Annotated in this window: 108 protein-coding genes and 4 tRNA genes (2 of these 112 only partly in view); 66 read left to right on the top strand and 46 right to left on the bottom strand. The window is 72.0% G+C overall.

The features are described from left to right. The 4 genes in view from OO60_RS05140 to OO60_RS05125 are tightly spaced (at most 1 nt apart) and all read left to right on the top strand, a layout consistent with a single transcriptional unit that may run on beyond the window. Positions 1 to 801: the 3' portion of a preATP grasp domain-containing protein gene (locus tag OO60_RS05140; protein ID WP_003090472.1), read on the top strand. It extends 531 nt beyond the left edge of the window; the window shows 801 of its 1,332 coding nt (coding positions 532-1,332); its start codon lies off the left edge, out of view; the stop codon is at positions 799 to 801. After that, positions 798 to 1,985, top strand: coding sequence for an MFS transporter (locus OO60_RS05135; protein WP_003090471.1), 1,188 nt, complete (start codon positions 798 to 800; stop codon positions 1,983 to 1,985). The genes OO60_RS05140 and OO60_RS05135 overlap by 4 nt, the downstream gene beginning before the upstream one ends. A 1-nt stretch (position 1,986) precedes the next feature. Continuing rightward, positions 1,987 to 2,958, top strand: coding sequence for a glucosyl-3-phosphoglycerate synthase (locus OO60_RS05130; protein ID WP_003090470.1), 972 nt, complete (start codon positions 1,987 to 1,989; stop codon positions 2,956 to 2,958). After that, complete coding sequence (locus OO60_RS05125) at positions 2,959 to 3,639, top strand: methyltransferase (protein WP_003090469.1); 681 nt, start codon at positions 2,959 to 2,961, stop codon at positions 3,637 to 3,639. A 66-nt stretch (positions 3,640 to 3,705) separates the two neighbouring features. On the opposite strand, the gene OO60_RS05120 is transcribed toward OO60_RS05125, so the two are convergent. Continuing rightward, the gene (locus OO60_RS05120) at positions 3,706 to 3,960 is read right to left on the bottom strand and encodes a response regulator transcription factor (protein ID WP_155848928.1); all 255 of its coding nucleotides are present in this window, start codon (positions 3,958 to 3,960) and stop codon (positions 3,706 to 3,708) included. A 111-nt stretch (positions 3,961 to 4,071) separates the two neighbouring features. Between OO60_RS05120 and OO60_RS05115 the strand changes: the two genes are divergently transcribed. Further along, positions 4,072 to 6,894, top strand: coding sequence for an AfsR/SARP family transcriptional regulator (locus OO60_RS05115; protein WP_162146227.1), 2,823 nt, complete (start codon positions 4,072 to 4,074; stop codon positions 6,892 to 6,894). Here the strand turns inward: OO60_RS05115 and eno are convergent. Then, on the bottom strand, positions 6,889 to 8,151 hold the full coding sequence (eno, locus tag OO60_RS05110) for a phosphopyruvate hydratase (RefSeq protein WP_003090461.1): 1,263 nt from the start codon (positions 8,149 to 8,151) through the stop codon (positions 6,889 to 6,891). The two genes, OO60_RS05115 and eno, sit on opposite strands and share 6 nt — an antisense overlap. 6 nt (positions 8,152 to 8,157) lie before the next feature. Then, entirely contained in the window at positions 8,158 to 9,396 is a 1,239-nt protein-coding gene (locus OO60_RS05105; RefSeq protein WP_003090459.1) for an alkaline phosphatase family protein, read from the bottom strand. 74 nt (positions 9,397 to 9,470) lie between these two features. On the opposite strand from OO60_RS05105, the gene OO60_RS05100 reads away from it, so the two are divergent. Beyond that, complete coding sequence (locus OO60_RS05100) at positions 9,471 to 9,953, top strand: RpiB/LacA/LacB family sugar-phosphate isomerase (RefSeq protein WP_155848927.1); 483 nt, start codon at positions 9,471 to 9,473, stop codon at positions 9,951 to 9,953. 29 nt (positions 9,954 to 9,982) lie between these two features. Beyond that, positions 9,983 to 10,936 (top strand): LLM class F420-dependent oxidoreductase, encoded by a 954-nt coding sequence (locus OO60_RS05095; protein WP_051767630.1) that lies wholly within the window; start codon positions 9,983 to 9,985, stop codon positions 10,934 to 10,936. On the opposite strand, the gene OO60_RS05090 is transcribed toward OO60_RS05095, so the two are convergent. From OO60_RS05090 to OO60_RS05070, 5 genes are all read right to left on the bottom strand, one after another. Beyond that, complete coding sequence (locus tag OO60_RS05090) at positions 10,878 to 12,470, bottom strand: phosphodiester glycosidase family protein (protein WP_003090454.1); 1,593 nt, start codon at positions 12,468 to 12,470, stop codon at positions 10,878 to 10,880. The genes OO60_RS05095 and OO60_RS05090 overlap by 59 nt on opposite strands. A 733-nt stretch (positions 12,471 to 13,203) precedes the next feature. Continuing rightward, positions 13,204 to 13,275 (bottom strand) — tRNA-Val (locus OO60_RS05085). Between the two features lies 1 nt (position 13,276). Then, positions 13,277 to 13,347 (bottom strand) — tRNA-Cys (locus OO60_RS05080). Positions 13,348 to 13,371: 24 nt separating this feature from the next. Then, a tRNA-Gly gene (locus OO60_RS05075) sits at positions 13,372 to 13,444 on the bottom strand. 112 nt (positions 13,445 to 13,556) lie between these two features. Continuing rightward, a complete protein-coding gene (locus OO60_RS05070) occupies positions 13,557 to 13,982 on the bottom strand; it encodes an SsgA family sporulation/cell division regulator (RefSeq protein ID WP_003090451.1) in 426 nt (141 codons plus the stop codon). 391 nt (positions 13,983 to 14,373) lie between these two features. Between OO60_RS05070 and OO60_RS05065 the strand changes: the two genes are divergently transcribed. The 13 genes from OO60_RS05065 to OO60_RS05005 all read left to right on the top strand — a co-directional run bounded on the left by OO60_RS05065 (position 14,374) and on the right by OO60_RS05005 (position 25,310). Beyond that, positions 14,374 to 14,445: transfer RNA gene (locus OO60_RS05065), tRNA-Val, on the top strand. 764 nt (positions 14,446 to 15,209) lie between these two features. Further along, positions 15,210 to 16,736: a sugar transferase gene (locus OO60_RS05060; RefSeq protein ID WP_003090450.1), complete on the top strand. Its 1,527-nt coding sequence runs from the start codon at positions 15,210 to 15,212 to the stop codon at positions 16,734 to 16,736. A gap of 344 nt (positions 16,737 to 17,080) precedes the next feature. Next, positions 17,081 to 17,695 carry a malonic semialdehyde reductase gene (locus OO60_RS05055; RefSeq protein WP_003077767.1) on the top strand — a complete coding sequence of 205 codons (615 nt, stop codon included), beginning with the start codon at positions 17,081 to 17,083 and terminating at the stop codon, positions 17,693 to 17,695. 133 nt (positions 17,696 to 17,828) lie between these two features. Continuing rightward, on the top strand, positions 17,829 to 19,856 hold the full coding sequence (thrS, locus tag OO60_RS05050; protein ID WP_003077771.1) for a threonine--tRNA ligase: 2,028 nt from the start codon (positions 17,829 to 17,831) through the stop codon (positions 19,854 to 19,856). Further along, entirely contained in the window at positions 19,853 to 20,395 is a 543-nt protein-coding gene (locus OO60_RS05045) for an HIT family protein (protein ID WP_003077773.1), read from the top strand. Before thrS ends, OO60_RS05045 begins: the two co-directional genes overlap by 4 nt. An 83-nt stretch (positions 20,396 to 20,478) precedes the next feature. Continuing rightward, complete coding sequence (locus tag OO60_RS05040) at positions 20,479 to 21,000, top strand: MarR family winged helix-turn-helix transcriptional regulator (RefSeq protein WP_003077777.1); 522 nt, start codon at positions 20,479 to 20,481, stop codon at positions 20,998 to 21,000. Between the two features lie 88 nt (positions 21,001 to 21,088). Further along, entirely contained in the window at positions 21,089 to 21,712 is a 624-nt protein-coding gene (gene pgsA / locus OO60_RS05035; RefSeq protein ID WP_003077780.1) for a phosphatidylinositol phosphate synthase, read from the top strand. Next, entirely contained in the window at positions 21,709 to 22,626 is a 918-nt protein-coding gene (locus OO60_RS05030) for a phosphatidylinositol mannoside acyltransferase (RefSeq protein ID WP_003077782.1), read from the top strand. Before pgsA ends, OO60_RS05030 begins: the two co-directional genes overlap by 4 nt. Before the next feature lie 18 nt (positions 22,627 to 22,644). Further along, complete coding sequence (locus OO60_RS05025) at positions 22,645 to 23,790, top strand: glycosyltransferase family 4 protein (protein WP_033260952.1); 1,146 nt, start codon at positions 22,645 to 22,647, stop codon at positions 23,788 to 23,790. After that, positions 23,787 to 24,269, top strand: coding sequence for a hypothetical protein (locus OO60_RS05020; protein WP_003077788.1), 483 nt, complete (start codon positions 23,787 to 23,789; stop codon positions 24,267 to 24,269). The genes OO60_RS05025 and OO60_RS05020 overlap by 4 nt, the downstream gene beginning before the upstream one ends. A gap of 1 nt (position 24,270) precedes the next feature. Next, positions 24,271 to 24,540 carry a hypothetical protein gene (locus OO60_RS05015; protein ID WP_003077791.1) on the top strand — a complete coding sequence of 90 codons (270 nt, stop codon included), beginning with the start codon at positions 24,271 to 24,273 and terminating at the stop codon, positions 24,538 to 24,540. Continuing rightward, entirely contained in the window at positions 24,537 to 24,788 is a 252-nt protein-coding gene (locus OO60_RS05010) for a hypothetical protein (protein ID WP_003077794.1), read from the top strand. Before OO60_RS05015 ends, OO60_RS05010 begins: the two co-directional genes overlap by 4 nt. 18 nt (positions 24,789 to 24,806) lie before the next feature. Next, on the top strand, positions 24,807 to 25,310 hold the full coding sequence (locus OO60_RS05005) for an XdhC family protein (protein WP_033260843.1): 504 nt from the start codon (positions 24,807 to 24,809) through the stop codon (positions 25,308 to 25,310). A 59-nt stretch (positions 25,311 to 25,369) separates the two neighbouring features. Here OO60_RS05005 and OO60_RS05000 read toward each other — a convergent pair whose 3' ends face one another. After that, positions 25,370 to 27,478, bottom strand: coding sequence for an elongation factor G-like protein EF-G2 (locus OO60_RS05000; RefSeq protein WP_003077799.1), 2,109 nt, complete (start codon positions 27,476 to 27,478; stop codon positions 25,370 to 25,372). 124 nt (positions 27,479 to 27,602) lie between these two features. Between OO60_RS05000 and OO60_RS04995 the strand changes: the two genes are divergently transcribed. From OO60_RS04995 to pdxS, 3 genes are all read left to right on the top strand, one after another. Then, complete coding sequence (locus OO60_RS04995; protein ID WP_033260842.1) at positions 27,603 to 29,045, top strand: FAD-binding oxidoreductase; 1,443 nt, start codon at positions 27,603 to 27,605, stop codon at positions 29,043 to 29,045. Positions 29,046 to 29,081: 36 nt separating this feature from the next. Beyond that, on the top strand, positions 29,082 to 30,065 hold the full coding sequence (locus OO60_RS04990) for an ArsR/SmtB family transcription factor (RefSeq protein ID WP_003077370.1): 984 nt from the start codon (positions 29,082 to 29,084) through the stop codon (positions 30,063 to 30,065). Between the two features lie 70 nt (positions 30,066 to 30,135). Beyond that, a complete protein-coding gene (gene pdxS / locus OO60_RS04985) occupies positions 30,136 to 31,065 on the top strand; it encodes a pyridoxal 5'-phosphate synthase lyase subunit PdxS (protein WP_051767629.1) in 930 nt (309 codons plus the stop codon). Between the two features lie 39 nt (positions 31,066 to 31,104). Here pdxS and OO60_RS04980 read toward each other — a convergent pair whose 3' ends face one another. The 7 genes from OO60_RS04980 to OO60_RS04950 form a co-directional block, all read right to left on the bottom strand. Next, the gene (locus OO60_RS04980; protein ID WP_003077363.1) at positions 31,105 to 32,145 is read right to left on the bottom strand and encodes a DUF2235 domain-containing protein; all 1,041 of its coding nucleotides are present in this window, start codon (positions 32,143 to 32,145) and stop codon (positions 31,105 to 31,107) included. A 286-nt stretch (positions 32,146 to 32,431) separates the two neighbouring features. Next, on the bottom strand, positions 32,432 to 32,974 hold the full coding sequence (locus tag OO60_RS04975; protein WP_003077358.1) for a hypothetical protein: 543 nt from the start codon (positions 32,972 to 32,974) through the stop codon (positions 32,432 to 32,434). A gap of 7 nt (positions 32,975 to 32,981) precedes the next feature. Then, complete coding sequence (locus OO60_RS45730; RefSeq protein WP_003077354.1) at positions 32,982 to 37,295, bottom strand: DUF6531 domain-containing protein; 4,314 nt, start codon at positions 37,293 to 37,295, stop codon at positions 32,982 to 32,984. Next, complete coding sequence (locus OO60_RS04965; RefSeq protein ID WP_003077351.1) at positions 37,292 to 37,615, bottom strand: type VII secretion target; 324 nt, start codon at positions 37,613 to 37,615, stop codon at positions 37,292 to 37,294. The genes OO60_RS45730 and OO60_RS04965 overlap by 4 nt, the downstream gene beginning before the upstream one ends. A 15-nt stretch (positions 37,616 to 37,630) precedes the next feature. Then, the gene (locus OO60_RS04960) at positions 37,631 to 38,155 is read right to left on the bottom strand and encodes a YbaB/EbfC family nucleoid-associated protein (RefSeq protein ID WP_033260950.1); all 525 of its coding nucleotides are present in this window, start codon (positions 38,153 to 38,155) and stop codon (positions 37,631 to 37,633) included. An 81-nt stretch (positions 38,156 to 38,236) separates the two neighbouring features. After that, positions 38,237 to 38,494 carry a hypothetical protein gene (locus tag OO60_RS04955; RefSeq protein ID WP_003077346.1) on the bottom strand — a complete coding sequence of 86 codons (258 nt, stop codon included), beginning with the start codon at positions 38,492 to 38,494 and terminating at the stop codon, positions 38,237 to 38,239. Between the two features lie 294 nt (positions 38,495 to 38,788). After that, the gene (locus OO60_RS04950; protein WP_003077342.1) at positions 38,789 to 39,352 is read right to left on the bottom strand and encodes a helix-turn-helix domain-containing protein; all 564 of its coding nucleotides are present in this window, start codon (positions 39,350 to 39,352) and stop codon (positions 38,789 to 38,791) included. Positions 39,353 to 39,421: 69 nt separating this feature from the next. Here OO60_RS04950 and OO60_RS04945 point away from each other — a divergent pair, with 69 nt between their 5' ends. The 5 genes from OO60_RS04945 (at position 39,422) to OO60_RS04925 (ending at position 42,709) form a co-directional block, all read left to right on the top strand. Next, positions 39,422 to 40,114 (top strand): AzlC family ABC transporter permease, encoded by a 693-nt coding sequence (locus tag OO60_RS04945; RefSeq protein ID WP_033260841.1) that lies wholly within the window; start codon positions 39,422 to 39,424, stop codon positions 40,112 to 40,114. Continuing rightward, on the top strand, positions 40,114 to 40,434 hold the full coding sequence (locus OO60_RS04940) for an AzlD domain-containing protein (protein ID WP_003077334.1): 321 nt from the start codon (positions 40,114 to 40,116) through the stop codon (positions 40,432 to 40,434). Before OO60_RS04945 ends, OO60_RS04940 begins: the two co-directional genes overlap by 1 nt. Before the next feature lie 219 nt (positions 40,435 to 40,653). Next, positions 40,654 to 41,274: a pyridoxal 5'-phosphate synthase glutaminase subunit PdxT gene (gene pdxT / locus OO60_RS04935; protein ID WP_003077332.1), complete on the top strand. Its 621-nt coding sequence runs from the start codon at positions 40,654 to 40,656 to the stop codon at positions 41,272 to 41,274. A gap of 41 nt (positions 41,275 to 41,315) precedes the next feature. After that, on the top strand, positions 41,316 to 42,071 hold the full coding sequence (locus OO60_RS04930) for a YebC/PmpR family DNA-binding transcriptional regulator (RefSeq protein WP_003077329.1): 756 nt from the start codon (positions 41,316 to 41,318) through the stop codon (positions 42,069 to 42,071). 86 nt (positions 42,072 to 42,157) lie between these two features. Next, positions 42,158 to 42,709, top strand: a complete 552-nt coding sequence (locus OO60_RS04925; RefSeq protein ID WP_003077326.1) for a DUF4262 domain-containing protein — start codon at positions 42,158 to 42,160, stop codon at positions 42,707 to 42,709. Here OO60_RS04925 and OO60_RS04920 read toward each other — a convergent pair. Beyond that, positions 42,706 to 43,146, bottom strand: a complete 441-nt coding sequence (locus OO60_RS04920; protein WP_003077324.1) for a cupin domain-containing protein — start codon at positions 43,144 to 43,146, stop codon at positions 42,706 to 42,708. The genes OO60_RS04925 and OO60_RS04920 overlap by 4 nt on opposite strands. 74 nt (positions 43,147 to 43,220) lie before the next feature. Here OO60_RS04920 and ruvC point away from each other — a divergent pair, with 74 nt between their 5' ends. From ruvC to OO60_RS04880, 8 genes are all read left to right on the top strand, one after another. Continuing rightward, positions 43,221 to 43,805, top strand: a complete 585-nt coding sequence (ruvC, locus tag OO60_RS04915; protein ID WP_003077321.1) for a crossover junction endodeoxyribonuclease RuvC — start codon at positions 43,221 to 43,223, stop codon at positions 43,803 to 43,805. Then, complete coding sequence (gene ruvA, locus OO60_RS04910) at positions 43,802 to 44,395, top strand: Holliday junction branch migration protein RuvA (protein WP_003077318.1); 594 nt, start codon at positions 43,802 to 43,804, stop codon at positions 44,393 to 44,395. The genes ruvC and ruvA overlap by 4 nt, the downstream gene beginning before the upstream one ends. A gap of 8 nt (positions 44,396 to 44,403) precedes the next feature. Then, positions 44,404 to 45,471 (top strand): Holliday junction branch migration DNA helicase RuvB, encoded by a 1,068-nt coding sequence (gene ruvB, locus OO60_RS04905; protein ID WP_003077315.1) that lies wholly within the window; start codon positions 44,404 to 44,406, stop codon positions 45,469 to 45,471. A gap of 119 nt (positions 45,472 to 45,590) precedes the next feature. Beyond that, positions 45,591 to 46,001 carry a preprotein translocase subunit YajC gene (gene yajC, locus OO60_RS04900; RefSeq protein WP_033260840.1) on the top strand — a complete coding sequence of 137 codons (411 nt, stop codon included), beginning with the start codon at positions 45,591 to 45,593 and terminating at the stop codon, positions 45,999 to 46,001. Between the two features lie 216 nt (positions 46,002 to 46,217). Then, positions 46,218 to 48,017, top strand: a complete 1,800-nt coding sequence (gene secD / locus OO60_RS04895) for a protein translocase subunit SecD (protein ID WP_003077310.1) — start codon at positions 46,218 to 46,220, stop codon at positions 48,015 to 48,017. Position 48,018: 1 nt separating this feature from the next. Further along, positions 48,019 to 49,233 (top strand): protein translocase subunit SecF, encoded by a 1,215-nt coding sequence (gene secF, locus OO60_RS04890; RefSeq protein WP_003077306.1) that lies wholly within the window; start codon positions 48,019 to 48,021, stop codon positions 49,231 to 49,233. A gap of 1 nt (position 49,234) precedes the next feature. Beyond that, complete coding sequence (locus OO60_RS04885; RefSeq protein ID WP_003077303.1) at positions 49,235 to 49,753, top strand: adenine phosphoribosyltransferase; 519 nt, start codon at positions 49,235 to 49,237, stop codon at positions 49,751 to 49,753. Between the two features lie 224 nt (positions 49,754 to 49,977). Continuing rightward, a complete protein-coding gene (locus tag OO60_RS04880) occupies positions 49,978 to 52,332 on the top strand; it encodes a RelA/SpoT family protein (RefSeq protein ID WP_033260839.1) in 2,355 nt (784 codons plus the stop codon). Here OO60_RS04880 and OO60_RS04875 read toward each other — a convergent pair. Then, positions 52,308 to 53,573, bottom strand: a complete 1,266-nt coding sequence (locus tag OO60_RS04875; protein ID WP_003077298.1) for an amidohydrolase family protein — start codon at positions 53,571 to 53,573, stop codon at positions 52,308 to 52,310. The genes OO60_RS04880 and OO60_RS04875 overlap by 25 nt on opposite strands. A 45-nt stretch (positions 53,574 to 53,618) precedes the next feature. Between OO60_RS04875 and OO60_RS04870 the strand changes: the two genes are divergently transcribed. Then, complete coding sequence (locus tag OO60_RS04870) at positions 53,619 to 54,041, top strand: MarR family winged helix-turn-helix transcriptional regulator (protein WP_003077295.1); 423 nt, start codon at positions 53,619 to 53,621, stop codon at positions 54,039 to 54,041. Here OO60_RS04870 and OO60_RS04865 read toward each other — a convergent pair. Beyond that, the gene (locus tag OO60_RS04865; RefSeq protein ID WP_003077292.1) at positions 54,038 to 54,439 is read right to left on the bottom strand and encodes a DUF1304 domain-containing protein; all 402 of its coding nucleotides are present in this window, start codon (positions 54,437 to 54,439) and stop codon (positions 54,038 to 54,040) included. The two genes, OO60_RS04870 and OO60_RS04865, sit on opposite strands and share 4 nt — an antisense overlap. Before the next feature lie 116 nt (positions 54,440 to 54,555). Between OO60_RS04865 and OO60_RS04860 the strand changes: the two genes are divergently transcribed. After that, positions 54,556 to 55,251, top strand: coding sequence for a helix-turn-helix transcriptional regulator (locus tag OO60_RS04860; protein ID WP_033260838.1), 696 nt, complete (start codon positions 54,556 to 54,558; stop codon positions 55,249 to 55,251). Between the two features lie 14 nt (positions 55,252 to 55,265). Here OO60_RS04860 and OO60_RS04855 read toward each other — a convergent pair whose 3' ends face one another. After that, the gene (locus OO60_RS04855) at positions 55,266 to 56,096 is read right to left on the bottom strand and encodes an alpha/beta fold hydrolase (protein ID WP_033260837.1); all 831 of its coding nucleotides are present in this window, start codon (positions 56,094 to 56,096) and stop codon (positions 55,266 to 55,268) included. A gap of 122 nt (positions 56,097 to 56,218) precedes the next feature. Here OO60_RS04855 and OO60_RS04850 point away from each other — a divergent pair, with 122 nt between their 5' ends. Continuing rightward, entirely contained in the window at positions 56,219 to 56,998 is a 780-nt protein-coding gene (locus OO60_RS04850) for an enoyl-CoA hydratase/isomerase family protein (RefSeq protein ID WP_033260836.1), read from the top strand. A 2-nt stretch (positions 56,999 to 57,000) separates the two neighbouring features. Here the strand turns inward: OO60_RS04850 and OO60_RS04845 are convergent, their stop codons facing one another. From OO60_RS04845 to OO60_RS04835, 3 genes are all read right to left on the bottom strand, one after another. After that, complete coding sequence (locus tag OO60_RS04845; RefSeq protein WP_033260835.1) at positions 57,001 to 57,564, bottom strand: DEAD/DEAH box helicase family protein; 564 nt, start codon at positions 57,562 to 57,564, stop codon at positions 57,001 to 57,003. A 95-nt stretch (positions 57,565 to 57,659) separates the two neighbouring features. Further along, on the bottom strand, positions 57,660 to 58,469 hold the full coding sequence (locus OO60_RS04840; RefSeq protein ID WP_033260948.1) for a LysM peptidoglycan-binding domain-containing protein: 810 nt from the start codon (positions 58,467 to 58,469) through the stop codon (positions 57,660 to 57,662). A gap of 185 nt (positions 58,470 to 58,654) precedes the next feature. Beyond that, on the bottom strand, positions 58,655 to 59,530 hold the full coding sequence (locus tag OO60_RS04835) for a peptidylprolyl isomerase (protein WP_033260834.1): 876 nt from the start codon (positions 59,528 to 59,530) through the stop codon (positions 58,655 to 58,657). Between the two features lie 147 nt (positions 59,531 to 59,677). Between OO60_RS04835 and OO60_RS04830 the strand changes: the two genes are divergently transcribed. Then, the gene (locus tag OO60_RS04830) at positions 59,678 to 60,244 is read left to right on the top strand and encodes an MBL fold metallo-hydrolase (protein WP_033260833.1); all 567 of its coding nucleotides are present in this window, start codon (positions 59,678 to 59,680) and stop codon (positions 60,242 to 60,244) included. Beyond that, the gene (locus OO60_RS04825; RefSeq protein WP_033260832.1) at positions 60,244 to 60,885 is read left to right on the top strand and encodes a hypothetical protein; all 642 of its coding nucleotides are present in this window, start codon (positions 60,244 to 60,246) and stop codon (positions 60,883 to 60,885) included. The genes OO60_RS04830 and OO60_RS04825 overlap by 1 nt, the downstream gene beginning before the upstream one ends. Positions 60,886 to 61,021: 136 nt before the next feature. Here OO60_RS04825 and OO60_RS04820 read toward each other — a convergent pair whose 3' ends face one another. Further along, positions 61,022 to 62,725, bottom strand: coding sequence for a YibE/F family protein (locus OO60_RS04820; protein WP_033260831.1), 1,704 nt, complete (start codon positions 62,723 to 62,725; stop codon positions 61,022 to 61,024). A gap of 140 nt (positions 62,726 to 62,865) precedes the next feature. After that, positions 62,866 to 63,843: a GlxA family transcriptional regulator gene (locus OO60_RS04815; protein WP_033260830.1), complete on the bottom strand. Its 978-nt coding sequence runs from the start codon at positions 63,841 to 63,843 to the stop codon at positions 62,866 to 62,868. A 99-nt stretch (positions 63,844 to 63,942) separates the two neighbouring features. Between OO60_RS04815 and OO60_RS04810 the strand changes: the two genes are divergently transcribed. From OO60_RS04810 to OO60_RS04795, 4 genes are all read left to right on the top strand, one after another. Beyond that, a complete protein-coding gene (locus OO60_RS04810) occupies positions 63,943 to 64,647 on the top strand; it encodes a DJ-1/PfpI family protein (RefSeq protein WP_033260947.1) in 705 nt (234 codons plus the stop codon). A 106-nt stretch (positions 64,648 to 64,753) separates the two neighbouring features. Then, positions 64,754 to 67,675, top strand: coding sequence for an AfsR/SARP family transcriptional regulator (locus OO60_RS04805; protein ID WP_033260829.1), 2,922 nt, complete (start codon positions 64,754 to 64,756; stop codon positions 67,673 to 67,675). 100 nt (positions 67,676 to 67,775) lie between these two features. Further along, the gene (locus OO60_RS04800) at positions 67,776 to 68,285 is read left to right on the top strand and encodes a hypothetical protein (protein WP_081655854.1); all 510 of its coding nucleotides are present in this window, start codon (positions 67,776 to 67,778) and stop codon (positions 68,283 to 68,285) included. A gap of 90 nt (positions 68,286 to 68,375) precedes the next feature. Beyond that, positions 68,376 to 68,756, top strand: coding sequence for an SPW repeat protein (locus OO60_RS04795; RefSeq protein WP_033260828.1), 381 nt, complete (start codon positions 68,376 to 68,378; stop codon positions 68,754 to 68,756). Here the strand turns inward: OO60_RS04795 and OO60_RS04790 are convergent. From OO60_RS04790 to OO60_RS04775, 4 genes are read right to left on the bottom strand one after another with little or no spacing between them, the layout of a single operon-like run. Further along, positions 68,746 to 69,813 (bottom strand): DNA polymerase ligase N-terminal domain-containing protein, encoded by a 1,068-nt coding sequence (locus OO60_RS04790; RefSeq protein WP_033260827.1) that lies wholly within the window; start codon positions 69,811 to 69,813, stop codon positions 68,746 to 68,748. The two genes, OO60_RS04795 and OO60_RS04790, sit on opposite strands and share 11 nt — an antisense overlap. A gap of 55 nt (positions 69,814 to 69,868) precedes the next feature. After that, positions 69,869 to 71,881 (bottom strand): ABC transporter ATP-binding protein, encoded by a 2,013-nt coding sequence (locus OO60_RS04785; protein ID WP_033260826.1) that lies wholly within the window; start codon positions 71,879 to 71,881, stop codon positions 69,869 to 69,871. Then, positions 71,878 to 73,611: an ABC transporter ATP-binding protein gene (locus OO60_RS04780; RefSeq protein ID WP_003083188.1), complete on the bottom strand. Its 1,734-nt coding sequence runs from the start codon at positions 73,609 to 73,611 to the stop codon at positions 71,878 to 71,880. The genes OO60_RS04785 and OO60_RS04780 overlap by 4 nt, the downstream gene beginning before the upstream one ends. Then, positions 73,605 to 74,273 (bottom strand): TetR/AcrR family transcriptional regulator, encoded by a 669-nt coding sequence (locus OO60_RS04775; RefSeq protein WP_003083185.1) that lies wholly within the window; start codon positions 74,271 to 74,273, stop codon positions 73,605 to 73,607. Before OO60_RS04775 ends, OO60_RS04780 begins: the two co-directional genes overlap by 7 nt. 349 nt (positions 74,274 to 74,622) lie before the next feature. Between OO60_RS04775 and OO60_RS04770 the strand changes: the two genes are divergently transcribed. The 7 genes from OO60_RS04770 (at position 74,623) to OO60_RS04740 (ending at position 79,844) form a co-directional block, all read left to right on the top strand. Continuing rightward, positions 74,623 to 75,873, top strand: a complete 1,251-nt coding sequence (locus tag OO60_RS04770) for a sensor histidine kinase (RefSeq protein ID WP_033260825.1) — start codon at positions 74,623 to 74,625, stop codon at positions 75,871 to 75,873. Next, on the top strand, positions 75,870 to 76,307 hold the full coding sequence (locus OO60_RS04765) for a roadblock/LC7 domain-containing protein (protein ID WP_004559119.1): 438 nt from the start codon (positions 75,870 to 75,872) through the stop codon (positions 76,305 to 76,307). Before OO60_RS04770 ends, OO60_RS04765 begins: the two co-directional genes overlap by 4 nt. 29 nt (positions 76,308 to 76,336) lie before the next feature. Then, a complete protein-coding gene (locus OO60_RS04760; RefSeq protein ID WP_004559118.1) occupies positions 76,337 to 76,705 on the top strand; it encodes a DUF742 domain-containing protein in 369 nt (122 codons plus the stop codon). Beyond that, complete coding sequence (locus OO60_RS04755; protein ID WP_004559117.1) at positions 76,680 to 77,306, top strand: GTP-binding protein; 627 nt, start codon at positions 76,680 to 76,682, stop codon at positions 77,304 to 77,306. The genes OO60_RS04760 and OO60_RS04755 overlap by 26 nt, the downstream gene beginning before the upstream one ends. Positions 77,307 to 77,328: 22 nt before the next feature. After that, complete coding sequence (locus OO60_RS04750; protein WP_004559116.1) at positions 77,329 to 78,555, top strand: styrene monooxygenase/indole monooxygenase family protein; 1,227 nt, start codon at positions 77,329 to 77,331, stop codon at positions 78,553 to 78,555. 84 nt (positions 78,556 to 78,639) lie between these two features. Beyond that, positions 78,640 to 79,533 carry a non-homologous end joining protein Ku gene (gene ku / locus OO60_RS04745; RefSeq protein ID WP_004559115.1) on the top strand — a complete coding sequence of 298 codons (894 nt, stop codon included), beginning with the start codon at positions 78,640 to 78,642 and terminating at the stop codon, positions 79,531 to 79,533. 101 nt (positions 79,534 to 79,634) lie between these two features. Beyond that, positions 79,635 to 79,844, top strand: a complete 210-nt coding sequence (locus OO60_RS04740) for a hypothetical protein (RefSeq protein ID WP_004559114.1) — start codon at positions 79,635 to 79,637, stop codon at positions 79,842 to 79,844. Between the two features lie 294 nt (positions 79,845 to 80,138). On the opposite strand, the gene OO60_RS47055 is transcribed toward OO60_RS04740, so the two are convergent. From OO60_RS47055 to OO60_RS04720, 5 genes are all read right to left on the bottom strand, one after another. Next, positions 80,139 to 80,294, bottom strand: coding sequence for a hypothetical protein (locus OO60_RS47055; RefSeq protein WP_004559113.1), 156 nt, complete (start codon positions 80,292 to 80,294; stop codon positions 80,139 to 80,141). A gap of 121 nt (positions 80,295 to 80,415) precedes the next feature. Beyond that, on the bottom strand, positions 80,416 to 81,876 hold the full coding sequence (gene ahcY, locus OO60_RS04735) for an adenosylhomocysteinase (RefSeq protein ID WP_004559112.1): 1,461 nt from the start codon (positions 81,874 to 81,876) through the stop codon (positions 80,416 to 80,418). 191 nt (positions 81,877 to 82,067) lie between these two features. Next, on the bottom strand, positions 82,068 to 82,550 hold the full coding sequence (locus OO60_RS04730) for a GNAT family N-acetyltransferase (RefSeq protein WP_033260824.1): 483 nt from the start codon (positions 82,548 to 82,550) through the stop codon (positions 82,068 to 82,070). Then, positions 82,547 to 83,200 (bottom strand): hypothetical protein, encoded by a 654-nt coding sequence (locus OO60_RS04725; RefSeq protein WP_003094637.1) that lies wholly within the window; start codon positions 83,198 to 83,200, stop codon positions 82,547 to 82,549. Before OO60_RS04725 ends, OO60_RS04730 begins: the two co-directional genes overlap by 4 nt. Positions 83,201 to 83,254: 54 nt before the next feature. After that, positions 83,255 to 84,145 carry an AurF N-oxygenase family protein gene (locus tag OO60_RS04720; protein ID WP_003094635.1) on the bottom strand — a complete coding sequence of 297 codons (891 nt, stop codon included), beginning with the start codon at positions 84,143 to 84,145 and terminating at the stop codon, positions 83,255 to 83,257. Positions 84,146 to 84,232: 87 nt separating this feature from the next. Here OO60_RS04720 and OO60_RS04715 point away from each other — a divergent pair, with 87 nt between their 5' ends. Further along, positions 84,233 to 84,895 carry a TetR/AcrR family transcriptional regulator gene (locus OO60_RS04715; protein ID WP_003094622.1) on the top strand — a complete coding sequence of 221 codons (663 nt, stop codon included), beginning with the start codon at positions 84,233 to 84,235 and terminating at the stop codon, positions 84,893 to 84,895. A gap of 32 nt (positions 84,896 to 84,927) precedes the next feature. On the opposite strand, the gene OO60_RS04710 is transcribed toward OO60_RS04715, so the two are convergent. Together OO60_RS04710 and OO60_RS04705 are read right to left on the bottom strand one after the other, a co-directional pair. Then, positions 84,928 to 85,956, bottom strand: a complete 1,029-nt coding sequence (locus tag OO60_RS04710; RefSeq protein WP_003094619.1) for a DNA polymerase IV — start codon at positions 85,954 to 85,956, stop codon at positions 84,928 to 84,930. A 22-nt stretch (positions 85,957 to 85,978) separates the two neighbouring features. Further along, the gene (locus OO60_RS04705) at positions 85,979 to 86,242 is read right to left on the bottom strand and encodes a DUF3040 domain-containing protein (RefSeq protein WP_003094616.1); all 264 of its coding nucleotides are present in this window, start codon (positions 86,240 to 86,242) and stop codon (positions 85,979 to 85,981) included. A gap of 254 nt (positions 86,243 to 86,496) precedes the next feature. Between OO60_RS04705 and OO60_RS04700 the strand changes: the two genes are divergently transcribed. Beyond that, on the top strand, positions 86,497 to 87,555 hold the full coding sequence (locus tag OO60_RS04700) for a cobalamin-independent methionine synthase II family protein (protein WP_003094614.1): 1,059 nt from the start codon (positions 86,497 to 86,499) through the stop codon (positions 87,553 to 87,555). 30 nt (positions 87,556 to 87,585) lie between these two features. Here the strand turns inward: OO60_RS04700 and OO60_RS04695 are convergent, their stop codons facing one another. Next, positions 87,586 to 88,218: a LysE family translocator gene (locus OO60_RS04695; protein WP_003094611.1), complete on the bottom strand. Its 633-nt coding sequence runs from the start codon at positions 88,216 to 88,218 to the stop codon at positions 87,586 to 87,588. Positions 88,219 to 88,314: 96 nt separating this feature from the next. On the opposite strand from OO60_RS04695, the gene OO60_RS04690 reads away from it, so the two are divergent. After that, the gene (locus tag OO60_RS04690; protein WP_003094609.1) at positions 88,315 to 88,926 is read left to right on the top strand and encodes a GTP cyclohydrolase II; all 612 of its coding nucleotides are present in this window, start codon (positions 88,315 to 88,317) and stop codon (positions 88,924 to 88,926) included. On the opposite strand, the gene OO60_RS04685 is transcribed toward OO60_RS04690, so the two are convergent. Continuing rightward, the gene (locus OO60_RS04685) at positions 88,923 to 89,453 is read right to left on the bottom strand and encodes a MarR family winged helix-turn-helix transcriptional regulator (protein ID WP_003094607.1); all 531 of its coding nucleotides are present in this window, start codon (positions 89,451 to 89,453) and stop codon (positions 88,923 to 88,925) included. The two genes, OO60_RS04690 and OO60_RS04685, sit on opposite strands and share 4 nt — an antisense overlap. Before the next feature lie 96 nt (positions 89,454 to 89,549). On the opposite strand from OO60_RS04685, the gene OO60_RS04680 reads away from it, so the two are divergent. Further along, positions 89,550 to 90,512: an MBL fold metallo-hydrolase gene (locus OO60_RS04680; RefSeq protein ID WP_003094605.1), complete on the top strand. Its 963-nt coding sequence runs from the start codon at positions 89,550 to 89,552 to the stop codon at positions 90,510 to 90,512. Beyond that, positions 90,509 to 92,044 (top strand): FAD-dependent monooxygenase, encoded by a 1,536-nt coding sequence (locus OO60_RS04675; protein WP_003094602.1) that lies wholly within the window; start codon positions 90,509 to 90,511, stop codon positions 92,042 to 92,044. Before OO60_RS04680 ends, OO60_RS04675 begins: the two co-directional genes overlap by 4 nt. Here OO60_RS04675 and OO60_RS04670 read toward each other — a convergent pair. Then, positions 91,946 to 94,156: a discoidin domain-containing protein gene (locus OO60_RS04670; protein WP_003094599.1), complete on the bottom strand. Its 2,211-nt coding sequence runs from the start codon at positions 94,154 to 94,156 to the stop codon at positions 91,946 to 91,948. The genes OO60_RS04675 and OO60_RS04670 overlap by 99 nt on opposite strands. Before the next feature lie 452 nt (positions 94,157 to 94,608). Between OO60_RS04670 and OO60_RS04665 the strand changes: the two genes are divergently transcribed. Both OO60_RS04665 and OO60_RS04660 read left to right on the top strand, forming a co-directional pair. Then, positions 94,609 to 96,312 (top strand): discoidin domain-containing protein, encoded by a 1,704-nt coding sequence (locus OO60_RS04665; RefSeq protein WP_033260823.1) that lies wholly within the window; start codon positions 94,609 to 94,611, stop codon positions 96,310 to 96,312. Further along, positions 96,309 to 99,230: a glycoside hydrolase family 3 C-terminal domain-containing protein gene (locus OO60_RS04660; RefSeq protein ID WP_003094594.1), complete on the top strand. Its 2,922-nt coding sequence runs from the start codon at positions 96,309 to 96,311 to the stop codon at positions 99,228 to 99,230. The genes OO60_RS04665 and OO60_RS04660 overlap by 4 nt, the downstream gene beginning before the upstream one ends. Here the strand turns inward: OO60_RS04660 and OO60_RS04655 are convergent. The 3 genes from OO60_RS04655 to OO60_RS04645 all read right to left on the bottom strand — a co-directional run bounded on the left by OO60_RS04655 (position 99,173) and on the right by OO60_RS04645 (position 104,020). After that, positions 99,173 to 100,219 carry a LacI family DNA-binding transcriptional regulator gene (locus OO60_RS04655; RefSeq protein WP_003094591.1) on the bottom strand — a complete coding sequence of 349 codons (1,047 nt, stop codon included), beginning with the start codon at positions 100,217 to 100,219 and terminating at the stop codon, positions 99,173 to 99,175. The genes OO60_RS04660 and OO60_RS04655 overlap by 58 nt on opposite strands. Positions 100,220 to 100,300: 81 nt before the next feature. After that, on the bottom strand, positions 100,301 to 103,318 hold the full coding sequence (locus OO60_RS04650) for a discoidin domain-containing protein (protein ID WP_033260822.1): 3,018 nt from the start codon (positions 103,316 to 103,318) through the stop codon (positions 100,301 to 100,303). A 117-nt stretch (positions 103,319 to 103,435) separates the two neighbouring features. Beyond that, entirely contained in the window at positions 103,436 to 104,020 is a 585-nt protein-coding gene (locus OO60_RS04645; RefSeq protein WP_033260821.1) for a dihydrofolate reductase family protein, read from the bottom strand. A 92-nt stretch (positions 104,021 to 104,112) separates the two neighbouring features. On the opposite strand from OO60_RS04645, the gene OO60_RS04640 reads away from it, so the two are divergent. The 5 genes from OO60_RS04640 (at position 104,113) to OO60_RS04620 (ending at position 109,198) form a co-directional block, all read left to right on the top strand. Further along, entirely contained in the window at positions 104,113 to 104,868 is a 756-nt protein-coding gene (locus OO60_RS04640; protein ID WP_033260820.1) for a sulfite exporter TauE/SafE family protein, read from the top strand. A 30-nt stretch (positions 104,869 to 104,898) separates the two neighbouring features. Continuing rightward, the gene (locus OO60_RS04635; RefSeq protein WP_033260819.1) at positions 104,899 to 107,154 is read left to right on the top strand and encodes a xanthine dehydrogenase family protein molybdopterin-binding subunit; all 2,256 of its coding nucleotides are present in this window, start codon (positions 104,899 to 104,901) and stop codon (positions 107,152 to 107,154) included. After that, positions 107,151 to 107,621, top strand: a complete 471-nt coding sequence (locus tag OO60_RS04630) for a (2Fe-2S)-binding protein (protein ID WP_004561925.1) — start codon at positions 107,151 to 107,153, stop codon at positions 107,619 to 107,621. Before OO60_RS04635 ends, OO60_RS04630 begins: the two co-directional genes overlap by 4 nt. After that, entirely contained in the window at positions 107,618 to 108,436 is an 819-nt protein-coding gene (locus tag OO60_RS04625) for an FAD binding domain-containing protein (RefSeq protein ID WP_004561924.1), read from the top strand. The genes OO60_RS04630 and OO60_RS04625 overlap by 4 nt, the downstream gene beginning before the upstream one ends. 96 nt (positions 108,437 to 108,532) lie before the next feature. Further along, a complete protein-coding gene (locus OO60_RS04620; protein WP_004561923.1) occupies positions 108,533 to 109,198 on the top strand; it encodes a flavin reductase family protein in 666 nt (221 codons plus the stop codon). A gap of 16 nt (positions 109,199 to 109,214) precedes the next feature. Here OO60_RS04620 and OO60_RS04615 read toward each other — a convergent pair whose 3' ends face one another. Together OO60_RS04615 and OO60_RS04610 are read right to left on the bottom strand one after the other, a co-directional pair. Beyond that, positions 109,215 to 110,201 (bottom strand): glutathione S-transferase family protein, encoded by a 987-nt coding sequence (locus OO60_RS04615; protein WP_004561922.1) that lies wholly within the window; start codon positions 110,199 to 110,201, stop codon positions 109,215 to 109,217. A gap of 8 nt (positions 110,202 to 110,209) precedes the next feature. Then, positions 110,210 to 110,686: a MarR family winged helix-turn-helix transcriptional regulator gene (locus OO60_RS04610; protein ID WP_033260818.1), complete on the bottom strand. Its 477-nt coding sequence runs from the start codon at positions 110,684 to 110,686 to the stop codon at positions 110,210 to 110,212. Positions 110,687 to 110,794: 108 nt separating this feature from the next. On the opposite strand from OO60_RS04610, the gene OO60_RS04605 reads away from it, so the two are divergent. Then, on the top strand, positions 110,795 to 111,352 hold the full coding sequence (locus tag OO60_RS04605; protein ID WP_004561920.1) for a YceI family protein: 558 nt from the start codon (positions 110,795 to 110,797) through the stop codon (positions 111,350 to 111,352). Positions 111,353 to 111,382: 30 nt separating this feature from the next. Here the strand turns inward: OO60_RS04605 and OO60_RS04600 are convergent, their stop codons facing one another. Beyond that, entirely contained in the window at positions 111,383 to 112,000 is a 618-nt protein-coding gene (locus OO60_RS04600; protein ID WP_004561919.1) for a TetR/AcrR family transcriptional regulator, read from the bottom strand. An 89-nt stretch (positions 112,001 to 112,089) separates the two neighbouring features. Between OO60_RS04600 and OO60_RS04595 the strand changes: the two genes are divergently transcribed. Then, a complete protein-coding gene (locus OO60_RS04595) occupies positions 112,090 to 113,121 on the top strand; it encodes a helix-turn-helix transcriptional regulator (protein ID WP_156081295.1) in 1,032 nt (343 codons plus the stop codon). Between the two features lie 4 nt (positions 113,122 to 113,125). On the opposite strand, the gene OO60_RS04590 is transcribed toward OO60_RS04595, so the two are convergent. Next, positions 113,126 to 113,130: the 3' end of a CE1 family esterase gene (locus OO60_RS04590; protein ID WP_004558965.1), read on the bottom strand. 826 nt of this gene lie beyond the right edge of the window; only the last 5 of its 831 coding nucleotides appear in the window; its start codon lies beyond the right edge, outside the window; its stop codon occupies positions 113,126 to 113,128.

Raw genomic sequence — 113,130 nt, 5'->3', positions numbered from 1 at the left:
GAGAGCTACGCCGGGAGGATGCTTTCCGCCGGCCGGGCGGTGATCGTCAAACAGGATTTCCAGAAGGACAACGAAGGGCACGTGATCCTCAGCCCGGCCGCCGGTGTGCCCCCGCTCGGCGCGCACCGGGTCGAGGTGCTCGCGGACCGCGCCGCCGTGTCGGCTCACTTCGGCGTCAACTGGGCGCGGTACTCGGACTGCGGCCGGCAGCGGGTGGTGATCGAGCACTACCTCGTCGAGTCGACCTCCGTCTACGTCGAGCTGCTCGTGACCGATTCCGGCATCAGACTGGTCGGACACGGGCAGCTGCGTCTCGAACCGGTCCTCAACGGACTCGTCATCCCCGCACCGGCCGCGGCACTGCCCGCGTTCGCCGCGTTCCTCGCGCACGCGGAACGGCTGGGCAAAGCGGTCCGGGGGCTGGGGTACCGCGGGACGATGAGTGTCGACGGCGTGGTCGCGCCGAGCGGCGACATCCTGGTCAACGAGTTCAACTGCCGGACCAACGGCTCCACGCACATCCACCTGATCGGCGAGCAGGTCGTCGGCGCCGGGTACCTCGCCGACCGGGTGATCGTCGAGCTGCGCCAGTGCTCCTTCACCTCGTTCGAGGACGCGCTGCGCGGCCTCACCGAGCGCGGCCTGGCTTACGACCGGACGACCCGGCGCGGTGTGATCATCTCGGTCCACGACCACGTCCCGGAAGGCGCGTCCGGGGAGTTGCTGCTCGTCGCCGCGGACGGGCCCGAGGCGGAGAAGCTGGAGGCCGAGGTCGCCGAGCTGTTCGGCGCGCACCGATGAGCGGGTCGGGCTACCGGCGGCTGCTGAGCCGGCGGTTCTTCCGGTGGGTGCTGGTGGCCACGGCCGGGAAGGTGCCGATCGCGATGGCGTCGATCGGCATGGTGTTCCTCGTGCGCGAACTGCCGGGTGGGTACACCCTGGGCGCCTCGCTCGCCGCCACCTACGTCCTGGGTGAGGTTGTGGGTGCGCCGGTGCTGGGCCTGTGGCTGACCCCCGAGACGACGCGCCGGCACCTCGCACTGGGCATGCTGGTCGGCGCGGCCGCGTTCGGCGGCCTGGTGCTGGCCCGTACCGCGTCGCCCGCGTTGCTGGTGATCTGCGCCTTCTTCGCCGGGGCGGGGCCCGCGGCGAGCCCGGGCGGGCTGCGCACGCTCATCACGAGCGCGGTGCCGGATCAGGACGCGGCACCCGCTCTCAGCGTCGAAGCAGCCCTCACCCAGACGATCTGGGCCGCCGCACCCGGCTTGGTCGTGCTCATGGCACTGCGGGTCGGTCCGGGCGCGCCGCTGCTCATCGCCGCGGGCTGTGCCGTGGTTGCGGCGCTGTTGCTCGTCCGAATGCCGCCCGGATCGCCTCGGGCGGAGGACGAGCGGCACGCACGGCCGCTGTTGCGCTCCTTGGCCGCGGCGTGGCCGATATACGTCACCAGCGCCGCGTCCATGGCGCTGCTCGCGTCAGCCGAACTCGCCCTGCCCGCGCTGCTGGAGTACCGGCAGCTGGCCGTGGGCTGGGCCGGACCGTTGCTCATGACGTTCTCGATCGTGACCGCTGCCGGCTCGCTCTGCTACGGGTTGCGCACCTGGCCGGGCAGCCCGGCCAGGCAGACGCTGACGATGCTCGGCGCCACGTCCGTCGCCGTTCTCTCGGTCGCCGTCCTCCCCGGCCTGCCGGGCATCTGGCTCGGCCTGCTGTGCGCGGGCCTGCTCCAGGCCGGGACCATGGTCGCGCGCAACCTCTGGCTCCGGGAACGACTGCCCGGCCGGATGCACACGGCCGGTTACTCGATCGGCTACGCCGTCCAGGGGGCCGGCTACAGCGTCACGGCGACCACGGTCGGACTCGTGCTCAGCGCCTCGACGCCGCCGGCGGCGGTGTTGTGCTGCGTGGCCATCGCGCTGCTGTTGGTCGGGGCGAGTGCGGTCGCCGCGTCCCGCGCGAATCCCCGGGTCCGGGTGGAGGCCTGACGTGCGCGCGGACGTGCGGAATTGGTTCCACCGGCGTACCTACCGGTCGCGGTGGAGCCCGGCGGCGCTGGCGGCGTGCAAGGAGGACCAGACCATCAGCGTGGTACTCCCGGCGCTGGACGAACAGGACACCGTCGGCGCCATCGTCACCACCCTGAAGGACGCCGTCGTCGACGAGGTTCCGCTGGTCGACGAGCTCGTGGTCGTCGACACGGGATCGACCGACGACACGGTCGCGGTGGCCACCGAGGCCGGCGCGCGGGTGGTGTCCGCCGGCGAGATCCGGCCCGAGCTTGGCCACCGGCCGGGCAAGGGGGAGGCGCTGTGGAAGTCGCAGTTCGTGACCTCGGGTGACATCGTCGTCTTCCTCGACTCCGACCTGATCGGCGTGGGACCGCACTATGTCGCCGGGCTCGTGGGGCCGCTGCTGGACGACCCGGCGGTGTCCTTCGTGAAGGCGTTCTTCGATCGTCCCGTGAACGGCGAGGGCAGTACGCAGGTCGGCGGTGGCCGGGTCACCGAGCTTGTCGCGCGTCCGTTGCTCAACCTGTACTGGCCCGAACTGTCCGGGGTGATCCAGCCATTGTCCGGACAGTGTGCCGGTCGCCGCTCGACACTCGAGCGGCTGCCGTTCGCCAGTGGCTACGGCGTCGAGATCGCCATGCTCCTGGACGCGCTGCACTTGGTCGGCCTCGACGGAATCGCCCAGGTCGATCTGGGCCGCCTGGAGCAGTCGTCCCACCAGTCCGTGGGGGACTTGGGGTTCATGGCCGCCACGATCATGCACACCGCGCTGCGCCGGTCGCCGGTGCGTCAGCTCGTGCCCTCCGCCGCCGACCTCACCCAGTTCTCCCGGCTCGACGGCCGGCAGGAAGAGCTCGTCCGGCCGGTACCCACGGCGGAGCGCCCGCCCGCGCGCTCGGTCGCGGCCCACCACCGCCGGATGGCATCAGCAGGAGCGGAGGTTTCGTGAATGAACACAAATCGTCTCGACGTCGGCAACGCCCTCACCACCCGGCATGGTGCCGAGGCCGCCCGGTCGTCGGAATTCGAGCTGCTCGGCCGGACTTGGACACTGCTGCCGGGCGTGTTCGCACCGACGTTGACGATGTCGACCACGCTGTTCACCGAATGGCTGCCCTACCCGGTGAACGGCAGTTTCCTCGAGGTGGGGACCGGCGCCGGGGTGACAGCGGTGTCAGCGGCGCTGCGTGGCTGTGCCACGGTCACCGCGGCCGACATCTCGGCCGCGGCGGCGGAGAACGCCAGGGCCAACGCGGAACGGCACGGCGTGCGCGACCGGGTCCGCGTGCTGCGGACCGACCTGTTCGACGCCATCGAGCCCGGTACGAGGTACGACGTGATCTTCTGGAACTCGAACGTGATCAACGCGCCGGACGAGTTCGCCTATACCGATGACCTGCAGTGGGCGTTCTTCGACCGGCACTACGACACCCACCGCAGGTACCTCGCGCAGGCGGGACGGTTCCTCGAGCCGGGCGGCCGGTTGTTCCTCGGCTTCAACAGCCTCGGCGACCGGGTGACGTTGACGGAGCTCGCCCGTGAGGCCGGCTTCGAGGTGCGGACCGCACGAACGACCCAGGGCCAGGTCGGCGACTTCCCGGTGGAGATCAGTCTGCTCGAGTTCGTGTAGTCCCCGGTGTTCCGGCATGAGCTGCCATCGCGACTCGGCGATGGCAGCTCATGCACGTGTGGCCGGCTACCGGGGGAGCCGACGGTGCACGTAGGCGGCCAGTTCGACCCGTGAGCGGACGCCGAGCTTGCGGAAGATGTTGCGCAGGTGGAAGTTCACGGTGTGTGGCGAGCGGTTCAGCCGCCTGGCCACCTGCTGGTTGGTGAGACCTTCGCTCACCAGCGCGGCCACGGTCCGTTCGGGTGGTGTGAGCTGCCTGCGTTCCTCCTTGGTGTCCGAGGTGTCCATTCCGCTCGACCCCTTCCCAGGTGCGTTGCCCATGGGATGACTCTGCGTCGTCAGTCCGGGGCGGATCTGCGGAAAACCTTGAACGGCGGCGCCACAGCCGCTTCAGTGGAGAGGAGGGCGACGCGTAGGGGGAACTTCATGGGTGTGCGGTTCGCACTCCTCGGTGCGGTGGAAGCGCAGGTCAGCGGCCGGTTGGTGGAGCTCGGCCATGCGCGTCAGCAGTGCGTGCTCACTGTTCTGCTGGTGGAAGCGAACAGGCCCGTCTCGATCGACCAGCTCACGGAGCGTGTCTGGGGTGGCAGTCCACCTGCCCGTGCCCGCGACACCCTCTACGGGTACGTTTCCCACCTGCGCCGGGTGTGCGCCGAGCTCGACGGCGCCGTCATCCGGCGGCGATCGGGTGGTTACGTCATCGACGTCGACCCGGCCGCCGTGGATCTGCACCGGTTCCGCGAGCTGGTGAGCCGGGCCCGGGCGGCCGAAGCCGGAGAGCAGGCGCACGAGCTGTTCGACGAGGCGCTCGGGCTCTGGCGCGGGGAACCGTTCGCAAACCTGGACACCTACTGGCTCAACGGTGTCCGCGAAGCGGTGCTGAACGAACGGCGGTCGGCCGAGCTGGACTACTACGACCTGCAGCTGCGCCAGGGCAACCACGCGGAGCTGCTGCCGACGTTGTCCACCCGGGCGCGGACGTACCCGCTGGACGAGCGCGTGGCAGGACAGCTGATGCTCGCCCTGTACCGGTGCGGCCGCCAGGCGGAGGCGCTCGACCACTACCGGAAGCTGCGCGCGCACCTCGTCAGCGACCTCGGCGCCGATCCAGGTCCTGAACTGCGCGAACTGCAGGGGCGGATCCTCCGCAACGACGCCGGCCTGGTGAACGCCGGCGACCGTGCCGGTGCTGCCAGACCGGCCGCGGGCTTCCCGGCGCCCAGGCAATTGCCGCCGGGCACGAGGCACTTCATCGGCCGGTCGGCCGAGCTCGAACGCTTGAACGGTGTGCTGCGGAGACGGCCGGAACCCGTCCAGACGGTGGTCATCACGGCCATCGACGGGGTCGGCGGCGTCGGCAAGACCGCGCTGGCGCTGCATTGGGCCGCCCAGCTGCGCACCGAGTTCCCGGACGGGATCCTGCACGTCAACCTGCGCGGGTACGACCCGGACAGCCCGCCGCTCGACCCGGCCGAGGTCCTGGAGAACTTCCTCCGGGCACTCAACGTGCCTCCGGAGAGGATCCCGCCGGGGCTGGACGCCCAGGCAGGGCTCTACCGTTCGCTGCTCGACGGTCGTCGGGTCCTCGTCGTCCTGGACAACGCGAAGTCGGCCGACCAGGTGACCCCGCTCCTGCCCGGGTCGCCGACCTGCCTGGTGCTCATCACCAGCCGCAACCGGATGAGCAAGCTGGCGATCCGGGAGGGGATCCACCGGGTCACCCTCGACGTGCTGCCGGACGCCGACGCACTGGCGCTTCTCGGGCACGTCATCGGAACCAGCGCCATCCACGCCGATCCGGAGGCGGCAGCCGACGTGGTGCGGTTCTGCGGTCGCCTGCCGCTGGCGCTGCGGATCGTCGCGGAGGGCATGTGCACCCGTCCCAGCACGACGCTCGCGGATCTGGCGGCGGAGCTGGCTGCCGAGAAGTCCCGGCTGGATCTGCTGGACACCGGCGACGACGAGTCGATGGCGGTGCGCACGGTGTTTTCCTGGTCGTACCGCGTGCTGTCGCCGGAGGCGGCCAGGGTGTTCCGGTTGCTCGGCCTGCACGCGGGTGGCACCGTCAGCCTGCCGGCGGCGGCGGCGATGACCGGGCTTCCCGAGGGGCGGGTGGGCCGCATCGTCAAGGCACTGGCGAACGTGCACCTCGTCGAGGAGACCACGCCGGGCAGGTACGAGTTCCACGACCTGCTTCGGTTGTACGCCTACGAACGCGCGTTCGAGGAGGAAACCGAGGCGGATCGGGTGGCGGCCGTCCACCGCATGCTGACCTGGTACAAGCTGTCGGCGGCCGCGGCGGACCGGCTCCTGATCCCCCAGCGCCTCAGCGTGGTGGGAGGGAACAGCCCGGACGTGCAGCCGCTCGACTTCACCGGGTACGACCAGGCGCTCGAATGGTGCGAGACGGAACGGGCCAACTTGGTCGCCGCGACCCGGCAGGCCTTCGACTGGCGTGAATACGAGACGGCGTGGCAGGTGCCCGCCGCGATGTGGAACTTCTTCTACCTCCGCAAACATTGGGCCGATCAGCTCGCGGTGTACACGACCGGCCTCGAGGCCGCACGCCGGTCGCAGAACGTCCTCGGTGAGGGGTGGTGTCTGGGCAGCCTCGGCTACGCGTACTGGGACTTCGGCTCGCACGAGCGGGCGATGGAGTACTTCGAGCAGGCCATGGCCACGTGCGAGCTGATCGGGCAGCGGATCAGCGAGGAGATCGCCGAGTTCGGCCGCTGCATCGTCCGGATGGGCATCGGTCTCGTCCGCGCCAGCCAGGGACGGTTCGACGAGGCGGTCGAACAACACCAGGCCGCCCTCGCGATCGCGCTGAAGACCGGCGACCGGTGGACGGAGGGCGCCGTTCTCGGTGGGCTGGGTGAAGCGTTCGCCGGCCTGCGGCGGTACGAGCAGGCGGTGAGCTGGTACGAACGCGCGCTCGACGTGCGACGCCAGATCGACGACCGGTGGGGCCAGGCATGGATGCTGCACGACCTCGGTGAGGTCAACTGCATGCTGGAAGATTTCGCCGCCGCGGTGGAGTACTACAAGATGGCACTGGACCTGCGGCGAGTGATCGGTGACCGCCAGGGCGAGGCGCGAACGTGGGACAGCATGGGTGACGCGGCCCGCCAGGCGGGTTCGATCGCCGTCGCCGTGGACCACTGGAACCAGGCGTTGACCATCTTCGACGATCTCGACGACCCTCAGGCCGGCGAAGTCAGCCGGAAGATCGGCGAGCTGGGCATCGAGCTATAGCGGCGGTCCCACCGGCAGGTCGCCGGATCGCAGCTCGATCTCGATGAGGCGGTTGTACTTCGCCACCCGCTCGCCGCCGGCCGGTGCGCCGGCCTTGATCTGCCCGACGCCGGTCGCCACCGCGAGGTCCGCGATGAAGGTGTCACCCGTCTCGCCCGAACGGTGCGAGATCATCGCCGTCCACCCGGCCTCTCTCGCGGCGGCAATCGCCTCCAGCGTCTCGGTGACCGTGCCGGCCTGGTTCGGTTTGATCAGCGCGGCGTTCCCCAACCCCGTCCCGGCGGCGTCCCGGATGTTCGCGGCCTGGGTGCCGAGTGCGGCATCCGCCACGAGCTGCAGGCGATCGCCGAGACGTGACCGCAGCAGCGCCCAGCCGTCGCGATCCGGTGCGGCCACCGCGTCCTCGACGCTGAAGACGAAGTACGTCCTCATCATCTGTTCGTACCGGTCGACGAGACCGGCCGTGCTCACCACGGGGCCGCCGAGGTCGTACCCACCGTCGGCGACGAGGTTGTCCGCCTCGGCGTCGATCGCGAGCCCTATCTGGGTCCCGGGTGTGTAACCGGCGTCGACCGTGGCCTCCAAGATCAACCGCAGCGCCTCCTCCGGTTCGACGATGTCCGGGGCGAACCCGCCTTCGTAGCCGAGGTTGATGTTCCCGTGGCCGCGCAGCACGTTGTGCCGGAGCATCGCGTAGATCTCGGCGCACCACCGGATCCCTTCGCGGATGCTCGGCGCGCCGACGGGTGCGATCATGAACTCGAGCATCCGCAGCCGGTTCGTCGCGTGGGCACCACCATTGACCACGTTGAAGAACGGCAGCGGAAGTCGTTCGGACGTACCCGCACAGCCGCTCAGCAACCGGTGCAGAGGCACACCGCGGTGCGCGGCGAGGGCCACGGCCGTCGCCTGCGACACACCCAGGGTGGCGTTCGCCCCGAGCCGGGACTTGTCGGCCGTGCCGTCGAGACTCGCCAGCGCGCGATCCAGCTCGGTCAGCCCGGTGAACCGCCGCCCGACGACGGCGTCCCGTATCTCGGTCTCGATGGTGCGACAGACGCCGAGCACGCCCAGGCCACCGAACCGGCGCGGATCGCCGTCGCGCCGCTCCACGCCGCCGTGTTTCCCCGGTGATCCACCGGACGGAACCTGGGTCGTCCCCGTGGCGCCGCCGCGGAACGTGACGGACACCGCGACCGTGGGCCGGCCACGGCTTTCCAGGATCTCCCACGCGGAGAGGTCGTCGATGACGAACACCGGACCTCAGCTGCCGTGCCGTTGGCCGTCGAACTTCGCCAGGCGGCCCGCGGCCGCCAAGAGCTGTGGCATGAGCTCGTATGCGGGGAAGCGACCGAGCGATCCCTGCCGGCACGACACCTCGTCGAACGCGGCGATGCCGTCAGCCGGCGCGGTGCCGCCGTGCACGAGCACCGGAACCGGGTGCCAGCTGTGCGCCGAGAGGTGGGCCGGCGTGGCGTGGTCACCGGTCACCGCGAGAACCTCCACGCCGCTCGCGCGGATCGCCGGAACCAGGGCGTCGACAGCTTCGATGGCGGTCTTCTTGGCCTCGAAGTCGCCGTCCTCCCCGGCCAGGTCCGGCGTTTCCACGTGTACGTAGACGAATTCCACGCCGTCACGCACGAGCTCCGGCAGTGCCTGCACGGCCGTCTCGAGGTTGCGGACGTGGTGCGTCTCGAAGCCGAGCAGACGGGTGATTCCCCGGTACATCGGATAGGTGGCCAACGCCGCGGCCCGCACCTGGTAGCGCTCGGGGAAGGGAGGTAGCTCTCGACGGGTGTCGAAACCGCGCAGCAACAGGAAGTTCCCCGACTTCCGGTGGGCCAGCACGTTCCTGCAGCGTGCCAGCACGGTGCCGACCGTCTCGGCGGCAAGGACGCCCGCCTCGGACAACGGTGCCGGGGCGAGGGGCGGGACGTCGGTCCGCTGTGGGTCCGTGTCGGCGATGTCGGGGCTCAAACCCGCTCCCCGCAACAGCAGGAGAGCGCGGTGTCCCATTTCCACCACGAGGCGGACCTGGACGTCACCGAAGGACTGTTCGTTGACGAGGTCGCAGACCTCGATCGCCTCTTCGGTGGACATCCGGCCGGCCCGGCGGTCGGCGATGGTTCCGTCCTCGGACAGCGTGCAGATGTTCGCCCGAGCCACCACGTCACCTTCGGCGAGTTCCACCCCCAGGCCGGCGGCGGTGAAGGTGCCTCTGCCGACGCGGTAACGCAGCGGGTCGTACCCGAACAGTCCCAGGTGGCCCGCGCCGGACCCCGGGGTGATACCTCGGCGCACCGGGTCGTGCAGCCCGAGGGCACTGGTCGCGGCGAGCTCGTCCAGGTTCGGTGTGCGGGCCATGGCCAGCTCGGAAGCCCTGTGCGCGGTGCGGTACCCGCCGACTCCGTCCAGCACCAGCAGGGCGATCGTGCGCCCCTGGCGACCGGCCAGGGCCGTCACCGTCGCCTCGAAGGCAGTCGTGGCGCCGGCGGATGCCATGGTCAATCCGTCCTGTCGTCAGGTGATAGCACGGAGTAACATTCAAACAGCAGGTGAGCGTAGGAGGCAAGGGATTGACATCAACGGGAAGCGCGATCGGCATCGGAGCCGACGAGTGGGGGATTCCCTTGAAGGACCACATCGGCGACCTCTTGCGGGGCCGCGGCTACCCAGTTCTCGACTACAGCGGCTTCCCGGTCCGCGACTACCCGGACGTGGCGTCGGACGCGGCCGAGGCGATCTGCCGGGGTGAGTGCACCCGGGCGATCCTCTTCTGCGGGACCGGACTGGGCATGGCCATCGTGGCCAACAAGTTCTACGGTGTCCGGGCGGTGACCGCGCACGACACGTTGTCGGCCGAACGAGCCCGCACCTCGAACGACGCCCAGATCCTCACCATGGGCGCAATGGTGATCGCGCCCTCTGCCGCGGAGACGGTGGTGGACCGGTGGCTCGCCGCGGAGTTCGGGGGCGGCCGGTCACTTCGCAAAGTCGAGAGAGTCAACCAGATCGACGCGAGGAACCGGCTGCCGCCATCGCGGGCAGCCCGGCGTTAGCGGCGCGTGCGGTGTCAGCTGGGCAGCCGATGAACGTTGCACTCCACCGCATGGGCGAGGTGGGTGTCTGGACCAGGCAGTTCAACTTCTTCCCGACCTCCCGGGTCCGACGTGCGGTACGGGATCTCGAAGCACTCGGTTACGGCGCGGTGTGGGTGGGGGAGACGGTCTACCGGGAGCCGCTGACCCATGCTGCGGTACTGCTCGGCGCGACCGGCCGGATGGTGGTGGCAACGGGGATCGCCGCCATCTGGGCGCGGGACCCGTTCGCCGCGACCGCCGCTGCGTTGACGCTCGCCGAGGCCTACCCGGACCGGTTCGTGCTCGGGATCGGCGTCAGCCACGCGTCGCTCGTCGAGGACGTCCGGGGAACGTGCTACCGGCGCCCGTTGGCGTCGATGCGGGACTACCTCGACGGGATGGACCGGGCGGCCACCGCGTACCGGGCAGTGGCCCCGCCGTCGGCCCCGCGCCTCCTGGCCGCGCTGGGCCCGCGCATGCTCGAACTCGCCGCGACGAGGGCACAAGGGGCCCTCACTTACCTCGTCCCGCCCGAACACACCGCCAGGGCGAGGGAAATCCTCGGTCCTGATGCCACGTTGTGCGTGGAACAGGCGCTGCTGCTGGACGGGACACCGTCGACAGCACGTGCCGTGGCGAGGAAGCACCTGAACCGCTACCTGGCCATGCCCAACTACGTCGCCAATTGGCGGCGGCTCGGCTTCACGGACGAGGACATCGCGGGTGCCGGCAGTGACCGCCTTGTCGACGCGCTCGTGTCCTGGGGCGATCCGGCCGTGGCGACCGCGCGGATACGCGAACACCTCGACGCCGGTGCCGACCACGTCTGTGTCCAGCTCTACCACGCGGACCTCGAACACCTGCCCGAGGACGGCTGGCGGCAGGTGGCCGAGACAGTGGGCCTCATTCCCGGTGGAACAACCACATCCCGGGCAGAAGCCGTTCCACCGCGAGCTGACTGACGTCGAACCGGTCCGACGGCTTGCTGGCCAGCCCGCCTTTCCACGCGATCGCGGCCGACCCGCCACCGTCCATCGCGATCGCCTCGACACAGCCCAGAGCCACGAGACGATCCCGCAGCTCGATGGGACTGGCCCCCTGACTGTCCCGGCCTTCGCGGTAGGTGCGTACCTCGCACCCCTCGGCGTGGAGGACGTACATCCTCCCGTCACCGGTCAAACCGATCGCGAGGTGTGCGTGGTTCTCCTCCACGACATACCGGTCGGGCAGGAACACGGGCGGGATGGTGCAGTCCTCGCTGCCGTGCTCGTGGCCGGCGAAGTCGAGACCAGCCAGCTCGACCATGGGGTCGCACGGTCGGCCGTCCCGGATCAACGGCACCCAGCCCTGGGTGCCGTGGAGGGGCCGCCCGGCATCAGGGCCGCAGTCGACCTGGTGCTTGACAACCCGGTCGCCACCCCGGATCGCCGTGACAACCGGTGACGCGTAACGCTTCTGCAGCCCGATCACGGCCGCGTTCATCGGGATGCGGGTACCGCCGCCCTCCTTCAGCCCGACGACGGCCTCGCCCACCACGACGAAGTCCACCCGGTCGTCGTCCTGCGGCGTGGTGAACGTTCCCGCCGCCCGTGCGGTGGGTGTCCACACCGAACACTCCGCACCGTCCTGCGCGGGGTTGACGGCCATGGGCATCGCACCCGGCAGCCGGACGGATCGGCCGGCCACCACCACTCCGCCCGGGAGAGTGGCTGACCAGTTCTCGGGACCGATCGTGCGGATCAGCGCACGGCGCATGCCGCCGCCGTAGAGTAGATCATCGTTCTCGTTGCCGTACGTGTCCCTGGTCACGAGAAAGGCCGGACGACGGTAGATCGGCGGGTTCACCACCACCTCGTCGGTGATCACGAGGCCGATGGGGTCCATCGCGAACGAGAACGGATCCGAGACGAACTCCTCCTCCACGATGACGAAGTAGCTGCCGTTGAAACCGGCCGTGGCGGTCACCGCTTCCCGCGACAGCAACGTGCTCATGGGGTTGATCGGGACGACCAGGTCGACGGGCTGCCGAGCTGCCTTGGCGCCCAGGCGAAGGTCGCTCTTGCCGGCCGGGTAGAACACGAGCCGGCCGTCCCGGTCCAGTCTCTCCAGACACACCAGGGTCGCGTCGTGATCGTCGAGAACGGCGTCCGGGCCCAACGTGACCCGCCCGTCCGTCTCCGCGACGAGAACACGGCGTTCGGCGGCGGTCTTGAGCAGCTGGTAGTCCGCCCGGTCTCGGTCGACGACAGCGGTCCCGTGCCACCGAACCTCCTGCGTGGCGTCCTCCTGACCGCGACCGCCGACGAACAACAACACGGACCGGTGTGCCGGCGCCTGCCGTCCGAAGACGGAGTAGTACTGCGCGTGGCGCAAAAGGTCGTCGGGGTAAGGCTGGGGGCGAGCCTGCCGGTAGCTGAGCTCGTGCGCGGGTGCGGAGGACACCTGATCGGCGAGATCGATCTCCAGGCAGACGACGCGAGTAACGGCCTCGCCCACTCGCGGCCACGACTCGCGCCACAGTCGAAGAGTCAAGTCATCCCCCTCAGTTCGCCCACCCTCCCGATGCACGATAGCCACCAGTGCCAGGGCAGCTGCCGGCCGCGTGACGACACGCGGTCTCGACGGCACGCGGTCGAGGTCCGGCCGAGAGGGCGACCCGTCATCTCCGGGCTGCTCTCGGAAGCCGTCGGATGCGGCGCTGTCGTGGTGACCTGCCGGCTCGCCGGCGGGGAAGGTCTACAAAGGAGGCAGAACGAGCGACGATGATCACCACGCGGACGGCCGCCGACGCGACGGGGAACCCCGGCCCGCGCAGGGTCGGACGAAAACCCCCGCGGGTACGAGGTTCGTGGCGTTGCCGCCGGGGATCGCGGTGCTGTTCGAGGAGTTGATGGACAGCCACCGGAAGCTCTTCGTGCTGTGCACGCCGGAGGGGCATGCGTGCGGCGGTCCAACTTCCGGACCGCTTCTGGCGGCCGGAGCGGGACGGCAACGAACTCGACGACGCCAGCGCCGGGGAGCGGCCCGCCGATCCCCTCCACGTGACCCCGGTGAGCAATAGACGCTCGAGAACGGTGGCCAAGCGATCGCCGGGCGTGCTCCGGGAGGTGACCGCGCTGGGGGTCCGGGGGCGTGCCCCCGGCGGGGGTGTGGGGGCTCGGCCCCCACAGGACACAACGAAGAGAGCCCCGCTTGCGTGTTCCGCAAGCAGGGCTCTCCCGCGATCGAGTGCGCGATACTGGGATTGAACCAGTGACCTCTTCCGTGTCAGGGAAGCGCTCTCCCGCTGAGCTAATCGCGCGAGGTGGAGACGGGATTCGAACCCGTGTACACGGCTTTGCAGGCCGTTGCCTCGCCTCTCGGCCACTCCACCGTGACTAGGCCCGAGAGCCTGCCGAGCGGATGACGGGATTCGAACCCGCGACCCTCACCTTGGCAAGGTGATGCGCTACCAGCTGCGCTACATCCGCACTCCACCACTCCGGGAACCCGAGTCCCCGTCGCCGTGGTGTGGGAAAACCATATCGGACCCCGAAAACCGCCTCGACACCGGGGTGTCACTCCGCCGTTGCGGGGCCGTCATCAGGCCAGATCGTGGGGGATCAGGTGGGTGAGCGCGTCGTCGACGTCGACCCACTGGTGCTCGTTGCCCGGGAGGACCACGTCGTACGTGCGGTCGAGGAAGTCCGCCAGCTCCTGGGCCGATGCCTCGAACATCGCGTGCCCGGAGGGGGAGTTCAGCTCGATCAGGACCGCTTCGGGGTCCTCGACCGAGGGACGGATGCGGACGTCGCCGTCGCCCGCGTCGGCCAGGAGGCCGTCCGCGAGGAGGTCACGTGCGTACACCCACTCGACCCAGCCGGCCCGGCCGGTGCGGAAGGCCGCGACGACCGCATACGGGTCGCGTGTGTCGTAGCGCAGCTCCACCTTCACCGGAACCGCGGGGGTCCGCGGCGCCAGCAGGTCGAAGACCGCCGTCGAGCGGAGCGTCACGTGATCGTTGCGCATCGTCCTACCCTTCGTCTCCCTTCCCGGCCCGGCCCGGCCGAGGGCATCACCACTGGGACGCATCGGGAGGCCTGTTCCGTCGCGGGTGCGCCGCAGATCACCCGTCCGGGCTCTTCGGCCCCCGTCTCCACCCGTGACCACCCACGGCGCGCAGCTGACCGGCGCGCCCCGTGGGGCCCACGACCTCCATACTGCGCGGTTTAGTCGCCGGGCGATAGCACCGTCGCACGGATGTCGAACGTGGCGTCACGCGGCCCCCCGTCCGCACAACCCCGGCTAGCTCGGGGTTGTGCGGACCGTACTCGCCGGTAAGCGGAGTGTGGTCGTCGAGGACCACCCGTTTGCAGGCGCCTGAAAGTCGTACGCTAGAGTTCATCACAACACCGCGAGCGGGCGATTAGCTCAGCGGGAGAGCGCTTCGTTCACACCGAAGAGGTCACTGGTTCGATCCCAGTATCGCCCACGCGAGAGCTGAGAAGGCCCCGTCTGCCGAAACGCAGGCGGGGCTTTTCCGTATCCGCACGATCGGCGCCCCGCAGGCCGGGTGGCATTTCCACGCCGGACCTCACCCTCGGCGCAACCGGAGTGAACGATCCGTTCGGTCCGGCCGTATCTGCTCACGAGCGCCGTGCGCGCCCCCGCCGCCGAGGCCCCGTGGAACTGCCTCCGAACCGTGTCGACGCGGCGGATTTCTGTCGAATGCGACCTCGTGGGAGGGCGATGTGATCCTCGGCACGCCGCGGCGGCCGGTCAGCCCGCGCTCCCGTGCCGCCCCCGCGCTGCCCGACGTGTGACAGAACCACCGCGCGTGACGCCGTGGCGGCGGGCCTCGGCGCCGGCCGCCCGCCGGACCTCTGGTCCACTGTGGACCACTCCGCGCGCCCAGTGTCCACAGTAGAACCGGCCGGGGCCGGTTCGGCCGTTCGGCGCCGCTTGGTCCACCCGAGTGCGGGTATCGCCCTGTTCGCTACGGAACGTAGTTTTCACGGGGATACGCCCTATTACCCATCGTCATCATCTTGTTATGTCCCGGCCATTTTCTGGCGGGGAAGTGACGCAACATGTGGCTGGAAATCCTTGTAACGCTGCCGAGAGAGTCGCCGATAACTTGCCGTGTGAAGCCTCCGCGGGCTCTGCGCGACTACAGAAGTGTAGTGACTCTCCGGAATCGTTTTCGGTGACGCTGCGTGCTCGCGGGTCAACCAGATCCTGTTTCCGGGAGGTCAGATGGAAGAGTCGGTGCGGCCTTCGTACACGGTGAGCCAGCCACCGCCGCACATCGACCTCCAGGCCATCCCCCGACCCGCCAAGCGGGACGGCCACGACGGCGACGACGCGGCGAACCCGTCCTCGAAAGCGTGGCCCGCGGCCTGGGAAGCGCGGTACAGAGCCTGGGTCATCGGCAGCGATGTGTTCATCACGCTGCTGGTGATCGCGATCAGCGCGTTCGTCATCGATCGCGTTGCCCCCCATGACATGCACGCCTTCGGCACCATGCTCGCCGTCTTCGTCTCCCTGCCCGTGAGCCGGGCCTGGAGCCCGCGCGTGCTCGGCGAAGGCGCGGAGGAGTACCGCACGCTCGGCCGCGGCTTCATCACCGCCGCCGTCCTGGTCGCGCTGGGCGGCCTGCTGTTCGGCGCGCTCGAGGTCCAGGTCTGGGTGTTCATCGTCGTCCCGGCCATCGCGCTGGTCGCCTTCCCGCAGCGCTACCTGCTGCGCCAGGTGCTGCACCGCAAGCGCGCCAGGGGGCTCTGCCTGCTGCCGGTGATGGCGGCCGGCAGCCCCGAAACCGTGGCCGACCTGATCGCCCGCACCCGCTCCGAGGTGCACGTCGGCTGGCGCGTCGAGGCCGCCTGCACCTTCAGCGGCCACGGCGAAGACCGCGACAGCGGCGAGATCGACGGCGTCCCGGTCGTCGGCAGGCTGGAGGAGCTGTCCCGGCACGTGCGGCGCGGCGGCTACCGCGTCGTGGCGATCACCGCCGACCAGTACTGGACGCCGAAACGCCTGCAGCGGCTGGCCTGGGACATGGAGGGCACCGGCGCGGAGATGGTCGTGGCGCCCGTCCTGATGGAGGTCGCCGGGCCCCGGCTCAACGTCACCGGCGTGCTCGGCATGCCGCTCCTGCGGGTCACCGCGCCGATGTTCACCGGCGGCCGCCGGGTGGTGAAGGAGGTCGTCGACCGCGCCGGCTCGGCCCTGCTGCTCACCCTGCTGTCCCCGCTGCTGCTGGTGATCGCCGCGGCGATCAAGCTGAACGACCGCGGCCCGGTCATCTACCGCCAGCGCCGCGTCGGCCGCGACGGCGCCACGTTCACCATGCTCAAGTTCCGGACGATGGTCACCAATGCCGACGAAATCCGGAAAACCCTGGAGCAGGCCAATGAAGGTGCGGGCCCGTTGTTCAAGATGAAGCGCGACCCCCGTATCACCCGCGTGGGTGGTTTCCTGCGCCGGTATTCGCTCGACGAGGTGCCGCAGCTGTTCAACGTCGTCGCCGGGAAGATGTCGCTCGTCGGCCCGCGGCCGCCGCTGCCGGAGGAAACCGCGCAGTACGCGCCGGACGCCCGCCGCCGGCTGCTCGTGAAGCCGGGGCTGACCGGCCTGTGGCAGGTCAGCGGGCGCAGCGACCTCACGTGGGCGGAGAGCATCCGGCTCGACCTGCGCTACGTCGAGGACTGGTCCCTCGCCCTGGACCTGGTGATCCTCTGGAAGACCTTCCGCGCGGTGATGGGCGGGCAGGGCGCCTACTGACCCGTCCTCGCCGCGCGCCGCGCACCACGGCCGCCGACCCCCGCCGCGGGGGTCGGCGGCCGTGTCCGTTCCCGGGCGCCGGCTGCGCCGCGCGACCAGCCGCGGTACCGGCCCGGGAACTTGCCGGGTCCGGGGCCGCTGTTCGCCGGAAGCGGCCCACGCCGGCCGGGGCAGCGGGGACTGCCCCGGCTGCCCGGCTTACCGGCAGCCGACTCGCATAACCCACTCGGGTGATCCGGAGGGCGGTGACCCACTTCACCGCCCGGAGGAGGTTGAGCGCGAAATAGTTCAACGCTCAACCTGGTTGGACGGGGTACCGACCCAACGGAAGGAATCCCAGCCCCATGACCACCTTTGCCGAGCAGACCGAGGCCATCCAGGTCCCCGCGGACGTCCAGAACCTGCTGTTCCGCGAGGCCCGCACGGCCAACAGTTTCAGCTCCGAGCCGGTGACCGAGGAGCAGGTCCGCGCGATCTACGACCTCGTCAAGTGGGCCCCGACGTCGATGAACACCCAGCCGCTGCGCGCGCTGGTGCTCCGGACCGCCGAGGCGAAGGCCCGCCTGCTCCCGCACATGGCCCCGGGCAACCGGGACAAGACCGAAGCCGCCCCGCTGACCGTGGTGCTCGCCGCGGACGTCGACTTCCACGAGAACATCCCGCAGGTCTTCCCGCACGCCCCGCAGGTGAAGGACAACTTCTCCGACGAGCAGGGCCGCGTCGAGTTCTCGAAGCTGAACTCGCTGCTGCAGGTCGGCTACTTCATCATCGGCGTCCGCGCCGCCGGCCTGGCCGCCGGCCCGATGACCGGCTTCGACGCCCAGGGCGTCGACGACGAGTTCTTCGCCGACAAGAAGTGGCGCTCGCTCGTCGTCGTGAACGTCGGCAAGCCGGGCGAGAACCCCTGGTTCGACCGCCTGCCGCGGCTGGACTTCGACCAGGTCGTCGAGACCCTCTGACGCCGCTCGGACGGGCCGTCTCCGGAGCCGGAGGCGGCCCGTCCCGCGTTCGCGCCACGCGCGTGAGGCACGCGAGCGCCGCCGACTAGCATCGACGGCGTCATCTCTGTCACTCCAGCTTGAGGAGCCGATCGTGTCCCAGTCGCCCCCCGTTTCCCCCGTGGCCGCCTCCCGCGTGGTGGTACCGGCGGGCACTACGGCGGGCGCGGCGGTCCGCGAAGCCGGTCTGCCGACCAAGGGCGAGGACACGATCGTCGTCGTGCGGGACGCCGACGGGAAGCTGCGCGACCTCGCCTGGGCGCCGGAAGCCGACGCCGAGGTCGAGCCGGTCGCGGCGAACACCGAGGACGGGCGCAGCGTGATCCGCCATTCGGCCGCCCACGTGCTCGCCCAGGCCGTGCAGCAGCAGTTCCCGGACGCCAAGCTCGGCATCGGCCCGCCGGTGAAGGACGGTTTCTACTACGACTTCGCCGTCGAGAAGCCGTTCACCCCGGAGGACCTGCAGGCGCTCGAAAAGCGCATGAAGCAGATCGTGAAGGGCGCCCAGCAGTTCTCGCGGCGCGTTTTCGACTCCGTTGACGAGGCCAAGAAGGAGCTCGCGGACGAGCCGTTCAAGCTCGAACTGGTCGACCTCAAGTCCGAAGTGGACACCGATGAGGTGATGGAGGTCGGCGAGGGCGAGCTCACCATCTACGACAATCTCGACCCGCGCACCAAGGAACGTGTCTGGAGTGACCTCTGCCGCGGCCCGCACGTGCCGACGACGAAGTTCATCCCGGCGTTCAAACTGACTCGCGTCGCCGCCGCGTACTGGCGGGGTAGTGAAAAGAACCCGCAGCTGCAGCGGATCTACGGCACGGCGTGGGAGTCGGCGGAGGCGCAGGACGCCTACCTGGAGCGCATCGCCGAGGCCGAGCGCCGCGACCACCGCAAGCTCGGCGCCGAGCTGGACCTGTTCTCCTTCCCCGAGGAGATCGGCTCCGGCCTGCCGGTGTTCCACCCGAAGGGCGGCATCATCCGCCGCGAGCTGGAGAACTACTCGCGCCGCCGCCACGAGGAGGCCGGCTACGAGTTCGTGAACACGCCGCACATCAGCAAGGGCGAGCTGTTCCACACCTCCGGCCACCTGCCCTACTACGCCGACACGATGTTCCCGCCGGTGCAGTTCGACGAGGAGAACTACTACCTCAAGGCGATGAACTGCCCGATGCACAACCTGATCTTCCGCTCGCGCGGGCGGTCCTACCGCGAGCTGCCGCTGCGGCTGTTCGAGTTCGGCACCGTCTACCGCTACGAGAAGTCGGGCGTGGTGCACGGCCTCACCCGCGTGCGCGGCCTGACGATGGACGACTCGCACATCTACTGCACCAAGGAGCAGATGCCGGGCGAGCTCAAGTCGCTGCTCAAGTTCGTCCTCGACCTGCTCGCCGACTACGGCCTCTCCGACTTCTACCTCGAGCTGTCGACGCGTGGCGACTCCGACAAGTTCATCGGCGAGGACTGGGAGTGGGAGGAGGCCACCGAGACGCTGCGGCAGGCGGCGATCGACTCCGGCCTCGAACTGGTCCCGGACCCGGGTGGCGCGGCCTTCTACGGCCCGAAGATCTCGGTGCAGGCCAAGGACGCCATCGGCCGCACCTGGCAGATGTCGACCATCCAGCTGGACTTCAACCAGAACAAGCGGTTCGAGCTCGAGTACACCGCGCCGGACGGTTCGCGCCAGCGGCCGGTGATGATCCACCGCGCGCTGTTCGGCTCGATCGAGCGCTTCTTCGGCGTGCTCACCGAGCACTACGCGGGCGCGTTCCCGGCGTGGCTCTCGCCGGTGCAGGTGGTCGGCATCCCGATCACCGCCGACCAGGTCGAGTACCTGCAGGACGTCGAGAAGGCGTTGCGCGCCAAGGGGATCCGCGCCGAGGTCGACGCGAGCGACGACCGGATGCAGAAGAAGATCCGCACGCACACCACGCAGAAGGTGCCGTTCATGCTGCTGGCCGGCGCCAAGGACGTCGAGGCGGGCGCGGTGTCGTTCCGCTTCCGCGACGGCGGCCAGATCAACGGCGTGCCGGTGGAAAAGGCGGTCGAGGCGATCGCGGAGTGGGTCGCGCGCCGCGAGAACGCGTCGCCGTCGGCCGACGCGCTGGAGACGGTCGTTCGGTGAGTGAGGGTCCCGAGCTCGTCGAGCAGCAGGGCATCGGGGTCCAGGACGCCTTCCAGCGCCTCTGGACCCCGCACCGGATGGCCTACATCAAGGGCCAGGACAAGCCGGACGGCGACGAGGAGCCCGGCTGCCCGTTCTGCCGGATCCCCGCGCTGGACGACAAAACCGGCCTGATCGTCGCGCGCGGCGACGTCGTGTTCGCGGTGCTGAACCTGTACCCGTACAACCCGGGGCACCTGATGGTGGTCCCGTACCGGCACGTCGCGGACTACACCGACCTGACCGTGGAGGAGACCCGCGAGGTCGCCGAGTTCACGCAGCACGCGATGAAGGTGATCCGCGCGGTGTCCGGCGCGCACGGGTTCAACATCGGGCTGAACCAGGGGCACATCGCGGGCGCGGGCATCGCGGCACACCTGCACCAGCACCTGGTGCCGCGCTGGGGCGGGGACGCCAACTTCATGCCGGTCATCGGCCAGACGAAGGTGCTCCCGCAGCTGCTGGGGGAGACGCGGGACATGCTGGCCGACGCCTGGTGACCGGCGGTCCGTCAGTCGTCTGGACCACGCCCTGACCGGCAAAAACTCCTGATTGAGTGTTCAACCGAGAGTATGATGGGGTTATGTCCGGAACCCGATGGCTCAGCGACGACGAACAGCGCGTCTGGCGTGAGTTCAATTCGGCCACCCGCATGCTCAGCGCGCACCTCGAAGGCCAGCTGCAACACGACTCGGGCATGCCGCACACCTATTACGAAGTCCTCGTCGCCCTGTCGGAAGCGCCCGGCCGCCGGTTGCGGATGAGCGAGCTCGCCGACGCGCGGCAGGCGTCCCGCAGCCGCCTTTCGCACGCCGTCGCGCGGCTGGAGGCGAACGGCTGGGTGCGCCGCGAGGCGTGCCCGACCGATAAGCGCGGCGCCTGGGCCGTGCTGACCGACGACGGTTTCGCCGCGCTCGAGGCGGCCGCGCCCGGGCACGTCGAAGCCGTCCGCGAGAGCCTGTTCGACCCGCTGACGCCGGAGCAGGTGAGGGCGCTCGGGGAGATCAGCGCCGCGATCCGCCGTCAGCTCTCGCCGAAGTGCGCCGCCGCCAAGGCCGCCGAGGACGCGCGCGAACACGAGGGCGAGCTCACGAAATCGGGCTGACCCGGGGCGGCGCGTCGGGTTCGCCGAGGCGGGTGGATAGGCTGCATTCGCCCACCCGACCCTCGTAGCCAGGTGCCTCGACGAACCGATGCTCAATATCTTCGCGCGTGCCTCCGTCTCCCGCGTCACCGATCCGATCGGCCAGGCGCTGGTTCGCGCCGGGCTGACCCCGAACGTCATGACCGTGCTCGGCACCGCCGGCGCGGTCGTCTGCGCGCTGGCCTTCTTCCCCACCGACCACCTCCTGTGGGGCACCTTCACGGTGTGGGGCTTCGCCATGCTCGACCTGCTCGACGGCGCCATGGCCCGCGCCCGCGGCTACGGCACCCCGTTCGGCGCGGTGCTCGACGCCACCTGCGACCGGCTGGTGGACGGCGCGCTGTTCGCCGCCATCGCCTGGTGGTGCTTCGTCGTCGACGACAACCGCCCGGCCGCCGCCGCGGCGCTGCTGTGCCTGGTGCTCGCCCAGGTCATCTCCTACGTCAAGGCCCGGGCCGACGCCTCCGGCCTGCCGGTCGACGGCGGGCTCGTCGAGCGCGCCGAGCGGCTGATCATCGCCCTGGTCGGCACCGGCCTGCACGGCTTCGGCATCCCGTACACCGTCGACGTGACGCTCTGGCTGCTCGCCGTGCTGTCGGTGATCACGCTGCTGCAGCGCACCGCCGCGGTGGCGAAGGCGGCCAAGGCGGCCGCCGGGGAGCAACCGGCATGAGCAGGTTCAGCGAGCGGTTGAGCGCCTTCGGCTACGCGGCCGGGTGGAAGCTCGCCGGCTGGCTGCCCGCCGGGTTCGGCGGCACGGTGTTCTCGCTCGGCGCGGACCTCGCCGTCCGCCGCGACGGCGGCGGCGTGCGGCAGCTGCGCGCCAACCTGGCCCGCGTGGTGCCGCAGGCCGACCCGGCCGAGATGGACGAGCTGACGCGGCGCGCGATGCGCTCGTACGCCCGCTACTGGCACGAGACGTTCCGGCTGCCGTCGATGGACCACAAGGAGGTCAGCGCCAAGGTCGCGGCCTCGATCACCGGCGTGGAGAACCTCGACGCGGCGCTCGCCGAGGGCAACGGCGCGGTGATGGCGCTGCCGCACAGCGGCAACTGGGACGTCGCCGGCGTCTGGCTGGCCGACTACCTCGGCGGCTTCACCACCGTGGCGGAACGGCTGAAGCCCGAGTCGCTCTACCGCCGGTTCGTCGAGTACCGGGAGTCGCTCGGCTTCGAAATCGTCCCCCTCACGGGTGACAGCTCGGCGATGCGCGTGCTGCTGAAACGGCTGCGCGAGAACAAGGCCGTCTGCCTGGTCGGCGACCGCGACCTGACCACCAGCGGCATCCCGGTGAAGTTCTTCGGCGAAAAGGCCCGCTTCCCCGGCGGTCCGGCCCGGCTGGCCGCGACGACCGGCGCGGCGCTGATCCCGGCCGGCTGCTGGTTCACCGAGGAAGGCTGGCAGATCCGGCTGCACCCGCGCATCCGCGTCACCGCGCGGGCCGAGGTCCCGGCCGCCACCCAGGCACTGGCGGACATCTTCGCCGGCGACATCGCCGCGCACCCGGCCGACTGGCACATGGTGCAGAAGTTCTGGCCGGCCGACCTCGAGGCCGCCGAGCAGGCAAGCCTCGAAGAAGCGAGCTGAAGCGTGGCCGCGCGGCCGATGCGGGTCGGCATCGTGTGCCCCTACTCCTTCGACGTGCCCGGCGGGGTCCAGGGGCACGTCATCGACCTGACGAAGGCGCTGCTCGCGCGCGGGCACCAGGTGTCCGTGCTGGCACCGGCGGACGAGGACGCGGAGCTGCCGGCGTTCGTGCACCCGGCCGGCAAGGCGCTCGGCATCCCGTACAACGGCTCGGTCGCGCGGCTGCAGTTCGGCCCGGTGTCCTACGCCCGTGTACGGCGCTGGATCCGCGAAGGCGACTTCGACGTCCTGCACCTGCACGAGCCCGCCGCGCCCAGCCTGTCGCTGCTGGCGCTGCTCATCGCCGACGGCCCGATCGTGGCGACCTTCCACACCGCCACCACTCGCTCGCGGACGCTGTCGGCGTTCCAGCCGGTGCTGCGGCCGCTGCTGGAGAAGATCACGGCCCGGATCGCGGTGTCGGCGCTGGCCCGCCGCGTCCAGGTCGAGCACGCGGGTGGCGACGCCGTGGAGATCCCCAACGGCGTCGACGTCGGCTTCTTCTCCGCGGCGACGCCGCTGCCGGGCTACCCGCGGGCCGGCGGCACGGTCGGGTTCGTCGGCCGGTTCGGCGAGCCGCGCAAGGGCATGGGCGTGCTGCTGGAGGCGCTGCGGCGGATCCTGCCGGAGTTCGAGGACCTGCGGCTGGTCGTCGTCGGCCGCGGCGACGCCGAGCAGCTGCGCCGGGACGCCGGGCCGGAGCTGGCCCCGCACCTCGAGCTGCTGGGCCAGGTCGACGACCACGTGAAGGCCCAGGCGCTGCGCAGCGTCGACGTCTACTGCGCGCCCAACACCGGCGGCGAGAGCTTCGGGATGATCCTCACCGAGGCGATGGCGGCCGGGACCCCGGTGCTGGCCAGCGGGCTCGACTCGTTCCGGCGGGTGCTCGACGACGGCCGTGCCGGGCTGCTCGTCGAGACCGGTGACCCGGCGGCGCTCGCGGACGGGCTGCGCGAGCTGCTCGGCGACCCGGCGCACCGGGCGTCCCTGGCCGCGGCGGCGGGGGAACGCGTCACGATGTACGACTGGTCGGTGGTGGCCACGCAGGTGCTGCGCGTTTACGAGACGGCCGTCGCGGCCGATCCGCGGCGGGTCGCGGCACCGGAACGGGAGCTCGCCCGGTGAGCGTGCTCGGCTGGCTGCTGCCGCTGCTCGCCCTGGTCGTGGTGCTGGGCGGGCTCTTCCTGGTGGCGACGGCGAACCGGCTCGACCGGCTGCACGTCCGCACGGACGCCGGCTGGGCGGCGCTGGACGCCGCGCTGGCCCGGCGGGCGGTGGTGGCACGCGCGGTCGCTTCGGTACAGGGCTCGCCAGGCCTGCGTACGTCGGCAGAGCGTGCCGAAGCGGCGCCGCGGGCCGAGCGGGAAGCCGCCGAGAACGAGCTGACGCTGGAGCTGGGGCGCGTCGACCGTTCGGGCCTGCCCGCCGAGCTGGCCGAGGAGCTGACCGACGCCGAGCACCGGGTGGTGATCGCCCGCCGCGTCCACAACGACGCCGTCCGCGACACGCTGCGGCTGCGCAGGCGGCGGAAGGTGCGGTACTTCCGCCTCGCGGGGACCGCGCCGCTGCCGGAGTACTTCGAGTTCGCCGAGCCGGAGGTCTGACGTGTGGTGGGTGGTCGTCGAGGAGCAGCGCGGCGGCGGGGACGCGCGCGCCTGGAACGTCACGAAGACGAAGCCGGCGGGCGGTGATCGCGAGCACGCCGACGAGGTCGCGCGGCGGCTGGCGTTCTCGCACGAGCCCGTCCACCCGTCGGGGGTGAAGGAGCGGAAGGTGCTGCGGGTCGCCGACGGGTACCTGGTGATCGCGACCGGCCGGACGCAGACGTTCCACTTCCGCGTGACGCTCGGCGAGACCGTGGCGGAACCGGAATGACCTGGTGGGTGGTCGTCGAGGAACAGCGCACGTCGGAGCGGATCTGGTCGCTGTCGGAGCGGTTCTCCCATCCCGACCGGGAAACCGCCGAGGCCGAAGCGCTGCGGCTGGCGCGCGAGTACGAGCCGGCCTACCCGTGGTCGCCGAAGTCGCGGACGGTGCTGCGCGGCCCGGGCGGGTACCTGGTGATCGTCGAGGGCCGGACGTCGACGTACCACTTCCGGCTGAACGTGCTCGAAGAGCTCTGAGGCTGCCAGACTGGGGCCATGAGCGAAACCTGCGACGTCGCCCACGGCACGGCTCCCGCCGACCCGGGGGTGCGGACCCTGGTGGCGGTGTTCGCGTCGCCGGTGTCGCGGTCCCTGCTGAAGTTCGCGCGTGAGGTCGGCTACCACGTCACGCTGTTCGAGCCCGATCCCGCGCGCGTCACGGACGTGCCCGAGGGGTTCGAGGCGGACACCGCGCTGCCGCCGCTCGACGCGTCCGCGGACGTGGTCGTCACCGACCACCACCGGCCCGAGCTGGGCGCGGTGCTGAAGGCCGCGCTCGCGGGCGAGCCGCGGTGGGTGGGGGTGCTCGGCAACCCGCGGCACCCGGGCCCGCACGTGGCCGCCCTGCAGGGCCTCGGCGTCGCGGACGCCGACATCGCCCGCGTCCACCGCCCGGTCGGGCTCAACATCGGCTCCCGCACCCCGCCGGAGATCGCGCTGGCCACGCTGGCGGGCCTCATCGCCGACCGCAACGACCGCCCCGGCGGCTTCGCGTTCTGACGTGGTCCGGTCGTGAGTGAGAAACAGTGTTAGAACACTGTTTCTCACTCACGACCGGGTCAGTGGACGGCCATTCCTTCCGGCATCGGCTCGAAGCGGGCGTGGCGGCGGGTGAACGTCGCCGTGCCCGAGGTCATCGAGCGCAGGTCGATCAGGTAGCGCACCAGTTCCGTGGCCGGGACCTCCGCCCGGATCACCGTCCGGCCGCCTTCGCCCGCCTCGGTGCCGAGGACGCGGCCGCGGCGGGACGAGAGGTCGCCGAGGACCGTGCCGAGGTGCTCGTCCGGCAGCCGGATCGCCACCTCCTCCAGGGGCTCCAGCATCGTGATGTGCCCGCTCGCCGCCGCCTCGCGCAGGGCCAGCGCGCCCGCCGTCTGGAACGCCGCGTCCGACGAGTCCACGCTGTGCGCCTTGCCGTCGACCAGCGTCACCTTGACGTCGACCACGGGGTGGCCGTCCGCCAGCCCGCGCTGCAGCTGGGCCCGCACGCCCTTCTCCACGCTCGGGATGAACTGGTGCGGCACCGCGCCGCCGACGACCTTGTCCACGAACTGGAAGCCGCTGCCGCGCGGCAGCGGCTCGACCTCGATGTCGCAGACGGCGAACTGGCCGTGCCCGCCGGACTGCTTCACGTGCCGCCCGTGGCCCTTGGCCGGCTTGGCGAACGTCGAGCGCAGGCTGATCTTCACCGGTTCGGTGTCGACGTCCGCGCCGCCCGCGCGCAGCCGCGACAGCACGACGTCGGCGTGGGCCTCGCCCATGCACCACAGCACCAGCTGACCGGTCTCGGCGTTGCGGTCCAGCCGCAGCGTCGGGTCGCCCGCGACCAGCCGCGAAAGGTTGCGGGCCAGGGTGTCCTCGTCGCTGCGGGTCTTCGCGACCACCGCCACCGGCAGCAACGGCTCCGGCATCGCCCACGGCTCCATCAGCAGCGGGTCGTCGGGGGAGGAGACGGTGTCGCCGGTCTCAGCCGAGCCGACCTTCGTCAGCGCGCACAGGTCGCCCGCGACGCAGTAGGGCACCTCCCGCAGGGACGAGCCGAGCGGCGAATACAGGTGCGCGACGCGCTCGTCGGCGTCGTGGTCCTCGTGACCGCGCTCGGCGAGGCCGTGCCCGGACACGTGCACCGGCCGTTCCGGGCGCAGCGTCCCCGAAAACACCCGGACGAGCGACACCCGGCCGACGTAGGAGTCCACGGCCGTCCGGACGACCTCCGCGGCGAGGGGGCCCGCGGGGTCGGCGGTGATCGCCTCGTGCGGGCCGCCGTCCGGCGTGGTGACGTCGGGCGGCCGGTGCTCCAGCGGCGAGGGGAACGCGCGCACGATGCCGTCGAGCACTTCGGCCAGCCCGATCCCGCTGGTCGAGCACACCGGGATGACGGGGTGGAAGGTGCCGCGCGCGACGGCGGTTTCGAGGTCGGCGATCAGGGTCGCCTCGGCGATCTCCTCGCCGGCGAGGTAGCGGTCCATCAGGGACTCGTCCTCGCTCTCGGCGATGATCCCTTCGATCAGCTCGTTGCGGGCCTCGGCCACCCGCTCCAGGTCGGCCGGGTCGGGCTCGCCGGTCTTCGGCGGGTGCCCGCCGGAGTAGTCGAAGTACCGCTGCGTGATCAGCCCGACCAGGCCGTCGCCCGCCGGCAGGTACAGCGGCAGCACCCCGGCGCCGAACGCGGCCTGGCAGGCGGCCATCTCGGCCATCGCGTCGGCCCGGTGGTGGTCGAGCCGGGAAACGACCACCGCGCGCGGCATCCCGACCGCGGCGCACTCCTCCCACACCGCCACCGTCGCCGCGTCGACGCCTTCGGAAGCGCTGACGACGAACAAGGCCGCGTCCGCCGCCCGCAGCCCGGCCCGCAGCTCCCCGACGAAGTCGGCGTACCCGGGCGTGTCGATCAGGTTGATCTTGTGGCCCTGGTGCAGCACCGGCGCGACCGACAGGCCGACCGAGCGCTGCTGGCGGACCGCCGCCGGGTCGTGGTCGCAGACCGTCGTGCCGTCGACCACCGAACCCGCCCGCGGCACCGTGCCGGACGCGGCGAGCAGGGCTTCGGCGAGGGTGGTCTTCCCGGACCCGGCCGGGCCGACGAGCACGACGTTGCGGACCTTGGCGGGGTCGCCCACAGCGACGGCGGCCCCGGTGTCGGCGTTCTTGGCTTGTTTGTCTGCCATGACGACTCCTCGGCGAACGGCTGGTGTACGGGATGTGTCCTCGATCACACACCCGTTACCCTGGTCACGGCAAGGCAGGGCTCCCGGGACCAGCCGAATGCCCGGGGGCGGGGGAGGGAGTGGCATGGACAGGCGGACTTTCCTGCGGATTTCCGGGGCGGTACCGGTGGCGGGCCTGGGGGCCTGGCCGCCGCCGGACGACTGGGCCCGGCTGCGTCGGCAGCTGGCCGGGCCGTTGTTCCGGCCGGGCGACCCGGGCTACCCGGAAGCCAAGCAGGGCTACTTCACGATGTACGACCACCGGATGCCCGCCGCGGTCGTCGGCGCCGCGCGCGTCGAGGACGTCCAGGCCGCGGTCGGCTTCGCGGCCCGGCACCGGCTGCCCATCGCCGCCCGCAGCGGCGGGCACAGCTACCCCGGCTATTCCACAGTGGACGGCGGGATCGTGGTGGACCTCAGCCGGTTCTCGGGCGTCGAGGTGCGCCCGGACGGCCGCGCGGTGATCGGCGCCGGCGCCCGGCTCGGGCCGATCGCCACGACGCTCGCGGCGGCCGGCCGGGTGCTGCCGGCGGGCAGCTGCGACACGGTCGGCATCGCCGGGCTCACCCTCGGCGGCGGCGTCGGCGTCCTCGACCGGAAGTACGGGCTGACCTGCGACCACCTGGAGGCGGCGCGGATCGTCACGGCCGACGGCCGGGCGTGCACCGTGTCCCGCTCGGCGGAGCCGGACCTGTTCTGGGCGCTGCGCGGCGGGGGCGGCGGCAACTTCGGGATCGTCACCGGTTTCACGTTCCGGACCGTCCCGCGCACCGACGTCGCCACCTTCGACCTCAAGTTCCCGGTGGGCACGCAGGCCGCGTTGTTCGCCGCGTGGCAGGACTGGCAGCCCGCGATGCCGGACGAGCTGTGGTCCGGGATGGGCCTCGGTGCCGACCACGCGAACCTCGGCGGCACGTTCCTCGGGCCGCCTGCGCAGCTGGATGCCCTGCTCGACGACCTGATCCGCCGGGTCGGCACGCCGCCGGTCCAGCGGCGGCGGCAGGTCCGGGACCACCTGAGCGCGATGCGGTCGTTCGACGACCGCGAGTCCCGGCCCGGGCTGGCCCTGAACCGGGCGGCCTACGTCGGGACGTCCCGGATGCTGCTGCGGCGCGCGCCCGACCCCGCCGCGGTCGTCGAGGTCCTGCTCGCGGCGCCCGGCGTCGACACGATCATCGACGCCGGCGGCGGCGCCATCGCCGCCGTCGGCGCCCGCGAAACGGCGTTCCCGCACCGGACGGCCCTGGCCAGCTTCCAGTTCCTGCGCGGCGCGGAACCCGAACGCGGCGGCGAGGCCGAGGCGCGGCGCGCGGTGGCCGTGGCGCGGGACGGGCTGGGGCCGGAGTTCGGCACCACCGGGTACGTCAACTACCTCGATCCCGAGTTGCCGGACTGGGCGGAGGCGTACTACGGGGTGAACCTGCCGCGGCTGCGCGCGGTGGCCCGGAAGTACGACCCGCGAGGAATTTTCGCTTTCCCGCAAGGGCTTTCGGCACCCCGCTCGACTGTCCACATCGGAGAGACTTAGACTCCGCCGGACGTCGGCAGCAGAGAGGCAGCGCGCGTGCTCGACCTGGCATTCTCCACCGAGGACCTGGCGCACACCCGGTTCGCGTTCTCCCCGGCCTGGGAGATCGTGGCGAGCGTGCGTGTCCTGAACTCCCCGGGGCAGCACGCGCTGCACCTGCCGTGGGTCAAGCGCGCGACCGCCGCGCTCGACGGCGCCGGCCTCGACATCGGGCTGCTGCGCGACCTCGTGCCGCTGCGGCACCTGCCCGGTTTCCTGGCCGGCACGCCGTCGACGCCGCTGCCCGAGCTGGCCGACGAGCTCGCCGACCTGCGGGACGTGCCCGGCCGCCTGGTCCGGCGCGAACTGGACGCGATGGCCGGGCCGCGCACGCCCGCGCTGAGCCGTTTCCACCGCGACCCCGAAGCGGGCCTCGACCGGCTCGCCGCGCTGATGGAGCGGTACTGGGACCTCGTGCTGGCCCCCGACTGGCCGCGGATCCGGGCGCTGCTCGAGGCCGACGTGCTGCACCGGTCCCGGTTGCTGGCCCACGGCGGGGCCGCCGAGCTGTTCAACGACCTCACCCCGCTGGTCCGCTGGGAGGGCGGCACGCTCACGGTGGCGCACCGGCACCTGCACGCGGCCGTGCCGCTCGACGGGCGCGGCCTGGTGCTGGTGCCCTCGGCGTTCGTCTGGCCGCGGGTGTTCTCCAAGACCGACGCGCGCTGGCAGCCGGTGCTGCGCTACCCGCCGCGCGGCATCGCGACGCTCTGGGAGACCGGCACCGCCACCGCGCCGGACGCGCTGGCCGGGGTGGTGGGCCGCGGCCGCGCGATGCTGCTGACCGAGCTGGCCGCGCCGGCGTCGACCGCCGAACTGGCCCGCCGGACCCGGCTGACCGCCGGCGCGGTGTCGCAGCACCTCGGCGTCCTCAAGGCTGCGGGCCTGGTCAGCGGGCACCGTGCCGGACGTCACGTGCTCTACGCGCGGACGGCGCTCGCGGAAGCCCTGGTCGCGGGCACCGGCGAAGTGGACTGCTGAGATACCCGCGTACTGGCCTGCTTGAAGGGTCCACCGCCGACCTACCCTCGGACACGTAAGCCCCTCATCCGTGTCGAAAGGCCTCGTCGTGTCCGAGCAGCAGCCCGCCCCCGTCCAGTCCGTCACCGGTACCGCCAAGGTGAAGCGCGGCATGGCCGAGATGCTCAAGGGCGGCGTGATCATGGACGTGGTCACGGCCGAGCAGGCCAAGATCGCCGAGGACGCCGGCGCGGTCGCGGTGATGGCCCTCGAGCGGGTGCCCGCCGACATCCGCGCCCAGGGCGGCGTCGCCCGGATGAGCGACCCCGACCTGATCGACGGCATCATCGAGGCCGTTTCGATCCCGGTGATGGCGAAGGCCCGCATCGGCCACTTCGTCGAGGCGCAGGTCCTGCAGTCCCTCGGCGTGGACTACGTCGACGAGTCCGAGGTCCTCACCCCGGCCGACTACGCCAACCACATCGACAAGTGGGCGTTCACCGTGCCCTTCGTCTGCGGCGCGACCAACCTCGGCGAGGCCCTGCGCCGGATCACCGAAGGCGCGGCGATGATCCGCTCCAAGGGCGAGGCGGGCACCGGCGACGTCTCCAACGCGACCACCCACATGCGCAAGATCCGCCAGGAGATCCGCCGCCTGCAGAACCTGCCGGAGGACGAGCTGTTCGTCGCGGCGAAGGAGCTGCAGGCGCCGTACGAGCTCGTCCGCGAGGTGGCGGAAGCCGGCAAGCTGCCGGTGGTGCTGTTCACCGCGGGCGGCATCGCCACCCCGGCCGACGCGGCGATGATGATGCAGCTGGGCGCCGAGGGCGTGTTCGTCGGCTCGGGCATCTTCAAGTCCGGCAACCCGGCCCAGCGCGCCGAGGCGATCGTCAAGGCGACGACGTTCTACGACGACCCGGACGTCCTGGCCAAGGTCTCGCGCGGCCTGGGCGAGGCGATGGTCGGCATCAACGTCGAGGAGCTCCCCGAGCCCCACCGCCTCGCCGAGCGCGGCTGGTAGACCTTCCGGGCGGGCGGCCCCGTTCGCGGGGCCGTCCGTTCACACCGTCATGGTGTGGTGCGCCGCGAGGTAGGCGACGAGGTTGCCGGGCCGGTACGGCGGCTGCATGGTCTGGTGGCGGTCCACCGAAGTGGACGCGGCGAACTCGGACTGCGGGTCGACCGTGCCGATGCCGCGGACCACCGAGCCGAACAACCGGAACCACCGGCTGGGCGAGTCGTGCAGTTCGCCGAGGGGGTTGCCGGGGTACAGGCCGGCGAACGCGCCGGGCTCGAAGTCGAGGCCGCACCGGTGTGCCCGGTCGGTCATCCAGCGCAGGGCGAGGTCCGAGAGGTCGGACACCGGGTGCCCGCCGCCGACGTCGGAGTGGTCCCCGGCGAACCAGACCTGTTCGCGTTCCCGGCCGGCCTCCGACGGCTGCCAGACGGCCGGTTCGAACGACGGGCGGTGCTCGTCCACGGCCAGGGCCTGGAAGGCCGACTGCACGATCGAGGAGAGCTGCGTGTCGTGGAACTGCCAGCGCCGGTTCAGCAGGTTGAGCAGGCGGCCGCCGCTGAGGGGGATGCCCAGCGCGCCGACGGTGTCCCAGACCCCGATGAACCGGATGGGCGTCCGGTCCTCGTGGGCGTACGTCCGGCGGAACTCCTTGGCCGCCGGGCTTTCCGGACCGGTGGCCGAGGTGTCCCGGTCGCGGTAGAGCCGGTAGGCCTCGTCGACGAGGCCGGCGTTCGCCGGGCGCAGGACGCCGCAGTTCCGGATGAACCCCACGGTGCTGCGTGCGGTGAACGCGCCGCGGCTGAAGCCGAAGAAGAAGAGTTCGTCGCCGGGTTCGTAGTGGTCGACGACGAACCGGTAGGCGGCCTGCACCTTGGCCGAGAGCCCCGCGCCGAAGGCACCGCCGGTGAGGTGGTCCCACAGGCCCGCCCCAGTGCCGACGCCGTCGCCGTGGAAGGCGACCTGCGGAGTGCCGTCGGAGTCCGTCGCGGCGACGGCCTCCTTGAGCTTGGCCACGTTCGTGGGATGCGGCTGGCCGAGTGTGTTCCAGGTGCCGTCGCAGCAGATCACCAGACGTTTCGCCATGTCGCCTCCCCGGCTCCGGATTCTCGTGAGTCGCACCGGGACAGTGCCTTGTTACGGGCCGGGAAATACGGTTGTTCGCCGATTTCCGGATCGGTATCCGGTCGGTGATTCCTTCTTCCGGAAAACCCCGGGAGCACACCGTTGCGGAGGAGGCGCGGAAATGCCGGGCCGCGGCATTCGCCCGGGTTCCGGTGCCGACCAAGCCGGCATCGGAACCCGGTACGGTGACGCCAGCCGGTCCGGCGCCGGGTGCCGTCCTGGTCCGTTCGGCAACCGGCTGCGGCGGTCAGCCCGTTTCCCGCCCGCGGTTCTTCGCGATGTTCCGGATCTTCCTGGTCGCGCCGGACTCGGCGAGCAGGGCGAGAACCGGCGCTGACGTCGACTCCTCCGCGAGCAGGCGCTGCATCCAGGGCGTCACCTCGGCCAGCTCGCTCTCCGCCGGCACGTGCCCCTCCTTTGCCCCCAACCAGAATTGCCAGTCGCGGACGCGCCGGCGGACGAACTCGCGGTTCGACTCCGTCGTGAACCGGTCCGTCTCCGGCAGGAGTTCCGCCGACCAGCGGCGGAACTCCTCGGGGCCGGCCGCCCTCGGCGCGATCCGGTCGACGAGATCGACCACCGCCGTCTTGGCCGTCATCTCGCTCGGGTCGCGGACGATCCTGGCTACGAGCTCGCGATCCCCTTCGCGGGACTCGGTAGCAGCAGCCGCCGCCACGATGCGCCGGTAAGCCGCCGATCGCTGGTGCTCGTCGGCGACGGCCGCGTCGACGTCCACGTCGACGAGCCCGGCGTCCGCGAGCAGGGTGGTCAGATCCGTGTGTAGTGTCATCGCTGCGTCATTTGTCACAAGCCTTGGCCTTCGCCTCGCGCTGCTCCCGCTCGGCGCGCTCCTCCGCCTGGTTGCGCCGGCCCAGCTTGCGGACGGCCTTCCTGATCTCGGTCTTGTAGTTTTCTACCACCTGCCGCTGCGTGCGGCTGAGCTCCGGCTGACCGTCGATCGGGTGACCGTTCGGCCCGATCCGGACCTCGCGCCCGCCGCCGATGACGTGGGCGTGCGCCGGCTTGTCGACGTCGTATTCGTGCACGACGATGCGGACGCCGTTCTTGATCACGTCGAGCAGGGAGAGGCCCAGCGGGTCGAGCCACGTGTGCGGATTGGGGACGTAGCTGTGCGGGGAGTATCCGCCGGCGAGCCCGACCGGGTCGGCGCTGAGGTACCGCGCGGTTTCCGGGTCGTAGTAACGAAAGTAGTTGTAGTTGAGGCCGGACTCGGGGTCGGCGTACTGGCCGGGGAACCGCAGCGGAGTCGTCGCCGCGCCACCGCGGGCGACCGGCAGTCCCCACGTCGTGGTTTGGGAAAACCCGGCCACGTTCCCGTGTTCGTCCAGCAGTTCCGTCGGCGTGCCGACCAGGTCGGTGACGATCGCGTAGAACCGCTCGGCGGTGCTCCGGCGGTCGGGGCCCGCGCGCTCCACCTGGACGAGTGGCCGGTGCGACGACGGGTCGTAGTCCCAGGTCATCGAGCTCCGGTGGGTGAGCTGCTCGGCCAGCGTCGTCCCGTCCCAGACGAAGTCGACGCGTTCGACGACCTGCCCGCGGGCGTGCCGCTCCTTCGCGATCCGGCGGCCGAGCGCGTCGTACCGGTACCGCCACTCGCTGCCGTCCGGCGTGACCAGGGCGGTCAGCTGGTCGTCGGCGTTCCAGACGTACTCCCACACCTCGCCGCCGCGGTGCTTGCGCGTGACCCTGCCCTGCCGGTCGTGCTCGTACCGGAGGTCTCCCGCCTCCTGCAGGAGGGTCCCCGCGTAGCGCCACGGCAGCTCCGCGGCCTCGCGCGGGGCCGACGCGCCGGCCAAGTTGCCCGCCGCGTCGTACCGGTAGTGCTCGGCCCACCGCTGCCCGTGCACCTGCTCGATCCGGCCGAACGCGTCGAGGTCGAACCGGCGGGCGCCGTGGATCCGGTCGGTGACCGCGGTGAGGTGGCCGTCGGCGCGGTAGCGGTACGTCCGCTGCTGCGCCGGGCGGTCCGGGTCGCCGCCCAGCACGGTCTGGCCGACCAGCTGGTCGTTCGCGTCCCACGCCTGGGCGAGGTGCAGGCCCGCCGGGCTGGTCCGGGCGATCTCCCGGCCCGCGGAGTCGTAGGCGAACGCCAGTGCGCGGCTGCCGTTGCGCAGCGCGACCGGTGCGCCGGCGGCGTCGAACTCCCACGTCGTCACGGTGCCGCCCGGCGTCCGGCGGCGGACGCGGCGGCCCAGCACGTCGTACTCCGAACCGACCGTCCGGCCGTTGACCGTCTCGGTCAGGACGCGCCCGAGGGTGTCCCTGGTCAGCGTGATGGCCGAGTCGCGGCTGGTTGCGGAGACCAGCCGCCCCGCCGCGTCGTAGGCGAAGGTCATCTCGTCGGTCGGGGACTGCGTCGCCACGACCCGGCCCCGGAGGTCGCGCCGGTAGATGACGTTCTCGCCCACACCGTTGGTCCGGCTGACGAGCCGGCCGGCGGCGTCCCGTTCGTAGGTGGTCACGCGGCCGTTGAAGTCGGTTTCACGCACCAGGAAACCCGCGAGGTCGTACTCGTAGCGCCACACCAGGCCCTGCGCGTTGGTGACCGTGGTGAGGTTCAGCTCCGTGTCGTAGCCGAACTCGATCCGGCTGCCGTCCGCGTTGACCTGGGCGATCGGCAGGTCGAAGTGGGTGGTGGCGATCGTCAGCAGCGGGCCGTCGCCGATGGCGTATTCGGCGAAGTTGCCCTCCCGGTCGTGCCGCCACCGTTCGACCGTCCCGTCCGGGCGGGTCCGGGTCAGCGGTTTCCCCTCCACCGTCCAAGTGGTCCTGGTGGTGTTGCCGAGCGGGTCGACCTCTTCGGTGACGCGGCCGAAGGCGTCCCGGGTGAACCGCGTCGTGCGGCCGAGCGGGTCGGTCACGGCGACGGGCAGGCCACGGGCGTCGGTCTCGATCAGCCGCACGTGGCCCAGCGCGTCGGTTTCGGTCCGGCGGTGGCCGAGTTCGTCGTAGCCGTAGCGGGCCGTCGCGCCGGCCGGATCGTTCTCCTCGACGATGTTTCCGCGCTCGTCACGCCGGTAGCGCCAGTGCGCGCCGTCGGCGTCGACGACCGCGACGGGCCGGCCGTGCTCGTCCTCCACCGTGGTGGTCGTGGTGCCGTCCGGGTGGACGATCCGGACGGGCTCGTCGGTCAGCCCGTACCCGTACCGGGTCGTGCGGCCCAGCGGATCGGTTTCCGCGGTGACCCGGCCGTATTCGTCGCGGTCGTACCGGGTCGTCGCCCCGTGCGGATCGGTTTCCCCGAGCAGCTGCCAGTTTTCGCCGAAGCGGTAGGTGGTGACCGCGCCGCGCGAGTCTCGGTAGGTCGTGACTCGGCGCTGCCGGTCGTACCCGATCGAGCAGGCGAGCGCGCCGCCGCTCCCATCGGTCCGGACGACCCGGCCCCCGTCGTCGTAGTGGTAGGAGTACCAATGGCCGTTGCGGTCGGTCCAGCGGGTGACCCGGCCGTCGACGTCGTACTCGAACCGCAGGGCGCGGCCGGACGAGTTGCCGACGGCGCTCAGCCGGCCCCCGCCGTCGTACTCGTAGCCGACCAAGGGGATGTCGCCGTCCGGGCGCGCCAGCCGCAGGCCGGTGATCCGGCCGTCCACCGCGTCGACGGCCACGCGGTACCCGCCGGAGTGCTCGATCACCGTTGGCGTCCCGACCGCGTCGCGGACGATGGTCATGCGGTTGCCGTTGCGGTCGGTGATCGCGGAGAGCAGCACTCGTGTGGCCGCGCCGGCCGCCACCACGGTTCCGAAGTAGCGGACGAGCCCGTCACGCGGGCTGGTGACGGTGTACTCCCCGGTGGAAATGGCGTGCAACGGCCAGCGGGCGCCGTGCGACGACAGGACTGGTGTGCCGCCGGCCGGCGGCGGGTACGTCAGCGTCACGCCGTCGGCGCCGACGTAGCAGACGCCGTCCGCGTCCGCCTCGACCCGCTGGTCCAGTGTGGACGCCCAAGACCGGCCGAACGACCGCCCGAGGCGGTAGGTCGAGACGTGGGTGCGGCGCAGCACCAGCGGGAGGACGCCGGGGAGGTCGACGTCGGTCTGCGACATCAGCATCTCGCCGGTGGCGAGGTCGACCGGGTCGCCGCCGGTGCACTTCTCCTCGTTGGGACGGCCGTCCTTCGCCGGGTCGGTGGTTTCGCGCGCGCCGGGCTCTTTCGCGTTCGCCGCCGGGTCGCCGGCCGGAGTGGTGGTGCCGGGGTCCCCGGCATCGGACGGGTGGGTTTGCTCGCCGGTGCCGGCCCGGGGTTCGTCGCCGCCCGGTCTCGCGTGGGGCTCCTCGGCCGCGGAGGACACGTGGGTGGAACCCTCGCCGTCGAGGTGCGGTCCGCCTTCGCCGGGGTGACCGTGCAGCTCGGACAGGGCCTTCTTGGCCGCCGCGAAGATCTCTTCCAGCTTGTTCATCAGCGGCCGCAGCTTCTCGACCGAGTTGATCAGCTTCTTGACGGTCGCGCCGATCTTCTCCATCCACGCCGACACCTGCTCGACCACCTGGGCCACGACCACCGGCGTGCCGAGCCCCAGTGAGCAGACCTCCTCGAGCGCGTCCTGGACGAAGTCGCCGATGGCCTGGGTGACCATGTCCCGCACCAGGCCGCGCACCACGCCGGTGAGCACCCCGACGATCTCCACCACCGTGCCGATCGCGTCGGCGCAGGTGCTCGCCGCGGTGATGTGGTCGATCTTCTTCTTGATGCCGGCGCGGTAGGTGTCGGCCGCCGAGCCCGTCCAGTGCGCGGTGTCCGTGCGGACCGTCTCGGCGAGGTCCCCGGCGGCCTTGCCCACCGCTTCGCCGACGTTCTTCCACGTCCGCGCGTACGCGGCGATCCGGTCCGCGTCCCCGGCCAGGTGGTTCAGGGCGTCCTGCAGCGGCTTGACGTGCTCGATCAGCCAGTTCAGCCCGTAGGAGATCAGCGTGCCGACCGGGTTCATCGCCATCGTCAGCAGGTCCATCCCGGCGCCGATGGCCGAGATGCCGCCCTCGATCCAGTTCCCGGACGCGATCCCGTCGTAGGCACCGGCGGCGTCGTCGACGATGGTGATGCCGGTGTGCCAGGTCGTCGAGTCCTGTTTCTGCGCGACCAGCGGATTGCTCACGAAAGCCCCTTGCCGAGGTCGGTCAGGGCCTTCGCGTGCGCCTGTTCGGTGGCCCGGTACGTGGTCGCGGCCTTGTCCACGGCCTCCGACACCAAGCCGATCGCCTGCTTGGCCGATTCGAGCGTGAGCAGGCCGGGGGCGCTGACCGCGAGGACCATCGGCACGAACAGCGGACCGCAGATCAGGCCGTACGCCTCGACCCCCATGGTCACTTGCCTGGCCGCGTCCAGTGCCTGGTCCAGGGTTCGGGAGACCCGATCGACGGCCTTCGCGTGCGCCGCCAGCTCGTCCGGGCGGACCTCGTACCCTTCACCTGCCATCACGCACCCCCTGGCTCACTCGCGCACCATGAACGACCCGCCGAAGCCGTCCTCTTCGCCGGAATCGTCGTCCCGCGCCGGCCGGCGAATCGGATTCGGGACCGCGGTGTTTTCCTCGATCTCGCCGAGCCGCCGCACGTCGTCCGGCGCCGGCGTTTCCGGCTCGGGTTCCGGGAATTTCGCCCGGTAGTTGCCCACGATGGTGTTCAGGGTCTCTTCGTCGTCGCCGATGGTGCCGGCGATGACCTCGGCCAGCCGTTCCGGCAACCGCGACTGCGCGCGGCGCAGGGTGCCGAGCACCGCTTTCGCCACCTGGGCGCCGGACAGGTCGCGAACCCGGTCGGTGATCTGCAGGCCGGTGACGTTTCCAGCGGAATCCACGGTGACGGTGACCATGCCGTCCGGCGACGTCTCCGTCACCGCCACCTGCCCGACGGCCGCCTGCATGGCCTGGTAGCGCTGCGCCTTTTCTTTCGCCTGCGCCACCCACCGGTCGACCTGCGCCGCCGCGTCTCCCGCATTCGGCAACGGCCCGCTCATCGCCACCCCTTTTTCCGTCCGGCTCCTCGGACGCCATGAGCAAACCACCGGGTTCCGTATGAGCGGCCCGAACGCCGCGAATTAGCCCGAACAGTCCAGACGATTTTTCCGGGATTGGCCGAATGTCTGGTTCGGTGCTGCCCCGGGCGCGCGTGACTGGCCGTCACCTTCGTCGTGGTTGGTCCCAGTCATGAAGCCGAAGTCGGTCCGCCAGGCCGACAGCGCGATCCGGAGCGCTTCGAGATCAGTCGTGACCCGGGTGTCCTTGACCATCGCGAAGTCGCGCCGCCAGTGCTCGACGCTGGGCGCCGGCTCGTCCGGGACCACGCCGCCGCGCACGTACCGGAACCGGGGCGTGCCGGGGGCGTCGGCGATTTCGAGCAGAGCGTAGTTGTCGTAGGTCCATGGCGCGCCCGCGTTCGTGGCGCCGATCAGGCGTCGCTAGGCCGCCATCCGGTGTTCGAACCGGAACGGGTCGAACGCGCCTGGGGCTTCAGCATGATTCGGGCGATGTAGTTCCGATTGCGACCTCGCCGAGCGGCTGCTCGTCGTGACGGGTTCCCGGCTCGCCCGCCTACGCCAGATCGGAACCCGCTGGTGCGGCGGACGGCGTGTCCTGCTCGGGCAACCAGCCTAGATGTACTCGGAAATCTCGACGCCGTAGGTGCCCGGCTCGAGGGCCTCGAAGATGTGCGGGACGTCGCCGGGGTAGGAGATGTAGTCGCCCGGGAGCAGCTCTTCCGGCTCTTCCCGGACGCCGACCCGGGCGCGGCCCGCGCACAGCACGATGTGCTCGACCACGCCGGTCATGTGCGGGTCGCTGAGCCGGGGCGTGCCCGGTTCGGCCCGGATGAGGTACATGTCCCGCCGCGCGGACGGGGGACAGGCCGACAGCAGCGTGCACGCGTAGTCGGCGTGTTCGGCGAACACCGTCGGGCCCTTGCCCGCGCGGATGACGCGGACCTTCGGCCGTTCCGGCTCGACCAGCCGCGAGAACGGCACGTCGAGGGCGACGCCGAGGGCCCACAGCGTCTCGACGCTCGGGTTCCCGGTGCCCGACTCCAGCTGGGACAGCGTCGACTTGGCCAGGCCGGCGCGGCGCGCGACCTCGGTCAGGGACAGGCCGGCGCGCGTGCGTTCGCGGCGCAGGGACGCCGCGATGATCTCCAGTGGCGCGCCGGTGGCTTCCTGGGTCATGACTGTTCGCTCCATCGGTCTGTCCGTTCGCCTTGACGAACACCCGGTCCGGTGTTCACCATAGAACACATGCGTTCGATATGGCGAACACTCGATCGGGGCCTCGCCCGCGACGTCGGCCTGGTCTGTCTCGCCGATTGTCTCGTGGGGGCGTCCTACGGGGCCATCGCGGTGAGCTCCGGCTTCCCGCTGTGGCTGCCGGTGCTGATGTCGCTGCTGGTGTTCGCCGGTGCGTCGCAGTTCATGTTCATCGGCATCGTGGCGGCCGGGGGCAACCCGTTCGCCGCGGTGCTGGCCGGGCTGCTGGCCAACGCGCGGCACCTGCCGTTCGGCTTCGCGGTCGGCGACGTGCTGGGCCGCCGCTGGACGGCGCGGCTGGCCGGCACCCACCTGATGATCGACGAATCGGTGGCGTTCGCGCTGGCCCAGCGCGAGACCCACCGCCGCCGCGCGGCGTTCTGGGCGTGCGGGATCGGCCTGTTCGCCTGCTGGAACCTCGGCGTGGTGGCGGGCGCGTTCGCCGGGACGGCGATCGGCGACACCGACGTCTTCGGCCTCGACGCCGCCTTCCCGGCGGTGCTCCTGGCCCTGGTGCTGCCCGCCCTGCGCGACCGGGCGGCCCGCCTGCCGGTCCTGGCCGGCGTGCTCGTCGCGCTGGTGGCGACGCCGTTCCTGCCCGCCGGGCTGCCGGTGCTGCTCGCGCTGGCCGGCGTGGTGGCCGGGGTCGCGGCCAAGGAGCCGCAGCTGCAGGAGGCAGGCTGATGGACACGGGGGAACTGCTGATCGGCACGGTGGTGCTGGCGCTGGGCACGTTCGCGTTCCGGTTCGCCGGGCCGGTCCTGCGCACCCGGGTGAAGCTGTCGCCGAAGGCGGAACGCCTGATGGCGCTGGCGGCGGTCGTGCTGCTGGCGGCCCTGGTCGCGGTCAGCGCGTTGACGGAGGGTCACGGCTTCGCGGGCATCGCCCGCCCGGCGGGGGTCCTGGTCGCCGGAGTACTGGCGTGGCGCAAGGCACCGTTCGTGCTGGTGGTCGTCGCCGCCGCAACGACGGCAGCCCTGCTCAGGCTGGCCGGCATCCCCTGACGTCCCGCGCCTGACGTGCGGAAAGAGGCATCACCCGTGCTCCGGGAGGCATCACGCGTGAGTGACCGGGCATCACCCGTGATGCCCCTCCGGACACGCGTGATGCCCCTCCGGTCACGGGTGATGCCCGGCTGAGCACGGGCGGGAGGCGGGCTGACCTGCCGGTCCGGCGGTGGGCCGGTGCGTCTAGGCTGGTGGGAAGGTCTTTCGGGAGGTCGGGTGTCGTCGGAACCGGTCATCGGTGTGCTCGCCATGCAGGGTGCCGTGCGGGAGCACGTCGCCATGCTGGCCGAAGCGGGTGCGCGGGCCGTGCCCGTGCGGCGGGCCGGCGAGCTGTCCGAAGTGGACGGTCTGGTGCTGCCCGGTGGCGAGTCGACCACGATGTCGCGGCTGCTGGAGAGCTTCGAGCTGCTGGAGCCGCTCCGGGCGCGGATCGCCGGGGGCATGCCCGCCTTCGGTTCGTGCGCCGGGATGATCCTGCTGGCCCGGCAGACCCTCGACGGGCGGCCGGACCAGCAGCAGCTCGGCGGCCTCGACGTCGTCGTCCGGCGCAACGCCTTCGGCAGGCAGGTCGACTCCTTCGAGGCGGACCTCGACTTCGCGGGCATCGAGGCGGAGCCGGTGCACGCCGTGTTCATCCGCGCGCCCTGGGTCGAGAAGGCCGGTGACGGCGTCGAGGTGCTGGCCTCGGTCAGCGGCGTGCCCGGCGTGGACGACGACACCGCTAGGATCGTCGCGGTCCGGCAGGGGGCGGTGCTGGCGACCGCGTTCCACCCGGAACTGACGCCCGACGTGCGGGTGCACCGGCTGTTCGTCGACCTCGTGCGGAAGGCAGCCTGAGACGCGGTGCCCGGCCGGGGTACGGAACAGATGGAGGAGAGATGAGCGGCCACTCCAAGTGGGCCACCACGAAGCACAAGAAGGCCAACCTCGACGCGAAGCGCGGCAAGCTCTTCGCGCGGTTGATCAAGAACATCGAGGTGGCCGCCCGCACGGGCACCGGTGGTGGCGACCCGGATGGCAACCCCACGCTCTACGACGCCATCCAGAAGGCGAAGAAGAACTCGGTCCCGCAGGACAACATCGAGCGCGCCCGCAAGCGCGGCGCCGGTGAAGAGGCCGGTGGCGCCGACTGGCAGACCATCACCTACGAGGGGTACGGCCCGAACGGCGTCGCCGTCCTGATCGAGTGCCTCACCGACAACCGCAACCGCGCCGCGTCGGAGGTCCGCACCGCTTTGACCCGCAACGGCGGCTCGCTCGCCGACCCGGGCTCGGTGGCCTACCTGTTCAACCGCAAGGGTGTCGTGCTGATGCCCAAGGACACCGCCGCGGAGGACGACGTCCTCATGGCGGTGCTCGACGCGGGCGCCGAAGAGGTCAACGACCTCGGCGAGAGCTTCGAGATCGTGTCCGAGGCGACCGACCTGGTGCCGGTCCGCAAGGCCCTGCAGGACGCCGGCTTCGAATACGAGTCGGCCGACCTGACCTTCCTGCCCTCGGTGAGCGTCCCGCTCGACGCGGACGGCGCGAAGAAGGTCTTCAAGCTGATCGACGCCCTCGAGGACTGCGACGACGTCCAGAACGTCTACGCGAACTTCGACGTCTCCGACGAGGTGCTCGCCGAAGTCGGCTGAGTTTTCCCTTGCGCCGCACCGCTTTCGTGCCCAGGCCGGAAACTTTCCGGCCTGGGCACTGGGCTCCGGCGGGGGAGTCAGGCACAATGTGCGCCGTGACCTCGACGACCCCCGCCGCTGCCGCCGACATCACCGCCGAGCTGTCCGCGGACGAACTGCGCCTCATCGAATGGATCGAGGAGCAGGCGAAGGACCGCGGCAACGCCGTCATCAACGTCGCCGGTGACGACGAAGGCGCCGGCTACTGCTTCACCGCCTGCGCCTGGGCGCTGCACCACGTACCGGAGGCCGTCGTGGTCGGGCTGCCCGAGCAGATCGGGCCCGTCCTGCTCGACGCCTACGTCGACCGCGCCGCCAACGGCGAGATCTTCGAGGTCGGCAAGCGCTACGACGACTTCTTCGAGGGCGTCCCGGTCGTCCTCGAGCGCGTCAACAAGGGGCACTACCCCGAGTACTTCGGCACGGCGTTCCTCATCTACCCCGACGGCGACTTCCCGGCCCTGCAGCTGATCGTCGCCACGCCGGAGGGCAAGTTCCCCTGGCACCCGGACGCCCCCGAGGGCTTCGCGCGCTGGCAGCCGGTGCTGACCGAGAGCGGCGACCCCGAGAGCTGGACCCCCGGCGTCGACGGCCCCTAGAACTCCTCCAGGTCGGCGGCCGCTTCCGGATACCGCTGCGCCAGGTCCGCGGCGGGCGCGAACTCGACGCAGTCGTCCGTGTAGGGCGGCACGACGACCGTCCCCAGCAGGCTCCACGCCCCGCGCGTGACGGTCGCCTGCCACGTCCCGGCGGGCACCACGACCTGCGGGCGTTCCCCGGCGGCGACGTCGGTCCCCAGCACCGGCCGCTCCACCGAGCCGTCCGGGTGCAGCAGCAGCATCGCCGCCGGCGCGCCCGCGTGGTGGGCGTACACCTCGACCCGGTCGAGGCGGTGCGGCGCGGAGCGTTCGGGCGCGACGAGCAGGTAGTAGATCGCGGACCCGTCCGCCGAGCGCCAGCTCTGCGCCCACTGCCCCCCTTCGACGGGCAGGGGCTGCAGGCCCAGGTGGGTGACGAAATCCGACGGCTCCGGCATGTCCTCCATCCTGCCGCAGACGCGCCCAGTAGCCTGCAAGCTCGAACTGGTGTTCGCGGCGGGAAGGAAAACGGGTGCGGGTGCTCGGGGTCGACCCCGGTCTGACCAGGTGCGGCCTCGGAGTGGTCGACGGCGGCAAGGGCCGGGCCGTCCGCTGCGTCGCCGTCGACGTCGTGCGGACGCCGGCGGACGCCGACCTGGCCCACCGCCTGCTCGGCATCTCCGACGAGGTCGAGCGGTGGATGGACCGGTACAAGCCGGCCGCGGTGGCGGTCGAGCGCGTCTTCGCCCAGCACAACGTCCGCACCGCGATGGGGACCGCGCAGGCCGGTGGCGTGGTCGCACTGGCCGCCGCGCGCCGGGGCCTGCCGGTCGTGTTCCACACCCCGAGCGAGGTCAAGGCCGCCGTCAGCGGGTCCGGCCGGGCCGACAAGGCCCAGGTCACGGCCATGGTGATGCGGCTGCTCAATCTCGAGGTCGCGCCGCACCCCGCCGACGCCGCGGATGCCCTCGCGCTGGCCATCTGCCACCTCTGGCGGGAGCCGATGCGGGCCCGGCTCGCCGAAGCCGAAGCTCGCGCGGCCGAAATGGCCCGCACGCACAAAGCCCGCCTCGCCGCCGCGGCGAAGCAAGCGAAGAATCCTGGAGCAGCACGATGATCTCGTCGGTACGCGGAGAAGTCCTGTCGGTCGGTCTCGACCACGTCGTGGTCGAGGTCGGCGGGGTCGGCTTCGCCGTGCAGGCCACCCCGGCGACCCTGGCCACCCTGCGCCGCGGCGAAGAAACCCGCCTGCACACCGCCTTGGTCGTGCGCGAGGACTCGCTGACGTTGTTCGGCTTCGCCGACGTGGACGCGCGCGAGCTGTTCGGGCTGCTGCAGACGGTGTCCGGGATCGGGCCGCGGCTCGCGCTGGCCACCCTCGCCGTGCTCGACCCCGACAAGCTGCGCGCCGCGCTGGTGGAAGGCAACATCACCGTGCTCACCTCGGTGCCCGGCATCGGCCGCAAGGGCGCCGAACGCCTCACCCTCGAACTGCGCGACAAGGTCACCGCGCTCGGCTCAGGCGAAGCGCCCGCGGTCACCGCGCCCGGCGCCCTGCGCTCGGAGGTCGTCGAGGCGCTGGCCGGCCTCGGCTTCCCGGCCAAGCAGGCCGAGCAGGCCGTCGACAAGGTCCTCGCCGACGGCGACGGCCACACGACGTCGAGCGTGCTGCGGGCCGCCCTGGCCACCCTCGGCCGGAAGCGGTAGGCGCGGGCATGGAGTATGAAGCCGTGGAGGATGACGAAGCCCTCTCGGCGTGGGCCCAGACCGGCGAAGAGAACGTCGAGGGCACCCTGCGGCCGCGCAAGCTCGACGAGTTCGTCGGCCAGCCGCGCGTGCGCGAGCAGCTGGAGCTGGTGCTGGAGAGTGCGCGCCGCCGCGGCGTGCCGCCGGACCACGTCCTGCTGTCCGGCCCGCCCGGCCTCGGCAAGACGTCGATGGCGATGATCGTCGCGGCCGAGCTCGGCGCGGCCATCCGGATCACCTCCGGCCCGGCCCTGGAACGGGCCGGCGACCTCGCCGCGATGCTGTCCAACCTCGCGCCCGGCGACGTCCTGTTCATCGACGAGATCCACCGGATCGCCCGCCCCGCCGAGGAGATGCTCTACCTGGCGATGGAGGACTTCCGGGTCGACGTCGTCGTCGGCAAGGGCCCCGGCGCCACCAGCATCCCCCTCGAAATCGCGCCGTTCACGCTGGTCGGGGCCACCACCCGGTCCGGCTCGCTGACCGGCCCGCTGCGCGACCGGTTCGGCTTCACCGGCCAGATGGAGTTCTACACCGACGCCGAGCTGGAGCTGGTCGTCCGCCGCGCGGCGACGATCCTCGACATCCCGATCGACCGCGACGGCTGCGCGGAGATCGCCGGCCGCTCGCGGGGCACGCCCCGGATCGCGAACCGGCTGCTGCGGCGCGTCCGCGACTACGCCGAGGTGCGCGCCGACGGCAAGGTGACCCGCGAGGTCGCCCGGGCCGCGCTGGCCGTCTACGACGTCGACGAGCTGGGCCTCGACCGGCTCGACCGGGCCGTGCTCACCGCGCTGACCAGGTCGTTCGGCGGCGGGCCGGTCGGCATCTCGACGCTGGCGGTGGCCGTGGGGGAGGAGGCGACCACCGTGGAAGAGGTGTGCGAGCCCTACCTGGTGCGCGCCGGTATGCTCGCCCGCACCCCGCGCGGCCGCGTCGCTACCGCGACCGCGTGGGAACACCTCGGCATGGTGCCGCCCGCGGACCTCCCGGGGCGCCCGGACCAGGGCGGGCCGCTGCTGTTCGAGCAGGACTGAGCGGCCCGAACCGGCGGGTGGGTGCTGGCGTCCGCGCTGGTACCTGGCACACTTGACAGGAGCACATACCCAAAAACCGGACATTTCGGCTGGGCCCGGTGTCCGTCGAACGGAGAATCATGCAACAGCTATTGCTGCCCCTGCTGCTCGTGCTCGTCCTCGCCGTGCCGCTGGTGATGAGCACGCGGAAGCAGAAGAAGCAGCAGGCCGCGCAGCAGGACCTGCAGAACAGCCTGGCGCCCGGTGACCGCGTGATGACCACCTCGGGTCTCTACGGCACCGTCGCGGACACCTCCGGTGACACGACGATCGACATCGAGATCGCGCCCGGCGTCGTCACCACCTGGCTGCGGCTCGCGGTCCGCGAGAAGGTCGAGCCGGTCGTCGAGACCGAGGAGGACGCCGCCGACGAGGCCGTCGAGACGCCCGCCGAGGAGCCGGCCGTCATCGAGTCCGCCACCGCCGTCAAGACCGAGGAGCCGCCGACCACCGCGCAGGTGGCGCCGCCGCTGGAGCACGGCAAGAAGTAACTTCCGCGGCACTCCTGGGCCGGGCGGGAATCCCGACGAAAGTCGGTGTGGCCTCGCACGCCGGGCTCACGCAGCACCGAGTAGTGTCTCGGTGCTGCGTGCGTGTCCGCCGTCATACCCGTGCCCGGGAGTGAATCGCACACAGTCCCTCCCGGTAACCCTCCGGGCGGGCACCGCAACGTTGGGGTCCACCCCGTCCGAGGAGACCGAAGCACCGTGGCAGCTTCAGCCGGGCATCTCCGCCCGGGACGCTATCTCGCCCTGTTCGCCCTGATCGTGATCGTCCTGTACGCGCTGGTCTTCCTCACCGGCAACCACAAGCCGACCCCGAAACTGGGCATCGACCTGCAGGGCGGCACCCGGGTCACGCTCACCGCCCGCACCCCCGACGGCGGCCAGCCGACGCGGGAGTCCCTGAACCAGGCGCGCCAGATCATCGAGCGCCGCGTCAACGGGATCGGCGTCAGCGGCACCGAGGTCCTCCTCGACGGCAACAACGTCGTCATCACGGTCCCCGGCGAGCAGGGCGACCAGGCGAAGAACCTGGGCAAGACCGCGAAGCTGGGCTTCCGGAAGGTCGTCGCGAACGCCACCCAGCCGGTGGTGCCGCCGCAGACGACCCCGCCGCCGGCCACCGGCACGCCCACCTCGGGGGCGCCGAAGACCTCGGCCCCGCCGTCCTCGGGCGCGCCGACGGCGTCCTCCGGGGCGCCGACCAGCACCAAGTCCGGTGGCGGTGGCGCGCCGGGTGCCGCGCCCGCGCAGCAGCAGACCACCACGCCGGCCCCGCCGAGCAGCAGCACCACGCCGCCGCCCGCCTCGACCCCGGCGCCGGCGCCCTCGGACGGCTCGGTCGACGCGCAGACCGCACAGCAGATCCAGGCCGCCAAGGCGGTCCGCCAGGACCCGAAGCTGATCGGCGCCGACGGCCAGCCGAACCAGGAGCTCGTCGCGAAGGCGATGGCGTCGCTGACCTGCGCGCCGAACGCCAAGGACGCCCTCGAAGGCAACGACGACCCGAAGCTGCCGCTGGTCGCCTGCGGTGACCACAACACCTACAAGTACCTGCTGGAGCCGGAGTTCCTGCCGGGCACCGAGATCGCCGACTCGACCTCGGGCTACGACCAGCAGCGCGGCCAGTGGGTGGTGAACCTCAGCTTCAAGAGCGAGGGCACCAAGATCTGGGCCGACTTCACCTCGAAGAACACCGGCCAGCAGGCGGCGTTCGTGCTCGACACGCAGGTCGTGTCCGCGCCGAACATCCAGGTGGCCATCCTCGACGGCAACACCCAGATCACCGGCAAGTTCACCCAGTCCGAGGCGAAGGACCTCTCGGACATCCTCAAGTACGGCTCGCTGCCGCTGTCGTTCGCGTCCTCGGACGCCACCACGGTGTCGGCGACCCTCGGCCTGGCCTCGCTGCAGGCCGGCCTGATCGCCGGCGGCATCGGCCTGCTGGTGGTCTTCATCTACTGCCTGTTCTACTACCGGCTGCTCGGCGTGCTCACCATCCTGTCGCTGGCCCTGTCCGGCGCGCTGGTGTTCGCGGTGCTGGTGCTGCTCGGCCGCTGGATCGGCTACACGCTGGACCTCGCGGGCATCGCCGGCCTGATCATCGCCATCGGGATCACGGCGGACTCGTTCGTCATCTACTTCGAACGGCTCAAGGACGAAATCCGGGAGGGCCGGACGTTCCGGTCCGCGGTGCCGCGCGGCTGGGTCCGCGCCCGGCGCACCATCCTGGCCTCGGACGCGGTGAGCTTCCTGGCCGCGGCGATCCTGTACGTCATCGCGGTCGGCGACGTCCAGGGCTTCGCGTTCACCCTCGGCATGTCCACGGTGCTCGACCTGGTCGTCGTGTACCTGGTGACGCACCCGCTGGTGGCCATGGTGTCCACGTCCAAGAACGCGTTCCTGTCCAATCCGAGGCACCTGGGCCTCGGCGCCGTGCAGCAACTGGGTTCGCAGCGGAAGAAGGCGGCTTCGGTCGGCCGCGCGAACGTGAAGGAGGCCTGACGTGGGGGTCGAAGAACTGGGCACGGACGCCGACGGCGACGTCAAGGTCGCGGCGAAGCCCGGCAAGAAGGAAAGCGTCTTCCACCGGCTGTACGTGGGCACGGGTGCGTTCGACGTCGTCGGCAAGCGCAAGCGCTGGTACCTCTTCTTCGCGGCGCTGGTGCTGGTGTGCCTCGCCTCGATGATCTTCCGCGGCTTCAACCTCGGCATCGAGTTCGAGGGCGGCACGCAGATCCAGCTGCCCGCCAACGGCATTCACGGCGTGATCACCGAGGACCAGGCCAAGGAGTCGTTCCAGAAGGCCCTCGGCCACCCGGCCGCGGAGGCGCAGAAGGTCGGCACCGGCAACGCGGCGACCATCCAGATCCGCACCGACACGCTGAACGCGGCCGACGTCGCCAAGCTCAAGCAGGGCCTGTTCACCGATCTGGGCCCGAAGGGCACCAACGGCCAGCCCAGCGTCCAGGCCATCAGCGACAGTGCGGTGAGCGCGTCGTGGGGCGGGGAGATCTCGCAGAAGGCGCTGATCGCGCTCGGGGTGTTCCTCGTCGCGGTGGTCATCTTCCTGGCCATCTACTTCGACGGGCGGATGGCACTGGCGGCGCTGATCTCGCTGCTGCACGACATCTTCGTCACCGCGGGGGTGTACTCGCTGGTCGGCTTCGAGGTCACCCCGGCGACCGTGATCGGCCTGCTGACCATCCTCGGGTTCTCGCTGTACGACACGGTGGTGGTGTTCGACAAGGTCCGCGAGAACACGCGCGGCCTGCTCGGGCTGACCCGCCGGACGTACGGCGAGGCCGCGAACCTCGCGCTGAACCAGACCCTGATGCGGTCGTTCAACACGGCGTTCATCGCGCTGCTGCCGATCCTCGGCCTGCTGATCGTCGGGTACGTGCTGCTCGGCTCGGGCACGCTGCAGGACCTGGCGCTGGTGCAGCTCACCGGTACCCTCGTCGGCGTCCTGTCGTCGGTGGCACTGGCGACACCGCTGCTGGTCGACTTCAAGATGCGTGACCCGAAGTACGCGCAGCAGGCCGAGCGGGTCCGCCAGCGGCGCGCCAACCAGGAGCGCAAGGCGGCGGGCGAGGACTTCGACGCCTCGGACGACGACGCCCTGGCGAAGGAACTGCGCAAGGAGAAGGCGTACGCGGCCGCGGCCAGCGTCCCCGCCCGGATCCAGAAGCAGCGCCCGGCTGGGAAGCGGAAGCGCTGACATGCAGCTCGACGACGCCCTCGGCCTGATCGCGGAGGTGCCGGACTTCCCCGAGCCCGGCGTGCTGTTCCGCGACCTGAGCCCGCTGTTCGCGGACGCGGGTGCGTTCAAGGCGGTGACCGACGCGCTGGCGGAGACGCTGCCGTCCGGTGTCGAGGCGCTCGCGGGTGTGGAAGCCCGCGGGTTCCTCCTCGCCGCGGCCGTCGGGTACGCCCGCGGCCTCGGCGTGGTGCTGATCCGCAAGCCGGGCAAGCTCCCGGCGGTGGCGGGCCGCGTCGACTACGCCCTGGAGTACGGCACGGCGACGGTGGAGCTCCCGGCCGGCGTGGTCCGCCCGGGCCAGCGCATCGCGATCCTGGACGACGTCCTGGCCACGGGCGGCACGGTCGCGGCGACGGGCAAGCTCCTGGAGGACGCGGGCGCGGTGGTCGACAGCGTGTCCGTGGTCCTGGAGCTGGCCGCCCTGGGCGGCCGTGAGGTCCTCGCCGCCCGCAAGGTCCACGCCCTCCAGGTCTGCTGACGCCACTCGCCGAGTGCACCGGCGGCGCTCAAACGTCGCGAATGACTCATTCGGGACCTCGGATGTCCCGAATGAGTCATTCGCGACATCGGCGACCGGCCCACGGGAAGAGAACCGGCTGGTGAGCGGGCCCACATGCCCCTGAACGGGCGCACCCGACAGGGCTGCGAGGCGCAACGGCTACCCTGGTGGTCCGAAGGCCGCACGAGCAGCAGGAGGTGCGGGTGAGCCAGGAGCTCGACGCCGCGGTGCCCGCGAAGCAGGGCGCCCAGCAGAACGGGCAGGCGGCGGCAACGCCCGCGCCGCCGAAGCCGAACGGCGCGGCGCCGAACCCGTCCGCCACCCGGCGGGTCCGGGCGCGCCTCGCCCGGCGGATCACCGCCCAGCGCGCCGCCCCGGTCAAGCAGGTCCTCGAACCCCTGGCCGTCATCCACCGCGAGCTCCACCCCAACGCCGACCTCGGCCTGCTCCAGCGCGCCTACGACGTCGCCGAGGAGCTCCACCGCAACCAGCGGCGCAAGTCCGGCGACCCGTACATCACTCACCCGCTCGCCGTCGCCACCATCCTCGCCGAGCTGGGCATGGACACGACCACGCTGGTCGCGGCCCTGCTGCACGACACGGTCGAGGACACCGGGTACGCCGTCGAGAGCCTGAAGGCCGACTTCGGCGAGAAGGTCGCCGAGCTGGTCGACGGCGTCACCAAGCTCGACAAGGTGCAGCTCGGCTCGTCCGCCGAGGCCGAGACCATCCGCAAGATGGTCATCGCGATGGCCAAGGACCCGCGCGTGCTGGTCATCAAGCTCGCCGACCGGCTGCACAACATGCGCACCATGCGCTTCCTGCCGCCGGAGAAGCAGGCCCGCAAGGCCCGCGAGACGCTCGAAGTCCTCGCGCCGCTGGCCCACCGGCTCGGCATGGCCACGGTCAAGTGGGAGCTGGAGGACCTCGCGTTCGCGATCCTGCAGCCCAAGAAGTACGACGAGATCGTCCGACTGGTCGCCGACCGCGCGCCCTCGCGCGACATCTACCTGCGGTCGGTCATCACCGACCTGACCAGCAACCTCGTTTCGTCGCGGATCACCGCGAAGGTCGAGGGCCGCCCCAAGCACTACTACTCGATCCACCAGAAGATGATCGTCCGCGGCCGCGACCTGGACGACATCCACGACCTGGTCGGCGTCCGGATCCTGGTCGAGGACGTCCGCGACTGCTACGCGGCGATGGGTGTCGTGCACGCGCTGTGGCAGCCGGTGCCCGGCCGCTTCAAGGACTACATCGCCCAGCCCCGCTTCGGCGTCTACCAGTCGCTGCACACCACGGTGATCGGCCCGGACGGCAAGCCCCTCGAGGTGCAGATCCGCACCTACGAGATGCACCGCACCGCCGAGTACGGCATCGCCGCGCACTGGCGCTACAAGGAAACCAAGGGCACGCACACCGGCAACGCGATGGACGTCGACGAGATGGCGTGGATGCGCCAGCTCCTCGACTGGCAGCGGGAAGCGGCGGACCCGGGCGACTTCCTCGAATCCCTGCGCTACGAGCTGGCCGCCCGCGAGATCTTCGTCTTCACGCCCAAGGGCGACGTCATCACGCTGCCGGTCGACTCGACGCCGGTCGACTTCGCCTACGCCGTGCACACCGAGGTGGGCCACCGCTGCATCGGCGCCCGCGTCAACGGCCGCCTGGTCGCGCTCGAACGCAAGCTGGAAAACGGCGAAGTCGTCGAGATCTTCACGTCGAAGGCGGAGAACGCGGGCCCGTCGCGCGACTGGCTGCAGTTCGCCGGCTCGCCGAAGGCCCGCGCCAAGATCCGGCAGTGGTTCGCCAAGGAACGCCGCGACGAGGCGATCGAGGGCGGCAAGGAAGCCATCACCAAGGAGATCCGCAAGGTCGGCCTGCCGATCCAGCGGCTCGTCTCCGCGGAGTCCATGGGCGCGGTCGCCACCGAACTGCGCCACGCCGACATCTCGTCGCTGTACGCGGCCGTCGGCGAGGGCCACACCAGCGCGAAGCACGTCGTGCAGCGCCTGGTGGCGCTGATCGGCGGCGTCGACGCGGCGGAGGAGGAGCTCGCCGAGCGGGCGACACCGTCCACGGTGACCCGCCGCCGCGGCTCCAACGACGTCGGCGTGGTCGTCAAGGGCGCCAGCGACGTCTGGGCGAAGCTGGCCCGCTGCTGCACGCCGGTGCCGGGCGACGAGATCCTCGGCTTCGTCACCCGCGGTGGCGGCGTCTCGGTGCACCGCACCGACTGCACGAACGCCGGGGACCTGCAGTCCCAGCCCGAGCGGCTGGTCGAGGTCGAGTGGGCGCCCTCGGCGTCGTCGGTGTTCCTGGTGGCCATCCAGGTCGAGGCGCTCGACCGGCATCGCCTGCTGTCGGACGTGACCAAGGTGCTGGCCGACGAGAAGGTCAACATCCTCTCGGCGTCGGTGACCACTTCCCGGGACAGGGTCGCGGTCAGCCGCTTCTCCTTCGAGATGGGCGACCCGAAGCACCTCGGCCACGTCCTCAAGGTGGTCCGCGGCGTGGAAGGCGTCTACGACGTCTACCGCGTGACGTCGGCTTCCTGAGGGGCCCAGGAGAGGCCGGCGGCCGCAGCGATCCGCTCGCGGGACTCCAGGAGCCGCGCGCGCAACGGCGGCAGGTCGACGTCGAGCAGGCGCCCGTGCCGCTTGACCGCCTTCCCGGCGACGTAGACGCTGTCCACCAGCCCGGGGTGACCGGCGCTGACGATGGTGCGGACCGGGTCGGCGACGGGGAAGACCGAGAGGTCCTCGGCGTCCAGCAGGACGAGGTCGGCGGCCTTGCCGGGGGTGAGGCTGCCGGTGTCGCGGCCGCAGGCCCGGGCGCCGTTCACGGTGGCGCACTCGAGCACGGTCCGCGTCGTCAGGCCGCGATCGGCGGCCAGCGCGGTGCGCATGGCGCCGAACAGGTCGCCGCCGGCGGACAGGCAGTCGTCGACCGACAGCGTCGGGCGGAGGCCGGCGGCGAGCGCCCGGCCGGTGATCAGCGGCTCGAAGCCCATCTTCAGTTCGACGTCCGGGCTGACCGACACCGACGAGCCCGCGTCGGCGAGCATCCTCAGCTGGTCGTCGGACAGGCCGTTGCCGTGCACGACGGTGGTGCGCTCGTCGAGCAGCCCGCGCTCGGCCATCCCGGCGATCGGCCGGTCGCCGTGGCGCCAGCCACCGGTGCCGTGGACGTGCACGCTCACCGGCAGGCCGAGTTCCCGCGCCAGCCGGACGTCGGCGGCGGTCTCGTCCATCGTGGACACCACCGGGCCGCGCAGGCCCAGCACCATGTCCTCGCCCGGCAGCAGTTTCCGCACCCGCCGGATCTCCGGCTCGATGTCCGGGCCGTCGGCGCCGTAGCAGAAGATCGAGTGGCCGGGTGCGTCCTGCAGCCCGGCGATCGCGGCGTCGGCGTTCTCCGGGTGGAGGGCGCAGTGGAACCAGTCGAGCATGGTCGTGACGCCGGAGTTCAGGGCTTCGAGGCGGCCGAGGAGGTTGCCCAGGTAGACGTCGTCGGCCCGGTAGTGCGGTTTGAGCGTGCCGTGCGCGGCGGCACGGTACTGGTCGAACGTCCAGTCCGCGCCCAGGCCGCGGAACGCCGTCTGCCAGGTGTGGCGGTGCGTGTCGACGAACCCGGGCAGCACGATCTTGCCCGTGGCGTCGACGATCTCGGCGTCGGCGTCGAGCGTGGTGCCGATGGCGGCGATCCGGCCGTCCTCGATGAGCACGTCGCCGCGGGGCAGGTCCCCGAGCGCCGGATCCATGCTGACCACCATGCCGCCGCGCAGCAGTGTCTTCATCGGTCTCCTCCAAGAGTTGACGCATCAACTCTGTATGCTACTCCCATGCTGGAGCCGGCGGAGTGGGAGTTCTGGGACACCTGGATGCGGGCCCAGCGGCTGCTCGCCCGCGAGCTCGACCGCGGGCTGCAGCGCGACTGCGGCATCTCGAAGGCCGAGTTCAGCGTGCTGATGACGCTGACCCGGCCGATGCGCGTCGGCGAGCTCGCCGGCGCGCTCGGCTGGGAGAAGAGCCGCGTCGCGCACCTGCTGACGCGGATGGAGAACCGCGGCCTGGTGGCGCGGATCGAGGACGGCGCCACCGGGCGGCGCACCGGCGTCGAGCTGACCGCCGAAGGCCGCCGGGCGGCGGAGAGTGCCGTCCGCGCCCACGGCGCCAACATCCGGCGGCTCGTCTTCGACCGGCTGACGCCGGACCAGGCCGCGGCCATCCGGGCCTGGAGCGAGCAGCTGATCGAGTCCGGCTAGCACAACGCGGCGACCAGCGCGCCCAGCGACGGCAGGGCCTGGGCGAGCGCGCCGCCACGGCCGGAGCCGCGGGGGCGGCTGAGGGCGAGCAGGTCCGAGACGCCGAGGGCGATCCCGGCCAGCAGCATGAACCCGCAGCAGTAGAGCACCAGGACACGGCCGGCGTCCGCGTGACCGGTGTGCAGCAGGACGAGGCCGAGGCCCGGGCCCGCGGCGAGGAAGAGGTTGTAGAACCCGACGTTGACCGACCACAGCCGCGTCGCCGGCAGGTTCGCCGACGGGATGCTGAAGATGCCTTCGTGCACGCCGGGCCGTTCGAACAGCAGCACCTCCCAGGCGAAGGCCAGCAGGTGCACCAGCACGGCCACCCCGGCGAAGACCTGCGCCACGGCGTTCACGGCGTCACCTCGACGCGGAAGGGGATCATGGCGACCACGGTAGGAACCCCGGGGCCGGTCCGGTATCCCGGAAAAGCGGGATACCGGGGCCGCGCCCGGCGGCGCATACTGCGTCCGTGTGGGACGGTCGGGCCGAGGCGGTGCGGCGGGACGTCGCCGCGCTCGCGGCGGCGGGCCTCGGCGTCGCCGAGCTGCACGCCGCCGCCATCGAGCTGGTCGACCGCGTGGTGCCCGCGGACCTCACGTGCTGGGCGTCGCTGGACCCGGACACCGCGGTGATCAGCTCGATGACCAGCGGCCGGGCCCGCATCCCCGGCGCGTACGAGCCGCTGCTGGCGACCTACGAGTACGACGGCGCCCAGCCCCACACCTTCGCCGAACTGGCCCGCCGCCCGGTGCCGGCCGCGCGGCTGTCCGACCTGCCCCGCCGGGCCGTCGAGCGCAGCGGCCGGTTCGCCGAGGTCTGGCGGCCGCTGGGGCTCGGCCACGAGCTGCGCGTGGTCCGCGACGCCCACGGCGGGTGGATCGTCCTGCACGCCGGCCGGCTGGTGGCCGGCGAAGACGACGGCGAGACGGTCGTGACGGTCGACCGCGCCTCGGGCACCGAGCTGCTGGGCGTGCTGCTCGCCGCCTACGGCCTGACCGCCCGCGAGCGCGACGTCTGCCACGAAGTGCTGGCCGGTTTGTCCACTGTGGACATCGCGGCCCGGCTGGCCATCTCGGCGCACACGGTGCAGGACCACCTGAAGTCGGTCTTCGGCAAGGTGGGTGTCCGCAGCCGGGGCGAACTGACCGCGAAGCTGCTGTCCTGACCGAAGATCTTTTCCTAGAGGACCTTCCGCAGCAGGGCGTTCACCTCGTCCGGCCGTTCCATCGACGGCAGGTGCCCGGTGTCGGCCAGCTCGACGAGTTCCGCGTGCGGCAGGGACTCCGCCAGGTGCGCGGACAGCTCGACCAGCCCGCGCGCGTCCGCCGTCCCGATCACCAGTGCGGGCGTGGTGATCTCGGCGAGCCGGTGCCGGGTGTCCGGGATCCGCTCCGTCCACTGTGGAGCCGTCCAGTCGTGCCGGTACACCTGCTCGCACATTTCCCGCACCAGCGTAAGCATTTCCTCCGGCAGCACGGAAACGTCGCGACCGGGACCGGCGACCAGGTAGCGGATGTTGGCCTCCGCCATGGCCCGCACGTCCGCCGGGTCGACGTCGCCCTCGCGGGCGTGGTAGCGGGCCAGGCGGTCCGCGGGCAGGATCTCGGCGGTCTGCTCGGCGATGTCCGCCTGCATGTGGTCTGGCCAGACGTGCCCGGTGAGCCCGGAACCGAGCAGCACCAGCCGGGTGATCCGCTCCGGCGCGGCCAGGGCGGCGTCCAGCGCGCACGCCCCGCCCATCGACGCCCCGACCAGCGCGGCCTGCTCGATCCCCCGGGCGTCGAGCAGGGCCAGCAGGTCCTCGTAGTGGGCGTGTTCGCCGGATTCGCCGCCGGTTTCGCCGAACCCGCGGCGGTCGTAGCGGATCACCCGGTGGCCGGCGGCGAGCTCGGTGAACTGCGCGTCCCACATCCGGCGGTCGCCGATGGCGGCGTGCAGCAGCACGACCGCGGGCCCCTCTCCCGCTTCGTCGTAGCCGAACGCCGTCCCGTTCACTTCGATCGTCGCCATGGGCCCAAGCTAGCGACTCGACCGCGTCACACACCGCAGGTTTCGCTGAGGGCGAGAACTCCACCTTCCTCCCCACCACCGCCCTCAACGGAGGCGCTTCGCGCCGCTGTTAGATTCGGTTCATGACCGACGGATTCACCTTGACGCGCGAAGGCGAAGTCGCCCGCCTGACGCTGACCCGGCCGGAGAAGATGAACGCCATCACCTACGGCATGTGGTCGGCGATCCCGGACGTCGTGGCCGAGGTGGAGGCCGACCCCGCGCTGAAGGTGCTGGTGATCGCCGGTGCCGGGGCGAACTTCTCCGCGGGCGCCGACATCAGCGAGTTCGGGGAACTGCGCACCACGGCGGACGGCGCGGCGAGCTACGACAAGGCCGTCGCGGGCGCGGTCGCGGCACTGACGGCGATGCGGAAGCCGTCGGTCGCGATGATCCAGGGCAACTGCATCGGCGGCGGCTGCCAGGTCTCGGTCGCCTGTGACTTCCGGTTCGCCGCCGAAGGCTCCCGGTTCGGCATCACGCCGGCGAAGCTCGGCATCGTCTACGACTTCGACTCCACACGCCAGCTCGTGTCGCTCGTCGGCCCGGCGCACGCGAAGTACTTCCTGCTCTCGGGCGAGCTGATCACCGCCGGCCGGGCCCGGGAGATCGGCCTGCTCAACGACGTCTTCCCGGCCGGCGACCTGGAAACCTCGACGCTGGCCTTCGTCTCGACGCTGTGCTCGCGCTCCCAGGCGTCGATCCGCGGGATGAACCGGATCATCGAAAAGATCGTCGCCGGGCAGGAGGCCCCGGACGCCGAAGTCGAGGAAATCCGCTCGGACGCCCTGCACGGCGAGGACTACGCCGAGGGCGTCGCCGCGTTCCTCGAGCGGCGCCCGCCGCGGTTCACCTTCCGCTGACCTCAGCTTTCCAGGTACGCGTGGAAGTGCTCGGCCACGACGTCGGTGACGCCGGCGGGGTCGAGCCGCCCGTCGATCTCGATGACGCGGATGCCGAGGTCGTGCGCCGCGCGCACGGCGTGGGCGGCGAGCATCCGGTCGCGCGTCAGCCGGGTCCGCTGCACCGGGATCGCCGGTTCGTCCGGGCGGTGCCGGAGCTGGTGCTGGCGGAACAGCTCGGTCGGCACCAGCACCACCATCCGGCCGGGGGAGTCCACGAGCGGGGCGACCAGTTCCGGCCGCAGGCCCCGGCCTTCGGCGAGGATCGGCCGCGGTGACGTCAGCGCGCGCAGGTCGTCGAGAGCGCAGCGGAAGCGGCGCCCGAACTCGGCCATCATCGCGGTCAGCTGGTCGCCCACCGGGAGGTCGTCGGGCAGCGGGGTGCCGGGCCGGGCCCGGTCGTCGTGGTGGTAGGTCGTCAGCCCGTGCCGCTCGGCCAGCAGCCGGGCCACGGTGGACTTCCCGGTCCACGAGGCGCCGCCGATCCACAGCGCCTTCTGGAGGGTGCCGAACGGATCCCAGGTCATGAGACGACTATCGCGGGCCCGGCGGCCCGATGGCCAGTGTTCCGGCGCCGGTTGATCCGTTCAGCGCAGGGTGACCCGGCAGGCACGCCCCGGTGTCACGGCGCGTCGCGCTCGCCGTCGACCACGAGCACGGTGGAGCTGTCCGCGAACTCCGGTTCCGGGCCGATCCGGACGTGGAACCGCGAGCCCGGCCGGACCGCGGCGATCACCTGGTTCTCGGCCGTGTCGAGCACGATGATCGCCAGCTCGGTGGTGACGGGCTCGGGCCGCAGGACGACGTCCGGACGCGGCTCGGGGACCACGATCGGCAGCGGCAGGGTCCCGCTGACCGAGCCGGCCCCGAAGTCCTCCTCGGCACCCGCCGGTTCGAACGGGGCCGGCGGAAGCAGCTGCGGGCGGCGCCGCCACCAGAGCCCGGCGAGCAGGCCGGTCAGCAGGCCGCCGGTGCCGCTGACGGCCGAAGCCAGCCCGACGCCGAGGCCGGGCGGGTCCGCGGCGGGCGCGGGTTTCACCGCGGCCGGCGGCGGCGGAGACGGCGGCAGGGGACCGAACTGCACCCCGGGCTCCTGAACGGCGTCGTCGGGCAGCTGGAGCACCTGACCGGGCTCGATCGCCGTCGGATCGGTGAACGGCGTGCCGTCCGGTCGCAACCGGCCCTGGTTGAGCTGGAAGATCTCCGGGAAGCGCCGCCCGTCGCCGAGCGCGCGTTCGGCGATCTTGAACAGCGTGATGTCGTCCGGGTTGTCGGCGTGCGGCACGATGTAGTACTTCACCGGCGGCGGCGGGGGATCGCCCTGCGCGAGCGCCGGACCCCCGGCGAGCACGGCGAAGAGGATGCCGGCGCAGCTCGCCTGGGCGGCCCGTCCGAGGACGCGGCGGACCGCGGGAACCCGGTTTTCGACCATCGTCGGCACCTCTCCCCGGCGACCCGGCGGGTCTCCGGTGTTGCCCTCTACACGGGGCCGGTGCGGACGGGGTTCAGATCTTGTCCCGCGGCACGGTCTCCTACGCCTTGCCGCGGATGCCGCGAATGACTCATTCGGGACCTCCGACGTCCCGAATGAGTCATTCGCGGCAGTGCCGAGCCGGGCTAGGAGACGGTGACGCCGGTGAACTTGACCTGCTTGGTCGGCGCTCCGGTGCCGTCCTGCGGGTTCGGGTTCGCGATGCCCGCCTTCGCCACCGCGTCGAGCACCTTCAGGCCCTCGTCGCTGATGCTGCCGAACACCGAGTAGTCCGCCGGGAGGCCGTCGGCGTTGCCGTAGACCATGAAGAACTGGCTGCCGCCGGAGTTCGGGGCCTGCGTCTTCGCCATGGCGAGGATGCCGCGGCCGTACTTGATCTCCGGGAACGCCTCGTCCGGCATCGTGTAGCCCGGGCCGCCCTGCCCGTCCTGGGTCGGGTCGCCGGTGGCCGACGGGTCACCGCACTGCAGCATCTGCAGGCCCTCGGTGCCGAGCCGGTGGCACATGGTGTCGTTGTAGAAGTTCTGCTTGGCGAGGCTGACGAAGCTCTGCACCGCGCAGGGGGCGAGCGCCCGGTCGAGCGTCAGCGGGATGTCGCCCGCGGTGCTCTTGAGCGTCACGTTCACCGTGCCGGTCGACGGGACGTTCTTGCCGTCCGGCTGGTTCACCTTCTTCGGCGCCTTGCCCGTCGTGTCGGCCTTGAAGTCGCACGTCGTCGGGTTCGGCAGCGCCGTCGCCCGCTTCGGCAGCGCGGTGCGCTGCGTCGGGATCTGGAGATCGGTCGGCGGCGGCGCGGCCGAGGACGACGACGCCGCGGTGTCCGTGCTGTCGCCGCTGTTCGCGCTCACGATCCACACCACTACGCCGGCGACGACGAGGACGGCCACGCCGACTACACCAGCCCCGATCATCCGGCGTCGCTTCTGCTGCTCCAATCGGCGCTCGAGCTGACGCTCGAGCTTGCGCTTCGCAGCTTCGCGGCGCTGCTGGTTGGTCGCCACCCCGTACCCTCCAGGTTTCCGCTCGTCTCACACGTTTGAGGTAGCGGCAGTGTATGGGCACAGCCTGTGAGGACCATGTACAGGGCCCGCTAGTCTCAACCCGATCGTGATCGGCGCCGTCGGGCGCGGAGGTCCTGGAGGCGTTCGGTGCTCGTCGTCGGGTTCGGCAGCGGCCCGCTGCAGGCCAACTGCTACCTGCTGGCGGCGGCCGCCGGCGGGCCGTGCGTGGTCGTGGATCCGGGGCAGGAGGTGGCCGCGCCGCTGGCCGCCGCGCTCGCCGGGCACCGGCTGGTCCCGGCGGCTTTCCTGGCCACCCACGGGCACCCGGACCACGTCGCCTCGGCCGCCTCGCTGTCGGCTGAGCACGGCGTCCCGCTGCACCTGCACCCGGCCGACGCGCCGCTCTACGGCGGCGACAGCGTGCCTCTTCAGCCGGGCGAGTACGCGGGCCTGGACGTCGACGTCCGGCACGTGCCGGGCCACACCTCGGGCTCGGTCGTGATCGCGCTGGAGACCGCCGAGGGCGGACGGCTCGCGCTGACCGGCGACACGCTGTTCGCCGGCTCGGTCGGCCGCGGGGACGTGGGGGAAGCGCTGCGGAGCCTGCTGGCCGGGTTCCCGGACGAGACGGTGGTGCTGCCGGGCCACGGCCCGGCGACGACGATCGGCCGGGAACGCGCGGGCAACCCGTTCCTCGCCGGGACGGGGGCGTGATGGCCGAGGAAACGACCGAGCGCGTCGCGCTGTTCGAGGAGGACCCGCGCGGCCGCCGTCGCCGCGGGACCTCGGGCCTGATCGGGGTGGTGATCGTCGCGGCGGCGTTCGGCGGGATCGCCGGCCTGATCGGCGGCACGGTGACCGGCCTGGTCGTCGCGGTGGTGATCGCGCTGCCGCTGCTGTACGTGATGGCGGTCAGCATCCGCCGCCGCGTCTGGCTGGAGGGGTCGGCGCTGCTCGTGCGCACGTGGGGCCTGCGCCGGGTCGACCTGGTGACCGCGACCCGCCTCGACCTCGTCGTCGGCGACGTCCGGGGCAGCCGCACGGTGAGCCTGCTGGTCAACGCCGGGCAGCGGGGCAAGGTGGCGAAGGTCGACCTCGCGGTGTTCTCCGGCACGGGCGGGCGCGAGCTGGGCATCCTGCAGCTGCGCAAGCTCGCGAACGCGCTGATGAACAACACCGAGGCGAACGGGCTCGTGTTCGGCGAGCTGCTGGTGGCCGAGCTGAAGGCGGAGGCGCGCGGCGCGGGCGTGGCCGAGCGCCCGCTCTACCGGCTGGCGTCGGTGGCGCCGTCGGGCAAGTACGTCCAGCGGTTCACGATGGAGGCGGTCAGCCGCTTCGTGGCGACGCTGGACTGACGTCGTCCGTACCCGGCGAGCCGTTCGATGTGGTCAGGTTGGCGCGCACGTCTTCGAGGGCGGACGCGATTCGCGGCAGGGCTTCGGCCGCCTGCGGTGACCGCCTTTCTGCTGCGCCTCTCGCGCCGCCGGGGTGTTACGCCTGGGACGGAACGGCTTTCGTGGTGCTGCTGAGGTGCCCGGCGGGCTCGCGGGAGGCGATCAACGCGGCCAGGACGGTGGTCACCGGGACGGCCGCGACGATGCCGACGCTGCCCGCGAGCGTGCGGATGATCTCCTGCGCGATCTCCTCGCTGCCGAGCAGCGCGCCGAGCCCGACGCCGGAGATCGACGAGTACAGCAGCACCGGCAGCGCGGCCCCGGCGTAGGCCATCACGAGCGTGTTGACCGCCGAACCGACGTGGTCGCGGCCGATCCGCAGGCCCGAGTGGTACAGCTCGCGCCAGGTCAGGTCGGGGTTGGCGCGGCGCAGTTCCCAGACCGCGCTGGTCTGGGTGACGGTCACGTCGTCGAGCACGCCGAGCGCCCCGATCACGACGCCGGCGAGCAGCAGCCCCCGCGCGTCGATGCCGTGGCCGAGCGAGCCGATCAGCGTCGAGGTGCTGTCGTCGAGCCCGGTCAGCGAGGCCGCGGCGGAGAAGATCGCGGACAGGACGCCGATGAGCGCGAGGCTGACGAGCGTGCCGAGCACGGCGGCGGACGTTCTCGCGGACAGCCCGTGCGTCAGGTAGAGCGCGATGAACATGATCGCGCCCGCCCCGGCGATGGCTACCACGAGGGGATTCTCGCCGGCCAGGATGGCGGGGAGGATGAACAGGGCGATGACGACGAAGGACAGCCCGAGCGCGACGAGCGCGGCGACGCCCTGCCACCGCCCGAGCACGAGCACCGCGACGGCGAAGAGCGCGGCCAGCACGAGCAGCGGGGTCCCGCGCTGGAAGTCGACGAGCTGGAAACTGGCAGGATCACCGGGGTTGCCGTTGTTGTAGGCGAGCACGACGGCGTCCCCGGCGGCGAACCGCGGGGTGCTGGGCTCGATCGGCACGGTCAGCTTGAGCGGCTTCCCGGCGGCGGGCCCGTCGGTCATGGCGAGCTCGACGGTCAGGCACGGTTTCGCGTTCGGATCCGTCTGGTCGCCGACCTGCACCTGCCCCTGGGCCAGGCAGGGGCCGGTGGTGGTGGTGCGGATGTCGGCGTGCACGGGGGTGCCCTGCGGGACGACGCTGGTGGGGGAGGCCTTGCCCCAGGGGTAGAGGACGACCATGCCGACGACGGTGGCCAGCGCGAGCGGGGCGAGCAGCCAGATGAGGAGGAGGCGCACGCGGCGGGAGGCGGGGGCGGCGGGGCCGTGACCGTGGCCATGGCCGTGCCCGTGGCCGTGGCCGGTTTCCGCGGGGGCGGCCGGGGGTTTGCGGCGGTTGCCGGGGACGCGTTGGGGACCGGTGTCGCCGCGGCGGGCGGGGCGGTCTCCGTCGGCGGGGACGCGTTGTGGTCCGGTGTCGCGGCGGCGGTCGGCGGGGAGCGGTTGTGGTCCGGTGTCGCCGCGGCGGGCGGGGCGGTCGCCCTCGGCCGCAACGCGCTGGGGCCCGGTGTCGGCCCGCTTGTCCGCCGGGCCTCGCCGGGCGCCGTTCGTCGCGGCCGGGACCCGCTGGGGCCCGGTGTCCGTGCGGCGGCGAGCCGGGTCGGCCGCGCGGCGGGTGCCTTCGGCGGGCGCGCGGCGGGCGGTTTTCCGGGGCGTACCCGGCGTTCCGGACGTTCCCGGACCCGGCGAAAGGGACACCTCGTCCGTGATCCGGCGGATCGGGCCGGTTGCGTCGTCGTCGAGGTCGGGGCGGTCCACCCGCACATCCTGACAGCGGGTTTCGCCGCGCCCGCAACGGGCCGCCCCGCCGCCCGGTTCCTCCCGCCTTGGCCCGAACTCGCGTGATCAGCCGCGCAACTCGCGTGATTGGGCGCGTATCTCGCGTGATTGGCGGGGCATCAGCCGTAGGACTGGCGGATGTGGACGCGGCGGTAGGCCGATGGGGGCGTGTCGAAGTGGTCGAGGAAGGCTTGGCGCAGCGTTTCGGTCGAGCCGAAGCCGCAGCGGCGGGCGATCGTGGCCAGCGGGAGGTCGGTGCCGGACAGCAGGCGGGCCGCCTGCTCGGTGCGGATCGTGCGGACGTAGCGGCCCGGGGTCGTGCCCAGGTGGGCGTCGAACAGCCGGGTCAGCTGGCGGGTGCTCAGGCCCGCCCTGGCCGCCAGGGCCGGGGTGCCGAGGTCGGCGTCGAGGTGCTCGGCGATGTACGCCGTCAGGTCGCGGACCTCGCGGTGCTCCGGTGGCGGCCCGGTCAGGAACAGGCTGACCTGGGCCTGGTTGCCCGGCCGCTGCAGGTACGTCACCAGCGCGCGGGCCGCCTCGCGCGCCAGCGACGGCCCGTGGTCGGCCTCCACCAGCGACAGCGTCAGGTCCAGCCCGCTCGTCACGCCCGCCGCCGTGTAGACGTTGCCGTGCCGGACGTACAGCGGCACCGGGTCCACCGTCACCGACGGGTAGTCCCGGGCCAGGCGCGCCGCGTACCGCCAGTGCGTCGTCGCGCGGCGGCCGTTCAGCAGGCCCGCCGCGGCCAGCACCTCCGCGCCCGTGCACACCGAGGCGATCCGGCGGCTGGTCCGGGCGAGCCGCCGGACGTGGGTCAGGACGCGCTCGTCGGCCGCCGCGGCCGTGCTGCCCCAGCCGCCCGCCACGACGAGCGTGTCGAGGTCGCCGGCGACCTGGTCGATGCGCAGGTGCGGCTGCAGCGTCAGGCCGGAGCCGGTGCGGATGGCGTGGCCGTCGACCGAGGCGAGCTGGAGCTCGTACGGCGGGCGCGCGCCGAGCCGGTTGGCGGCGTCGAACACGTCGGCGGGGCAGGCGATGTCCAGCAGCTCGGCGTCGGCGTATCCGACGATCGCAACCCGTCTGGGTGAGCCTGGCATGATCGAACGCTAGCAGCCGCGACCGGCGTTCGGACGTGGTTCGCAGGAATCCGGACATCAGCGCCGCCCGCGTCCCGCGCGGACGCCACCGTGAACCGCATGACCGATGACCCGAAGACCATCGCCTTCGTCGTGTACCCCGGCCTCACGCCGCTGGACCTCGTCGGCCCGCTGCAGGTGCTCAGCGCGCTCGCGCAGCTGGACCCGCGCTTCCGGACCGTCGTCGTCGGTGCCACGAAGGACACCGTCGGCACCGACACCCCGCTGCGGATCGCCCCGAGCCACACCTTCGACGAGGTGCCGTCGCCCTTCGCGGTGCTGGTGCCCGGCGGTGGCGCGCCGACGCTGCGCGCGATGGCCGACGATCGCCTCCTCGCCTGGCTGCGCACCGCGGCCGGTCGCGCCGAGCTGGTGACGTCGGTCTGCACCGGCTCCCTCGTCCTCGGCGCGGCCGGGCTCCTGGACGGCAAGCAGGCCACGACGCACTGGATGTTCCGGGACCTGCTGCCCGCCGTCGGCGCGACCCCGGTCGCCCGCCGGTGGGTCGAGGACGGCGAGGTGATCACCGCCGCCGGCGTTTCGGCGGGCATCGACCTGGCCCTGCACCTGGCGGAACGGCTGGCCGGACGGCAGGTCGCGGTCAGCATCCAGTTCGCCGTCGAGTACGACCCCGAGCCGCCGCAGGGCGCGCTGGACCGGGCGAACCAGCCGGACGAAGCCCTGAAGCCGATGCGGGAGCACATCCTGCGCGACGGTCTCGCGGAGAACCCCGCGCTGCTGGCGAAGCTGCTCGCCCACGCGTGAGGACGAACGTCGTCGGCCATCCGGGTGAGCGGGGTTCCGCCGACGTGTCCGGCCGTTAGATTCAGCTCGCTCGATCAGGTGATCTCGCGGGTGGGGTGTGGTAGCCGTGCGGTTCCAGGTCCTCGGGCCGGTGACGGCCTCCGTCCCGCTGCCGTCGGCGGCCCAGCCGCGGCGGCTGCTCGCCGTCCTCCTCGCCAGGGCGGGCCAGTTCGTCGGCCGCGACACGCTGGTCGACGAGCTGTGGCCGGACGGCGCGCCGTCGAGCGCCGCGGCGATCGTCCAGGTCACCGTGTCGAAGCTGCGCAAGACGCTCTCGCCCGGCCTCGGGGCCGCCGAGGCCGGGCAGCGGCTGCGGTCCGGGCCGCGCGGCTACGCGCTCACCCTCGAGCCGGGGGAGCTGGACGCCGACGAGTTCCTCGCGCTGCTGTCCTCGGGGGCCGACGACCGGGCGCAGCGCCGCCGTGCCCTCGAACGGGCCCTCGCGTGCTGGCGGGGCGACGCGTTCGCCGACGTCACCGGCGGGCCGCTGCTGGAGGCGCACAAGCTGTGGCTGGCGGACCGGCGCTCGGCGGCGTTGCTGCAGCTCGTCGAGCTGGAGCTGGCCGACGGCGACGGCCGGTCCGTGGTCGAGCGGCTCGACCCGGTGGTCGCGGCGCGGCCGGCGGACGAGGTGTTCGCCGCCCGGCTGGCCGCCGCGCTCGGCGCCGTCGGCCGTCGCGAATCGGCCCTGGAGGTGCTCCGCCGGACCCGGCGGGCGCTCTGGGACGAGGCGGGCGTGTGGCCGGGCGCCGACCTCACCGCGGTCTACCGCCGGATCGCCGGCACGGAGTGGACGACGCCCGGGCCGCCCGCCCAGCTCCCGCCGGCGGTGCCCGACTTCACCGGGCGTGCGGCCGAACTCGCCGACGTCGCCCGCGCGCTGCGGGGCCCGGCGCCGGTCGTGCTGCACGGGGCCGCCGGGGCCGGCAAGTCCGCGCTGGCGGTCCAGGCCGCCTGGCGGGCCCGCCGCCGGTTCCCCGACGGCCAGCTGACCGCCTCGCTGCGCGCCGAAGACGGCACCCCGGCCGAGCCGTCGGCCGTGCTGAGCGGGTTCCTGCGCCGCCTGGGCGCGACTCCCGCGGAACTGGCCGACCGCGCCGGGCTGGCCGGGCTCTGGCGCGGCTACACCGCCGATCGGCGCCTGCTGGTGCTGCTCGAAGACGCCGCGTCCGAGGCCCAGGTGCGCGCCCTGCTGCCGAGCGGGCCCGGCTGCGCCACGCTCGTCACCGCGCGCCGGGAGCTGCCCGGGTTGTGCGGCGCGAGGGCCGTCCCGGTGCGCGCACTGTCCACAGAGGACGCCCGCGGCCTGCTCGCGGCGATCGCGGGGGAGCCGCGGCTGCACGCGGAACCCGAAGCGGCCCAGCAGGTTCTCGGTCACTGCGCCGGGCTCGCGCTCGCCGTCCGGATCGCCGGGGTGAAGCTCGCGGCGCGCCCGGGCCGCCGCGTCGCCGACCTCGCCGCGCGCCTGGCCGACGACCGCCGCCGGCTCGACGAACTGACCGCGGGCGACCTCGGTGTCCGTGCCGCGGTGACGTCGGCGCTGCGCGGCGCCGACGTTGCGCTGCTGAGGCTGCTCGCCGCGTTCGGCACCCCCGTCCCGGACTGGTGCGCGGCGGCCCTGCTCGACCGGCCCCTCGACGACGCCCGCGACCGCCTCGACGACCTCGCCGCCGCCCACCTGCTGGACCCCGCCGGGCCGCGGTGGGCGGTGCCCCCGTTCGTGCGGCTGGTGCTGGCCGAGAACCCGGCGGAGGCCGATCGGGCCGCGCTGCGCCGCGCCTGTGAGACCGCGCTCGCCTACGCCGAACACGCCCGCGGCCGTCCGGCACCCGGCCTGCCCAGGCCGGATCCGGCGGTCGCCCGGCGGATCGCGGCCGACCCGGCCGGGGAGACCGCCCTCCTGGCCGCCGCCGCCCGGCTGGCGGGCGGGCCCGGCTGGCACGACCTGACCGAACGGCTCGCCGACGCCTGCACCGCGCTGGCGGGCACGCCGTGGCTCGGCCACGCCGCCCGCGCCGTCTCGGTGCTGAGCCTGGCCGCGGCCCGCCGCCGCCGCGACCCGCGTGCGGAGGCCGAGAAGCTCTACAACCTCGGCGCCGTCCATTCGCAGCACGGCCACTGGCGCCGGGCGCAGAACTACTTCGTCATGGCCGAGCACCGCTACCGCGCCCTGGACGATCCGCGGGGCACCGGCGCGGTGCTGGCCGCGCTCGCCGACGTCCACCTCGACGGCGGCGACCCGCGGGCCGCCGAGGCCGAGCTGCAGGAGGCGCTCGGCCTGCTGCGCGCGTGCGGGGACCGCCGCGGGCAGGCGGCCGCGGCGGCGCAGCTGGGCTCCCTGGCCGAGGACGTCGGCGACGTGCGGCGCGCGGTCGAGAGCTTCGAGGTGAGCATGCTGCTCGCCCAGGACTGCGACGACGGCCGCTGGCACGACCAGGCCGCGAAGCGCTACGCCGACGTCCTGCGCCGCCACGGCGGCCACGACCGGGCCGCCGACCTGCTCACCGGCGCCCTCCGGACCCGCGAGCGGCACTGGGAGGCGCACGTCCTGCGCAGCCTGGGCGACCTGCACACCGACGCCGGCGAACTCGCCGACGGGCAGCGCTTCCTGACCCGGTCGCTGACGCTGTTCGAGCAGATCGGGCACCGGCACGCGGCCGCCTACACCCACCGCAGCCTCGCCGAAGCCCGCCGCCGCGCGGGCGACCCGGCCGGCGCCCGGCGGCACCTGCTCGCCGCGATGGGCGTGTTCCGCGAGCTGCGCGACCGCCGCGGCGCCGGCTACGCCCTGCTCAGCCTCGGGCGGACGCAGGCAGCCGACGGCGCCGTCGCCGAAGCGGTGCGGCTGCTGCGGAGCTCGGCGGGGGTGTTCCGGGAGCTCGGGTTCCCGCTGTGGGAACTGCGCGCGCTGCGCGAACTCAACGCCGTCACCGGCGAATCCCCGGACCGCGACCGCACTCGTGAAGTCTTGGCGAAGATCAGGACCTGACCCGCCGCCCGCCCGGCGCGCGGGGAGTCTCGTTTGGCGAAGTTATGGCCGCCCCGATTTGGCTCGCGGCGTCCGGATCGGCTTACGAGGGAGACAACGCATGCGGGGACAACGGATGCTGGCGCGGGTGGCACTGGGGCTGGCCGCGTCCGCCGCGACGGCGGTGTTCGCGACCATCGGCACCGCGTCGGCGACCGTCGAGGTCACCAAGCTCACCCAGGCGCAGGCCGCGTCGCAGCTGTCCGCGGCCGGGGTGACGCACTCGTCGAGCGGGAACTGCACCACGCGGTCCAACTCGACGTGCACGTCCTACGAACAGATCAACCAGAGCACGGTCGACGGGGTCATCACGCTGAAGCGAGCCAGCGGCTGCGCGATCAACATCACCGGCGGCACCGAGGTCGGCCACGCGTCGGGCACCTACAGCCACTACAACGGCTACAAGGTGGACATCTCGCACAACAGCTGCATCGACTCCTACATCAAGAACAGCTTCTCCTACATCGGCCTGCGCGGCGACGGCTACCCGCAGTGGAAGGCCGGCTCGGGCAACCTCTACTGCGACGAGGGCAACCACTGGGACATCACGTACTACACCTGCGGTTGCTGACGAACCGGGGCCTGCCGGCATCGAGGGCGGCGGGCAGGCCCCGGTTACCGGCCGCGACGGCCGGGTACTCCTCCGGGCGGAGGTGGGAAAATGACATCCACTGGCTCTCCTGCCACCCGGCACCGCACGGCGGTGGCCGGCGCGGCGGCCGGTTTCGTCCTGCTGGCCGGGCTGTACCTGGTCATGGCCCCGTGGATCACCGGCTTCGGCGGGGCGGGCGTCCTCGCGCTGAGCGATACGCTCGTCGGCCTGGTCCTGATCGCGCTGGCGATCGCCCGCACGGCCAGCAGGCGGCTGGCGCTGATCGGCTGGGTGGTCCCGGTCCTCGGTGCCTGGGCCGCCGTTTCGCCGTGGTTGCTCCGGCAGTCCGGCGGGACTTCGCCGACGACCGGCGCCCTGGTCGGGAACGTCGTGGCCGGGCTGGTGGTCGTCGTGGCGGGGGTGGCGCTGGCGCGCCGGGTCAGTTCCTGATCAGCAGCCAGTCGCCCGGGCCGCCGCCCGGGCGGTACGGGCTGTCCGCCCGCTTCGCGACGACACCGGGGAGGCCGTGCTGGCGGCTGGCCCCGGCGACGGCCTCGCCGCCGCCCAGGTAGTAGCGCGGCACCTGCCAGTGCCGGTCCTCGACCGCCAGGCCGTCGAGGAGTTCCCGGCGTTTCGTGTACGGCAGGTCCAGCGTCGCCCGGCCGTCGAGGTGCAGGACGTCGGCGGCGAAGTAGAAGACCGGGCAGCTGGCCTTGAGCCGTTTGGCGGCCGCGCCGTCGGCCCGGCGGCGCTCTTCGAGGCCGTCCGGGTACGGCTTGCCGTCCTTCACCACGACGACTTCGCCGTCCAGCAGCACTTCCGTCGACCCGAACTGTTCGCCGAGCTTGTGCAGCTCGGGGTACCGGCCGGTGACGTCGGCGCCGGTCTCGTCGTGCGCGGTGACGCGGCCGCCGCAGACCAGCAGCATCGTGCGCAGGCCGCCCCAGGCGAATTCGTAGGCCCACTCGTCGTCGTCCGGCGGCAGCCCGCCGGGCACGGCCGTCATCGGCTCGAGGAACTCTGGCGCGTCTTCGTGGCCCGGTTCGGCCGGGTCGAGGCGCCGCAGGGTCCAGTCGCGGGCGTCCTCGTCGTGCCGGTTGGTGAACAGGTACTTGCCGCGCGCCCGTTCGCCGTGGAAGACCACCTCGACCTTGTGGTCGTTCCAGTGCAGGGTTTCGTACTTCCCGGTGTCCCACACGGTCATCCGGCCACCGCCGTACTCGCCGGCCGGGATCTCGCCGGAGAAGGTGAGGTATTCCATGGGGTGGTCTTCGGTGTGCACCGCCAGGCGCGGCACGCCGGGGGAGAGCGGCAGGCCCTTCGGCACCGCCCACGACACGAGCACGCCGTCGCGTTCCAGCCGGAAGTCCCAGTGCAGCCGGGTGGCGTGGTGTTCCTGGATGACGAAGAGGTCGTCGTCGCCGGGGACGGGCGGGCCGTCCGGCCACGGTTCGGAGGTGCGGTCGCGGGCCCGCTTGCCGCGGTATTCCTCGAGTTTGTCCGCCATGGGTGCCCCAGTACCCCTTCCGCTTCCGGAGCGTCCAGGGTACCGGGGCGAACCTTCAGTCGGTTTCCGCCATGGCTTCGGCGAACTGCGCCGCGTACAGCCGCGCGTACGCACCACCGCTGTGCAGCAGCGTTTCGTGGTCGCCGTGCTCGACGATCTGCCCGTGCTCCATCACGAGGATCACGTCCGCGTCGCGGATCGTCGACAGGCGGTGCGCGATCACGAAGCTGGTGCGGCCGCTGCGCAGCTCGTTCATCGCCCGCTGGATCAGCACCTCGGTGCGGGTGTCGACCGAGCTGGTCGCCTCGTCCAGGATGAGGATGACCGGCTTGGCCAGGAACGCCCGCGCCACCGTGATCAGCTGCTTCTCGCCCGCGCTGACCGTGCCGCCCTCGTCGTCGAGCACCGTGTCGTACCCGTCCGGCAGGGTCCGGACGAACCGGTCCACGTACGTCGCCTGGGCCGCCTGGACGATCTCCTCGCGGCTCGGGTCGTCCGCGCCGTAGGCGATGTTCTCCGCGATCGTGCCGCCGAACAGCCACGCGTCCTGCAGCACCATGCCGGTCTGGTCGCGCAGTTCCTCGCGGTTCATCTTCGCGATGTCCACGCCGTCGAGCGTGATCCGCCCGCGGTCGAGTTCGTAGAACCGCATGAGCAGGTTGACCAGCGTCGTCTTCCCCGCCCCGGTCGGGCCGACGATCGCCACCGTCTGCCCGGGTTCGACGGTCAGCGACAGGTTCTCGATCAGCGGCTTCTCCGGCAGGTAGCGGAAGGAGACGTCCTGGAACTCGACGCGCCCGTGCACCACCGGCGGCCGCTCGGGGTTCGCCGGCTCCGGGGCCTGCTCCTCGGCGTCGAGCAGCGCGAACACCCGCTCGGCCGAGGCGACACCCGACTGCAGCAGGTTCGCCATGCTGGCGATCTGCGTCACCGGCTGGCTGAACTGCCGCGAGTACTGGATGAACGCCTGCACCTCGCCGAGGGTCAGGCTGCCCGACGCGACGCGCAGCGCGCCGATCACCGCCACCAGCACGTAGCTGAGGTTGCCGATGAACATCATCGCCGGCTGGATCATCCCGGAGATGAACTGCGCCCGGAAACTCGCCTGGTAGAGCGTTTCGTTCTGCTTGTCGAAGATCGCCGCGGACTCGTCGCGGCGGCCGAACACCTTGACCAGCGAGTGCCCGGTGTACATCTCCTCGACGTGCGCGTTGAGCTTCCCGGTCGTCGACCACTGCTTGATGAAGTTCGGCTGCGCCCGCTTGCCGATCTTCGCCGCCACGACCGCCGACAGCGGCACCGTGAGCAGCGCGATCGCGGCCAGCAGCGGCGAGATCAGGAACATCATGATCAGCACGCCGATCACCGTCAGCAGCGACGACACGATCTGCGACAGCGTCTGCTGCAGCGACATCGCCAGGTTGTCGATGTCGTTGGTGACGCGGGACAGCACCTCGCCGCGCGGCTGGCGGTCGAAGTACTTCAGCGGCAGCCGCGCGAACTTCTCCTCGACCTCCTGGCGCAGCCGGTACACCGCGTGCTGCACCAGGGTCGTCGTCAGCCGGGCCTGGATCAGGCCGAAGAACGACGAGATGACGAACAGCGCCAGCACGGTCAGCAGGATCTGCCCGACCCTGTCGAAGTCGATGCCGACGCCGGGCACGAGGTCGACCCGGCTGTAGATGTCGGCGAGCGTGCCGTCGCCGCGGGCCCGCAGGCCGGCGACGATCTGCTCCTTGGTGACCCCCGGCGGCACCTGCTTGCCGAGCACGCCGGCGAGGATGGCGTCGGTGGCCTGGCCGAGGATCTTCGGCCCGATCACGGTCAGCGCGACGCTGGCGGCGCCAAGCACGAAGACGCCGACGAGGGCGGCCCGCTGCGGTTTGAGCAGCTGCAGCAGCCGCTTGAGCGAGCCCTTGAAGTCCAGGGCCTTCTCCGGCGGCGCGCCGCCACCCATGAACCGGGCCCCGGGCCCGGCGGCCGCGGCCCCGGTGTTCCGGTGCCGCTGGGCCGTCGGGCGTTCCCCGGTGTCGGTGACGGCGGCCTTGGGCGATTCCGTCGTGCTCACGCCGCCTCCTGCTCGGTCAGCTGGGACAGGACGATCTCCCGGTAGGTTTCGTTGCCGTCCATGAGTTCGTGGTGGGTGCCGGTGCCGACGACGCGGCCCTCGTCGAGGACGATGATGCGGTCGGCGCCCCGGATCGTGCTGACCCGCTGCGCCACGATGACCACCGTCGCGTCCGCCGTCTCCGAGACCAGCGCGCGGCGCAGGGCCGCGTCGGTCGCGTAGTCCAGCGCCGAAAACGAGTCGTCGAACAGGTAGATCTCCGGCTTGTGCACAAGCATCCTGGCGATCGCGAGCCGCTGCCGCTGGCCGCCCGAGACGTTCGTGCCGCCCTGGGCGATCGGCGCGTCGAGGCCCTCGGGCATCGCTTCGACGAAGTCCTTGCCCTGGGCCACTTCCAGCGCGTGCCACAGCTCTTCGTCGGTCGCGTCCGGGTTGCCGTAGCGCAGGTTGCTCGCCACCGTCCCGGCGAACAGGTACGGCTTCTGCGGCACGAGCCCGACCGCGCGGGCGAGCACCGCCGGGTCGAGGTCGCGGACGTCGACGCCGTCGACCTTCACCGTGCCGGCGGTGGCGTCCATCAGCCGGGGGATCAGGTTGAGCAGCGTCGTCTTGCCGGTGCCGGTCGAGCCGATCACGGCGGTGGTCTCACCCGGCCGCCCGATCAGCGAAATGTCGCACAGCACCGGCTTTTCCGCGCCGGGGTAGCGGAACTCCACACCGGACAGTTCCAGGTGCCCGTGCACCGCGCCCGGGCGGATCGGCGTCACCGGCGGGCGCACGCTCGACTCGGTGTCCAGCACCTCGCTGATCCGCTCGGCGCTGACCTCCGCGCGCGGCACCATCATGAACATGAACGTGGCCATCATGACGGCCATCAGGATCTGCAGCAGGTACGACAGGAACGCCGTCATGGCCCCGATCTGCATGCTGCCGGAGTCGATCCGCTGGCCGCCGAACCACAGCACCGCGACGCTGGAAACGTTCATCACCAGCATCACGATCGGGAACATCAGGGCCATCAGCCGCCCGACCCGCAGCGAAACCGTCAGCAGTTCGTCGTTGGCGGCGTCGAAGCGCTGCCGCTCGTGCTTGTCGCGCACGAACGCCCGGATGACCCGGATGCCCATGATCTGCTCGCGCAGGATCTGGTTGATGCGGTCGATCCGGACCTGCATCAGCCGGAACGCGGGCCGCATCTTGGCGATGATGAACCCGACCGAGACCGCGAGCACGGGCACGATCACCAGCAGCAGCGACGACAGCGGCACGTCGAGGTTCAGCGCCAGGATGATGCCGCCGACGCACATGATCGGCGCGGACACCATCAGCGTCAGCGTCATCAGCACCAGCATCTGGACCTGCTGGACGTCGTTGGTGGTGCGGGTGATCAGCGACGGCGTGCCGAACTGGCCGACCTCGCGGGCCGAGAAGTCCTGCACCCGGTGGAAGACCCCGGCGCGGATGTCGCGGCCGATCGCCATCGCCGTGCGCGCGCCGAAGTAGACCGCGCCGATCGAGCCGGCGATCTGGGCCAGCGTGACGGCGAGCATCACCGCGCCGATCCGCAGGATGTAGCCCATGTCGCCCTTGATCAGGCCGTTGTCGACGATGTCGGCGTTCAGCGTCGGCAGGTAGAGCATGGCGATCGTCTGCACCAGCTGGAGCACGACGATCACCCACAGCGTGCCCCGGTACGGGCGCAGGTGGCTGCGCAGGAGCTTGACTAGCACAACGGTTCCCCCAGTGGAGTGGTGGTGGTGTTCGGGTCGGGTTTTCCTTCGGTGCCACCGGTCAGGGTCGGCATCCCGGCGGCCAGCTCGTCCAGCAACCGCTCCAGGGTCGGCAGGAGCGGTTCGCCTTCGCTCGTGAACCAGTTGACGAAGGCGACGCGGACGGCGCTTTCCACCGAGGAGGCCATCAGGCGGCACAGCAGGTGGTCCACACCGCCCACCCGTTTCGCGATCGTCTCGGCGAGGACCCGCTCGACCGCCGCGTGGGCGTTCAGGAACTCGCCCCGCAGCATGAGCTGGCCCATCAGCTCCCGGATACGGGCAACATACGCGCGATCCGGCTCGCCTTCACGCGAATATTGCTCGAGTACGGCCTGCTTGACGGACTCCCACAGCGGTTCGCCCGCCGGGCGGGCGAGCAGGGCCTCGCGCATCCCCTCGTGGCGGTCGACGACCACGGCGCAGACCGCCTGCTCCTTGCTGGAGAAGTAGTTGTTGAATGTGCGGGGGGAGACGCCCACCTCGGTGGCGATGTCCTCCACCCGGACGTTCTCCAGCCCGCGCTCCAGCGTGAGCCGCAGCGCGGCCTGCGCGAGCGCCCGGCGGGCCTCGCGCTTCTTCCGCTCCCGCAGGGTCAGCTTCGGGAGTTCGTCCGGCGGCATGTGCAGAGTGTAGCGAAAATCTTGCGTGCCACGCAAAAAATTGCGTGGCACGCAAAGTTGGGATGAATCGGACACGGCCCGGGTTTCCCTGCGAGGGCCTGCTTCAGCTGCGGGTTCGCCGGCCGTGTGCGCTCTGTTGCGGGGTGCAAAATGCAAAATTGAACCGAATGGCCTAATCCACTGCGCTCACCAGCAGCGACGCTCCGAAATCACGATCACGCAGGGCAATCGTGCGGGGACCGGCTGTGGACATCCCACGAACCTTTCTGCTTGCATGTGCCGCGTCGCCGCCGGGGGTCGGCGCCGCACCGTCGTTTCGCGCACTCGAGCAAGGAAGAAGTGGGACCACATGGCGAGCCGGGCCCGGGAACTCCTGGATCGATCACGCGTCCTGCTGGACCGTTCGCGCGTGGCCGCCGCGCAGTTCCTCACCGCGCCCCCGAAGCACCCGGGGTACGCGCCCCCGGCCGGGCCGGCCATCACGGAGCTGCCGCCGCCGGTGGCGCCGGGCGGCGAAGGCGTGCTGGCCGAGATCTGCGCGAGCGTCGCCCTGCGTGACCTGAACCTGCTCGACCAGCTCCTCGCCCGGCTGGAGGAGCTGGAGGCGGGGGAGGAGGACCACCACCGCCTCGCCGAGCTCTACCAGCTCGACCACCTCGCCACGCGGCTGCGACGCAACGCCGAGAACCTGCGGGTGCTCGCCGGCCAGGACACCGCCGACGACGCCGCCCGCGCGACCTCGGTGCTCGACCTGATGCGCGCGGCGATGTCCTCGATCAACCACTACGCCCGGATCACCATCGGCCGCGTGGTCAACCTCGGCGTCGTCGGCTTCGCCGCCGAAGACCTGGGGCGGGTGCTGGCGGAGCTGTTCGACAACGCCGCCAACCAGTCCTCGCCGAGCTCGCCGGTGCACGTGAGCGCGCACCTGACCGAGCAGGGCAGCGTCCTCGTCCGGATCGAGGACGAGGGCATCGGCATCCCCGCCGACCGCGTCGGGGACCTCAACGCGCGGCTCGCGGCGGGCGGCGACCTCGACGACGCCTCGGCGCGGCACATGGGCCTCGCCGTGGTCGCCCGCCTCGCCGCCCGGCACGGCGTCACCGTGCGGCTCGACCGGCGCAGCCCGCACGGCACGGTGGCCACCGTGCTGCTGCCCACCGGCGTCGTGACCGAGCTCGCCGAGCACGCCTGGTCGGGTACGCGCACCGTTTCCGTGCGGGGCGGGGCCCCGGACGGTGCCGCGGCCGGCGAACCGGGCCAGGGCGGCCACGAGCCGGCCGCCACCGGCGAGCTGCCGCGCCGCCGCGGGCGGGACGAACCGGCGCCGGCGCCACTGCGGCCCACCCCGCGGCCGCGGCCGGTCGAGCGGGCCGTCGGCGGGACCACGGCGAACGGCCTGCCGCGCCGCGTGCCCGGCAGCATCCGCGGCGCCGCCCCGGAACCGGCCCCACCGCCTCCGCCGCCACCCGGGGACGGCCCGGCGGCCGGCCACGAGCAGCTGCTCGCCGACCTCGGCGCGTTCGCCGACGGCGAGCAGGCCGCCCTCGCGGAGCACCGCACCCGGCAGGACGAGACGCCCGGAGGAACCACCCGGTGAGCACGCCCCAGCCGGCCACGGCGAACTTCACCTGGCTGCTCGACGACTTCGTCCGGAAGGTCCACGGCGTCAGCCACGCGCTGATCATGAGCGTGGACGGGTTTCCGCTCACCGCGTCGGACTCGGTCGGCGAGGCCGAGGCCGAACAGCTGGCCGCGATCGCCAGCGGCCTGCTCTCCCTCGCCGGCAACAGCGCCGCGCTGTTCGGGAAGGGCAGCTGCGAGCAGATCATCATCCGGCTCACCCACGGCTACTTCCTGTTCATGGGCATCGGTTCCGGTGCCGGGCTCGCGGTGCTGACCGCGGGCGAGGCGGACATGAAGGTGGTCGCCTACGAGATGACCCAGTTCATCACCAACGCCGGGCACGCGCTCACCCCCGAGGTGCGCGCGGAGCTGCGGCAGGTGCTGACCGCGCGCCGGCCCCGGACGTGACGCCCGTGCCGCACAAGGATGTGAATGCCGTGTCCACACCGGACACCCCGTTGCTGCGCCGGAGCCGCCGCATCCGCGCGTACGCGCTCACCGGCGGTCGCACCGGCACCCGCTTCCAGCTGCTGGTCGAGACGCTCGTGTCGGTGCCGGAGTACGACCCGGCGCTGAGTGACACGCTGATGCCGGAGTCGCGCTCGCTCTACGAACGCGCCCGGGTGCGGTGCTCGATCGCCGAGCTCTCGGTCGGCTTGGACCTGCCGCTGGGTGTGGTGCGGGTGCTGATCGGCGACCTCGCCGCCCAGGGTGCGGTGTTCGTGCACCCCACCGCGCACGCCTACCACCACGACACCAACGTGCTCGAGAGGATCCTTGATGGGCTCAAGCGGCTCCCCGCCTGAGGGCGATCTGCTGACGATCTCCGCGAAGATCGTCGTCGCCGGGGGCTTCGGTGTCGGCAAGACCACCTTCGTCGGTGCGGTGTCGGAAGTGCCGCCGATGAGCAACGAGGCGTGGATGACCGAGGCCGGGGCGGGCATCGACGAGATCCCGCCCGGCGGCAAGTCGACCACGACCGTGGCGATGGACTTCGGCCGGATCACCCTGCGTCCCGACCTGCTGCTGTACCTGTTCGGCACGCCGGGGCAGGCGCGGTTCTGGTTCCTGTGGGACGACCTGAGCCGGGGCGCGCTCGGCGCGGTCGTGCTGGTCGACACCAGCCGGATCGACGAGTCGTTCGCGGCGATCAACTACTTCGAGAACGACTCGGAACTGCCGTTCGTGGTGGCCGTCAACCAGTTCGAGGGCAAGCCGGTGCACGACCTCGACGAGGTGCGCGACGCCCTCGCCCTCGACCCGGCCGTCCCGCTGGTGACCTGCGACGCCCGCGACCGCGCGTCGACGATCGCCACCCTGACCGAGCTGGTCGGCCACACGCTGTCGCTGGCGGTGCTCTCCGGCCCGGCGGGCCGCGAGCTGGCCGCCAGCACCCCGCACGCCTGAACCCCGGAAGGTGAAGAGCTCCATGCGCAAGGTCCTGGTGGTGGGTGCCGGGCAGTCCGGGCTGCAGCTGGCCCTCGGGCTGCAGGCGAAGGACTACGACGTCACGGTGATGTCCGCGCGGACGCCGGAGGAGATCCGGCACGGGCGGGTGATGTCGACGCAGTGCATGTTCCACGACGCCCTGCAGCACGAGCGGGACCTCGGAATCAACCTGTGGGAGGCCGAGACGGTGAACGTCGAGGGCCTCGGTGTCTCGGTGGCGGCGCCGGACGGCGGCCGCGCGCTCGACTGGTTCGCCGAGCTCGACCACCCGGCGCAGTCGGTCGACCAGCGGGTGAAGATGGCCGGCTGGCTCGAGCTGTTCGAGGACCGCGGCGGCAAGCTCGTCATCCACGGCGTGATGACGTCCGAACTGGACGCGCTGTCGCGCCTTTACGACCTGGTCGTCATCTCGGCGGGCAAGGGCGAGCTGGTCCAGCTGTTCGACCGGGTGCCGGAGCGCTCGCCGTACACCCGGCCGATGCGCGCGCTGTCCCTGGTCTACGCGCACGGGGTGCAGCGCCGGCCGGAGCACCCGGACAAGCTGGGGGTGCGGTTCAACATCGTCCCCGGCGTCGGCGAGCTGTTCATGATCCCCGCGTACACGCTGAGCGGGAACTGCGACATCCTCTTCTTCGAAGGCGTGCCCGGCGGGCCGCTGGACTGCTTCGACGACCACCCGGGCCCGGACGAGCACTTCAAGCGCGTGCTCGACCTGATGCGGCAGTTCGTGCCGTGGGAGTACGACCGCTGCCGCGAGGCGGAGCTGACCGACGCGAAGGCGACCCTCGCCGGCGGGTACCCGCCGGTGGTGCGGCACCCGGTCGGCACCCTGCCCGGCGGGGCGATCGTGCTGGGCATGGCCGACGTCGTGGTGGCCAACGACCCGATCACCGGGCAGGGGTCGAACAACGCGAGCCACTGCGCGGCGACCTACCTCGACGCGATCGTGGAGCGCGCCGACCGGCCGTTCGACGCGGCGTGGATGGAAGCCACGTTCGAGCGCTACTGGGAGTACGCCCGGCACGTCACCGAATGGACGAACGCGCTGCTCCTGCCGCCGCCCCCGCACGTGCTCCAGATCCTCGGGGTGGCGGGGCAGAACCCGGCCGTGGCGCGGCGGTTCGCCAACGGATTCACCGACCCGGCGGACTTCCAGCACTGGTTCATGGACCCCGCACTCTGGGAGAAGTACCTGGCAGAGGTCTAGATCAGACTGTCGCCGACGGACGATCCGGGCTACGGTTGTCACGTAGCGTGAAGGCGGCAGGCTGGTCTACCGGAGGTACGTGGCATGCGGGCGATGTGGAAGGGCTCGGTGTCCTTCGGGCTGGTCAGCATCCCGATCCAGCTGTACGCGGCCACCGAGAACAAGAACGTCTCCCTCCGGCAGGTGCACGAGGCCGACGGCGGCCGCATCCAGTACAAGCGGTTCTGCACGATCGACGGCCAGGAGGTGCCCTACGCCGAGATCGCCAAGGGCTACGAGCTGCCCGACGGCGAGATGGTCGTGATCACCGACGCGGAGATGGCCGAGCTGCCGCTGTCCACCCAGCGCACCATCGACGTGCTGGAGTTCGTGCCGCTGGAGTCGATCGACCCGATCCAGTACGACCGGACCTACTACCTCGAGCCGCAGAAGAACGCGGTGAAACCGTACGTCGTGCTGCGGGACGCGCTGCACAAGTCGAGCCAGGTGGCCATCGCCAAGGTCGCGGTCCGGCAGCGGGAGAGCATGGCGGTGCTGCGGGTGCACGCCGACGTCCTGGTGATGACGACCATGCTGTGGCCGGACGAGGTCCGCGAACCCGACTTCCCGTTCCTGCGCGACGACCCGCCGCAGATCCGGCCGCAGGAGCTGACCATGGCGGGGTCGCTGATCGACTCGCTGGCCGAGCCGGTGTTCGAGCCGGAGAAGTACCACGACCACTACCGCGAGGCCCTCGAAGAGATGATCGAGGCGAAGGTCGCCGGCGACGAGACGACCAAGCCGGCGGCGGTCACCGCCAAGGCCGACGTCGTGGACCTGATGGCCGCGCTCCAGGCCAGTGTGGACGCCGCGAAGAAGTCGCGGCAGTCCGCCTCAGAGGGGTCCGCTGCGGCCGAGGCGTCCGATGCGTCCGAAGAGGACGAGAAGCCGGCGAAGGAGAAGCCGGCCGCCCGCAAGCGGGCGCCGAAGTCCGCCTGAGCCGCTCGGACGGGTGGTTGTGCCGACACGCCGCCCGGCTACCGCGCCCCCGTGCCCGCCGGTTCTACCGTGGGGGAGGAGCGCGGAAAGGCGGTGCGGACATGGAGTGTGCTTCCTGCGACGCCGGGATCGACCACTGCCACGGCACGCTGGTGGTGCATCCGGACGTCGGGTTCGCCGAGTGCACCGAACCGGCCTGCGGGGACGGTGATCGGATCCGGCACGCGCTGATCGTCGACTGCCAGGGTGTCGGCGGCGGGTGCGGCTGCACCGGCACGCCACTGAAACCCCTGCTGCGCCAGGCTTCCTGAGCCTTCGCGGCGTAAGAAGCTTGTCAAGACGGTCACACGATCGTGTATGCAGCTGTGTACAGCAGCTTGGCGATGTGCTAACACTAACGAGGTCCTTCGGCTCTCCCTCCCCCTCGGAGCCGGAGGACCCTTTTCGTTTCGCCGTCGGGGCAGCGGAATCGCTCGCGGATTCACGGCGGAATTTGCGCTGCCCTTACCTTTCGCCGGTTGCGGCGGTCCGGCCGGTAACGGCCGAACGGCCTGGCGCGGCCGGCAGTGCTGCCGGTCGCGCCAGGCCGTGGCGGGGTCTCGGGATCAGTACCAGTGCGCCCGGCCACCGATCCGGCGGCCGGTGCCGCCCAGGATGGCCAGTGCCACGCCGGCCACCGCGAGAATGATACCGATGGTGTACAGCACCGGGATGCCCACGATGAACCCGATGACGAGGAGAATCACACCGAGAATGATCACTTGACACACTCCTTCGCATGAGACCCGGCCCGGCTCCGTGCCGTCCGGGCGGATGCGCTCTCGCCGGGAGGATGGCCAGTTTCCCGATAAACCAAACTACGGCGAATGGAGCAATCTCGGATCAGTACCGGTAGTGATCGAGCTTGTACGGCCCTTCGACGTCGACGCCGATGTATTCCGCCTGCGCCTTCGTCAGCTTGGTGAGTTTCACACCGAGTGCGTCGAGGTGCAGCCGGGCCACCTTTTCGTCGAGGTGCTTCGGCAGCCGGTGGACGTCGGTGGCGTACTCGCCGGGCTTGGTGAACAGCTCGATCTGCGCGATGGCCTGGTTGGTGAAGGAGTTCGACATCACGAACGACGGGTGCCCGGTCGCGTTGCCCAGGTTCATCAGCCGGCCCTCGGAGAGCACGATGATCGCGTGGCCGTCCGGGAACGTCCACTCGTGCACCTGCGGCTTGATCTCCCTCTTCACCACGCCGGGCAGCTTCGCCAGGCCGGCCATGTCGATCTCGTTGTCGAAGTGCCCGACGTTGGCGACGATCGCGTTGTGCTTCATCCGGCCCATCTGCGCGGCCGAGACGATGCCGAAGTTGCCGGTGGTGGTGATGAAGATGTCGGCCTGCTCGACGACGTCGTCCAGTTCCACGACGTCGAGGCCGTCCATCGCCGCCTGCAGCGCGCAGATCGGGTCGATCTCGGTGACCGCGACCCGGGCGCCCTGGCCGCGCAGGGCCTCCACCGCGCCCTTGCCGACGTCGCCGTAGCCGCAGACGACGACGCGCTTGCCGCCGATCATCACGTCGGTGGCCCGGTTCAGTCCGTCCACAAGGGAGTGCCGGATGCCGTACTTGTTGTCGAACTTGGACTTCGTCACGGAATCGTTGACGTTCATCGCGGGGAAGAGCAGCTCGCCGTCCTTGGCGAGCTTGTAGAGCCGCTTGACGCCGTTGGTGGTCTCCTCGGTGACGCCGCGGATCTCCTTGGCCATCCGGGTGAACCGGTCGCCGTCGGCGGCGAGGCTCGCGCGGAGGGTGTCGAGGATGATCCGGAACTCCTCGGGGTCCTCTTCGGACGGCTGCTGGACGGCGCCCGCGGCTTCGAACTCGACTCCCTTGTGGACGAGCAGGGTGGCGTCGCCGCCGTCGTCGAGGATCATGTTCGGGGCCTGGCCGCCGGGGAAGGCGAAGAGCTGGTCGGTGCACCACCAGTACTCTTCGAGCGTCTCGCCCTTCCAGGCGAACACCGGCGTGCCCGCGGGGGCGTCGACGGTGCCCTCCGGGCCGACGACGACCGCGGCGGCGGCCTCGTCCTGGGTGGAGAAGATGTTGCAGGACACCCAGCGCACCTGGGCGCCGAGCGCCACCAGGGTTTCGATGAGCACGGCGGTCTGCACGGTCATGTGCAGCGACCCGGCGATGCGGGCGCCCTTCAGCGGCTGCGCGGCGGCGTATTCGCGGCGGATCGCCATCAGGCCGGGCATCTCGTGCTCGGCCAGCCGCAGCTGGGTGCGGCCGGCGTCGGCGAGGGTGAGGTCGGCCACGGCGAAGTCGAGGCCGTTTCGGGTCTGCAGTTTGTCACTCATTCTTCGGTGCACTCTCCGGATTCGTCGACGGAACGCTCGAGAGGCGCGAAGTTCTTGCGGACAAAGAAAAAGGCACCTCCCTCGCGGGAGGCGCCCTTGCAGTCGTGGTCGGCGGGCCGAGCGTGGCGGAAGGATTTCCGTCGCAGCGCCTCTCGGCCCGGCACCAGGATGGCAAAGCGGCCGCGAGGCTGTCAAGCGAGCGAGCGCGCCATGAGAACGTCGTCGACGTCGGCGCCGTCGATGCGGAATTCGCCCCGCAGCACGCCTTCCACGACGAACCCGCACCGTTCGTAGACCCGCCGGGCGCCGGCGTTGGGGCCGAGCACTCGCAGCGTCACCTTGCGGGCCCCGCGCCGCCGCGCCTCGGCCACGGCGGCCTCGACGAGCCGCCCCGCGATCCCGAGCCGGCGGCGGTCCGGGTCGACGGCGAGCCCGTCGAGCACGCGGACGTGCCGGTGGGCGGGGACGCCGAACCCCTCGCCGAGTCGCACGTACCCGGCGACCACCCCGTCGTGCTCGGCGACGAGGACGTCCTCGGGGCGCGTGCCGTCGTCGAAGAACGGCGTGCCGGCCGGGGGCGCCGGGGCGGGGGAGACGGCCGGGGTCCAGGTGCGCTCGTCGATCTTCGCGAGCGCGGCTTCGTCGTCTTCGCGGGCGGGTCTGGTGGTGATCACCGGCTCAGTGTGTCCCACGCCTGATCGAGGAGGCTCGCGATTTTCGCCGGGTCGCGGTTGCCGTCGGCGCCGAGGCTGCGGACGGCCACGGTGAGGCCCGGTCCGGTGCGCTGGCAGTTCGTGACGAAGGACAGCTCCGGGTCGGGCGCCGACCCGGGTGCGGCGGGATCGTTGTGCACCAGGCACTGCACGGCGCCGACGCGCACGAGCTCGGTGCCCGGCTTGGCCACGCCGAGCGCCTGAGGGTCCTCGTACGTGGCGATCAGCTCCGGAGAGGCCGCGCGCACGGCGGTCAGCTGGAGGCCGCGGAGCAGCCGGTCGTCCCGGTACTCCTGCACGACGGCGGCCGCCCCGCCGTAGGCCGCCGACACGCGGGCGCCGGTCTCCCGGTCGGCCTTTCCGACGCGGGCGATCTGGGCCTGGCCCCGGACGTTGTCGATCTTCGCGACCGCGTCCTCGGTCCGGCCGAGCTCGCCCAGCGCGGCGGGCGCGGCCAGCGGCCGTCCGTCCGGCTCCGCGCCACTCCGGCTCGTCACCAGCCACGGCACGCCGACCAGGAGGGCGCCGGTGAGGAGGCCGGCCAGGCCGGTGAATGCGGGCCGGGTGAGCAGGGGCCGGGGCTTCGGATCCGGCGGGAAGGCTGCGGTCATCCGGAAAGGATGGCGCAGCCGGGATCGGCCGGGAAGGGTCTTCCGGCCCCGGCGTCACAAGAGGTGTGCGCGCCGCCAGAGGCCCTCGGAGCGGCCGCCGATCAACCCGGCCTCCCGCAGGAACGGCACGATCTTCTCCGCCATCCAGCGGCGCGTCTCGTGGAAGTGCGGGTTCGCCAGCGCCGCGGCGCGGCCCTCGCGCGGCGCGATGCCGACGCTGCGGTAGATCCGGGCGTCCACCATGCTGTCGATCACGCCGAACGCGACCAGCGCCGTCCGCAGCCGGTGCCGCTGCAGGGCCGCCTTCGACAGCTTCGGCGTCTCCCGCAGCACCTCCTCCTTCGCGAACCGGACGTGCCTCGCCTCCTCGACCACGTGGATGCGGTTGACCGAGCGGATCAGCGGCTGGATGCCGTCGTCGTCCATCATCGACCGCTGGAGCCGGTCGGTGGTCTCCTCCGCGACCAGCACGCTGGCGAACATCGACGGCCCGGCGGCGGTCGCGCCGAACACCTTCGCGGCGCGGTGCACCGCCTTCGGGACGCCGTAGCGCGGGACGCCGAGCCGCTCGGCGGTGCGGGCGAACATCACCGAATGCCGGGTCTCGTCGCCGATCTCGGTCATCGCGTACTGGGCGTGCTCGGTGCGCGCGTCCAGGTCGAAGACGTACCGGGCCAGCAGCTGCATCAGGACGATCTCGAACCACAGGCCGACGCTCATGATGCTGGCGATCTCGTGCTTGGACAGCTCGATCCGCTGCTCCGGGGTCAGTTTCGCCCAGAGGTCCGTGCCGTAGAGGGAGACGCGCTCGAGCGGCATGTACGCCTTGCCCTCGGCGAGCGGCGCATCCCAGTCGATGTCGACATACGGGTCGTAGGAGTTCTTCGCGGAGCTCTTGAGCAGGCGAGCCGCGGTGACGTCCCGGTCCTGGGCCTCGACGCCCATGGCGGCCTCCGAAAGTAGGGGGTACGCGATGTACTAGCTACTTCGGGAGCGTACACCGCCTGGGGCGGTCCTGAGTAGGCTTCCGCCGTGACCAAGGTCGACGGACGGGCCGCGCGCTGGGCGGGCCAGCAGGAGCGGCGGCGCGCCGAATTCGTCGACGCGGCCCTGGCGGCCATCGCCGAGCACGGCCCGGACGTCTCGACCGAGCAGATCGCCGAACGCGCCGGCGTCGCCCGCACCCGCCTCTACCGGCACTTCGACGGCGCGGCGGACCTCCGCCGGGCGATCGCGCAGCGGGCGGCCGAGCTGGTGACGGCCGACCTGGCGCCGCTCTGGCACCCGGAGGGCTCGCCGAACGAGATGATCTCGACGGTGATCTCGACGCACCTGCGCTGGCTGACCGAGCACGCCGCCCTGCACCGCTACCTCGCCCGCGGGGTACCGGACGGCCCGGACGTCCGCGGCGCGATCGCCCGCCACCTCAGCGGCCTGTTCACCGGCTACCTGACGGCGTTCGGGCTGGACCCGGCCCCGGGCGACACGATCGCGTTCGGCCTGGTCGGCTACGTCGAATCGGCGACGACCCGCTGGCTCGACCACCCGGGCGCGCTCACCCTGCCCCAGCTGACCGGTCAGCTCACCGGCACGATCTGGGCGATGCTGGACCACACGCTGCGCGCCGGCGGGGTGACCCTCGACCCGGACCGCCCCCTGCCCCTCCCGGACGAGGTCTCCCGCGGCCCGTCGTGAGTGGTAAGGCGGGTTCTAACTCGCCTTACCACTCACGACTCCTCGCGCGGGAACTCGGCCCGGACGCCCAGCAGGCGCACCGCGCGGGTCAGGGTGAACATGCCCAGGACCTCCTGTGCCGCCCGGTCGATCGCGGCCGCGTCCGACGTCGGTTCCGGCAGCGTGATGCTGTGCGTGTGGGTCATGAACGGCACGAACCGCACCTTGACCGCGACCCGCGCCGCCGGACGACCCTCGTCGAGCACGTCCTGGGCGACGCGCTTCGCCAGCACCGAGACCTCCGCCGCCATTTCCGCCGGGTCCGCCAGGTCGCGCTGGAACGTCGTCTCGCGGCTGCGGGAGCGCGCCACCCACGGCGTCGCGCTGACCTCGGCGTCGCTGATGCCGCCGCCGAGCAGCCGCAGCCAGGGGCCGGTCTTCGGGCCGAACCGCGCGGCGAGCTCTTCCGGGTCCGCGCCCGCCAACTCGAAAACGGTGTGGATGCCCAGTTCAGCGAGCTTCTTCGCCGTCTTGCCGCCGATGCCCCACAGCGCGTCGGTCGGGCGGGCCGCCATCACCTCCCACCAGTTCTCCTGCGTCAGCCGGAAGATCCCGCCCGGCTTGCCGAACCCGGTGGCGAGCTTCGCCCGCAGCTTGTTGTCGCCGATCCCGACCGCGCACGACAACCCCGTCTCGCGCGCCACCGCCTCCTTGATCGACACCGCGAGCGCCTCCGGGTCGGTGGTGTCCGCGGCGACGAAGGCCTCGTCCCAGCCGAGCACCTCGACGACCACCGGCAGCTCCCGCACCGCGGCCATCACGCGCGCCGACACCTCGAGGTAGGCGTCCGGGTCGCTGGGCAGGAAGACCGCGTCCGGGCAGCGCTTGGCGGCGATCCGCAGCGGCATGCCGGACTGGACGCCGAACTCGCGGGCCTCGTACGACGCCGTCGCGACGACGGCGCGTTCGCCCGGATCACCGTTGCCGCCGACCACGACGGGCTTCCCGCGCAGCTCGGGGTGGCGGGCGATTTCGACCGCGGCGATGAACTGGTCGAGGTCGACGTGCAGGACCCACTTCACCCCGCCAGTCTGCCTCAGATCGTCAGGGGCGGTGCCGCGCCACGTGGGTCCAGACGGTGCCGGTGAGGGCCAGGATGCCGCACAGCGTCACCCCGGGGTCGGGCAGCACGAGGCCCAGGACCAGCAGGGTCACGGCGGTGACGTCGAAGACGATCAGGAGGGTGCTGCGGAGCGCGCGCGACTTCGGCCGGCGGCCGTCGCGCAGCGCGGCAGCCAGGTCGGGGTCGCTGAGCTCGAGACTGCGCTCGATCTTCTCGAGCTCGGTGCGGTCGTGGTGACTGAGCATCGGGGCACTCCTTCGGCGCCGAACCCGCCGTGTCGCCGTAGCGAATACCCAATCGTCCTCCTCGCTAACCGCTGAACGTCTTCCGATTTCGTGCTTTTTGCTGGGCCGACCGGGTGATCCGCGCTCCGTGACCGGTCTCGGCCACGTTAAGTTGCTGCGTGAACGTGGCCGGTCACGGCCGGACGGCTGGGGGCGGCCACGTCCTGCAGCCGTGCTCGTGGCCGGTCAGGACCTTCAAGCAAGCGGAGGATTCCATGACCCTGCCCACCGAACCGATCGGCAGCATCCCGCGCCCGGGCTACCTCGTCGAAGGCCTCGGCGAGTTCGCGGCCGGGCGGATCGACGCCGCCGCGCTCGCCGAGCTGGAGAGCCGCGCGCTGGCGGACACCATCCGCCGGTTCGAGGAGACCGGGTCACCGGTGCTGAGCGACGGGGAGCAGGGCAAGCCGAGCTTCGCGACGTACCCGCTGGCCGGGCTCGAGGCGCTGGCACCGGACGGCGTCGTCATCCCGTTCGCCGACGGGCACACCCGGCAGCTGCCACGGCTGACCGCGGGCCCGTTCCGCTACGCGACCCACGCCGATTCGTACCTGACACGGGCGAAAACGCTTACCGAGCGGCCGGTCAAGCAGGCGGTGATCGCCGCGTCGGCGCTCTCGCTGATCTACCCGGCGGACGGGATCGAGGGGTACTCGCAGGAGCAGTTCGTCGCCGACCTGGTGAACGAGGCCGAGGCGGACATCCGGGGCAGCCTCGACGCGGGCGCGGACAGCGTCCAGATCGACTTCACCGAGGGGCGGCTGTCGCTGAAGCTCGACCCGTCGGGCGGCCTGCTGCGGCAGTTCGTCGAGCTCAACAACGCCGTGCTCGACCGGTTCACCGCCGAGGAGCGCGCGAAGATCGGCGTCCACACCTGCCCGGGCGGTGACCAGGACTCGGTGCACAGCCTCGACGTCGACTACGCGGGCCTGCTGCCCGCGCTGTTCGACCTGAAGGCCGGCCGGTTCTTCGTCCAGCTGGCCAGCGAAGCCGACCCCGAGCGCGCGCTGCGGGTGATCGCCGACCACCTGAAGGCCGACCAGCGGGTCTTCGTCGGCGTCACCGACCCGATCGACCCGCGGGTGGAGACGGCGGAAGAGGTCCGCGACCGGGTGCTGACGGCGGCGAAGTACCTCCCGGCCGACCGGCTCGGCACGTGCGACGACTGCGGGTTCTCGCCGTTCGCCGACGACACGTCGACCTCGCGCGACATCGCGTTCGCGAAGATCGCGGCCCGGGTCGAGGGCACGCGCCTGGCGTCCGAAGCCCTCTGAGCGCCGGCGGCGTGGGCCCGGGACCCGGGCTCACGCCGTTTCGGCGGCGACCTTCAGCCCGAGCGCGACGAGCACGCTGCCCAGCACGGCGTCGAGCACCCGCCGGACGCGACCGGCGGCGAAGAACCGCTTCAGCGCCCCGACGACGACGGCGAGGGTGACGAACCACACCACGGTGCCGCCGGTGGCGATCGCGGCCAGTTCGAGGGTCTGCAGGGTGGCGCCGCCGGCGGGGAGGAACTGGGGGAGCAGCGCGAGGAAGTACACGGCCACCTTGGGGTTGAGCAGGTTGGTCACCAGCCCCTGCCGGAAGGCGGCGCCGGCCCCGAGCCGCTCGGCGACGGCGGCGTCCCCGAGATCCCGGTACTCACCGCGGCGCACGGCCAGCCACGCCTTGACCCCGAGCACGACCAGGTAGGCGGCCCCGGCCAGCTTGACGACGGTGAAGGCGATCGCGGACGCGGTGAGCACGGCGGCGACCCCCAGGGCGATCGCCACGACCCAGGCGAAGACCCCGAGCGCGATCCCGAGCCCGGCGGCCATCCCGGCCCGCCGCCCGCCGGCGAGCGCGGAGCGTGTGACGACGACGAAGTCGGGCCCGGGCGACATCGCCCCGAGGACGACGACCAGCAGGAACGAGGCGGCGGTGGTCCCGGGGATCATGACCCCGAGGATACGACCCGGGCGCGACCGGTTTTCGGTGTTCGAATTTGAACTTCGTGTAGGGTCGATCATGTGGGTGACTCCAGGGGCGAGGGCATGACGGCCGAGGTGCGGACGCGGGTGCGGATTCCGCTGCGGCTCGGCGGTGGGCCCGCCGTCGACGCCGAGGCCGTGACCTTCCGGGGGCTGGCCGACGGTGGCGAGCACCTGGCCTTCGTCCTCGGCACCCCCGGTGACGTGCCGCTGGTGCGGCCGCACTCGGAATGCCTCACCGGTGACGTCTTCGGGTCGGCGCGCTGCGACTGCGGCCCGCAGCTGGCCGAGGCCGTCACGCGGATCGCCGAGGCCGGGGGCTACCTGCTCTACCTGCGTCAGGAGGGCCGGGGGATCGGGCTGTACAACAAGCTCGACGCCTACGCCCTGCAGGACGGCGGCCTCGACACCTACGCCGCCAACGCCGCGCTCGGCCTGCCCGAAGACGCCCGCGACTACACCGTCGCCGCGCAGATGCTGGGCGCGCTCGATGTCGGGCGGGTCGATCTGCTGTCCAACAACCCGGACAAGGCGGCGCAGCTGCGGGCGGCCGGTATCGCCGTGCGCGAGCAGGTCCCGACCGGCGTGTTCGCGACCGAGAACAACGTCCGGTACCTGCGCGCCAAGGCCGAGCAGACCGGGCACACGCTGACCCTGCCCGGCCTGGCCAGCTAGGCCAGGCGCTGGGCGGCCGCGGCCGCCGGGCCCGTGGTGAGCTTCTCCAGCAGGCCGATCAGGACGCTCTGTTCCGCCGGGGTCAGTGACGCCGCCCAGGCCTGCTCGCGCGTGTTGTGCTCCTGGTAGGCGTCGGTCACCGCGGTGTGGCCCGCCTCCGTGAGGGCCAGCCGGACCGCGCGGCGGTCGTGGGGCACCTGGGTGCGCGTCACCAGGCCGTCCCGCTCCAGGGTCTTGACCAGCGCCGACACCGCCGCGCGGCTCATCCCGGCCAGGCGGGCCACGTGGCGGGACTCCAGTGGCCCGGCCAGCCACAGCACGAACAGCACCCGGAACCCGCCCCAGCTCCAGCCGCGGGGGCGGTGGACCGTCGACTCCCAGTCGTAGACCAAGGCGCCCGCCAGGCGGTGCAGCGTGAGGCCCAGGCGCATCGCCACCGGGTCGGTCGCGGGCAGCTCGGCCTGCGTCTTGCCGACCGCGTAGTCGACGAACGAGAGGTAGTCGAGGTCGGCCGGTCGGTCCGTCATGCGGCCAGGTTAGGCGAAAGAGGGTTCCCCGCGGGGGCCGGCGGGGCTAGCCTGACCCGAAGTAGTCAATCCTTTGACGATCAAGGAGCGCTCGCCGTGACGAAGAAAGCCTTCGCCTCTTCGGCCGACCTGGCGGAGAAAGCGCAGACCCTGGAAGTCCTCGCCGACGGCGTCTACGCCCTGACCGCCGAGGGCGACCCCAACATCGGCGCGATCGAAGGGGAGGACTTCCTCGTCTGCTTCGAGGCGCTGGCCACCCCCGTCGCGGCCGCCGAGTGGCTCGCGAAACTGCGTGAACACACCGACAAACCCGTGCGCTACCTGGTGCTGAGCCACTACCACGCGGTGCGCGTGCTCGGCGCCTCCGCGTTCGGCGCCGACGTGATCGTCGCGCACGAGAACACCCGCGCCCTGGTCGCCGAGCGCGGCAAGGAGGACTGGGAAAGCGAGTTCGGCCGGATGCCGCGGCTGGCGAAGGGCGCCGAATCGGTGCCCGGGCTGACCTGGCCGACGCTGACCTTCTCCGACCGGCTCACCATCGACCTCGGCGGCGACCGCGGCGACCTCGTGCTGCAGTACTGCGGGCGCGGCCACACCGAGGGCGACCTCGTCGCCTGGCTGCCCCGCGAGCAGATCCTCTACGCCGGCGACCTCGTGGAAGCCGAAGCCGCGCTGTACACCGGCGACGCGTTCCACCGCGACTGGTCCTCGTCCACTTTGGACCGGGTGGCCGCCTTCGGGGCCGAGACGCTGATCGGCGGCCGCGGCGGGGTGAGCCGCGGCCGCGAGGCGGTCGACGCCGCCATCGCACAGACCCGGCACTTCCTGACCACGATGCTGCGCGAGGTCGGCGCGGTCCGCGACGCCGGCGGCACGCTCAAGGAAGCCTTCGAACGCACTCACGCGGCCCTGAACGACCAGTACGGGCACTGGCCGATCTTCGAGCACTGCCTGCCCTTCGACGTCTCGCGGCTGTGGGACGAACTGGGCGGCGTCGAACGGCCGGTGGTCTGGACGGCCGAACGCGACCGCGAAGTCTGGGACCAGCTCCAGGGATGACGGTCGCCGTCCTCGGCAGCGGCCCGGTCGGCCAGACCGCCGCGCTGCTGCTCGCGCGCTGGGGCGTCCCGGTCGTGCTCCTCGACGAGCACGAGGTGCGCGACCCCGTCGGGTCCAAGGCCATCTGCCAGCAACGGGACACCTTGGACGTCTGGGCGTCGCTCGGCGCCGGGTGCCTCGCCGAGGAGGGCCTCACCTGGACGACCGCACGGACGTTCCACCGCGACCGCGAGCTGTTCTCGTTGACGCTGCCCGGCGCGGGGTCCGCGCTCCCGCCGTTCGTCAACCTGTCGCAGGCCCGCGTCGAGGCGGTCCTCGACGAGCTCGTCGCGCGACAGCCGCTGATCGACGTCCGCCGCGGCCACCGCGTCACCGGCCTGACCCAGCCCGGCTGCGTCGAAATCCACTGCGAGACGAAGGACGGGCCACGCCGGATCGAGGCCGACTACGCGATCGCCTGCGCGGGCGCGCGCGGCGACACCGTGCGGCGGGCGCTCGGGCAGCACCTCGACGGCGTGTCGTTCCGGGACCTGTTCCTGATCTGCGACATCCGCGCCGACCTGCCCGGCTGGGCGGCCGAGCGGCGGTTCTACTTCGACCCGCCGTGGAACCCCGGCCGCCAGGTGCTCATCCACCCGTGCCCCGGCTCGGAGTTCCGCATCGACTGGCAGGTCCCCGAGGACTACGACCTCACCGCCGAGGAATCGGGCGGCGCGCTCGACCACCGGATCCGGGCGATCGTCGGCGACCGGCCGTACGAGGTGGTCTGGCGCTCGGTGTACCGCTTCCACACGCGGCTGGTGGACCGGATGCGCGTCGGCCGCGTGCTGCTGGCCGGGGACTGCGCGCACCTGGTCGCGCCGTTCGGGGCGCGCGGCCTCAACTCCGGCGTGGCCGACGCGGAGAACGCGGCCTGGAAGCTGGCCGCCGTCCTGCGCGGCGACGCGGGGGAGGAGCTGCTGGAGAGCTACCACGCCGAGCGGCACGCGGCGGCCGTGGAGAACGCGGCCGTCACCACGGCCACGATGGATTTCCTGGTGCCCCAGGACGAGGACCGGCACCGGCGCCGGCTCGACGTCCTCACCCGGGCCGCGGACGACCCGGCGGCCTGCGCGCAGGTCGACTCGGGCCGGCTGGCGGAACCGTTCTGGTACGCGGATTCGCCACTGACCACACCGGACCCGCGGCGGCCGTTCGCCGGACGGCCACCGCGGGGTGCGTTGCCGCCACCGGGACCGGGGGTGCTGCTCCCGGACGTCACCGTCGCGAGTGGACGGTTGCGGGACCTGGCCCGGCAGGGGTTCCTGGTGCTCACGACCCCGGGCGTGCGGGCCGAAGGGGTGCGGTCGGCGGAGATCCCGCCGGGCGGGTCGCTGGGTGCGCGTCCGGGCGAAGCCTGGCTGGTCCGCCCGGACGCGTACGTCGCCGCGGTGCTACGGGTAGGAGACCAGCGGGCTCACCTGGTGCCCGGTGTTCGCGGCGTCACCCGCATCGTTGATGACGTGGGCGATCGTGCCCACGCCGCCGAGTGACACCGAGACGAGGTTGTGGAACCGGACTCCGCTGTTGTTCGGCACCTCGAACGAATGACTGGCCACAATGGACGGGTTGGTGTTGAAGAAGCAGTAGCTGCCCAGGCCCCAGCCTTCGTGGCTGGTCACCGAGTCGGCCACCTTGTACGCCGCCCAGCCCTGCCGCCCGCCGCCGCTGGACCAGGTCGCCTGGTCCGGCGGGTCGTACGGCATTTCGTTCTGGAAGAAGTACGTCCGCCCGCCGTTGCCGTTCCACAGCACCTCGTACTGCTGGTAGTGCTCGACGAACAGGCCGTACATCGTGACGTTGGCGCCGTTGACGACCAGGCCGTTGGCCGCGGTGTTGACGTTCCAGCCGACGCCGTTCGAGTGATCGCCGCGCCACAGCCACATGTGGTCGCCGATGACGTTGTTCGAGTTGACCACCAGCGTCTGGGTGGCCTTCCCGACGGCCGCGCCGCCGATCCGGAAGAACACGTCGTGCAGCGACGTCGGGTCACCCGCGTGGTTGGCGTTCGACCCCGGCTGGCCGATCTGGACGAGCACCGGCGAGTTCACCGCGCCCGCGTCGACCAGCAGCCCGGCGATCTTCACACCGTCCACATCGGACGTGGTGATGGCCGCGGTGCCGTTGGTCGGCATCAGCGTCGCCAGGCCGAGGCCGAGCACCACGGTGTCCGGGCGCGTGACGTTCAGCGCCTGGTCGAGGTGGTACACCCCGGGCGTCACCAGGAGGTTCTTGCCCGCGGCCAAAGCCGCGTTGAGCGTCGCGGCCGAATCGGACGGGTGCGCGACGTAGAACTCGCTGAGCGAAATCGACTGCCCGGCCGGGGTGCCGTGGCCCCAGCTCGTGCCCGACGAGTTCTGCCGCAGCGCCGGGACGAACACGTTGTAGCTGCCCGAGCCGTCGACGTAGAGGAACGGCTTTTCGCGGATCACCGGGGTCTGGCCGACGACCGTCTCCGGCGGGTTCGGGAAGGACGCCGGCGGGGTGCCGGTCGAGCCGACGAACACCATGTTCCACACGCCGCCCTGCCAGCCGCCCAGCTCGCTGTTGCGGGTCAGGAACTGCTGCTGCGAACCGGAAACCGCGACGCCGTCGATCTTGCTGTCGGCGATCAGGCCGCCACTGGCCCAGCCGTCGCCGCCGTTCCACAGCTGGATCTGGCTGCCCTTCAGGTGCATCCGGCGGTAGGGCGCGGCCTGCGCGACGGCCCAGCGTTCGACCTGGCCGGCCGGCAGCGTCACCGACAGGTTCTCGGCGGACCGCCAGAAGTTCTGCGTCGCGTTGCCCTTGTTGTTCGGGTTGTCGCCCTGCTGCAGCCAGTCCGCCTCGACGCGGACGTGGCCGTTGAGGTTGACGTCGTCGGGGGACAGGCCCAGGCCTGCGACCTGCTCGTAGAAGCCGAGGTTGACGTCGGCGCTGTAAGTGCCCGGCTTGAACAGCACGGCGTAGCGCTCGTTGCCGAACTGGTTGGTGTGCTGCTGGTTCGCGATCTGCGTCAGCCGGTTCTGGATCGTCGCGGCCGGGGTCGAGGGGTCGAACACCGACACGTTCGGCCCGAAGTCCGGGTTGCGCGGGTCGGTCGGCGGGATCGTGCTGCCGCCGGTGCCGTGCACGGCCACCTCCCACAGGGAGTAGCCGTAGCCGGTCGCCCGCTGGGTGCCGTAGACGCGCAGGTAGCGGGCCGTTCCGGAGAGGGACACGGTCTGCGTGCCGCCGGCGCCGGTGGTGGTCGAGTACGCGCTGGTCCAGGTGCTCGCGTCGGTGGACAGCTGGACGCTGAACGCCTTCGCGTACGCGGCTTCCCAGCTGAGCACGACGTCGCAGAGCTGCTGGGCCGAGCCGAGGTCGACCTGCAGCCACTGCGGGTCGCTGAACGCGCTCGACCAGCGCGTGCCGGCGTTGCCGTCGACCGCGGCGGACGCGGGCGTCCCGCCGTTCTCGGTGGACGACGCGGTCGCGGGACGGCCCTGCGCGAGGTTCGTGCTGCCGCACGCGGCGGCCTGGGCCGGTGCGGAGCCGACCACGGCCGCGGTGGTGACCGCGGTGACGAAGGTGGTGGCGATGACGAGGAGACGGTGGACGGGGGAGAGCGTCGTCGATCTCATGAGCCTGCCTGTGATCGGGGGAGGACGTGCGAAAGCGGACCGGCGGAGCCCCACAGCTCGCGCCGGCATCGGGTGGTGCGGCGGGTTCGCGCCCGGCACCCCGTCCGGCGCCGTGAGCCGGAGGAGCGGTACCGGAGCAGGGGTGAGCGCGAACCGGCCAGCCCGAAAGGTGCTGGTCGCGGCGGAGCCGTCCCGGTGGCGGTCACGGAACCGGTTCCGTCGGTGAGTCCGCAGTTAACAGCGCGAAGTTCGCCTGCGTCAAGGACCCACGGCGGATTCGTTCTCCCGGACCAGTGTCCGGCCCGGGGCCGTTGACATTTTACGGCTCTTTATTTATATCTTGAACTAAGAGCGTGCCGACGGCCGGGACCCACACCCGCGCCGGAGACCACGTGAGCCGATCCGCGCCGGGGCAAAGGCCGCCCCGGCGCCGGTTCGCCGTGGAGGTGCCCATGCAACGCCGCATGACGGGAACCCGGGTTCTCGCCGTCCTCGTCCTGATCCTGGCCGCCCTGCTCACCCCGCCGGCCGCCCAGGCCGCGCCCGTCCTGCTCTCCCAAGGCCGCCCGGTGACGGCGTCCTCGGCGGAATCCGCCGCCTTCCCAGCCTCGGCCGCCGTCGACGGCGACCCCGGCACGCGCTGGTCGAGCGGCTTCAGCGATCCGCAGTACCTCCAGGTCGACCTCGGCTCGGCCCAGCAGCTGACGCAGGTCGTGCTGAGCTGGGAAGCCGCCTACGCCAAGGCGTTCACGCTCCAGGCGTCCGCCGACGGTGCCACCTGGACCACCCTCTACTCGACCACGACCGGCACCGGCGGCACGCAGACCCTGAACGTCACCGGCAGTGGCCGGTACGTCCGGCTGACCGGCACCCAGCGGGCCACCCAGTACGGCTACTCGCTCTGGGAGTTCCAGGTCTACGGCGGCGGCAGCACGCAGCCCGGTGACGTCCTGCTGTCCTACGGCAAGCCCGGCACGGCGTCCTCGTACCAGGACGACGGCGCGTGCCCCGGCTGCGTCCCGGCCAAGGCGTTCGACCACGACCCGGCCACGCGCTGGGCGACCAGCGCGACCACCGGCTGGGTCGACCCGGGCTGGCTCACCGTCGACCTCGGCGCGACGGCGGCGGTCCACCAGGTGGTCCTGCAGTGGGACCCGGCCTACGCGGTCGCGTACCAGATCCAGGTGTCGAACGACAACGCGAACTGGACCACGCTCTACTCGACCACCACGGGCAAGGGCTTCAAGGAGACGCTGACGGTCAACGGTTCCGGCCGGTACGTCCGGATGTACGGCACCGCCCGCTCCAACGGCTACGGCTACTCGCTGTGGGGCTTCGACGTCTACGGCACCGGCGGCAACCCGACCCAGCCGCCGCCCGCGCCACCCGCCCCGCACTTCCCCGGCACGCTGGTCTGGAGCGACGAGTTCAACGGCGCCGCGGGCGCGGCCCCCGACGCGAGCAAGTGGACGGCCGAGACCGGGCCCGGCGTGAACAACGAACTCGAGTACTACACGAACAACAACAACGCCAAGCAGGACGGCCGCGGCAACCTCGTCATCCAGGTCCGCCGGGAAGCGACGCCGGGCAGCGCCTGCCCGCGCGACCCGGTCAGCGGCAGCACGACCTGCCAGTACACCTCCGGCCGGATCAACACGGCCGGCAAGTTCAGCTTCACCTACGGCCACGTCGAGGCGAACATCAAGGTGTCCGGGACCCAGGGGCTGTGGCCCGCGTTCTGGCTGCTGGGCGCCAACTTCTTCAGCGGCACGCCGTGGCCGAACTGCGGCGAGATCGACATCATGGAACACGTCGGCAAGTCGCCGAACCTGGCCTACTCGACCATCCACGCCCCGGCCTACAACGGCGCCGGCGGCATCGGCGCCCCGCTCGACCTCGGCCAGGACGTCTCGGCCGGGTTCCACAAGTTCGGTCTCGACTGGGACGCCTCGCACATGACCTTCTCCGTGGACGGGAACGCCTTCGAGACGATCAACCGCGACACGGTCGAGAGCACGCGCGGCCCGTGGGTGTACGACCACCCGTTCTTCCTGATCCTCAACAACGCCATCGGCGGCGACTTCCCCGGTCCGCCGGGCGCCGGGACCGTCCTGCCGCAGGACATGGTGATCGACTACGTGCGGGTGTACCAGTGAAGCGGCTCGCCCTCGGTGCCGCGGTCACGGTGGCGTTGCTCGCCGTCCCGCCGTTCATCGCCCAGGCGGCCCCCACGCTGCTGTCGCAGGGGCACGCCGTGACCGCGTCCTCCACCGAGAGCGCCGCCTTCCCGGCGTCCGCGGCGGTGGACGGCGACCCCGGGACGCGCTGGTCGAGCCAGGCCTCGGACCCGCAGACGCTGCAGGTCGACCTCGGTGCGGCGCACACGCTGAACCAGGTCGTGCTCCAGTGGGAGGCCGCCTACGCGCGGGCGTTCACCATCCAGGCGTCCGCCGACGGCAGCCAATGGTCCACTGTGTACTCGACGACGACCGGCACCGGCGGCACGCAGACGCTGCCGGTGTCCGGCAGCGGCCGGTACGTCCGGCTGACCACCACCGCGCGGGCCACCCAGTGGGGCGTCTCGCTCTGGGAGTTCCAGGTCTTCGGTGACGGCTCGGCGCAGGCGTGCGGCAGCGCGAACGCGGCCCTGCGGCAGCCGGCGACGGCGTCCAGCGTCCAGTCGGACGCGTTCCCGGCGTCGGCGGCCTTCGACGGCGACCTCGGGACGCGGTGGTCGAGCCTGGCCGCCGACCCGCAGTCGATCCAGGTCGACCTGGGCAGCGCGCGTCCCGTCTGCGGCGTCGACCTGACGTGGGAGACGGCCTACGCGAGCGCGTACCGGATCGAGCTATCGGCCGACGGCTCGACGTGGACCACCGCCGCGACCGTGGCGGGGACCGGCGGGACCGAGCACCCGGCGGTGTCCGGGACCGCGCGGTACGTCCGGCTGACCGCCACCGCGCGGGCCACCCAGTGGGGCGTCTCGCTGTGGGAATTCGCGGTGCACACCTCCGACAGCGCCCCGCCGACGACCACCCCGACCAACCCGGGGGGCTGCCCGTGGGTGGGGTCGACCGCACCGGTCGCCGACCGGGTGAACCAGCTGATGGCCGTCATGAGCCCGCAGCAGAAGGTCAAGGTGCTGCACGGCAACGGCGCCACGGGGCCGTACATCGGCAACACCGACGCCGTGCCCGAGCTGTGCATCCCGGCGCTCGGCCTGCAGGACGGCCCGGCCGGGGTCGGTGACGGCCTCGACGGCGTCACCCAGTTCCCGGCGCCGGTGACGGCCGCCGCGACCTGGGACACCGCGCTGCTGAACCGGTACGGCAGCGCGATGGGTGCCGAGTTCGCCGGCAAGGGCGTCGACATCGCCCTCGGCCCGACGATCAACCTGGTCCGCGACCCGCGGTGGGGGCGCAACTTCGAGACCTACGCCGAAGACCCGTACCTCGCCGGGGCGGCCGGGACCGCGACCATCCAGGGCATCCAGAGCCAGGGCGTGATGGCGCAGGCCAAGCACGCGGCCGCCTACAACGTCGAGGCCGGTGCGTCACGCGGGACCCCGTCGGACAACGTCATCATCGACGACCGGACCCTGCACGAGCTCTACCTGCCGGCCTTCCAGCAGGTGGCGAGCCAGGGCCAGGTCGCGTCGATGATGTGCGCCTACAACCAGATCAACGGCGTCCCGGCCTGCCAGAGCGCCGGCGTGCTGACGCAGGCGATCAAGCAGGACGCCGGGTGGGGCGGGTTCGTCGGCTCGGACTGGGGCTCGGCCACCGGCGGCGCCCGGCAGCTGGCCAACGGCGGCCTCGACATGGAGCTGCCCGGCGGCGCGTTCTTCGGCCAGGGCCTGCTCGACGCGGTTGCCCGCGGCGAGGTCACGCAGGCGCGCGTCGACGACATGGTCCGGCGGGTGCTGACCCAGCTGTTCCGGTTCGGCGTCTTCGACCGGGCCCGCCGGGGCACCCCGCAGTCCGTCGTGACGAACGCGGCCAACGTCGCCACCGCCCGGGACGTCGCCGCGGCCGGGGCGGTGCTGCTGAAGAACACCGGCGTGCTGCCCCTGGGCTCGTCGGTCAAGTCCATCGCCCTGTCCGGCGGGGACGCCATCGACCCACAGAACATCGGCGGCGGCAGCGCCAAGGTCAACCCGTCGCCGGCGTCGGTGAACCCGATCAACGGCATCAGGGCGCGGGCCGGCTCCGGCGTCACCGTGTCCTATGTGGACGGCGCCGGTGAGCACGTGCAGACGCCGGACATCCCCGGTGCGGTGGCCGCCGCGAAAGCCGCCGACGTCGCCGTCGTGTTCGCCAGCTACGGCGAGTCCGAGACCCAGGACCTCGACAGCATCGACCTGCAGCACCAGCAGAACGAGCTGATCGACGCCGTCGCCTCGGCCAACCCGCGCACGGTCGTCGTGCTCAACACCGGTTCGGCGGTCACCATGCCGTGGCTGGGCAAGGTCGCGGCGGTGCTCGAGGGCTGGTACCCGGGCCAGGAGAACGGGAACGCGATCGCGTCGCTGCTCTACGGCGACGTCAACCCGTCGGGCAAGCTGCCGGTCAGCTTCCCGAAGCAGCTCGCCGACCTGCCGACGGCGAACGTCCAGCAGTTCCCGGGCGCGAACGACCGGATCGAGTACTCGGAGGGGCTCAACGTCGGCTACCGCTGGTACGACAGCCGCAACCTCGAACCGCTGTTCCCGTTCGGCTTCGGCCTGTCGTACACGACGTTCGGGTTCTCGAACCTGGTCGTCACGCCGCAGGGCACGAACGGCGCCGCGACGGTGACGGCGACGGTGACCAACACCGGCACCCGGGCGGGCGCGGACGTCGTCCAGCTGTACGTCGGCCAGCCGGCCGCCAACGGCGAGCCGCCGAAGCAGCTGAAGGGGTTCAAGAAGGTGCAGCTGAACCCCGGGCAGAGCGCTCAGGTGTCGTTCCCGCTCACCCCGCGGGACCTGGCGCACTGGAGCGGCGCGTGGACGGCGAACGCGGGCCAGTACCGCGTCTACGTCGGCGATTCCTCGCGCAACGTCCCGCTCTCGGGGGCGCTGACCGTTTCCTGAGTCGACTCCCGGACCACCAGGGAGGTCGGGACGATCACCGGGCTCTCCGGCGACGGCGCGCCGGCGAGCCGGTCGAGCAGCTGCCCGGCCGCCGTCTCGCCCATCTGCCGCAGCGGCTGGCGGATCGTGGTGAGCGGCGGCTGGGTGTGCGCGGCCAGGGGGATGTCGTCGAAGCCGACCACGGCGACGTCCCCCGGCACCGACCGGCCGGACTTGCGGAGGCCGGCCAGCACGCCCGCCGCGGTGAGGTCGTTGTGCGCGAAGACGGCGTCGAACTCCGGGCCGGAGTGCAGCAGCTGGAGGATCGCGGCCTCCCCGCTTTCGCTCGTGAAGTCGCCTTCGATGATCAGCCGCGAGTCGAGCGTCAGGCCCGCGTCCAGGACGGCCTCGTTGAACCCGTTGAGCCGGTCGGCGGTGCAGCCGAAGTCGCGCGGCCCGGTGACGGTGGCCAGGCGCGTCCGGCCCGTCTCCAGCAGGTGCCGGGCCGCCGTGGCGCCGCCCTGGCGGTTGTCCGTGCCCACCGACGGGAACGCGGGACGGCGGCCGCGGTCGTCGATCACCACCACCGGCAGCCCGGAGTCGTGCAGCACGCGCAGGTGCCGCACCGCGTCCGGCGGTTCCACCAGCAGCAGGCCGTCGAACGCCTTCGCCGACACCTGGCGCGAGAACTCCTCCAGCGAGTCGGGGCCGCGGTTGGCGGTGGACAGCAGCAGGCCGTAGCCCTTCGACTCCACGACGTCGGCCACGCCCTGCAGGACCTCGCCCATCCACGGCCAGGTCAGGCCGGGCACCAGCATCCCGACCGTGCGCGTCACCCCGCGCGCCAGCCCGACCGCGCCGGCGCTGGGGATGTACCCGGTCGCGGCGATCACCTCGCGCACCCGGATCGCGGTCGCGGCGTCCACGTCGGCCTTGTTGTTGAGCACCCGCGACACGGTCGTCTTGCTCACCCGCGCGCGGCGGGCGACTTCGGCGATCGTGACGCGCATCCGTCCTCCCGGTCGGGGTGGCGAACCCCGGTGCTGCCAAGGTACCCGCCCGCGGGCCCGGCGCGAGGGGTCCGAGATCGATCAAGTCCGGACGGACAACCGCACGAGACCCGCGTCGCCGCTTCGCCAGGCCGTGCGGACGGCGACGTACCGCGCCGGTCCGGTGCCGGTGGCCGTGTAGGTGACGCCGTCGGCGCTGAGTTCGACGGTGGCCGCGGGCACCCGGCCACGGGTCCAGGTCAGCTCGACCGCGGAAACCGCTGTCACCGCGCCGAGATCGACCACCATCCGGCCGCCGGGACCCGGCCGCCACGCCGTCGCCGGGTCGTCGTCGACGGCCGCGGCCGGGCTGGACATCCCCGGCGGCAGCGGCTCGGCGGGGAAGGTGGTCCGCCCGAGCGCGCGGTCGGCCAGGGGATACGGGCGGACGTCGCCGAAGACGACCGGCACGGTCCGGCGCGGCGGCAGCAGCACCGGTCGGGCGCGCCCGCCCTCCGGCGTCACGGTGACCAGCACGGGCAGCAGCCCGGCCGGCGCGGTCAGGTCGACCCGGCTCGCGTCGCGGACGACTGCCGTCACCCCGGCGGGGCCGCTGAGGGTGAACCGCGGGGGCTCGATGCGGCCCTCCGCCGCGGCCAGTGCGTAGGAAAGCACCGTGCCGGTCCGGGTGACGGTCTGCTCGCCGTGGTAGAGCCGGCGGGTGCCGCGGTCTCCCGGCAGGACCGCCGTGCCGCTCGCCGCGGCGCCGGAGAGGTTGAGCAGCACGAGGAAGCCGTCGGTGACGGTGGCTTCGGCCGCTCCGGCCGGGACCCGGCCGCTCGGCTGCGCGGGGCCGGGGTACAGCTCGGCGACTAAGGGGGCGGGCGGGCCGTCGGAGAGCGTGACGCGGTCGCCGGTGACGGTGAGCGGGTTCGGGCCCGCGACGGTGATCCCCGCGCGGCCGTCGATGTCCAGCCGGCCTTGCGTGCTGCTGAGCGCGGGCACCGGGTAGGCCGCCGCGGTCGTCCAGGCCATGCCGTCCGGCGAGGTTTCGATGCGGTACCCGCGCCCGGCGGCCGCTTCCCAGCTCAGCCGGACGCGGTCGACCGTCCGCGGGGCACCCAGGTCGACGGCGAGCCAGCTGTCCGCCCGCGGACGGTCCGATGTGGACACTGCCCAGCGGGTGGTGGCGTCGCCGTCGACGGCGTACTTCGCCTCCTTGCCCGCGGTGGCCGAGGACGCCGACGCCGTCCCGGTGCGGGCGAGGTCCGGCCCGTCGCCGTCGCGGACCTCGAAGGCCCACAGCGAATAGCCGTACTGCGGGTCCGGCCGGACGCCGATCATCCGGACGTGCCGGGCGGTCACCGGGGCGAACACGACGTCGTCGGTCCGGACCCCCGGGGTCTGCGCCTTGAGGGTGACGCTGCCTTCGGCGGCGGTGTAGGTGCGGTCGCCGTCGAGTCCGGGCACGCCGGGCATGGTCAGGTTGTAGACGTTCAGCACGCCTTCGCCCTCGGCGACGCCCGTGCTGGCGTACACGGCGGCGCCGGTCGGGAGGGTGGCGAAAGCGGCGTACCCGGTGTCGAAACGCAGGACGCCGACGGTACCGTCGAAGCCGTCGCGGATCTTCGCGTACGCCGTGGCGTGCCGTTCGCGCACTGCGAGGTTCGTGGACGGCAGCAGCATCGGGTTCGCGCCGCCGAGCACGAACAGCCAGTCGTCGTGGTGCGGCTGCCAGGCGAACTTCACGAACCCGGGCTTGCTGACCGTGCCGGCCCACGCGGCGGGGGAGCGGTGGGCGAGCAGGCCCGGCCCGGCGCCGAAGTCGGCCACCCCGGCCGCGTGGGCGTCGAACTCCCGGTCGCTCACCGGCACGACCGGCCCGCCGTGGTTCGCGCGCCACTCGTGCAGCAGGTAGCTGATGGCGAGCTCGGCACGGGCCTCCGGCTCGTACTTCGGCTCGCCCGAGAACTTCGTGATCCGGTCGGCGGGGGCGTAGGCCTGGTAGGGCTCGAGCCGCGCGGCCAGCCGCGCTTCGGCGTGGGCGGCGAAGCGGTCGCCGAGCACCTGGGCGCGGAAGGCCAGCGGGATGACGTCGCGGCCGTAGAGGTGCTCGCGGTCGGCGACCATCGGCATCAGCGGCTCACCGGCGTCGCTGGTCATCAGCAGCATCGTGCGCCAGAGCAGTTCGCCGTTCGGCTGCGCGGTGAGCACTTCGGGCAGCGGCGTGCCGGCGGCGAGGAAGTGCATCGCGTTGCGGCCGGACGTGCGCCAGAGCTCTTCCTGGTAGTGCGGGCCGAACGAACCGTGGTTCTCGACGAGGAAGGTGTCGTAGAGGTTCGTCGCGGTGTTGGCGCTGACCGGGCGGCCGTCGACGAGCCGCGGGTTGGCCAGGTCGGCGGCCAGCAGCCCGGCTTCGTTGCGGCTCCACGCCCCGAACGCGTCCCGCCAATCGCCCGCCCGCGGGTCGGCGGGCGCCCACGCGAGCGCGGGGGCGAGCGACTGGGCGTAGACGCCCATCTCTTCCAGCTTGGTGTCCCCGACGTGGCCGCCGCGCAGGCCGTTCGGCGTCCAGCTGCCCGAATCGGGGTCGTCGCCGGTGCCGAGGGCGGTGGTGTAGGCGGCCTGGCCGGTGGTGATGCGCTCGACGTGCTGCCTCGTGACGTCGTCGAGGTCCGTCCACAGCAGACGGGCGGCGAGCAGGAAGTACGACTGGAAGGTCGTGTCGAAGAACAGCTTGCGGCCCCAGTCGGCGCCGCCGGCGAGCCGGTTCGACGCGGCGAACCGGCGGACCGTGGCCAGCGTGTGGTCGCGCAGGGTTTCCCGGCCGACGCCGGCGATCGCGGGGTCGTAGCCGTCGCGGGTCAGCAGCACGGCGTTGCCGAGCACGACGGCGAAGGTGAAGTCGCGCAGCGGATAGGTGCCGGTGGCCGGGTCGAACTGCTGCTCGGCCCAGCGCGTGTGCCGCAGCAGCACGCGCAGGTAGGTCGCCGCGACGGCGTCGGGCGGGCCGCCGTCCGCGGCCCGCGCGAGCCCGGGCAGCAGGCCCGACACGAGCGCGGCCGCCGCGCCGCCCGCCCCCAGCAGCCGCAGCGCCTGCCGCCGGTCCAGCTCGCCCATGCTCCGGCCCTTCGCGTTGACAACCTTGTCAGCGCGGATTCTGGGACGCCGCCGCCGCGCCCGGCAAGCCCGGCGGCGGATCCCGTCCGGTTTCGGACAACGTTTTCGTATAACGGCCTATACCCGGCGGTCGTACCGCGCGATCAAGACGCCCTTCGTGGTGGTGACGCAGCTGACGAGGGCGAACTCGGCGAGCGGCGCGTCGCCGAACAGGCGCGCGCCGGTGCCGAGGGTCAGGGGGTGGATCAGCAGCGTGTAGCGGTCGACCAGACCGGCGGCGTGCAGCGCCCGCACCAGCGACGCGCTGCCGATGACCGACAGGTCCTTGCCGGGCTGCGCCTTGAGTTCGGCCACGGTGTCCGCCGCGTCTCCCCGGAGCAGGACCGAGTTCCGCCAGGCGTCGGCGTCGTCCAGCGTGGTGGAGGCGACGTACTTGGTCGCGGCGTTCAGGTGCGTGGTGAACGGGTTGCCGTCGGCCCGCCGGCTCCACGCCGTGGTGAAGTCCTGCCAGGTGCGGCGGCCGAAGAGCATGTCGCCGGGCCGGCTCATGCCCGCGGCCATCTCGCGGGCCAGGACGTCGTCCTGGTAGCGGGTGCCCCACCCGCCGTGGGCGAAGCCGCCGCGGGTGTCCTCGTCGGGCCGGCCGAGGCCCTGCACGACGCCGTCGAGGGTGACGCTCATGGTGACGTTGATCGAACGCATCGAATGGCCCTTCCGCTGCCGGGGTGTGTCACCGCCCATACGAACGGCGGCGGCCCGGATCGACCGCCGCGACCGCGTGATCTGATGACAACGTGATCACCGACCCGTGGGTGCTGCTCCTGCTCGTGCTGGCCGGCGTCGGGGCCGGCCTGACCGGGGCGACCGCCGGGCTCGCGTCCCTGGTGTCCTACCCGGCGCTGCTCGCCGCGGGGCTGCCGCCGGTGACCGCGAACATCACCAACACCGTCGCGATGCTGGGCACCACCGCGGGTGCCGCCGCCGGCGCCCGGCCGGAGCTGGCCGGGCAGCGGCGCCGGCTCGTCCCGCTCTGCGCCCTGACCACCGTCGGCGGCGCGTGCGGCGGCCTCGTGCTGCTGCTGACGCCGTCCGGCGCGTTCACCGTCATCGTGCCGTGGTTGATCGGCGGAGCGTCGCTGGTGCTGCTGGCGGCCCCGCGCCTGCGGCGGCTCGCCGAAGGCGCCGAACACCACGGCCTGAGCCCGCTGACCGCCGTCGTCGCGTTCCTGATCGGCGTCTACGGCGGGTACTTCGGCGCCGCCGCGGGCGTGCTCATGCTCGCGCTGCTCGTGACCGCCTGGAACCAGCCGCTCGCCCGGACGAACGCGGCGAAGAACCTGGTCACCGGGTCGGCGAACCTCCTCGCGGCGATCGTCTTCGCGATCACCGGCAAGGTCGTCTGGCCCGCGGCGCTCGCCGTCTGCCTCGGCTCGCTCGGCGGATCGTGGCTGGGGTCGGCCCTGGTGCGCCGGCTGCCGGCGACGCCGTTGCGGATCGCGATCGGCATCGGCGGCCTGGGGCTGGCGGTCGTGCTCGGCCTGAGGGCATGATCGGCGGGGTATCGGCGAGCAGGAGACCAGATGAGCATTGTCGGGACCAGGGTGGTCCGCCAAGAGGATCAGAACCTGATCACCGCGGGCGGCACCTACGTGGACGATCTGCGGACGGAAGCGCTTTCCGGTGCCGCGCACGCGGTTTTCGTGCGAAGTCCGATCGCGCACGCGCGGATTGGCGGCATCGACGTCAGCGAAGCGAAGGCGGCACCGGGCGTGCTCGGCGTGTTCACCGCCGCCGACCTCGGCCTCGACCCGCACCCGGCCGGGCCGGTCAAGGAACCTTGGCTGGCCGATGAGGTGGTGCGGTACGTCGGCGAGCCCGTCGCGCTGGTCCTCACCGAGGAGCGCTACCAGCTGGCCGACGCCGCCGAGCTCGTCGACGTCGACTACGAGCCGCTGGACGCGGTCGCGAGCATCGGCGCCGCGCTGGACGGCGAGACGCTGCTGTACCCCGAGACCGGCAGCAACATCGTGCAGGTCAACGGCATGGCGGAATTCGACGACGCGATCTTCGAAGACTGCGAAGTGGTGGTCACGCAGACGATCGCCAACCAGCGCGTCGCCCCCGCGCCGCTGGAAGTGCGCGGCGCGTCCTTCGCGTGGGGCGAGGACGGCAGGCTGACGGCCTGGCTGTCCACGCAGAACGCCCAGATCGCCCGGTCGCAGCTGGCGGGGAGCCTCGGCGTCGGCGAGGAATCGGTGCGGGTGATCGCGCCGGACGTCGGCGGCGGGTTCGGCGCGAAGATCGGCGCGGATCCCGAGGCGACCGTGCTCGGCTGGGCCGCGCGCGAGCTCGGGCGGCCGGTGCGCTGGGTCGAGTCGCGCAGCGAGAACCTGACGTCGATGACGCACGGGCGCGCGCAGCTCAACACCGTGACCATCGGCGGGAAACGCGACGGCACGGTCCTCGCGTACCGCCTCGACGTCGTCCAGGACGCCGGCGCGTACCCGCGGACGCTGTTCCTGCCGACGCTGACCGAGCTGATGGCCGTCGGCGTCTACCGGTTCCCGCAGGTCCAGACGCGCAGCCGCGCGGTCGTCACGAACACCACCCCGATCGCGGCCTACCGCGGCGCGGGCCGCCCGGAGGCGACCGCCGCGGTCGAGCGCGCGATGGACCTGTTCGCCGCCGAAATCGGCCTGGACCCGGCGGACGTCCGCCGGGCCAACTTCATCCCGCCCGAGGCGTTCCCGTACCGGACGCCGACCGGCGCCTTCTACGACACGGGCGAGTACGCGGCGGCCCTGGACAAGGTCCTGGACGCGGCGGGGTACGCCGAGTTGCGGGCCGAGCAGCAGCGGCGGCGCGAAGCGGGCGACCCGGTCGAACTCGGCCTCGGCATCGCCGCCTACGTCGAGATCACCGGCGGCGACGGCGGTGGCGAGAGCGGCCGGGTCGACATCCACCCGGACGGCTCGGTCGTCGCGTGGACCGGCAGCTCGCCGCACGGGCAGGGGCTCGGCACGTCGCTGGCCATGCTGCTGTCCGACCGGCTCGGCGTGCCGCTGGAGAAGATCACCGTCCGCCACGGCGACACCGACGAGGTGCCCAAGGCGATCGGCACGTTCGGCTCCCGGTCGCTGCAGCTGGGCGGCTCGGCGATCCGGCAGGCGGCCGACGAGGTGATCGCCCAGGCCCGCGAGCTGGCGGCGGACCTGCTGGAAGCCGCCGCCGACGACCTGGAGCTCGATGTCGAGCGCGGGGTCTGGCAGGTCCGCGGCGCGCCGTCGAGCACTGTGCTCAGCTGGGCGCAGGTCGCCGAAACCGCGTCGGAAGGCAAGCTGACCGCCGACGTCTGGTTCGGCGACGGCCAGCCGACGTTCCCGTTCGGCGCGCACCTCGCCGTGGTCGAGGTCGACACCGAGACGGGCAAGGTCGAGCTGCGCCGGATCGTCGCGGTCGACGACGCCGGTCCGATCGTCAACCCGCTCACCTTCCGCGGGCAGCGCCACGGCGGCCTCGGCCAGGGCGCGGCCCAGGCCCTGCTGGAGGTCGTCACCTACGACGACGACGGCAACCCGACGACCGCGTCACTGGCGGACTACTCGTTCGTGACCGCCGCCGAGCTGCCGGACTTCGAGCTGGTCGACATGGCCACCCCGACCGACCGGAACCTGCTGGGCGTCAAGGGGATCGGCGAAGCCGCGACGATCGGCTCGACGCCGGCGGTGCACAACGCCGTGGTCGACGCGCTTTCGGCGCGCGGCGTCCGGCACCTGGACATGCCCACGACCCCGATCCGGGTCTGGGCCGCACTCTCGAAGGGAAGCGCGCAGTGAAGGTCTCGATCGAGGTCAACGGGCAGCCGGTGACCGAGGAGGTGCCGGACCGGACGCTGCTGGTGCACTTCCTGCGCGACACCGCCGGGCTCACCGCCACGAACATCGGCTGCGACACGACGTCGTGCGGCGCCTGCACGGTGCTGCTCGACGGCGAGTCGGTCAAGTCGTGCACGGTGCTGGCCGCGCAGGCCGACGGCCACGAGGTCACCACCGTCGAAGGACTGTCCGCGCCGGACGGTTCGCTGCACCCGGTGCAGCGGGCGTTCCGCGAGCAGCACGGCCTGCAGTGCGGGTTCTGCACACCGGGGATGATCATGGCGTCGGTGTCGCTGCTGGCCGACAACCCGAAGCCGACGCGCGACGAGGTCCGCGCCGGGCTCGAGGGCAACCTGTGCCGCTGCACGGGCTACCACAACATCGTCAGCGCCGTGATCGACGCTTCGGGCCAGGAGGTGGACCGGTGATCCCCGCTTCCTTCCAGTACCTGCGGGCGTCCACAGTGGACGAAGCACTGGCGCTGCTGGCCTCCCACGGCGACGACGCGAAGGTGCTGGCCGGCGGGCATTCCCTGCTGCCGCTGATGAAGCTGCGCCTGGCCGCCCCGGAGTACCTGGTCGACATCGGTGCGCTCGACGAGCTGCGGTACGTCCGGCTCGAAGGGGACGAGGTCGCGATCGGCGCGCTGTCGCGGTACAGCTCCCTGGTCCGGGATCCCGTGCTGCTCGCGCACGCGCCGCTGCTGGCGCACGTTTCCGGGCTCGTGGGCGACCGCCAGGTCCGCCACCGCGGCACGATCGGCGGCTCCCTGGTCCACGCGGACGCGGCGGCGGACCTGCCCGCGGCGATCCTGGCGTCGGACGCGGTCCTGGTGGCCCGCGGCCCGTCGGGGGAGCGCCGGATCCCGGCGGCGGAGTTCTTCCTCGGCCCGTTCACGACGCCGCTGGAGCCGGCGGAGCTGCTGACGGAGATCCGCCTCCCGGCCCAGACGGGCCAGGGCTGGGGTTTCGAGAAGTTCACCCGCCGCGCGATCGACTGGGCGATGGCCGGGGTGGCGGTCACCGGCGGCCGCGTCGGCCTGGTGAACCTGGGCGGAGTCCCGCTGCGCGCGACGGCCACGGAGGAGGCACTGGCGGCCGGCGCGTCGATCGAAGACGCGGCTGCCTTGGCGGCGGAGGGCACGAACCCGCCGGACGAGCCCCACGCGACGGCGGAGTACCGGCGTCACCTGGCGCGGGTGCTGACGCGGCGGGCGTTGCAGCAGGCGGCTTCGCGGAGCTGACGGACGGGGGCGGCGCTGCGGTGCATCGCCGCCCCTGCACTGCGACGGCCGATTCCCGCCAGCCGCGGGTCCGGTGTGGACGGCAGACTCGGCTGCGTGGAAACTGTTGCGCACACGGCGATCGAGCCGGGAATCCTCTACTTCGGCACCCCGGTCGTCCTCATCTCCAGTACCAACGAAGACGGTTCGGCCAACCTGGCCCCGATGTCCTCGGCGTTCTGGCTCGGCTGGCGGGCGATGCTCGGCCTCGGGGCCCGCTCCCGGACGACGGCGAACCTGCTGCGCACCCGTGAGTGCGTGCTCAACCTGCCGTCGGACGCCCTCGCCCCGGCCGTCGACCGGCTGGCGCTGACCACCGGGTCCGATCCGGTTCCGCCCGGGAAGCAGGAGCGGGGGTACTTCCACGTGGCGGACAAGTTCGGGCGGTCCGGTCTCACGTCGGTGCCGTCGGAAACCGTGGCACCGCCGCGGGTTGCGGAGTGCCCGGTCGCCATGGAGGCGGTGGTCGAAGCCCACCACCCGGTGGGGGACGGTGGTGTCGTCGCGTTCGAGGTGCGGGTGCAGCGCGTCTTCGTCCACGACGCGGTCCGGACGCCCGGCACCGCCGACCACATCGACCCCGACGCCTGGCGGCCGCTCATCATGAGTTTCCAGAAGTTCTACGGGCTGGGGGAGCAGGTGCACCCCTCGACGCTGGCGCGGATCCCGGAACGGCTCTACCGGGGGCCGGACATCGAGCGGGCCCGGCGCGTCGGGGTCTGACCGGTTCGCGGGCCTGTCACCCCAGGGCGGGCACCCTCTCCGCCTCCGGAGGCGGCCCTGGCGGTGTCCCATCGCCGAACGGGCGCCCGCCCAGTTCCTCCCGCCCGTGCGGGGTCAGCCAGCCCGAGACGTCCGGGCCCGCCGGGACGATGCCCGTCGGGTTCACGTTCCTGTGCACCACGTAGTAGTGCTCCTTCATCTGGGCGAAGTCGATCGTGTCGCCGAAGCCCGGCGTCTGGAACAGGTCGCGGGTGTACGCCCACAGCACCGGCAGCTCCGTGAGCTTCTGCCGGTTGCACTTGAAGTGGCCGTGGTACACCGCGTCGAACCGGGCCAGCGTCGTGAACAGCCTGATGTCCGCCTCGGTGATCGTGTCGCCGACCAGGTAACGCTGGTCCGCCAGGCGCTCCGACAACCAGTCCAGGCGGGCGAACAGCTTCTCGTACGCGCGCTCGTACGCCTCCTGCGACCGCGCGAAACCGGCCTGGTAGACCGCGTTGTTGACGTCGGTGAACACCTTCCGGGCCACGTCGTCGATCTCGTCGCGCAGCTTCTCCGGGTACAGCTCCGGGGCGCCGTCGCGGTGGTAGGCCGTCCACTCGGTCGACATGTCGAGCGTCATCTGCGCGAAGTCGTTGGTGACCACCTGGCCGGTCGGGACGTCGACGAACGCCGGCACCGTGATGCCGCGGGGGTACTCCGGGTCGCGCTTGAAGAACGCCTCCTGCAGGCGCTCGATGCCGAGCACCGGGTCCCGGCCGTCCGGGTCCAGGTCGAAGCTCCAGCTGCGCTCGTCGTGCACCGGGCCCGCGATGCCCATCGACAACACCGGTTCCAGGCCCAGCAGCCGGCGCACGATCACCGCGCGGTTCGCCCACGGGCAGGCCCGCGCCACCACCAGCCGGTACCGGCCGGACTCGACCGGCCAGCCGTCGCGGCCGTCCGCGGTGATGCGGTCCGGGAGGTAGTTCAGGTCGCGCTCGTACTCGCCCTTGTCGGTCATCGGCGTCCTCAGCAGTCGTCGGTCGGGGGAGTGGTGTCCAGTGCCGCGGCCAGCCGGGCCAGCACCGGCGCGGCCGTGCGGACGTCCTCGGCGCTCAGGTGGTCGAACACCGACGCCCGCACGCGGGCCAGGTGGCTCGGGAAGGCCGCCTCCAGTCTGGCCAATCCGGCCGCGGTCAGCACGGCGTTGGACGCGCGGCCGTCCTCGGCGCACCGGCGCTTCTCCACCAGGCCGCGGCGGGTCAGGTCGTCGACCACCCGGCTGATCCGGCTCAGCGACAGCCCGGTCGTCGCGGCCAGCGCCGAGATCCGCAGCAGGTGGCCGGGCGCCTCGGACAGCGCGACCAGCACCCCGTAGTCGGTGATGGTGAGGCCCGTCTCGGGGAGGAAGTGGTCCTCGAGCGCGCGCGGCAGCGCGGTCATGATGCGCATCAGCGGCCGCCAGAAGGCGGCTTCGTCGAGGTCGAGAGCGGACAGTTCACCCATGAGGGCCACTCTACCCAATGCTTGCTTGCGCAACCAGCCAAAGTGAGTACAGTGTCGTTGAACCCTCAATCACCGGGGGGTGCCACCACGAGGAGAGAAGAAACAGCGATGACCAGCGCGACCACCTACCCCCAGCTGACCGGCGAGTACACCATCGACCCCACGCACTCGCGGATCGGGTTCGTCGCCCGCCACGCCATGGTGACCAAGGTGCGCGGCAGCTTCAACGAGTTCACCGGCTCCGCCACCATCGACGGCGACGCGCCGGAGAAGTCGTCGGCCCGGGTCACCATCCAGGCCCACAGCATCGACACCCGCAACGCCGACCGCGACGGGCACCTGAAGAGCAACGACTTCCTGTCGATGGACGAGTACCCGCAGATCACCTTCGCCTCGACCGAGATCAAGCAGACCGGTGAGACCAGCTTCGAGGTGACCGGCGACCTGACGATCAAGGACGTCACCCGTTCGGTGACCATCCCGTTCGAGTTCGAGGGCGCCGCGAAGGACCCGTTCGGCAACGACCGGATCGGCTTCGAGGGCTCCACCTCGATCAGCCGCAAGGACTACGGCATCACCTGGAACGCCGCCCTCGAGACCGGTGGCGTGCTGGTGAGCGACAAGGTCACGCTGGAGTTCGAGATCTCCGCGATCAAGTCCGCCTGAGCCCGGGGCTCGTGAGTGGTAAGGCGAGTTCTAACTCGCCTTACCACTCACGACGCCGCTAGCCCGCAGGTTTCCGATGCCGACGTCGAGTGCCGCCTCCAGGTGATCGATGCGGCCCGTCGACAGCATCACCACCACGCCGCCCTGGATGCCGGCCAGCAGGGCGGCCGCCGTGCGTTCCGCGTCCAGTTCCGCGGCGACCTCGCCTGCCTCCTGCAAGTGGCGGATGCCCGCGGCGATCTCCGCCTGCCAGCGCCCCAGCATTTCGCTCACCACCGCCTGCGCTCCCGGCGTCGCCCGGCCGAGCTGCGAGATCAGCACGTTGAGCGGGCAGTGCTGCCCCCGGCTGTCGTAGTGCGAGACGACCGTGTCCCGCCACCGCTGCCACGCCGCCCACGACGTCAGGCGGCCCAGTTGCGGCTGCTGGACCGCCAGGACCTGGTCGGCCTCGAACCGCGCCACCGCCAGCAGGAGCTCTTCCTTGCCGTCCGGGAAGTAGTGGAACAGCTGGCTCTTGCTGGTCCCCGTCCGCGCCCGGACGTCGTCCAGCGTCGTGACGGCGACCCCGCGCTCGCGGATCTCCGCCGCGGCGCCTTCGACGATCCGCTGCCGCGTCGCGGCGCCCTTCGCGGTCAGCTTTGGACTCACAGGTCCATTCTGCCCCAAAGGGTGGTCCTTCAGGTGAAGGCCCCGCAGATCGCTTCCGGTGGAATCGGGACATCCGGACACTCGGGTGCGTGAAAGACACACACCGGCTGGAACGCGGCCTTTGCGCGGTGGCGGGAGAAGGCCTCACCTCGGACGAAATGGGGGAAGCCGTCTCCCGCGCCATCGGTGTCCTCGTCGCCCACGACGCCCTCCACCTGTGCTGGCGCCATCCCGGTACCGACCTGCCCTCGTTCGGCTTCTGGCACCGGCTCACCCCGAAGGTCGACTGGACGCAGCTGATCGCCTTCTACTCCGGCCGGGAATCGGCCCATCCGGCCGGGCAGGCGCGGCGGGGCGTCCCGGGGCACGTGGTCGACGCGCGTGACCCGCTCGCGCACCGGATCCTGCTGGACAACGGGTTCGGCAGCGAACTGCGCCTGGTCCTGCGCGGCGCCAAGGGCGTGTGGGGCACGCTCGCGCTGTTCCGGGAGCAGGGCGGCCGTCCGTTCGCACCGGACGACGTCGACCGCGTCGCGCGGCTCGTCCCGCCGCTGGTGGCGGCGTCGCGCACCTACGTGCGGGCGCCGTCGCTGCGGCCGCCGGACCGGGACCTGCCGCCGGGCGTCATCGTGGTCGGCGCCGACCACGCGGTCCGCGGGATCACGCCCGAGGCGCACGCGTGGCTGCGAGAAATCCGCCTCCCGGGGTCGCTGGCCGGCCCCGAGTGGGCGGCGAAGGCCCTCTCGTGCGAAGTGGCGATCGCCGGACGGCGGTTCGCCCGCGACCCGGCGAGCCCGCGCCCGGTCGCGTGCCTGCCCTCGGCCTACGCCGGGCGCTGGGTCAGCGTGCACGGCCAGCCGCTCGACGCGGACGGCCGGGGCGACGTGGCCGTGGTCGTCCGGTCGGCCGGGACGGAACTGCTGCCCGCCCTGGCGTCCTGGTACGAGATCACCGGGCGGGAACGCGCCGTGCTCGGCCACCTCCCCGACGGCATCCCCGCCAAGCAGATCGCCCGGCGGCTGGACGTGTCGGTGCACACGGTGAACGAGCACCTCAAGGCCCTCTACCGCAAGACGGGCTGCACCGGCCGCGAGGAGATCGTCGCGGCGCTCTCCCGATGAGGTCTCACG

This window comes from Amycolatopsis vancoresmycina, assembly GCF_000716785.1.
GTDB classification, from domain to species: domain Bacteria; phylum Actinomycetota; class Actinomycetes; order Mycobacteriales; family Pseudonocardiaceae; genus Amycolatopsis; species Amycolatopsis vancoresmycina.
The sequence above is the reverse complement of the archived record's forward strand: the minus strand, read 5'-3'. Positions and strand labels throughout refer to the sequence as shown.

Coding starts and splice junctions, on each gene's coding strand:
- OO60_RS05135 (WP_003090471.1), top strand. CDS start 798: ATGAGCGGGTCGGGCTACCGGCGGCTGCTGAGCCGGCGGTTCTTCCGG.
- OO60_RS05125 (WP_003090469.1), top strand. CDS start 2,959: ATGAACACAAATCGTCTCGACGTCGGCAACGCCCTCACCACCCGGCAT.
- OO60_RS05120 (WP_155848928.1), bottom strand. CDS start 3,960: ATGGGCAACGCACCTGGGAAGGGGTCGAGCGGAATGGACACCTCGGAC.
- OO60_RS05105 (WP_003090459.1), bottom strand. CDS start 9,396: ATGGCATCCGCCGGCGCCACGACTGCCTTCGAGGCGACGGTGACGGCC.
- OO60_RS05095 (WP_051767630.1), top strand. CDS start 9,983: ATGAACGTTGCACTCCACCGCATGGGCGAGGTGGGTGTCTGGACCAGG.
- OO60_RS05070 (WP_003090451.1), bottom strand. CDS start 13,982: ATGCGCAACGATCACGTGACGCTCCGCTCGACGGCGGTCTTCGACCTG.
- OO60_RS05060 (WP_003090450.1), top strand. CDS start 15,210: ATGGAAGAGTCGGTGCGGCCTTCGTACACGGTGAGCCAGCCACCGCCG.
- OO60_RS05055 (WP_003077767.1), top strand. CDS start 17,081: ATGACCACCTTTGCCGAGCAGACCGAGGCCATCCAGGTCCCCGCGGAC.
- OO60_RS05040 (WP_003077777.1), top strand. CDS start 20,479: ATGTCCGGAACCCGATGGCTCAGCGACGACGAACAGCGCGTCTGGCGT.
- pgsA (WP_003077780.1), top strand. CDS start 21,089: ATGCTCAATATCTTCGCGCGTGCCTCCGTCTCCCGCGTCACCGATCCG.
- OO60_RS05030 (WP_003077782.1), top strand. CDS start 21,709: ATGAGCAGGTTCAGCGAGCGGTTGAGCGCCTTCGGCTACGCGGCCGGG.
- OO60_RS05025 (WP_033260952.1), top strand. CDS start 22,645: ATGCGGGTCGGCATCGTGTGCCCCTACTCCTTCGACGTGCCCGGCGGG.
- OO60_RS05010 (WP_003077794.1), top strand. CDS start 24,537: ATGACCTGGTGGGTGGTCGTCGAGGAACAGCGCACGTCGGAGCGGATC.
- OO60_RS05005 (WP_033260843.1), top strand. CDS start 24,807: ATGAGCGAAACCTGCGACGTCGCCCACGGCACGGCTCCCGCCGACCCG.
- OO60_RS05000 (WP_003077799.1), bottom strand. CDS start 27,478: ATGGCAGACAAACAAGCCAAGAACGCCGACACCGGGGCCGCCGTCGCT.
- OO60_RS04995 (WP_033260842.1), top strand. CDS start 27,603: ATGGACAGGCGGACTTTCCTGCGGATTTCCGGGGCGGTACCGGTGGCG.
- OO60_RS04980 (WP_003077363.1), bottom strand. CDS start 32,145: ATGGCGAAACGTCTGGTGATCTGCTGCGACGGCACCTGGAACACACTC.
- OO60_RS04975 (WP_003077358.1), bottom strand. CDS start 32,974: ATGACACTACACACGGATCTGACCACCCTGCTCGCGGACGCCGGGCTC.
- OO60_RS04965 (WP_003077351.1), bottom strand. CDS start 37,615: ATGGCAGGTGAAGGGTACGAGGTCCGCCCGGACGAGCTGGCGGCGCAC.
- OO60_RS04960 (WP_033260950.1), bottom strand. CDS start 38,155: ATGAGCGGGCCGTTGCCGAATGCGGGAGACGCGGCGGCGCAGGTCGAC.
- OO60_RS04950 (WP_003077342.1), bottom strand. CDS start 39,352: ATGACCCAGGAAGCCACCGGCGCGCCACTGGAGATCATCGCGGCGTCC.
- OO60_RS04945 (WP_033260841.1), top strand. CDS start 39,422: ATGCGTTCGATATGGCGAACACTCGATCGGGGCCTCGCCCGCGACGTC.
- OO60_RS04940 (WP_003077334.1), top strand. CDS start 40,114: ATGGACACGGGGGAACTGCTGATCGGCACGGTGGTGCTGGCGCTGGGC.
- OO60_RS04930 (WP_003077329.1), top strand. CDS start 41,316: ATGAGCGGCCACTCCAAGTGGGCCACCACGAAGCACAAGAAGGCCAAC.
- OO60_RS04925 (WP_003077326.1), top strand. CDS start 42,158: ATGTGCGCCGTGACCTCGACGACCCCCGCCGCTGCCGCCGACATCACC.
- OO60_RS04920 (WP_003077324.1), bottom strand. CDS start 43,146: ATGCCGGAGCCGTCGGATTTCGTCACCCACCTGGGCCTGCAGCCCCTG.
- ruvA (WP_003077318.1), top strand. CDS start 43,802: ATGATCTCGTCGGTACGCGGAGAAGTCCTGTCGGTCGGTCTCGACCAC.
- ruvB (WP_003077315.1), top strand. CDS start 44,404: ATGGAGTATGAAGCCGTGGAGGATGACGAAGCCCTCTCGGCGTGGGCC.
- yajC (WP_033260840.1), top strand. CDS start 45,591: ATGCAACAGCTATTGCTGCCCCTGCTGCTCGTGCTCGTCCTCGCCGTG.
- OO60_RS04885 (WP_003077303.1), top strand. CDS start 49,235: ATGCAGCTCGACGACGCCCTCGGCCTGATCGCGGAGGTGCCGGACTTC.
- OO60_RS04875 (WP_003077298.1), bottom strand. CDS start 53,573: ATGAAGACACTGCTGCGCGGCGGCATGGTGGTCAGCATGGATCCGGCG.
- OO60_RS04870 (WP_003077295.1), top strand. CDS start 53,619: ATGCTGGAGCCGGCGGAGTGGGAGTTCTGGGACACCTGGATGCGGGCC.
- OO60_RS04855 (WP_033260837.1), bottom strand. CDS start 56,096: ATGGCGACGATCGAAGTGAACGGGACGGCGTTCGGCTACGACGAAGCG.
- OO60_RS04850 (WP_033260836.1), top strand. CDS start 56,219: ATGACCGACGGATTCACCTTGACGCGCGAAGGCGAAGTCGCCCGCCTG.
- OO60_RS04845 (WP_033260835.1), bottom strand. CDS start 57,564: ATGACCTGGGATCCGTTCGGCACCCTCCAGAAGGCGCTGTGGATCGGC.
- OO60_RS04840 (WP_033260948.1), bottom strand. CDS start 58,469: ATGGTCGAAAACCGGGTTCCCGCGGTCCGCCGCGTCCTCGGACGGGCC.
- OO60_RS04825 (WP_033260832.1), top strand. CDS start 60,244: ATGGCCGAGGAAACGACCGAGCGCGTCGCGCTGTTCGAGGAGGACCCG.
- OO60_RS04815 (WP_033260830.1), bottom strand. CDS start 63,843: ATGCCAGGCTCACCCAGACGGGTTGCGATCGTCGGATACGCCGACGCC.
- OO60_RS04810 (WP_033260947.1), top strand. CDS start 63,943: ATGACCGATGACCCGAAGACCATCGCCTTCGTCGTGTACCCCGGCCTC.
- OO60_RS04800 (WP_081655854.1), top strand. CDS start 67,776: ATGCGGGGACAACGGATGCTGGCGCGGGTGGCACTGGGGCTGGCCGCG.
- OO60_RS04795 (WP_033260828.1), top strand. CDS start 68,376: ATGACATCCACTGGCTCTCCTGCCACCCGGCACCGCACGGCGGTGGCC.
- OO60_RS04790 (WP_033260827.1), bottom strand. CDS start 69,813: ATGGCGGACAAACTCGAGGAATACCGCGGCAAGCGGGCCCGCGACCGC.
- OO60_RS04775 (WP_003083185.1), bottom strand. CDS start 74,273: ATGCCGCCGGACGAACTCCCGAAGCTGACCCTGCGGGAGCGGAAGAAG.
- OO60_RS04770 (WP_033260825.1), top strand. CDS start 74,623: ATGGCGAGCCGGGCCCGGGAACTCCTGGATCGATCACGCGTCCTGCTG.
- OO60_RS04755 (WP_004559117.1), top strand. CDS start 76,680: ATGGGCTCAAGCGGCTCCCCGCCTGAGGGCGATCTGCTGACGATCTCC.
- OO60_RS04750 (WP_004559116.1), top strand. CDS start 77,329: ATGCGCAAGGTCCTGGTGGTGGGTGCCGGGCAGTCCGGGCTGCAGCTG.
- ku (WP_004559115.1), top strand. CDS start 78,640: ATGCGGGCGATGTGGAAGGGCTCGGTGTCCTTCGGGCTGGTCAGCATC.
- OO60_RS04740 (WP_004559114.1), top strand. CDS start 79,635: ATGGAGTGTGCTTCCTGCGACGCCGGGATCGACCACTGCCACGGCACG.
- ahcY (WP_004559112.1), bottom strand. CDS start 81,876: ATGAGTGACAAACTGCAGACCCGAAACGGCCTCGACTTCGCCGTGGCC.
- OO60_RS04725 (WP_003094637.1), bottom strand. CDS start 83,200: ATGACCGCAGCCTTCCCGCCGGATCCGAAGCCCCGGCCCCTGCTCACC.
- OO60_RS04720 (WP_003094635.1), bottom strand. CDS start 84,145: ATGGGCGTCGAGGCCCAGGACCGGGACGTCACCGCGGCTCGCCTGCTC.
- OO60_RS04705 (WP_003094616.1), bottom strand. CDS start 86,242: ATGCTCAGTCACCACGACCGCACCGAGCTCGAGAAGATCGAGCGCAGT.
- OO60_RS04700 (WP_003094614.1), top strand. CDS start 86,497: ATGACCCTGCCCACCGAACCGATCGGCAGCATCCCGCGCCCGGGCTAC.
- OO60_RS04695 (WP_003094611.1), bottom strand. CDS start 88,218: ATGATCCCCGGGACCACCGCCGCCTCGTTCCTGCTGGTCGTCGTCCTC.
- OO60_RS04690 (WP_003094609.1), top strand. CDS start 88,315: ATGACGGCCGAGGTGCGGACGCGGGTGCGGATTCCGCTGCGGCTCGGC.
- OO60_RS04685 (WP_003094607.1), bottom strand. CDS start 89,453: ATGACGGACCGACCGGCCGACCTCGACTACCTCTCGTTCGTCGACTAC.
- OO60_RS04675 (WP_003094602.1), top strand. CDS start 90,509: ATGACGGTCGCCGTCCTCGGCAGCGGCCCGGTCGGCCAGACCGCCGCG.
- OO60_RS04670 (WP_003094599.1), bottom strand. CDS start 94,156: ATGAGATCGACGACGCTCTCCCCCGTCCACCGTCTCCTCGTCATCGCC.
- OO60_RS04665 (WP_033260823.1), top strand. CDS start 94,609: ATGCAACGCCGCATGACGGGAACCCGGGTTCTCGCCGTCCTCGTCCTG.
- OO60_RS04655 (WP_003094591.1), bottom strand. CDS start 100,219: ATGCGCGTCACGATCGCCGAAGTCGCCCGCCGCGCGCGGGTGAGCAAG.
- OO60_RS04650 (WP_033260822.1), bottom strand. CDS start 103,318: ATGGGCGAGCTGGACCGGCGGCAGGCGCTGCGGCTGCTGGGGGCGGGC.
- OO60_RS04645 (WP_033260821.1), bottom strand. CDS start 104,020: ATGCGTTCGATCAACGTCACCATGAGCGTCACCCTCGACGGCGTCGTG.
- OO60_RS04635 (WP_033260819.1), top strand. CDS start 104,899: ATGAGCATTGTCGGGACCAGGGTGGTCCGCCAAGAGGATCAGAACCTG.
- OO60_RS04615 (WP_004561922.1), bottom strand. CDS start 110,201: ATGACCGACAAGGGCGAGTACGAGCGCGACCTGAACTACCTCCCGGAC.
- OO60_RS04610 (WP_033260818.1), bottom strand. CDS start 110,686: ATGGGTGAACTGTCCGCTCTCGACCTCGACGAAGCCGCCTTCTGGCGG.
- OO60_RS04605 (WP_004561920.1), top strand. CDS start 110,795: ATGACCAGCGCGACCACCTACCCCCAGCTGACCGGCGAGTACACCATC.